The organism is Rhizobacter sp. SG703 (assembly GCF_012275445.1).
Lineage (GTDB): Bacteria > Pseudomonadota > Gammaproteobacteria > Burkholderiales > Burkholderiaceae_C > Rhizobacter.
The window spans coordinates 110,237-222,674 of sequence record NZ_JAAZQK010000006.1 but is presented as its reverse complement, the minus strand read 5'-3'; the positions used below and the strand labels follow the sequence as shown (position 1 = coordinate 222,674).

General features: G+C 70.5%; 104 protein-coding genes and 1 tRNA gene (1 of these 105 only partly in view). 58 read left to right on the top strand and 47 right to left on the bottom strand.

Going from position 1 to position 112,438, the window contains the following annotated elements; translation table 11 throughout:
- The 11 genes from FHT26_RS14285 to FHT26_RS14235 all read left to right on the top strand — a co-directional run.
- Positions 1 to 624: the 3' portion of a lytic transglycosylase domain-containing protein gene (locus FHT26_RS14285; protein ID WP_168560785.1), read on the top strand. The gene continues 276 nt to the left of window position 1, outside the view; only the last 624 of its 900 coding nucleotides appear in the window; its start codon lies beyond the left edge, outside the window; the stop codon is at positions 622 to 624.
- 222 nt (positions 625 to 846) lie between these two features.
- Positions 847 to 2,028, top strand: coding sequence for a substrate-binding domain-containing protein (locus tag FHT26_RS14280; protein ID WP_168561026.1), 1,182 nt, complete (start codon positions 847 to 849; stop codon positions 2,026 to 2,028).
- 114 nt (positions 2,029 to 2,142) lie between these two features.
- Positions 2,143 to 3,579 (top strand): extracellular catalytic domain type 2 short-chain-length polyhydroxyalkanoate depolymerase, encoded by a 1,437-nt coding sequence (locus FHT26_RS14275; RefSeq protein ID WP_168560784.1) that lies wholly within the window; start codon positions 2,143 to 2,145, stop codon positions 3,577 to 3,579.
- Positions 3,580 to 3,591: 12 nt separating this feature from the next.
- Entirely contained in the window at positions 3,592 to 4,335 is a 744-nt protein-coding gene (locus tag FHT26_RS14270; RefSeq protein ID WP_168560783.1) for an ABC transporter ATP-binding protein, read from the top strand.
- Positions 4,332 to 5,060 (top strand): ABC transporter ATP-binding protein, encoded by a 729-nt coding sequence (locus FHT26_RS14265; protein WP_168560782.1) that lies wholly within the window; start codon positions 4,332 to 4,334, stop codon positions 5,058 to 5,060. Before FHT26_RS14270 ends, FHT26_RS14265 begins: the two co-directional genes overlap by 4 nt.
- Positions 5,057 to 6,052 (top strand): branched-chain amino acid ABC transporter permease, encoded by a 996-nt coding sequence (locus FHT26_RS14260; RefSeq protein WP_168560781.1) that lies wholly within the window; start codon positions 5,057 to 5,059, stop codon positions 6,050 to 6,052. The genes FHT26_RS14265 and FHT26_RS14260 overlap by 4 nt, the downstream gene beginning before the upstream one ends.
- Positions 6,053 to 6,059: 7 nt before the next feature.
- Positions 6,060 to 7,118 (top strand): branched-chain amino acid ABC transporter permease, encoded by a 1,059-nt coding sequence (locus FHT26_RS14255; protein WP_168560780.1) that lies wholly within the window; start codon positions 6,060 to 6,062, stop codon positions 7,116 to 7,118.
- Complete coding sequence (locus tag FHT26_RS14250) at positions 7,115 to 9,310, top strand: 3-hydroxybutyrate oligomer hydrolase family protein (RefSeq protein WP_168560779.1); 2,196 nt, start codon at positions 7,115 to 7,117, stop codon at positions 9,308 to 9,310. The genes FHT26_RS14255 and FHT26_RS14250 overlap by 4 nt, the downstream gene beginning before the upstream one ends.
- Positions 9,311 to 9,328: 18 nt before the next feature.
- Positions 9,329 to 10,171 (top strand): alpha/beta fold hydrolase, encoded by an 843-nt coding sequence (locus FHT26_RS14245; protein ID WP_168560778.1) that lies wholly within the window; start codon positions 9,329 to 9,331, stop codon positions 10,169 to 10,171.
- A 178-nt stretch (positions 10,172 to 10,349) separates the two neighbouring features.
- Complete coding sequence (locus FHT26_RS14240) at positions 10,350 to 14,009, top strand: RICIN domain-containing protein (RefSeq protein ID WP_168560777.1); 3,660 nt, start codon at positions 10,350 to 10,352, stop codon at positions 14,007 to 14,009.
- A gap of 120 nt (positions 14,010 to 14,129) precedes the next feature.
- Complete coding sequence (locus tag FHT26_RS14235) at positions 14,130 to 14,300, top strand: DUF6881 domain-containing protein (protein ID WP_168560776.1); 171 nt, start codon at positions 14,130 to 14,132, stop codon at positions 14,298 to 14,300.
- A gap of 12 nt (positions 14,301 to 14,312) precedes the next feature.
- On the opposite strand, the gene FHT26_RS14230 is transcribed toward FHT26_RS14235, so the two are convergent.
- From FHT26_RS14230 to guaD, 7 genes are read right to left on the bottom strand one after another with little or no spacing between them, the layout of a single operon-like run.
- A complete protein-coding gene (locus tag FHT26_RS14230) occupies positions 14,313 to 15,350 on the bottom strand; it encodes an adenosine deaminase (protein ID WP_168560775.1) in 1,038 nt (345 codons plus the stop codon).
- Complete coding sequence (locus FHT26_RS14225; RefSeq protein ID WP_168560774.1) at positions 15,347 to 16,324, bottom strand: aromatic ring-hydroxylating oxygenase subunit alpha; 978 nt, start codon at positions 16,322 to 16,324, stop codon at positions 15,347 to 15,349. The genes FHT26_RS14230 and FHT26_RS14225 overlap by 4 nt, the downstream gene beginning before the upstream one ends.
- A gap of 3 nt (positions 16,325 to 16,327) precedes the next feature.
- A complete protein-coding gene (locus tag FHT26_RS14220; RefSeq protein ID WP_168560773.1) occupies positions 16,328 to 17,491 on the bottom strand; it encodes a BMP family ABC transporter substrate-binding protein in 1,164 nt (387 codons plus the stop codon).
- Between the two features lie 35 nt (positions 17,492 to 17,526).
- Complete coding sequence (locus FHT26_RS14215) at positions 17,527 to 18,447, bottom strand: ABC transporter permease (protein ID WP_168560772.1); 921 nt, start codon at positions 18,445 to 18,447, stop codon at positions 17,527 to 17,529.
- A complete protein-coding gene (locus FHT26_RS14210) occupies positions 18,447 to 19,577 on the bottom strand; it encodes an ABC transporter permease (protein ID WP_168560771.1) in 1,131 nt (376 codons plus the stop codon). Before FHT26_RS14210 ends, FHT26_RS14215 begins: the two co-directional genes overlap by 1 nt.
- The gene (locus FHT26_RS14205) at positions 19,564 to 21,222 is read right to left on the bottom strand and encodes an ABC transporter ATP-binding protein (RefSeq protein ID WP_168560770.1); all 1,659 of its coding nucleotides are present in this window, start codon (positions 21,220 to 21,222) and stop codon (positions 19,564 to 19,566) included. The genes FHT26_RS14210 and FHT26_RS14205 overlap by 14 nt, the downstream gene beginning before the upstream one ends.
- A complete protein-coding gene (gene guaD, locus FHT26_RS14200; RefSeq protein WP_168560769.1) occupies positions 21,206 to 22,504 on the bottom strand; it encodes a guanine deaminase in 1,299 nt (432 codons plus the stop codon). Before guaD ends, FHT26_RS14205 begins: the two co-directional genes overlap by 17 nt.
- Before the next feature lie 135 nt (positions 22,505 to 22,639).
- Between guaD and xdhA the strand changes: the two genes are divergently transcribed.
- The 5 genes from xdhA to FHT26_RS14175 all read left to right on the top strand — a co-directional run bounded on the left by xdhA (position 22,640) and on the right by FHT26_RS14175 (position 29,599).
- Entirely contained in the window at positions 22,640 to 24,190 is a 1,551-nt protein-coding gene (gene xdhA, locus FHT26_RS14195) for a xanthine dehydrogenase small subunit (RefSeq protein WP_168560768.1), read from the top strand.
- Complete coding sequence (xdhB, locus tag FHT26_RS14190) at positions 24,187 to 26,565, top strand: xanthine dehydrogenase molybdopterin binding subunit (RefSeq protein ID WP_168560767.1); 2,379 nt, start codon at positions 24,187 to 24,189, stop codon at positions 26,563 to 26,565. The genes xdhA and xdhB overlap by 4 nt, the downstream gene beginning before the upstream one ends.
- A 209-nt stretch (positions 26,566 to 26,774) precedes the next feature.
- Positions 26,775 to 28,040, top strand: a complete 1,266-nt coding sequence (locus tag FHT26_RS14185; RefSeq protein ID WP_168560766.1) for a GNAT family N-acetyltransferase — start codon at positions 26,775 to 26,777, stop codon at positions 28,038 to 28,040.
- Between the two features lie 79 nt (positions 28,041 to 28,119).
- Positions 28,120 to 28,908, top strand: coding sequence for a xanthine dehydrogenase accessory protein XdhC (xdhC, locus tag FHT26_RS14180; protein ID WP_168560765.1), 789 nt, complete (start codon positions 28,120 to 28,122; stop codon positions 28,906 to 28,908).
- Positions 28,909 to 29,038: 130 nt separating this feature from the next.
- Positions 29,039 to 29,599 (top strand): ferritin-like domain-containing protein, encoded by a 561-nt coding sequence (locus FHT26_RS14175; protein WP_168560764.1) that lies wholly within the window; start codon positions 29,039 to 29,041, stop codon positions 29,597 to 29,599.
- A gap of 42 nt (positions 29,600 to 29,641) precedes the next feature.
- Here the strand turns inward: FHT26_RS14175 and FHT26_RS14170 are convergent, their stop codons facing one another.
- Positions 29,642 to 30,943, bottom strand: coding sequence for a glycerate kinase type-2 family protein (locus tag FHT26_RS14170; RefSeq protein WP_168560763.1), 1,302 nt, complete (start codon positions 30,941 to 30,943; stop codon positions 29,642 to 29,644).
- A gap of 20 nt (positions 30,944 to 30,963) precedes the next feature.
- On the opposite strand from FHT26_RS14170, the gene FHT26_RS14165 reads away from it, so the two are divergent.
- Complete coding sequence (locus tag FHT26_RS14165; protein WP_168561025.1) at positions 30,964 to 31,878, top strand: glutaminase; 915 nt, start codon at positions 30,964 to 30,966, stop codon at positions 31,876 to 31,878.
- A 3-nt stretch (positions 31,879 to 31,881) separates the two neighbouring features.
- On the opposite strand, the gene ppc is transcribed toward FHT26_RS14165, so the two are convergent.
- Positions 31,882 to 34,755, bottom strand: a complete 2,874-nt coding sequence (ppc, locus tag FHT26_RS14160) for a phosphoenolpyruvate carboxylase (RefSeq protein ID WP_168560762.1) — start codon at positions 34,753 to 34,755, stop codon at positions 31,882 to 31,884.
- 117 nt (positions 34,756 to 34,872) lie between these two features.
- On the opposite strand from ppc, the gene hemC reads away from it, so the two are divergent.
- The 5 genes from hemC (at position 34,873) to FHT26_RS14135 (ending at position 39,102) form a co-directional block, all read left to right on the top strand.
- Positions 34,873 to 35,826 carry a hydroxymethylbilane synthase gene (gene hemC / locus FHT26_RS14155; RefSeq protein ID WP_168560761.1) on the top strand — a complete coding sequence of 318 codons (954 nt, stop codon included), beginning with the start codon at positions 34,873 to 34,875 and terminating at the stop codon, positions 35,824 to 35,826.
- Positions 35,816 to 36,592: a uroporphyrinogen-III synthase gene (locus tag FHT26_RS14150; protein ID WP_349238148.1), complete on the top strand. Its 777-nt coding sequence runs from the start codon at positions 35,816 to 35,818 to the stop codon at positions 36,590 to 36,592. Before hemC ends, FHT26_RS14150 begins: the two co-directional genes overlap by 11 nt.
- The gene (locus tag FHT26_RS14145) at positions 36,589 to 37,725 is read left to right on the top strand and encodes a uroporphyrinogen-III C-methyltransferase (protein WP_349238147.1); all 1,137 of its coding nucleotides are present in this window, start codon (positions 36,589 to 36,591) and stop codon (positions 37,723 to 37,725) included. The genes FHT26_RS14150 and FHT26_RS14145 overlap by 4 nt, the downstream gene beginning before the upstream one ends.
- A 19-nt stretch (positions 37,726 to 37,744) precedes the next feature.
- Complete coding sequence (locus FHT26_RS14140; protein WP_168560759.1) at positions 37,745 to 38,998, top strand: heme biosynthesis HemY N-terminal domain-containing protein; 1,254 nt, start codon at positions 37,745 to 37,747, stop codon at positions 38,996 to 38,998.
- Between the two features lie 27 nt (positions 38,999 to 39,025).
- A tRNA-Arg gene (locus FHT26_RS14135) sits at positions 39,026 to 39,102 on the top strand.
- Positions 39,103 to 39,249: 147 nt separating this feature from the next.
- On the opposite strand, the gene FHT26_RS14130 is transcribed toward FHT26_RS14135, so the two are convergent.
- Complete coding sequence (locus tag FHT26_RS14130) at positions 39,250 to 39,759, bottom strand: Lrp/AsnC family transcriptional regulator (RefSeq protein ID WP_168561023.1); 510 nt, start codon at positions 39,757 to 39,759, stop codon at positions 39,250 to 39,252.
- A 149-nt stretch (positions 39,760 to 39,908) separates the two neighbouring features.
- Here FHT26_RS14130 and FHT26_RS14125 point away from each other — a divergent pair, with 149 nt between their 5' ends.
- The 3 genes from FHT26_RS14125 to FHT26_RS14115 all read left to right on the top strand — a co-directional run bounded on the left by FHT26_RS14125 (position 39,909) and on the right by FHT26_RS14115 (position 42,303).
- Complete coding sequence (locus FHT26_RS14125; RefSeq protein WP_168560758.1) at positions 39,909 to 40,925, top strand: 1-aminocyclopropane-1-carboxylate deaminase; 1,017 nt, start codon at positions 39,909 to 39,911, stop codon at positions 40,923 to 40,925.
- Between the two features lie 508 nt (positions 40,926 to 41,433).
- Positions 41,434 to 41,883 carry an Hsp20/alpha crystallin family protein gene (locus FHT26_RS14120; RefSeq protein WP_210427396.1) on the top strand — a complete coding sequence of 150 codons (450 nt, stop codon included), beginning with the start codon at positions 41,434 to 41,436 and terminating at the stop codon, positions 41,881 to 41,883.
- Positions 41,884 to 41,922: 39 nt separating this feature from the next.
- Positions 41,923 to 42,303, top strand: a complete 381-nt coding sequence (locus FHT26_RS14115; protein WP_168560757.1) for an Hsp20/alpha crystallin family protein — start codon at positions 41,923 to 41,925, stop codon at positions 42,301 to 42,303.
- A 57-nt stretch (positions 42,304 to 42,360) separates the two neighbouring features.
- Here the strand turns inward: FHT26_RS14115 and FHT26_RS14110 are convergent, their stop codons facing one another.
- Positions 42,361 to 43,239 (bottom strand): LysR family transcriptional regulator, encoded by an 879-nt coding sequence (locus tag FHT26_RS14110; protein ID WP_168560756.1) that lies wholly within the window; start codon positions 43,237 to 43,239, stop codon positions 42,361 to 42,363.
- A 103-nt stretch (positions 43,240 to 43,342) separates the two neighbouring features.
- On the opposite strand from FHT26_RS14110, the gene FHT26_RS14105 reads away from it, so the two are divergent.
- From FHT26_RS14105 to FHT26_RS14075, 7 genes are all read left to right on the top strand, one after another.
- A complete protein-coding gene (locus FHT26_RS14105; RefSeq protein ID WP_168560755.1) occupies positions 43,343 to 44,275 on the top strand; it encodes an NADP-dependent oxidoreductase in 933 nt (310 codons plus the stop codon).
- 39 nt (positions 44,276 to 44,314) lie between these two features.
- On the top strand, positions 44,315 to 45,184 hold the full coding sequence (locus FHT26_RS14100) for an NmrA/HSCARG family protein (RefSeq protein WP_168560754.1): 870 nt from the start codon (positions 44,315 to 44,317) through the stop codon (positions 45,182 to 45,184).
- 123 nt (positions 45,185 to 45,307) lie between these two features.
- Positions 45,308 to 47,938 carry a Fe/S-dependent 2-methylisocitrate dehydratase AcnD gene (gene acnD / locus FHT26_RS14095; protein ID WP_168560753.1) on the top strand — a complete coding sequence of 877 codons (2,631 nt, stop codon included), beginning with the start codon at positions 45,308 to 45,310 and terminating at the stop codon, positions 47,936 to 47,938.
- Between the two features lie 28 nt (positions 47,939 to 47,966).
- Complete coding sequence (prpF, locus tag FHT26_RS14090; RefSeq protein ID WP_168560752.1) at positions 47,967 to 49,163, top strand: 2-methylaconitate cis-trans isomerase PrpF; 1,197 nt, start codon at positions 47,967 to 47,969, stop codon at positions 49,161 to 49,163.
- A 28-nt stretch (positions 49,164 to 49,191) separates the two neighbouring features.
- Complete coding sequence (locus tag FHT26_RS14085) at positions 49,192 to 50,088, top strand: isocitrate lyase/PEP mutase family protein (protein WP_168560751.1); 897 nt, start codon at positions 49,192 to 49,194, stop codon at positions 50,086 to 50,088.
- Between the two features lie 243 nt (positions 50,089 to 50,331).
- Positions 50,332 to 51,009 (top strand): response regulator transcription factor, encoded by a 678-nt coding sequence (locus FHT26_RS14080; RefSeq protein WP_168560750.1) that lies wholly within the window; start codon positions 50,332 to 50,334, stop codon positions 51,007 to 51,009.
- A gap of 61 nt (positions 51,010 to 51,070) precedes the next feature.
- On the top strand, positions 51,071 to 51,352 hold the full coding sequence (locus FHT26_RS14075; RefSeq protein ID WP_168560749.1) for a DUF3297 family protein: 282 nt from the start codon (positions 51,071 to 51,073) through the stop codon (positions 51,350 to 51,352).
- On the opposite strand, the gene FHT26_RS14070 is transcribed toward FHT26_RS14075, so the two are convergent.
- Together FHT26_RS14070 and FHT26_RS14065 are read right to left on the bottom strand one after the other, a co-directional pair.
- Positions 51,353 to 51,526 (bottom strand): hypothetical protein, encoded by a 174-nt coding sequence (locus tag FHT26_RS14070; RefSeq protein WP_168560748.1) that lies wholly within the window; start codon positions 51,524 to 51,526, stop codon positions 51,353 to 51,355.
- A 116-nt stretch (positions 51,527 to 51,642) separates the two neighbouring features.
- Positions 51,643 to 52,350: a glutathione S-transferase N-terminal domain-containing protein gene (locus FHT26_RS14065; protein ID WP_168560747.1), complete on the bottom strand. Its 708-nt coding sequence runs from the start codon at positions 52,348 to 52,350 to the stop codon at positions 51,643 to 51,645.
- Between the two features lie 147 nt (positions 52,351 to 52,497).
- Here FHT26_RS14065 and FHT26_RS14060 point away from each other — a divergent pair, with 147 nt between their 5' ends.
- Positions 52,498 to 53,886, top strand: coding sequence for a glycerophosphodiester phosphodiesterase family protein (locus FHT26_RS14060; protein ID WP_168560746.1), 1,389 nt, complete (start codon positions 52,498 to 52,500; stop codon positions 53,884 to 53,886).
- Here FHT26_RS14060 and FHT26_RS14055 read toward each other — a convergent pair whose 3' ends face one another.
- Positions 53,887 to 54,606, bottom strand: coding sequence for a nucleotidyl transferase AbiEii/AbiGii toxin family protein (locus FHT26_RS14055; RefSeq protein ID WP_168560745.1), 720 nt, complete (start codon positions 54,604 to 54,606; stop codon positions 53,887 to 53,889).
- Positions 54,599 to 55,114, bottom strand: a complete 516-nt coding sequence (locus FHT26_RS14050; RefSeq protein WP_246867887.1) for a helix-turn-helix domain-containing protein — start codon at positions 55,112 to 55,114, stop codon at positions 54,599 to 54,601. The genes FHT26_RS14055 and FHT26_RS14050 overlap by 8 nt, the downstream gene beginning before the upstream one ends.
- 90 nt (positions 55,115 to 55,204) lie before the next feature.
- Between FHT26_RS14050 and FHT26_RS14045 the strand changes: the two genes are divergently transcribed.
- From FHT26_RS14045 to FHT26_RS14030, 4 genes are all read left to right on the top strand, one after another.
- Positions 55,205 to 57,361, top strand: a complete 2,157-nt coding sequence (locus tag FHT26_RS14045) for a metallophosphoesterase family protein (protein WP_210427395.1) — start codon at positions 55,205 to 55,207, stop codon at positions 57,359 to 57,361.
- A gap of 53 nt (positions 57,362 to 57,414) precedes the next feature.
- Positions 57,415 to 57,717 (top strand): DUF1330 domain-containing protein, encoded by a 303-nt coding sequence (locus FHT26_RS14040; RefSeq protein WP_056807401.1) that lies wholly within the window; start codon positions 57,415 to 57,417, stop codon positions 57,715 to 57,717.
- Between the two features lie 101 nt (positions 57,718 to 57,818).
- On the top strand, positions 57,819 to 60,575 hold the full coding sequence (locus FHT26_RS30500; RefSeq protein ID WP_168560744.1) for an EAL domain-containing protein: 2,757 nt from the start codon (positions 57,819 to 57,821) through the stop codon (positions 60,573 to 60,575).
- 89 nt (positions 60,576 to 60,664) lie between these two features.
- Positions 60,665 to 61,000, top strand: coding sequence for a hypothetical protein (locus tag FHT26_RS14030; RefSeq protein ID WP_168560743.1), 336 nt, complete (start codon positions 60,665 to 60,667; stop codon positions 60,998 to 61,000).
- An 18-nt stretch (positions 61,001 to 61,018) separates the two neighbouring features.
- On the opposite strand, the gene FHT26_RS14025 is transcribed toward FHT26_RS14030, so the two are convergent.
- From FHT26_RS14025 to FHT26_RS14005, 5 genes are all read right to left on the bottom strand, one after another.
- Positions 61,019 to 61,546: a GNAT family N-acetyltransferase gene (locus tag FHT26_RS14025; RefSeq protein WP_168560742.1), complete on the bottom strand. Its 528-nt coding sequence runs from the start codon at positions 61,544 to 61,546 to the stop codon at positions 61,019 to 61,021.
- Position 61,547: 1 nt separating this feature from the next.
- Positions 61,548 to 62,138 carry a helix-turn-helix domain-containing protein gene (locus FHT26_RS14020; protein ID WP_210427394.1) on the bottom strand — a complete coding sequence of 197 codons (591 nt, stop codon included), beginning with the start codon at positions 62,136 to 62,138 and terminating at the stop codon, positions 61,548 to 61,550.
- Positions 62,139 to 62,390: 252 nt separating this feature from the next.
- Positions 62,391 to 63,968 (bottom strand): DHA2 family efflux MFS transporter permease subunit, encoded by a 1,578-nt coding sequence (locus tag FHT26_RS14015; protein ID WP_168560741.1) that lies wholly within the window; start codon positions 63,966 to 63,968, stop codon positions 62,391 to 62,393.
- The gene (gene vapC / locus FHT26_RS14010) at positions 63,965 to 64,372 is read right to left on the bottom strand and encodes a type II toxin-antitoxin system VapC family toxin (protein WP_168560740.1); all 408 of its coding nucleotides are present in this window, start codon (positions 64,370 to 64,372) and stop codon (positions 63,965 to 63,967) included. Before vapC ends, FHT26_RS14015 begins: the two co-directional genes overlap by 4 nt.
- Positions 64,369 to 64,563: a type II toxin-antitoxin system VapB family antitoxin gene (locus FHT26_RS14005; RefSeq protein ID WP_168560739.1), complete on the bottom strand. Its 195-nt coding sequence runs from the start codon at positions 64,561 to 64,563 to the stop codon at positions 64,369 to 64,371. Before FHT26_RS14005 ends, vapC begins: the two co-directional genes overlap by 4 nt.
- Positions 64,564 to 64,671: 108 nt before the next feature.
- Here FHT26_RS14005 and FHT26_RS14000 point away from each other — a divergent pair, with 108 nt between their 5' ends.
- From FHT26_RS14000 to FHT26_RS13990, 3 genes are read left to right on the top strand one after another with little or no spacing between them, the layout of a single operon-like run.
- Complete coding sequence (locus FHT26_RS14000; protein ID WP_168560738.1) at positions 64,672 to 65,502, top strand: hypothetical protein; 831 nt, start codon at positions 64,672 to 64,674, stop codon at positions 65,500 to 65,502.
- A 55-nt stretch (positions 65,503 to 65,557) separates the two neighbouring features.
- On the top strand, positions 65,558 to 66,061 hold the full coding sequence (locus FHT26_RS13995; RefSeq protein WP_168560737.1) for a DUF2306 domain-containing protein: 504 nt from the start codon (positions 65,558 to 65,560) through the stop codon (positions 66,059 to 66,061).
- 18 nt (positions 66,062 to 66,079) lie between these two features.
- Positions 66,080 to 67,084, top strand: coding sequence for a LacI family DNA-binding transcriptional regulator (locus FHT26_RS13990; protein ID WP_168560736.1), 1,005 nt, complete (start codon positions 66,080 to 66,082; stop codon positions 67,082 to 67,084).
- A gap of 228 nt (positions 67,085 to 67,312) precedes the next feature.
- On the opposite strand, the gene FHT26_RS13985 is transcribed toward FHT26_RS13990, so the two are convergent.
- The gene (locus FHT26_RS13985) at positions 67,313 to 67,633 is read right to left on the bottom strand and encodes a hypothetical protein (protein WP_168560735.1); all 321 of its coding nucleotides are present in this window, start codon (positions 67,631 to 67,633) and stop codon (positions 67,313 to 67,315) included.
- A 597-nt stretch (positions 67,634 to 68,230) separates the two neighbouring features.
- Here FHT26_RS13985 and FHT26_RS13980 point away from each other — a divergent pair.
- From FHT26_RS13980 to FHT26_RS13945, 8 genes are all read left to right on the top strand, one after another.
- On the top strand, positions 68,231 to 69,205 hold the full coding sequence (locus FHT26_RS13980) for a Bug family tripartite tricarboxylate transporter substrate binding protein (protein WP_168560734.1): 975 nt from the start codon (positions 68,231 to 68,233) through the stop codon (positions 69,203 to 69,205).
- 178 nt (positions 69,206 to 69,383) lie between these two features.
- On the top strand, positions 69,384 to 70,709 hold the full coding sequence (gene gudD / locus FHT26_RS13975; RefSeq protein ID WP_210427393.1) for a glucarate dehydratase: 1,326 nt from the start codon (positions 69,384 to 69,386) through the stop codon (positions 70,707 to 70,709).
- 81 nt (positions 70,710 to 70,790) lie between these two features.
- Positions 70,791 to 72,356: a methyl-accepting chemotaxis protein gene (locus tag FHT26_RS13970; protein WP_168560732.1), complete on the top strand. Its 1,566-nt coding sequence runs from the start codon at positions 70,791 to 70,793 to the stop codon at positions 72,354 to 72,356.
- Positions 72,357 to 72,436: 80 nt separating this feature from the next.
- Complete coding sequence (locus FHT26_RS13965) at positions 72,437 to 72,850, top strand: DUF3052 family protein (RefSeq protein WP_168560731.1); 414 nt, start codon at positions 72,437 to 72,439, stop codon at positions 72,848 to 72,850.
- 146 nt (positions 72,851 to 72,996) lie between these two features.
- Positions 72,997 to 73,479, top strand: coding sequence for a zinc finger domain-containing protein (locus FHT26_RS13960; protein ID WP_168560730.1), 483 nt, complete (start codon positions 72,997 to 72,999; stop codon positions 73,477 to 73,479).
- An 81-nt stretch (positions 73,480 to 73,560) separates the two neighbouring features.
- A complete protein-coding gene (locus tag FHT26_RS13955; RefSeq protein WP_168560729.1) occupies positions 73,561 to 73,950 on the top strand; it encodes a VOC family protein in 390 nt (129 codons plus the stop codon).
- Positions 73,947 to 74,453: a GNAT family N-acetyltransferase gene (locus FHT26_RS13950; RefSeq protein WP_168560728.1), complete on the top strand. Its 507-nt coding sequence runs from the start codon at positions 73,947 to 73,949 to the stop codon at positions 74,451 to 74,453. Before FHT26_RS13955 ends, FHT26_RS13950 begins: the two co-directional genes overlap by 4 nt.
- A complete protein-coding gene (locus FHT26_RS13945) occupies positions 74,453 to 75,052 on the top strand; it encodes a class IV adenylate cyclase (protein WP_168560727.1) in 600 nt (199 codons plus the stop codon). Before FHT26_RS13950 ends, FHT26_RS13945 begins: the two co-directional genes overlap by 1 nt.
- Here FHT26_RS13945 and FHT26_RS13940 read toward each other — a convergent pair.
- From FHT26_RS13940 to FHT26_RS13910, 7 genes are all read right to left on the bottom strand, one after another.
- A complete protein-coding gene (locus FHT26_RS13940; protein ID WP_168560726.1) occupies positions 74,959 to 76,728 on the bottom strand; it encodes a type IV secretory system conjugative DNA transfer family protein in 1,770 nt (589 codons plus the stop codon). The two genes, FHT26_RS13945 and FHT26_RS13940, sit on opposite strands and share 94 nt — an antisense overlap.
- A complete protein-coding gene (locus tag FHT26_RS13935; protein ID WP_168560725.1) occupies positions 76,725 to 77,795 on the bottom strand; it encodes an ATPase, T2SS/T4P/T4SS family in 1,071 nt (356 codons plus the stop codon). Before FHT26_RS13935 ends, FHT26_RS13940 begins: the two co-directional genes overlap by 4 nt.
- Positions 77,796 to 77,858: 63 nt before the next feature.
- A complete protein-coding gene (locus FHT26_RS13930) occupies positions 77,859 to 78,329 on the bottom strand; it encodes a hypothetical protein (RefSeq protein WP_168560724.1) in 471 nt (156 codons plus the stop codon).
- Positions 78,326 to 78,883 (bottom strand): hypothetical protein, encoded by a 558-nt coding sequence (locus tag FHT26_RS13925; RefSeq protein ID WP_168560723.1) that lies wholly within the window; start codon positions 78,881 to 78,883, stop codon positions 78,326 to 78,328. The genes FHT26_RS13930 and FHT26_RS13925 overlap by 4 nt, the downstream gene beginning before the upstream one ends.
- 7 nt (positions 78,884 to 78,890) lie before the next feature.
- Positions 78,891 to 80,327, bottom strand: a complete 1,437-nt coding sequence (locus tag FHT26_RS13920) for a TraB/TrbI/VirB10 family type IV secretion system protein (protein WP_168560722.1) — start codon at positions 80,325 to 80,327, stop codon at positions 78,891 to 78,893.
- The gene (locus tag FHT26_RS13915) at positions 80,327 to 81,346 is read right to left on the bottom strand and encodes a TrbG/VirB9 family P-type conjugative transfer protein (protein ID WP_168560721.1); all 1,020 of its coding nucleotides are present in this window, start codon (positions 81,344 to 81,346) and stop codon (positions 80,327 to 80,329) included. Before FHT26_RS13915 ends, FHT26_RS13920 begins: the two co-directional genes overlap by 1 nt.
- 44 nt (positions 81,347 to 81,390) lie before the next feature.
- Positions 81,391 to 82,239, bottom strand: a complete 849-nt coding sequence (locus FHT26_RS13910; RefSeq protein ID WP_168560720.1) for a VirB8/TrbF family protein — start codon at positions 82,237 to 82,239, stop codon at positions 81,391 to 81,393.
- Positions 82,240 to 82,542: 303 nt separating this feature from the next.
- On the opposite strand from FHT26_RS13910, the gene FHT26_RS13905 reads away from it, so the two are divergent.
- The gene (locus tag FHT26_RS13905) at positions 82,543 to 83,952 is read left to right on the top strand and encodes a sigma-54-dependent transcriptional regulator (RefSeq protein WP_168560719.1); all 1,410 of its coding nucleotides are present in this window, start codon (positions 82,543 to 82,545) and stop codon (positions 83,950 to 83,952) included.
- Positions 83,953 to 84,204: 252 nt separating this feature from the next.
- Here FHT26_RS13905 and FHT26_RS13900 read toward each other — a convergent pair whose 3' ends face one another.
- The 4 genes from FHT26_RS13900 to FHT26_RS13885 all read right to left on the bottom strand — a co-directional run bounded on the left by FHT26_RS13900 (position 84,205) and on the right by FHT26_RS13885 (position 85,975).
- A complete protein-coding gene (locus tag FHT26_RS13900; RefSeq protein ID WP_168560718.1) occupies positions 84,205 to 84,975 on the bottom strand; it encodes a sigma-70 family RNA polymerase sigma factor in 771 nt (256 codons plus the stop codon).
- Entirely contained in the window at positions 84,947 to 85,120 is a 174-nt protein-coding gene (locus FHT26_RS13895) for a hypothetical protein (RefSeq protein ID WP_168560717.1), read from the bottom strand. The genes FHT26_RS13900 and FHT26_RS13895 overlap by 29 nt, the downstream gene beginning before the upstream one ends.
- Entirely contained in the window at positions 85,117 to 85,572 is a 456-nt protein-coding gene (locus FHT26_RS13890) for a hypothetical protein (RefSeq protein ID WP_168560716.1), read from the bottom strand. The genes FHT26_RS13895 and FHT26_RS13890 overlap by 4 nt, the downstream gene beginning before the upstream one ends.
- Before the next feature lie 151 nt (positions 85,573 to 85,723).
- The gene (locus tag FHT26_RS13885; protein WP_168560715.1) at positions 85,724 to 85,975 is read right to left on the bottom strand and encodes a hypothetical protein; all 252 of its coding nucleotides are present in this window, start codon (positions 85,973 to 85,975) and stop codon (positions 85,724 to 85,726) included.
- 31 nt (positions 85,976 to 86,006) lie between these two features.
- Here FHT26_RS13885 and FHT26_RS13880 point away from each other — a divergent pair, with 31 nt between their 5' ends.
- The 8 genes from FHT26_RS13880 to FHT26_RS13845 all read left to right on the top strand — a co-directional run bounded on the left by FHT26_RS13880 (position 86,007) and on the right by FHT26_RS13845 (position 94,674).
- On the top strand, positions 86,007 to 87,173 hold the full coding sequence (locus FHT26_RS13880) for a DMT family transporter (protein ID WP_168560714.1): 1,167 nt from the start codon (positions 86,007 to 86,009) through the stop codon (positions 87,171 to 87,173).
- Between the two features lie 261 nt (positions 87,174 to 87,434).
- The gene (locus tag FHT26_RS13875) at positions 87,435 to 88,541 is read left to right on the top strand and encodes an ATP-grasp domain-containing protein (protein ID WP_168560713.1); all 1,107 of its coding nucleotides are present in this window, start codon (positions 87,435 to 87,437) and stop codon (positions 88,539 to 88,541) included.
- Between the two features lie 155 nt (positions 88,542 to 88,696).
- On the top strand, positions 88,697 to 89,638 hold the full coding sequence (locus FHT26_RS13870; RefSeq protein ID WP_168560712.1) for a MurR/RpiR family transcriptional regulator: 942 nt from the start codon (positions 88,697 to 88,699) through the stop codon (positions 89,636 to 89,638).
- A gap of 29 nt (positions 89,639 to 89,667) precedes the next feature.
- Positions 89,668 to 90,693 (top strand): amino acid ABC transporter substrate-binding protein, encoded by a 1,026-nt coding sequence (locus tag FHT26_RS13865; protein ID WP_168561018.1) that lies wholly within the window; start codon positions 89,668 to 89,670, stop codon positions 90,691 to 90,693.
- Positions 90,694 to 90,734: 41 nt separating this feature from the next.
- A complete protein-coding gene (locus tag FHT26_RS13860; protein ID WP_168560711.1) occupies positions 90,735 to 91,874 on the top strand; it encodes an amino acid ABC transporter permease in 1,140 nt (379 codons plus the stop codon).
- Positions 91,875 to 92,945 carry an amino acid ABC transporter permease gene (locus FHT26_RS13855; protein WP_168560710.1) on the top strand — a complete coding sequence of 357 codons (1,071 nt, stop codon included), beginning with the start codon at positions 91,875 to 91,877 and terminating at the stop codon, positions 92,943 to 92,945.
- Positions 92,946 to 92,950: 5 nt separating this feature from the next.
- A complete protein-coding gene (locus FHT26_RS13850; RefSeq protein ID WP_168560709.1) occupies positions 92,951 to 93,694 on the top strand; it encodes an amino acid ABC transporter ATP-binding protein in 744 nt (247 codons plus the stop codon).
- Positions 93,695 to 93,696: 2 nt separating this feature from the next.
- Positions 93,697 to 94,674, top strand: a complete 978-nt coding sequence (locus FHT26_RS13845; protein WP_168560708.1) for an isoaspartyl peptidase/L-asparaginase family protein — start codon at positions 93,697 to 93,699, stop codon at positions 94,672 to 94,674.
- Between the two features lie 100 nt (positions 94,675 to 94,774).
- Here the strand turns inward: FHT26_RS13845 and FHT26_RS13840 are convergent, their stop codons facing one another.
- From FHT26_RS13840 to FHT26_RS13770, 15 genes are all read right to left on the bottom strand, one after another.
- Positions 94,775 to 95,587 (bottom strand): CHAP domain-containing protein, encoded by an 813-nt coding sequence (locus tag FHT26_RS13840; RefSeq protein ID WP_168560707.1) that lies wholly within the window; start codon positions 95,585 to 95,587, stop codon positions 94,775 to 94,777.
- Between the two features lie 163 nt (positions 95,588 to 95,750).
- Positions 95,751 to 96,725: a type IV secretion system protein gene (locus tag FHT26_RS13835; RefSeq protein WP_168560706.1), complete on the bottom strand. Its 975-nt coding sequence runs from the start codon at positions 96,723 to 96,725 to the stop codon at positions 95,751 to 95,753.
- Positions 96,722 to 97,726, bottom strand: coding sequence for a type IV secretion system protein (locus FHT26_RS13830; protein ID WP_168560705.1), 1,005 nt, complete (start codon positions 97,724 to 97,726; stop codon positions 96,722 to 96,724). The genes FHT26_RS13835 and FHT26_RS13830 overlap by 4 nt, the downstream gene beginning before the upstream one ends.
- On the bottom strand, positions 97,723 to 98,718 hold the full coding sequence (locus FHT26_RS13825) for a type IV secretion system protein (RefSeq protein WP_168560704.1): 996 nt from the start codon (positions 98,716 to 98,718) through the stop codon (positions 97,723 to 97,725). The genes FHT26_RS13830 and FHT26_RS13825 overlap by 4 nt, the downstream gene beginning before the upstream one ends.
- Entirely contained in the window at positions 98,705 to 99,835 is a 1,131-nt protein-coding gene (locus tag FHT26_RS13820) for a hypothetical protein (RefSeq protein WP_168560703.1), read from the bottom strand. Before FHT26_RS13820 ends, FHT26_RS13825 begins: the two co-directional genes overlap by 14 nt.
- A complete protein-coding gene (locus FHT26_RS13815) occupies positions 99,835 to 102,369 on the bottom strand; it encodes a VirB4 family type IV secretion system protein (RefSeq protein WP_168560702.1) in 2,535 nt (844 codons plus the stop codon). Before FHT26_RS13815 ends, FHT26_RS13820 begins: the two co-directional genes overlap by 1 nt.
- Positions 102,370 to 102,390: 21 nt before the next feature.
- On the bottom strand, positions 102,391 to 102,732 hold the full coding sequence (locus FHT26_RS13810; RefSeq protein WP_168560701.1) for a TrbC/VirB2 family protein: 342 nt from the start codon (positions 102,730 to 102,732) through the stop codon (positions 102,391 to 102,393).
- A 20-nt stretch (positions 102,733 to 102,752) separates the two neighbouring features.
- Complete coding sequence (locus FHT26_RS13805) at positions 102,753 to 103,058, bottom strand: hypothetical protein (RefSeq protein WP_056807544.1); 306 nt, start codon at positions 103,056 to 103,058, stop codon at positions 102,753 to 102,755.
- Positions 103,059 to 103,273: 215 nt separating this feature from the next.
- The gene (locus FHT26_RS13800; protein WP_168560700.1) at positions 103,274 to 105,526 is read right to left on the bottom strand and encodes a serine/threonine-protein kinase; all 2,253 of its coding nucleotides are present in this window, start codon (positions 105,524 to 105,526) and stop codon (positions 103,274 to 103,276) included.
- Positions 105,526 to 108,042: a serine/threonine-protein kinase gene (locus tag FHT26_RS13795; protein ID WP_168560699.1), complete on the bottom strand. Its 2,517-nt coding sequence runs from the start codon at positions 108,040 to 108,042 to the stop codon at positions 105,526 to 105,528. The genes FHT26_RS13800 and FHT26_RS13795 overlap by 1 nt, the downstream gene beginning before the upstream one ends.
- Before the next feature lie 16 nt (positions 108,043 to 108,058).
- Positions 108,059 to 108,949: a helix-turn-helix transcriptional regulator gene (locus tag FHT26_RS13790; RefSeq protein WP_168560698.1), complete on the bottom strand. Its 891-nt coding sequence runs from the start codon at positions 108,947 to 108,949 to the stop codon at positions 108,059 to 108,061.
- 103 nt (positions 108,950 to 109,052) lie between these two features.
- The gene (locus FHT26_RS13785; protein WP_349238145.1) at positions 109,053 to 109,661 is read right to left on the bottom strand and encodes a sigma-70 family RNA polymerase sigma factor; all 609 of its coding nucleotides are present in this window, start codon (positions 109,659 to 109,661) and stop codon (positions 109,053 to 109,055) included.
- A gap of 157 nt (positions 109,662 to 109,818) precedes the next feature.
- Positions 109,819 to 110,451, bottom strand: coding sequence for a hypothetical protein (locus tag FHT26_RS13780; RefSeq protein WP_168560697.1), 633 nt, complete (start codon positions 110,449 to 110,451; stop codon positions 109,819 to 109,821).
- A 76-nt stretch (positions 110,452 to 110,527) separates the two neighbouring features.
- Positions 110,528 to 111,112, bottom strand: coding sequence for a CGNR zinc finger domain-containing protein (locus tag FHT26_RS13775; RefSeq protein ID WP_168560696.1), 585 nt, complete (start codon positions 111,110 to 111,112; stop codon positions 110,528 to 110,530).
- Complete coding sequence (locus FHT26_RS13770; RefSeq protein ID WP_168560695.1) at positions 111,112 to 111,756, bottom strand: glutathione S-transferase family protein; 645 nt, start codon at positions 111,754 to 111,756, stop codon at positions 111,112 to 111,114. Before FHT26_RS13770 ends, FHT26_RS13775 begins: the two co-directional genes overlap by 1 nt.
- A 115-nt stretch (positions 111,757 to 111,871) precedes the next feature.
- Between FHT26_RS13770 and greB the strand changes: the two genes are divergently transcribed.
- Positions 111,872 to 112,435, top strand: a complete 564-nt coding sequence (greB, locus tag FHT26_RS13765; protein ID WP_168560694.1) for a transcription elongation factor GreB — start codon at positions 111,872 to 111,874, stop codon at positions 112,433 to 112,435.
- The last annotated feature ends 3 nt before the right edge of the window (positions 112,436 to 112,438 follow it).

Below are 112,438 nucleotides of genomic sequence, written 5' to 3'. Positions count from 1 at the left end.
TTCTTCTTCCACGCCGCCGCCGAGCAGGGCCTGCCGCAGGCGGTGCGCATGCTGGAGCGCGTCGGCCAGCCCGGCCCCGACCTGCCCGATTGCATGCGCCCGCCCGCGCCGGTGGTGGCGGCCGCGGTGCAGGCCACGCCCGCCGTCGCGGCGCCTGCCGCCGAGCTGCGCAGCAACGGCCCGAAGTACATCGTCGACCTGGTGAAGACCATCGCGCCGGAGTACCGCGTCGACCCGCAGCTCGCACTCGCGTTCATCCAGGTCGAGTCGAATTTCGACGTGGTCGCGCAGTCGCCGAAGAACGCGCAGGGCCTGATGCAACTGATCCCGGAGACCGCGGCCCGCTTCAACGTGAAGCGGCCGTTCGACCCGGCGCAGAACATCCGCGGCGGGCTCGCGTACATCCGCTGGCTGCTCGCCTACTACCGCGGCGACGTGACGCTGGTGGCCGCCGCCTACAACGCCGGCGAAGGCGCGGTGAACCGCTACCGCGGCGTGCCGCCGTATGCCGAGACACTGGGCTACGTCAGCCGCATCCTGAAGTCGTCGCGCATGCTGACGCACCCGTTCGACACCACGGTCACCGACCCGTCGCCGCAACTCGCCCTGATGCGCCGCCTGTAGCCCGGAATCCAGGCACGTGGTTGGAATCCGGACACTTGGGTTGTCTGCCCGCTGAACAAGCCGCCCTTGGGGACAACCCGAGGCCCGCAACGCAAAGTCCTTGCCGATCAACGGCTTGAACGCCTCGCCCACGACTGGCACGTCGCTTGCGCTGTACGGGGGCACGCGCATCACCATTCCAATAAAACAGGAGACAGCATGACCGCGACCCGACAGCGCCCGATGGCGCTGCTGGCCTGCTTGGCCGTGGCCGGCCTTGGCTTCGCCGGCACCGGCGCGCCGGCGCAGGCCCAGGACATCCGCATCGCCCACGTCTACAGCAAGACCGGCGCGCTGGAGGCCTACGGCAAGCAGACGCAGACCGGCTTCATGATGGGGCTCGACTACGCGACCGGCGGCACGATGACGGTGGCCGGCCGCAAGCTCGTGGTGATCGAACGCGACGACCAAGGCAAGCCCGACATCGGCAAGAGCCAGCTCGCCGCGGCCTATGGCGACGACCATGCCGACATCGCGGTCGGCCCGTCGTCGTCGGGCGTCGCGCTCGCGCTGCTGCCGGTGGCCGAGGAATACAGGAAGGTGCTGCTGGTCGAGCCGGCGGTCGCCGATTCGATCACCGGCGACAAGTGGAACCGCTACATCTTCCGCACCGGCCGCAACAGCTCGCAGGATGCGATCGCCAATGCGGTGGCGCTCGACAAGCCCGGCGTCACGATCACGACGCTGGCGCAGGACTATGCATTCGGCCGCGACGGCGTGAAGGCCTTCAAGGAGTCGATCAAGAAGGCGAAGCTGATCGACGGCGAGTACCTGCCGACCAGCACCACCGATTTCACCGCCGGCGCGCAGCGGCTGATCGACAAGCTGAAGGATCAGCCCGGCCGCAAGATCATCTGGATCCTGTGGGCCGGTGCCGGCAACCCGTTCAAGATCGCCGACCTGGACCTGAAGCGCCACGGCATCGAGATCGCGACCGGCGGCAACATCCTGCCCGCGATGGCCGCGTACAGGAACTTCCCCGGCATGGAAGGCGCGACGTACTACTACTTCGGCATCCCGAAGAACCCGGTCAACGAATGGCTGGTCGCGAACCACTACAAGCAGTTCAAGGCGCCGCCGGACTTCTTCACCGCCGGCGGCATGAGCGCGGCGATCGCGGTCGTCGAGGCGCTGAAGAAGACGCAGGGCGCGACCGCCACCGACAAGCTCATCGCCGCGATGGAAGGCATGGCCTTCGAGACGCCGAAGGGCCGCATGGTGTTCCGCAAGGAGGACCACCAGGCGATGCAGAGCATGTACCACTTCCGCATCAAGGCCGACCCGGCATTCGCGTGGGGCGTGCCGGAGCTGGTGCGCGAGATCAGGCCCGACGAGATGAACGTGCCGATCCGCAACAAGCGTTGAGCCGATGCCTCGCTTCGTCCGTTCGGGCTGAGCTTGTCGAAGCCCTTCCCTGAGCCCGTCCTTCGACAGGCTCAGGGTGAACGGCAATGCAAGCAATACAAGGAGACAGGACAAATGAAAAGCATCTTTCGTTGGGTTCTTGCAAGCATCACCGCGGCAGCGTCACCCACTCAGGCCACTCCGCTCCCTCAGCTGCAGATCGACCCCGCCGAGGTCAGCGTGTCCGGCCTGTCGTCCGGTGGCTTCATGGCGGTGCAGATGCACGTCGCGTACTCGGCCACCTTCAAGCGCGGCGCCGGCATCGTGGCCGGCGGGCCGTACTACTGTGCCGAAGGATCGATCGTCAACGCGACCGGCCGCTGCATGACGCACGCCAGCACGATCCCGGTCAGCGGTCTCGCCAGTACCACCAACAGCTGGGCGACGAGCGGCCTGATCGACCCGGTCGCGAACCTCGCCACGTCGAAGGTCTACCTCTACTCCGGCACCTCGGACAACACCGTGAAGCCCGCGGTGATGAACGACCTGAAGACCTACTACCAGGGCTTCGTCCCGGCCGCGAACATCGTCTACAAGAACACGATCGCGTCGGGCCACGCGATGATCACCGACGACTACGGCAGCAGCTGCGGCAGCACCGCGTCGCCGTACATCAACGACTGCGATTTCGACCTCGCCGGCGAGATCCTGAAGCAGCTGCACGGCCAGCTGAACGCGCGCAACAACGGCACGCTGTCGGGCACCTTCACCGAGTTCGACCAGGGCGCGTTCGTCTCCGGCCACGGCATGGCCGCCACCGGCTGGGTCTATGTGCCGCAAAGCTGCAGCGCGGGCGCGGTGTGCAAGCTGCACGTGGTGTTCCACGGCTGCCAGCAGAACACCGCGCTGGTCGGCCAGCAATACGTGCGCAACACCGGCTACAACCGCTGGGCCGACACCAACGGCATCGTCGTGCTGTACCCGCAGACCAGCACGCAGGCCACCAACAGCTGCTGGGACTGGTGGGGCTACGACAACGCGAACTACGCGAAGAAATCCGGCCCGCAGATGGCCGCGGTGCGCGCGATGATGACGACGCTGGCCAGCGGCTCGGCGCCTTCGGGGCTGCCGGCGCCCACTGGCGTCGGCACCTCGGGCGCGACCGCCAGCAGCATGGTGATCAGCTGGGGCGGCGTGGCCGGTGCGAGCGGCTACAACGTGTACCGCGGCGGCAACCAGGTCAACGCGAGCCTGGTGGCCGGCACCAGCTACACCGACACCGGGCTCGCCGCCGGCACCACCTACGCGTGGACGGTGAAGGCGGTCGACGCCGGCGGTGCCGAAGGGCCGTCGTCCGCCCCGGCCACCGGCACCACCACCGGCGCGCCGCCGGCGGCCACCTGCACCACCGCGAGCAACTATGCCCACGTCGCGGCGAACCGGGCGCATGTGGTGGGCGGCTATGCGCTGGCCAACGGGTCGAACCAGAACATGGGGCTGTGGAACCTGTTCGTCACGACGACGCTGAAGATGACCGGCACGAACTTCTACGTGATCGGGACCTGCTCTTGACCGTCGTCCCCGATGCTTGAAACCGACGATCTCACCATCCGCTTCGGCGGCCACGTCGCGATCGACCGCGTCAGCTGCGCGTTCGAAGCCGGCACGCTGACGGCCATCGTCGGCCCGAACGGTGCCGGCAAGACGACCTGGTTCAACCTGATCTCCGGCCAGTTGCGCGCGACGTCCGGCCGCGTGCGGCTGCACGGCGTCGACATCACCGCCGAAGGCCCGGCGGCGCGCACGCACCGCGGCATCGGCCGGGCCTTCCAGCTGACGCAGCTGTTTCCTGGCTTGCCGGTGCGCGAGAACGTGCGGCTGGTCGTGCAGTCTCGCGCGCGCTTCGGGCTGAACCTGTGGTCGGTGTGGTGCGACCGCCGCGATGCGCTCGACCGCACGCAGGCCTTGCTCGAGCAGGTGCGCCTGGCCGGCCAGGCCGACCGGCTCGCCGGCAACTTGCCGCATGGCGACCAGCGCAAGCTGGAGGTCGCGATGCTGATGGCGCTCGAACCGCAGGTCTTCATGTTCGACGAGCCGACAGCCGGCATGAGCGCCGACGAGGTACCGGTGGTGCTGGACCTGATCCGCGCGCTGAAGGCCCGGCGCGACTGCGCGATCCTGCTGGTCGAGCACAAGATGGACGTGGTGCGCGAACTGGCCGACCGCATCGTCGTGCTGCACAACGGCCAGCTCGTCGCCGACGGCGAGCCCGGCATCGTCATCGCCTCGCCGATCGTGCAGCAGGCCTACCTGGGGCTCGCGGCATGACGCTCTTGCTGGAAGGCGTTCATACGCACATCGGCGCGTACCACATCCTGCAGGGTGTCGACCTCGACATACCGGCCGGCCAGGTGACGATGCTGCTCGGCCGCAACGGCGCCGGCAAGACGACGACGCTGCGCACGGTGATGGGCCTGTGGACGGCCTCGGCCGGCCGCATCGTGTTCGACGGCGACGACATCACCCGCGTCGGCACGCCGCGCATCGCGCAGCGCGGCATCGCCTACGTGCCGGAGAACATGGGCATCTTCGGCGACCTGACGGTGCGCGCGAACCTGCTGCTGGCCGCGCGTGGCGCGCGCTCGCTGGACGACATCGACACACAGCGCCTCGACCGGCTGTGCGGGCTGTTCCCGGCGCTGCGCACGTTCTGGCTGCACCCGGCCGGCGCGCTGTCGGGCGGGCAGAAGCAGATGCTCGCGATCGCCCGCGCGATGATCGAGCCGCGCCGCCTGCTGCTGGTCGACGAACCGAGCAAGGGCCTCGCGCCGGCCATCGTGCAGAACCTGGTCGCGGCGCTGCGCGAGATGAAGGCGACGAACACGGCGATCCTGCTGGTGGAGCAGAACTTCGCGATGGCGCGCGCGCTCGGCGACCGCGTGGCGGTGATGGACGGCGGCCGCATCGTGCACCGCGGCGCGATGGCCGAACTGGCCGACGACGACGCCTTGCAGCACCGCCTGCTCGGCCTGTCGCTGGGGGTGCACCAATGAGCGCCACGTTGCCCCGCGCGTCATTCGACCTGCTGCCGATCGCGCTGGTGCCGCTGCTCGCGCTCGCCGCGTGGCCGCTGGTCGGCTCGTCGTCGACCTGGCTGACGCTGACCGTCGCCGGCCTTGCGATGGGGATGATCGTCTTCATCGTCGCGTCCGGCCTGACGCTGGTGTTCGGGCTGATGGACGTGCTGAACTTCGGCCACGGTGTGTTCATCGCGTTCGGCGCCTTCATCGCGACCAGCGTGCTCGGCGGGCTGGCCGACTGGACCGGCGCCGACAGCCTGTGGCTCAACCTGGCCGCGCTGTTCCCGGCGATGCTCGCCGCGATGGCGCTGGCCGCCGCGCTCGGCTGGGCCTTCGAGCGCGTGCTGGTGCGACCGGTCTACGGCCAGCACCTGAAGCAGATCCTGATCACGATGGGCGGCATGATCATCGGCGAAGAACTGATCAAGGCGATCTGGGGCCCGGCGCTGGTCCCACTGTCGCTGCCGCAGGCGCTGCGCGGCGTGCTGGCGCTCGGCGATGCGTCGGTCGAGAAATTCCGGCTGCTCGCCACCGGGCTCGGCGCGGTCATGCTGGCCGCGATGCTTTACACGCTGAACCGCACGCGGCTCGGCCTGCTGGTGCGCGCCGGCGTGCAGGACCGCGAGATGGTCGAGAGCCTCGGCTACCCGGTGCGCACGCTGTTCGTCGGCGTGTTCGTCGCCGGCTCGGCGCTGGCCGGCCTCGGCGGCGCGCTGTGGGCGCTGTACCAGCAGGGCGTGGTGCCGCAGATCGGCGCGCAGCTGAACGTGCTGATCTTCATCGTGATCATCATCGGCGGGCTCGGCTCGACGCTCGGCTGCTTCGTCGGCGCGCTGCTGGTCGGGCTGCTCGCCAACTACACCGGCTTCCTGTGGCCGAAGGTCGCGCTGTTCTCGAACATCGGGCTGATGGTCGCGGTGCTGCTGTGGCGTCCGCGCGGGCTCTATGCTGTGACCACCCGGTGAGTTCCCGATGATCGCCCGCCTCGTCGATCGCCTGCTGTCGCATGACCTGCCGCGCAGCCGCGCGCTCGCATTGGTGCTGGTCGCGGTGCTGCTCGGCCTCGCGCTGACGCCGTTCGTGTTCCCCGGCACGCAGGCGATGAACGTCGCGGCCAAGGTGATGGTCTTCATCGTGCTGGTCGCGAGCTTCGACCTGCTGCTCGGCTACGCCGGCATCGTCAGCTTCGCGCACACGATGTTCTTCGGCATCGGCGCCTACGGCATCGCGATCGCCAGCACGCGGCTCGGTCCGGGCTGGCTCGCGCTGGCGGTGGGCGTCGCGGCGGCGCTCGCGGTCTCGCTGCTGCTGTCGCTGCTGATCGGGTTGTTCAGCCTGCGCGTGAAGGCGATCTTCTTCGCGATGATCACGCTGGCGGTGGCCTCGGCCTTCCTGACGCTCGCGTCGCAGTTGTCGGACTGGACCGGCGGCGAAGACGGGCTGAGCTTCCGGCTGCCCGAGGCCTTGAGCGACCGCCGGGTTGCGTACTACCTGTTGTTCGCCTGTGCCACCGCGCTGGTGCTCGCGATGCTGCGCATCGTCAACTCGCCGTTCGGCCGCGTGCTGCAGGCGATCCGCGAGAACGACTTCCGCGCCGAGGCCATCGGCTACCGCACGGTGGTGTACCGCACGCTGTCGAACGTGCTGTCGGCGCTGTTCGCGACGTTGGCCGGCTGCCTGCTCGCGCTCTGGCTGCGCTACAACGGGCCGGACACCTCGCTGAGCTTCGAGATCATGCTCGACGTGCTGCTGATCGTCGTGATCGGCGGCATGGGCACGGTGTACGGCGCCGTCGTCGGCAGCCTGCTGTTCGTGCTGGCGCAGAGCCAGCTGCAGAACCTGATGGCGCTGGCCGCGCCGCTGGTCGGCGGCGTGCCGCTGCTGTCGACCCTGATCTCGCCCGAGCGCTGGCTGCTGTGGCTCGGCGTCCTCTTCGTGCTGTCGGTCTACCACTTCCCGAACGGGATCGTGGGACGGCTGCGCGCGCGGCGGTCGAGGCAGCCCGTCCCACAACAGAAGGAGACACCATGACGTCCAGACTCCGTTCGCCCACCTCGTTCACGTTCACCGCACTCGGCCTGGCGACGCTCGCGCTGGCCGGCTGCGGCAGCGACGACGACACGCCGCTGCCGGTCAACGCGCTGCCGGCGAACGTCAGCCAGCTCACGGTGACCACCTACCCGGCCACCACCGCCGGCAGCGGCAGCACCGCGGCCACGCAGGACCTGCTGACCGGCGGCCTCGGCAAGACCGGGCTGGCCGCGGCCGCGCCTGCGTATGCCGACCCGTTGAACCCGACGGCCGCCGAACTGCGCCGCAACGCGCTGTTCAGCAACTACCGCGGGCTGGTCGACGTGACGGCCGCCGGCGGCTACGGCACGCTGTACGGCCCGAACGTCGATGCGGCCGGCAGCGTGACGACGAGCGAAGGCCTGGTGCCCGGCCGCGAGTACGTCGCGGTGCTCGACAACGCGGCCGGCACCAAGCGGGTCGCGATCGCGGTGCAGATCCCCGACAGCTTCAACCAGAGCGCGCCGTGTCTCGTGCTGGGCCCGTCGTCGGGCTCGCGCGGCGTGTACGGCGCCATCGCCACCTCGGCCGAGTGGGGTCTCAAGCACGGCTGCGCGGTCGCGCTGACCGACGCCGGCAAGGGCATGGGCCTGTACGACCTGACCGACGACACGGTGAACCGCATCGACGGCACGCGCGCGACGCGCGCTGCGGCCGGCGCGCTGAGCTTCTTCGCGGCTGCGGTGAGCGATGCCGCACGCGCGACCTACAACGCGCTGACCCCGAACCGGCTCGCGCTGAAGCAGGTGCACTCGCAGCTGAACCCGGAGAAGGACTGGGGCAACGACACGCTGGCCGCGGCCGCGTATGCGCTGTATGCGCTGAACGACCGCTATGGCAACGCGGCGGCGCCGGTGCCGTTCACGGCCGCCAACACCGTCGTGATCGCCGGTTCGGTGTCGAACGGCGGTGCCGCGGTGATCCGCGCGGCCGAGGCCGACAGCACCGGCCTGATCGACGGCGTGGTGGCCGGCGAGCCGGTGACCGAGATGCCGACGCGCAGCGGCTACGGCATCCAGTTCGGCGGGGCGGCGGTGGTGGCGTATGGCAAGACGCTGGGCGACTTCACGACCTTCGGCAACCTCTACCAGCCCTGTGCCGCGCTGGCGGCGGAGGCGGCGCTGACCGAGACCTCGTTCTTCAACTACATCGGGTTGACGGCGCAGACGGCGCGCGCCACCGCCCGCTGTACCGGGCTCGCGGCGAAGGGCCTGGTGACCGGCGCCGACACCGCGGCGCAGTCGCTGGACGCGCTGAACAAGCTGCGCGCCTACGGCTGGACGACCGACAACGACACGATGCACAACGCGCACTACGCGCTCGGCAACGGGCCGATCCTGTCGGCGATGTACCCGGTGATGTATGGCCGCTTCTCGGTGCTCGACAACGTCTGCGGCACCAGCTTCGCGCAGGTGGATGCGAGCGGCAACCCGATCGCGGCGCTGGCGGCGAGCAAGGCGCAGAGCTTCGCGATCGGCAACGGCACCGCCAACGGCTCGCCGGCCAGCGTGGTCTACAACGATTCCGTCGGCGGCGCGAAGCAGTGGGCGGCCGCGGTGTCGGTGTCGACCGGCGTGCAGGATTTCGGGCTCGACAACGCGCTGTGCCAGCGCGCGCTGGTGACCGGCGTCGACGAGACCGGCGCGGCGCTGACGGCCACCGCCAGTTCGACACGCCCGACCGCCGCGCAGGCCGCCGCGGTGCAGGCCGGCATGGCCGAGGTTCTGGTCAACGGCAACCTGCGCGCGAAGCCGGTGCTGGTGGTGGCCGGCCGCAGCGATGCGCTGGTGCCGGTCAACAACAACGCGCGGGCCTATGTGGCGTTCAACAAGACGGTGGAGGCGGCGAGCAAGCTGGGCTACATCGAGGTGACGAACGCGCAGCACTTCGACGGCTTCCTGTCGCTGAGCGGCTTCGACACCCGCTTCGTGCCGCTGCATGTGTACTTCAACCGGGCGATGGACGCGATGTATGCGCACCTGAAGACCGGCGCCGCGCTGCCGCCGAGCCAGGTGGTGCGTGCGACGCCGCGAGGCGGGCTGCCGGGCGCGGCGCCGGCGATCACCGCGGCCAACGTGCCGGCGCTCAGCGCCGCGCCGCTGGTGGCCGACCAGATCGGCTTCGCCGGCACGTCGATCGCGATCCCGAACTGACGCTCAAGCCGAAGAGCCGTGGTCTCGTTCACGTCGCACTACCTGGCCTGCGAAGGCCGCGAGCTGCACTACACCGAGTGGGGCGCGGGCCGGGCCGAGACGGTGATCGCGTGGCACGGCCTCGCGCGCACCTGCCGCGACATGGACGAGGTGGCGGCGCACCTGTCGCCGCATTTCCGGGTGATCTGCCCGGACACGCTGGGCCGCGGCTTGAGCGAATGGAGCCGCGATCCGGAACGCGAGTACTGCCTGGCGTTCTATGTGCAGCAGGCAGTCGCGCTGGTCGACCAGCTCGGGCTGCACGAGTTCCATTGGCTGGGCACATCGATGGGCGGCGCGATCGGCACGCGGGCCGCGGCGGGCCCGTTGCGCGGCCGCATCCGCAAGCTGGTGCTGAACGACAACGGGCCGGAGCTGGCCGAGGCGGCGCTCGCGCGCATCCGCGGCTATGCGGGCCGGCCGGCGGCGTTCGAGACGGTGAGCGAGCTGGAGCAGTATTTCCGCAAGATCTACCAACCCTATGGCTGGCTGAGCGACGGCCAGTGGCGGCGCCTGGCCGAGACCTCGACACGCCGCCTGCCCGACGGCCGCGTGACGCCGCACTACGACCCGGCGATGGTGATGCAGTTCACCCACCACGACGACGACTACGGGCTGTGGGACGCGTGGGACACGCTGAGCTTGCCCGTGCTGTGCTTGCGCGGCGAGAACTCGGACCTGCTGCTGCCGGAGGTCGCCGAGCAGATGCGCCAGCGCGGGCCGCGTGCGCAGGTGGTGACGGTGCCGGGCTGCGGGCATGCGCCGGCATTGAACGTGCCGGAGCAGTTGACGGTGGTGGAGCGGTTCCTGATGGCGCCGTAGCCCGGCTGCCGATCCGGGATCGGCAGCCGGGCTGCGAGGCCAAGGTCTTACGCCTGCTTTCACACGCTTTCCAATTGCGATGCCTGCCGGGACGGCGGCGCGAAAGAATGGAACCGGTTTCACTCGCGCGTCGGATCCGTTGATCCGCCGTTGCAAAAAGAATCGGAGACGGACATCCATGCGCCCCATTCATTCGACGCTGCACGCCACGCCCACCGCGGCCGCATTGGCCGTCTCCATGTTGCTGGCCGCCTGCGGCGGCGGCAATCCGTCGGCGGGGCCGGCACCCGATGCGGCGCTGAACCGTGAAACGGCCGAGGCCGTCGCCGATGCGGCAGTGACGCTCGCGCCCGGCCGCTACGTGCTCGTCAACGCACAGAGCGGCAAGTGCGTCGATGCCGTGCCGTCGACGCCCGATGGCGGTCGCATCCAGCAGGCCACCTGCGGCGATGCGCTGACGCAGGCCTTCGATGTGACGACCCAGGCCGGCGGCAACGTCAAGCTGGTGAACGCCGGCACGAGCCAGGTGTTCGACCTGTCCGGCAGCTCGGGCGCCGACGGCGCGGCCCTCCACCAATGGACCAACAACGACACCAACGCGCAGCGCTTCCGCCCGTGGCGCGCCCAGGGCAACCGCTTCCGCTTCGTCAGCGCGGCCAGCGGCAAGTGCGTGACGATCGCCGACCGCTCGACCGCCGACGGCGCGCAGCTGCAGCAGGCCGGTTGCAGCACGGCCGATGCGACCCAGCAGTTCCTGCTGTTCCCGCGCAGCGGCAGTGCGCGCGGTGCGCTCGCGATCGGCCAGTACACGCTGCGCGGACTGCAATCGAAGCTGTGCCTCGACATCGAAGGAAGTTCCGCCGCCGACGGCGCGAAGACGCTGCAGGCCGCCTGCAGCGCGTCGGCGAGCCAGCGCTTCGAAGTGCGCGCGGCCGACGACGGCAGCTATGCGTTCGTCAACGTCAACAGCGGCCGCGGGCTGGACGTCAGCGACATCTCGACCGCCAACGGCGCGCTGATCCAGCAGTGGAGCTACGGCGGCGGCGCCAACCAGCGCTTCAGCGTGATGCCGGTCGGCGACAGCCTTCGCATTGCGGCGAAGCACACCGGCAAGTGCCTGGACGTGAAGGACTTCAGCACCGTCGCCGGCGGACGCATCCAGCAGTGGGACTGCGGCAACAACGACAACCAGCGCTGGCAGTTGCTGGCGACCGATGCGCAGGCCCCGGCACCGGCCCCCGCGCCGGCTCCTTCTCCGGCCCCGGCCCCGGCCCCGGCCCCGAGCCCGGCGCCTGCGCCTTCTCCTGCACCGTCGCCCGCGCCCGCGCCGAGTCCCGCGCCGGCCCCGAGCCCCGCGCCGTCGCCCGCTCCGGCGCCTTCACCGGCACCCGCACCCGGACCCGCTCCGTCGCCTGTCCCCACGCTGACGCTGCCGCTCGAAGTGCTCGGCGCCGGCGCGCCCGATGCGCCCACGGTCGTGCCGGCGCAGCTCGCGCTCGACGCGTCGGCCCTCGGCACCGCGAGCCAGCTGGTGGTGCGCTGCCACCGCTGCGGCTTCTACAACTCGCCGGAGTTCGAGGCGCTGGCCAAGCCGCTGACGAAGATCGCCGGCAGCCTACGCGTCGTCGGCGGAGCGAACGGCGGCACCGCGCCGTGGATCGACATCAGCGACGGCGCGGTGCAGCTCGACGAAGTCGAGCGCGCGCATGGCGGCGTCAATGGCGGGCTGCTGACCATCCGCTTCCGCGTGCCGCTGGATGCGACCGCGCGGGCCCGCCTCGTCGCGCTGCCGGCCACCAACCGCATCGAGTTCCGCTTCAATGGTACCGACGGCAGTTCCAACGGCTTCCGCATCCTCGATGTGCAGGTCCAGGACGCCGCCGGCAGGAACCTGACGGCCGCGCAACCGCGCCAGTGGGCCGACATCCAGTCCGAGAAGGAAGCGGGCCGCACCTGGACCGCCGATGCCGACCAGGGCAAGGCCTTGTGGAATGCGCAGAACCTGCTGCTGAAGTCGCCGGTCGTCAACGCGAAGATCCGCGCGGCCTGCTCGTCGTGCCATGCGAGCGACGGCCGCGACCTGCAGTACTTCAACTTCTCGAACAACTCGATCGTGCAGCGCTCGCGCTTCCATGGCCTGAGCGAAACACAAGGCAAGCAGATCGCCGCGTACCTGCGTGCCGCGCTGTACGCCAAGGTGCCGCACGTCGCGCAGGCCACGCCGTGGAATCCGCCGTACCAGCCGGGCCCGGGCCTGGATGCGAAACCGACCATCGAATGGGCGGCCGGCGCGGGCCTCGATGCGGTGCTGCCGGATGCGAAGTCCTTCGTCAACGTCTTCACCGGCAAGGCCGCGACCAGCACCGCCGCGGTGACGCAGGCCGAGCTCGATGCCGCGATGGATCCCAGTCCCGGCAAGGTGCTGAACACCCGCGAGATGCCGATCCCGCTGCAGCTGCCGGACTGGAGCGCCTGGCTGCCGATCGAGAGCCCGCTCGACATCTGGGCGCCCGAGGCCGGCCAGGCGCAGGGCCTGTTCGAGACCCAGGGCGACGACGGCTCGAACCCGATCAAGGTCGTCAAGCGCGTCAGCGACTTCCTGAAGGCCAACCAGAACCCGAACGGCGTCTATGGCGACTGGAGCCACCTGACGCCCGAGCTGCGCGAGCGTGCGCAGGCGTGGCTCAACGATGTCGGCGGCAAGACGATCGACTTCGCCGGCGGTGGCCGCGGCTCGCGCGTTTCGGGCGACCCGTCGAAGCCGTATGGCGGCGAAGTGGGCGGCAGGAAGCTGCAGGCGCTGATGTCGGCACAGACCGCGAGCGCGGCCAACCTGCCGGCGGCGTTCACGAAGGAGGCCTTCATCGAGCGCGCGCTGTTCGGCGCGATCCGCTGGATGGGTGTCAAACAGTGGGAGCTCGCCCACACCTACGGCCTCGAAGGGCGGCAGGACTGGTTGCACGGCTCGCGCGGCGCCAACGGGCAGTGGGTCGGCATCGGCGAGAAGCGCGGCTGGCCATTCAGCTGGCCGAGCGTGTTCTACATGGCGCCGCACATGCTGTTCGCGCCGGCCAACGGGCGCGAGAACTACTTCTCTTGGGAGCCGCGGCTGGTGTCGTTCTACCGAACGAACCAGTGGTACCAGCTGCAGATGACGGTGAACCCGGGTTGGCCGGGGGCGTCCGAAGGGCCGATGGACTGGCCGTACCACATGGGCTTCACGACCGCGGTGGTCGACGACCTGATGACCGCGAAGGCGCCGGCGGCGGTGTCGGCCTCGCACCTGGCGCGCTACTTCCAGGTCCGCACGAAGCTTGCGCAACTGGCCAACACCGACCTGCCGTTCAACCAGCCGGACCCGGCCGCGCCGACCGACCTGTTCCGCAACAAGGGCCACCAGAGCCGCGCGTCGCTCGCGATCCACAAGCTGGGGGTCGGCGAGGTGGTCGACCGCGGGCCGGACGACTGGGAGAAATCGCGCTTCCGCCAGCTCGACGCGGTGACGCCGGGGCTGCACCTGATGTTCGTCAACAGCTCGATCTCGCTCTACAACGCGCTGTATGCGAACACCACCTACGAGCAGTGGCGCAGGTGTGATCCGAACGCGTTGTTCGGCAGCGAGCCGGAGATCAAGTCGGGCTTCCGCTTCTGCCTGGATCCGAAGCGAACGCCGCTGCCGCTGAACGCGAAGGGGCAGCCGCACCTGGTCGGCGGCTGGGTCGACTGGACCGGCGAGCAGTACATCACCTGGAGCGTGATGTCGGCGCGCAACCATGGGGCCGAGGCGCAGCGCTTGAAGACCTTCTCGGATTGGGCTGGGCGCATGTGGCGGGAGTGAAACGCAAGCCTCTGCATGTCCCTGTTGCTTTGATGCACGAACACGATTTCCGGCGATTCACGCACTTCATTGAGATCGGCATGGCAGGAATCAATGGATTGAAAGGGCGCGAAGGCGTGTATGTTGTTCTTGGTCGCGAGCGGGCACACCGTTCTGGGCGAAAGACCCGTGCCGCCTGCTGCCGATATCGCGGCCGACCCGGAGTTCGTGGTCGAGGGGCTGGATGGCCGGGAGTCCGAGACGGTGTGGCGGGCTGCCATCACGGGGTCACGCTGGAAACTGCAAGCTTGAAATCTGGAGGCTTCAGAAGGCGGCGAAAGCCTTGTCGAGCTTTTGCTCCCACGCTGCCTTCAGGGCCTCGTCCACGAAGCTCGCTTCGAAGCTGTTCTTCGCCAACTGATAGGCCTGCCGCGCCCCCAGCGCCGGCAGCGCGTCGAAGGTCGCGAGGAAGTTCGCGTTCATGTACCCGCCGAAGTACGCCGGATCGTCCGAGTTGACCGTTGCGCACAGGCCCGCATCGAGCAAGGCCCCCAGCTGATGGGCCGCCATGTCCGGATACACGCACAGCTTCACGTTCGACAGCGGGCACACCGTCAGCGGCACGCGCTCGGCGGCCAGCCGCTTCACCAGCGCCGGGTCTTCGACGCAGCGCACGCCGTGGTCGATGCGCTCGACCTTCAGCACGTCGAGCGCGCTCCAGATGTAGGCGGGCGGGCCTTCCTCGCCGGCATGCGCGACCAGGCGCAGCCCGAGCTCGCGGCACTTCGCGAACACCCGCGCGAACTTCTCGGGCGGGTGGCCGCGCTCGCTGCTGTCGAGGCCGACGCCGATGAAGCGGTCGCGGAACGGCAGCGCCTGTTCGAGGGTCTCGAATGCGGCCTCTTCGCTCAGGTGCCGCAGGAAGCACAGGATCAGCGCGCTGCTGACCCCCAGCTCCCGCTGCGCCGTCTCGCCGGCGCGCGTCAGCCCGTCGATCACCGTCTCGAAGCTCACGCCGCGCTCGGTGTGCGTCTGCGGGTCGAAGAACAGCTCGGCATGCACCACGTGGTCGGCGGCCGCGCGGCGGAAGTAGGCCATCGCCATGTCGAAGAAGTCCTCCTCCTTCAGCAGCACGCTGGCGCCGGCGTAGTAGATGTCGAGGAAGCTCTGCAGGTCGGTGAACGCATAGGCCTCGCGCAGCGCGTCGACGCTGGCATACGGGATCGACACGCCGTTGCGCTGCGCCAGCGCGAAGATCAGCTCCGGCTCCAGCGAGCCTTCGATGTGGATGTGCAGCTCGGCCTTCGGCATCGCGCACAGCAGCGCGGGCAGGCGGTCGCGGGGGATGGCGTCGAGGTTCATGCGATGGCTCCAAAACGGATGCCGCGTTCGAGCAGGAAGCGGCGGTAGGCAGCCGAACTGCGGTCGGCCGCGCAATGGACCTCGCCGCCCGCGAGCGGCAGCCGCTTCGGCTGCTGCGACTCGAGCACGGGCTGGTCCTGCGTGAAGATGGTGTGCTGGAACGCGCGCAACGCGTCGTCGCTGGAATCGTGGTCGGTCACCGCGAGGCGGAACCAGACGCGGCTGCGTTCCTCGTCGAGCGGGCAGACGAACAGGCCGATCACGTCGCGGTATCCGTCTTGCGCTTGCGGCAGCTTCGTCAGCACCGCGCTGAACGGCGCCGTCAGTTCGTAGTGGTAGTCGACCCAGCTGCCTTCGGTCGACAACCGGTTGCTCTGCGGCTGCCAGGCCTGGCAACCGGTGGCGATGAAGCCGGCCGGTGTCGGCTGCACCGTGTAGGCGGGCGTCTCCACGTGGGTGCGTTCGCCGAGCCAGCCGTCATGAACGAAGCCGAAGTGCGACAGGTCAAGGAAGTTTTCGACGATGCGCCCGGCGCTGGTCGCCACGTCATACGGCCCGCACAGCAGCGTGCGCAGCTGCGGGTCGGTCCCGGCGTCGAAGGCAGGCAGCGCCGAGTCGCCCGGCTGCAGCCGCACCCACACCAGCCCGTGCGCCTCCTGCGCTTCATGCGCGCACGCGGCATGGGAAGCGGGCGGGGAGAACGACGGCTGCGATGCGATCAGCACGCAGCCGCCATCGCCGCCGAAGCGCCAGCCGTGGTATGGGCATTCAAGCGCGGCCTGCCCGCCGTGCTGCACCACGTGCCCGAGCGACAGCCGCGTGCCGCGGTGCGGGCAGCGGTCGGCGAACGCGCGGGCGCGGCCGGTCTCGTCGCGCCACAGCACCAGGTCCTGCGCCAGCAGGCGCAAGGCCAGCGGCGTGCCGGCCAGCGCGTCGCTGCCGGCCACCGGGTGCCACAGCGTCGTCTCGATCAAGGCTTACTTGCCTCCCGGGACCTTGCCTTCGACGCCCTTCACGAAGAACTTGATGCCGCTCATGAACTTGTCGTCGGCGACCTCGTCCTTCTTCAGCACGTCCTTGCCGTCGTTGCCGGCGATCGGGCCCTTCCAGATCGTGAAGCTGCCGTCCTTCAGGCCGGCCTTCACCTTCTCGACCTTCTCCTTCAGCTCGGCCGGCACCTTGTCGGAGATCGACACCAGGTCGATCGCGCCTTCCTTGACGCCCCACCACGACGCGCTGTTGCCGGTCCACTTGCCGTCCAGCGCATCCTGCGTCGCCTTGATGTAGTACGGCGCCCAGTTGATGATGCTCGAGGCCAGGTGGGCCTTCGGGCCGTAGGCGGTCATGTCGCTGTCCCAGCCGAACGCGTACTTGCCGGCCTTCTCGGCGGTCTGCAGCACCGCGCTCGAATCGGTGTTCTGCATCAGCACGTCGGCGCCGCCGTTGATCAGCGATTGCGCGGCCTCGGTCTCCTTCGGCGGGTTGAACCATTCGTTGACCCAGACCACCTTGGTCTTGATCTTCGGGTTCACCGACTGCGCACCGAGCGTGAAGCTGTTGATGTTGCGGATGACTTCCGGAATCGGGATCGAGCCGACGACGCCCAGCGTGTTGGTCTTGGTCATGCCGCCGGCGATCACGCCGGCCATGTACGCGCCTTCATAGGTGCGGCTGTCGTAGGTGCGCATGTTCTCGGCCTGCTTGAAGCCGGTGGCATGCTCGAACTTGACGTCCTTCAGGTCCGCCGCGACCTTCAGCATCGGCTCCATGTAGCCGAAGGTGGTGCCGAAGATCAGCTTGTTGCCCTGGCCGGCCATGTCGCGGAACACGCGCTCGGCATCGGCCGCCTCGGGCACCTTCTCGACGAAGCTGGTCGCGATCCGGTCGCCGAACTGCTTCTCGAGCGCCTTGCGGGCGTTGTCGTGCGCGAAGGTCCAGCCGCCGTCGCCGACCGGGCCGACGTACGCGAACGCGATCTTCAGCGGCTCGGGCTTCGGTGCGGCAGCCGATGCGGCGGCCACCGGCGCCGGCGCCGGCGCGGGCGCCTCTTCCTTCTTGCCGCAGCCCACCAGCGCGGTGCCGGCCGCCAGCGTGCTCCACCCTGCGAGCTTCAGCAGGGCACGTTTCGAGATTGAGGTCATGTCTACTCCAGGTGAGGAACGCGGGAATTTATCAGCTAGCTGCCGGGGAAGAAGGGCTTGCCGAGCGACGCCGGCATGTTGACGCGGATCCAGCCGGCATTGCGCGAGATCAGCACCAGCACGACGATGGTCGACAGGTAGGGCAGCATCGTCAGCAACTGCGCCGACACCTGCACGCCTTCGCCCTGCAGGTAGAACTGCAGCATCGTGACGCCGCCGAACAGGTAGGCGCCGAGCAAGACGCGTGCCGGTCGCCAGGTCGCGAAGGTGGTCAGCGCCAGCGCGATCCAGCCCTTGCCGGCGATCATCCCTTCGACCCACAGCGGCGTGTAGACCACCGAGATGTACGCGCCCGACAGCCCGCACAGCGCACCGCCGGCCAGCACCGCGGCGAGGCGGATGCGGCGCACCGGGTAGCCGAGCGCATGCGCCGATTCGGGCGATTCGCCGACCGCGCGCAGCACCAGTCCGGCGCGCGAGCGGTACAGGAACCACGCGAGGCCGGCGGTCAGCGCGATGGCCGCATACACCATCGGGTGCTGGCGGAACAGCGCCGGGCCGAGCAGCGGGATGTCGGCCAGCCACGGCAGCTGGAAGTGCGGCCGCTCGCTCAGCTTCGCCTGCACGTAGTTGATGCCGACGAAGGCCGAGAAGCCGCTGCCGAACAGGCTGAGCGCCAGCCCGGTCGCGTACTGGTTGGTGTTGAGCCAGATCACCAGCACGCCGAAGGTCGCGGCCAGCAGCGCGCCGGCGCCGGCGCCGGCGGCGAACGCCAGCCAGTCGCTGCCGGTGTGCACCGCGGTCGCGAAGCCGGCGATCGCGGCGATCAGCATCATCCCTTCGGCACCGAGGTTGACGATGCCGGCGCGTTCGTTGATCAGCAGCCCGAGCGCGGCCAGCGCGAGCACGGTGCCGGAACTCAGCGTCGCGGCGATCAGCAGGGCGATGGCGTCCATCAGGCTTGTCCTTCGGCCGCGGCCGGCTGGTTGGTGCCGGCGGGCGGCGCTTCGGCCGGCACGTGCGCCGGCTTCCAGCGCAGGCGGTAGTGGATCAGCGTGTCGCAGGCGAGCAGCGTGAACAGCAGCAGCCCCTGGAACACGCCGGTCAGCGATTTGGGCAGCCCGAGGCGCGACTGCGCCAGCTCGCCGCCGATGTAGAACATGCTCATCAGGATCGCCGAGAACACGATGCCCACCGGGTGCAGCCGGCCGACGAACGCGACGATGATGGCCGCGAAGCCGTAGCCCGCCGGCACGTGCGGCGTCAGCTGGCCGAGCGGGCCGGCGGCTTCCAGCCCGCCGGCCAGTCCGGCCATGCCGCCCGACAGCAGCAGCGCCGTCCACAGCGCGCGCCGCGACGAGAAGCCGGCATAGCGCGCCGCCGCCGGCGCGAGCCCGCCGACCTGCAGCTGGAAGCCGGCATAGGTGCGGAACAGGAAGGCCCAGAACCCGGCCACCGCCAGCAGCGCGATCGGCAGGCCGATGTTGACGCGCAGGCCGTCGAACAGGCGCGGGATCTTCGTCGACGCGAGGAAGGTGATGGTCTGCGGGAAGTTGTAGCCGTCGGGGTCCTTCCACGGGCCGTAGACCAGGTAGCCGAGCACCTGGTCGGCCACGTAGACGAGCATCAGGCTGACCAGGATCTCGTTGGCGTTGAAGCGGTCGCGCAGCAGCGCGACGATCGCGGCCCAGGCCATGCCGCCGAGCACGCCGGCCAGCAGGATCGGCACGACGATCCAGCGACCGATGCCGGATCCCGCGGGCTCGGCCAGCATCGCGACGCCGCCGGCCGCGATCGCGCCGAGCACGAACTGCCCTTCGGCGCCGATGTTCCAGACGTTGGAGCGGAAGCACACCGCCAGGCCGAGCGCGATCAGCAGCAGCGGCACCGCCTTCACCGCCAGCTCCGACAGCGCCTGCGCGCTCTTCAGCGGCTCGACGAAGAACACCTGCAGCCCGCGCAGCGGGTCCTTGCCGAGCAGCAGGAACAGCACGACGCCGATCAGCACCGTGATCGCCAGCGCCAGCAGCGGCGAGGCGATCGACATGACCCGGCTCGGCGCCGGGCGCGGCTCAAGTTTCAGCATGCGTCGCCTCCGGGTGGAACGCGGCGCCGCGCGGGCTCCACAGCCCGCTCATCCATTCGCCGATCTGCGGGGCGGTGGCCTGCGCGGTCGCGATCGACGGCGACACCCGGCCCTGCGCGATCACGACCAGCCGGTCGCAGATCTCGAACAGCTCGTCGAGCTCTTCGCTGACCACCAGCACCGCGCCGCCGTCGTCGCGCAGCTTCAGCAGCTCGGCGCGGATCTGCGCGGCCGCGCCGACGTCGACGCCCCAGGTCGGCTGCGAGACGATCAGCAGCCGCGGCGCCGCATCGATCTCGCGGCCGACGATGAACTTCTGCAGGTTGCCGCCCGACAGGCTCTTGGCCGGCGCGTCGGGGCCGCCGGCCTTCACGTTGAAGCGCTGGATCAGCCGGTTCGCGAGCGCGGCGACCTCGGTGCTGCGGATCCAGCCCTGCGCGGTGACCGCGGCGGTGCGCGTCAGCAGCGTGTTCTGCGCGAGCGACAGCGACGGCACCGCGCCGCGGCCGAGCCGCTCCTCGGGCACGAAGTTCAGCCCCTGCGCGCGGCGCCGGCGCGGCGACTGGCGGCCCACCGGCCGGTCGAACAGCACGATGCTGTCGGGCGCGGCCCGCGGGTCTTCGCCGGACAGCGCGGCCATCAGCTCCTGCTGGCCGTTGCCGGAGACGCCGGCGATGCCGACGATCTCGCCGCAGCGCACGTCGAAGCTGATGCCCTGCAGGTCGACGCCGAACTGGTCGCGCCGGGGCAGCGCCAGCTCGCGCACCGACAGCGCGACGTCGCCGAGCCGCGCCTGCACGTGCTGCAGCTGCGGCGGCTCGGCACCGATCATCAGGCGCGACAGGCTGGCATTGGTCTGCTGCGTCGGGTCGACCTCGCCGGTGACGCGGCCGCCGCGCAGCACGGTGCAGTGGTGGCACAGCGCGCGGATCTCGTCGAGCTTGTGGCTGATGTAGAGGATGCTGCAGCCCTCGGCGGCGAGCTGGCGCAGCGTGATGAAGAGCGTCTCGACCGCCTGCGGCGTCAGCACCGAGGTCGGCTCGTCGAGGATCAGCAGCCGTGGGTTCGTCATCAGCGCGCGCACGATCTCGACGCGCTGGCGCTCGCCGACCGACAGCGTGTGCACCGGGCGCAGCGGGTCGACGTCGAGGCCGTAGACGCGGGCGACCTCGGCGATGCGCTGCGTCACCGCGGCGAGCGACAGCGACTTGTCGAGGCCGAGCCAGACGTTCTCGGCCGCGGTCAGCGTGTCGAACAGGCTGAAGTGCTGGAACACCATGCTGATGCCCAGCGCCCGCGCCTCCTGCGGGTTGCGGACCTCGACCGGCTGGCCGTTCCAGCGGATCACGCCGGCATCGGGACGGACCGCGCCGTAGATCATCTTCATCATCGTCGACTTGCCGGCGCCGTTCTCGCCGAGCACGGCATGGATCTCGCCGGGCTTGACGCGCAGGTTGACCCGGTCGTTCGCCTTGACGGCGGGGTATTGCTTGCTGATGTCGGTGAGTTCCAGACGGAGCCCCCCAGTCGCTTCGCTCCTGCCCCCGAGGGGCGCCACCCCTGGGCCCAGCAAAGCCGGATCCCGGGGCGTTGCTTGCTGGGCACTGCGCTCTGCTTGTGCTGCTTGGTCAGACTGTTTGCCCATAGCGCTCCACACCGTTGACCCACGTTGCCACCAGATTCCGCTCGTCCGCCAGCGTCATCCACGCAAACACCTTCTCATGCAAGCCTCGCGCCACCTCCATCCGGCGCTCGGCCACCGGCCCGGCGGCCCAGTCCCAGAGGCACAGGTCGGCGACCCGCCCCGCCTCCAGCGAGCCGATCTCGTCGGCCAGCCCGAGCGCGTGGGCCGCGCCCCGCGTCGCCGCATGCAAGGCCTTCCAGGCCGTCAGCCGCTCGCCGGCCATCGCCTGCACCCGGTAGGCGTCGCTCGCGGCGCGCAGCAGGCACAGGCTGGTGCCGCCGCCGACATCGGTCGCCAGGCTCACCGCGCAGCCGGCGGCTTCGGCCGCGCGCCAGCCGAACAGCCCGCTGCCGAGGAACAGGTTCGACGACGGGCTGTGCGCGATCTGCGCCCCGGCCGCGTGGATGGCCGCGCGGTCGGCGTCGTCCAGCCAGATGCCGTGAGCCAGCACGCTGCGTGCGTTCAGCAGCCCGGCGCGGGCGTAGACGTCGAGGTAGCTGCGCGCCTCGGGGAACAGCTCGGCGACCCACAGCACCTCGTCGCGGTTCTCGGCCACGTGCGTCTGCATGTAGACGCCGGGGTACGCGGCGCACAGCCGGCCGGCCATCGCGAGCTGGGCCGGCGTGCTGGTCGGCGCGAAGCGCACCGTCACCGCATAGGCCAGCCGGTCGCGGCCGTGCCAGCGCTCGATCAACTCGACGCAGTCGCGCTCGGCCTGCTCGACGTCGTCGCGCAGCCCGTCCGGCGCATGGCGGTCCATCAGCACCTTGCCGGCGATCAGCCGCATGCCGCGCGCCTGTGCACCGGCCAGCAGCCGGTCGGCGCTGACCCGGTGCACCGTCGGGAACACCACCGCGCTGGTGGTGCCGTGCGCCAGCAGCGCGTCGAGGAAGCGCGCCGCGCCGCGCTCGGCCTCGGACTCGTCGGCATAGCGGCGTTCGGCCGGGAAGGTGTAGGTGTCGAGCCAGTCGAGCAGCGCGGTGCCGTAGCTCGCGATCACGTCGAGCTGCGGGCTGTGCACATGGGTGTCGATGAAGCCCGGCATCAGCAGCCGGCCGCGGTGGTCGTGGCGCTGCCAGCCGGCGTCCGGCGTGTCGGGCTGCGCGCCGGCGATGCGGCCGTCTTCGACCAGCAGCCAGTGGTCCGGGCGGAAGCGCACCGCCGGCGACCCGGTGTCGCCCCAGTCGGGTGCGGCGGTGAAGTCGAGCAGGTCGGCACGCAGCGCGATGCGGCGGGGTGTCATTCGGTGGTCCTCGGGCTGCGGCTGGGCCCACGAATTGCAATGCCACGGGGGTCGGGCGCCATCGTATCCCGACCGCGGGCAAGGTTTACCCTGGCCCGGTCTGTCCTATGCTTGTGCTGCAACTCCCGGTGTGCCATGACCACTCAAGCCATCCGCTTCTTCCACCGCGGCCAGGTCGTCGAGGTCGGCGGCGTCCATCCGACCCGCTCGGTGCTCGACTGGCTGCGCGAGGACGCGCGCTGCACAGGCACCAAGGAGGGCTGCAACGAGGGCGACTGCGGGGCCTGCACGGTGGTGGTGGGCGAACTCGCGAATGAGCAAACCCCGCCGTCGCAGCGCGTCGGCGGCCTCGCGTTGCGCACCGTCAACGCCTGCCTCCAGTTCCTGCCGACGCTGGCCGGCAAGGCGCTGTTCACGGTCGAAGACCTGAAGGACCAGGCCGGCGGCGCGCTGCACCCGGTGCAGCAGGCGATGGTCGAGTGCCACGGCTCGCAATGCGGCTTCTGCACGCCGGGCTTCGTGATGTCGCTGTGGGCGGGCTACGAAGGCCACCGCGCCTGCGGCCAGGTGCCGACGCGCCAGCAGCTGGCCGACGCGTTGTCGGGCAACCTGTGCCGCTGCACCGGCTACCGGCCGATCCTCGACGCCGGCGAGCGCATGTTCCAGCTGCCGCCGGTCGCGCTCGACACCGCGCCGGCGGTCGCCGCGCTGCAGGCGCTGGCCAGCGGCAAGGACGGGCTCAACCACGCCGGCCTGCACTACGCCGGCTTCAACCGGCAGCGCGATGGCGGCCCGCGCGTCGACGACTGGTTCGCGCCGCGCGCGCTGGAGGCGCTGGCGACGCTGCGCGAGCAGCGCCCGAAGGCGACGCTGCTGGCCGGTGCGACCGACGTCGGGCTGTGGGTCAACAAGCAGTTCCGCGACCTCGGCGAGATCATCTACCTGGGCGACGTGGCCGAGCTGAAGCGCATCGACGAACGCGACGGCCACCTGCACATCGGCGCCGGCGCATCGCTCGAAGACGCCTGGTCGGCGCTGGCCCGGCGCATGCCGGCGCTGACCGAGGTGTGGTTGCGCTTCGCGTCGCCGCCGATCCGGCATGCCGGCACGATGGGCGGCAACGTGGCCAACGGCTCGCCGATCGGCGACTCGGCGCCGGTGCTGCTGGCGCTCGACGCCGAGCTGGTGCTGCGCCGCGGCGCGAAGGCGCGGCGCGTGCCGCTCGCCGCGTTCTACGTCGACTACATGAAGAACCAGCTGCAGCCTGGCGAGTTCGTGCAGGAGATCATCGTGCCGCTGGCGGCGGCGCAGCGGCAGATCCGCGCCTACAAGATCAGCAAGCGCTACGACTGCGACATCTCGGCGGTGTGCGCCGGGCTGTCGATCGGACTGGCGGCCGACGGCACGGTCGCGCAGGTGCGGCTGGCGTTCGGCGGCATGGCGGCGATCGTCAAGCGCGCCGTGCAGGCCGAGGCGGCGCTGCAGGGCCGGGCCTGGGACGAGCAGGCGCTGCAGGCCGCGCAGGCGGCGCTGGCGAACGACTTCACGCCGCTGACCGACATGCGCGCGAGCGCGGCGTACCGGCTGCAGGTCGCGCAGAACCTGCTGCGGCGTTTCTGGCTGGAGACGCGCGCGGCCGACCCGCTGCCGGCCGAGGCGACGCGGGCCTGGAGCATCACTGCATGAACAAGCCCCTCGATCCGTTCCTGCAGGCGGCCGGTCCCGAGGCCGAAGCGATCGCGCTGCGCGAGGGCGCGCGCGTCGGCATCAGCCGGCCGCACGAATCGGCGCACCTGCACGTCGCCGGCGAAGCGGCCTACATCGACGACCTGCCGGAGCTCGCCGGCACGCTGCATGCGGCGCTCGGGCTGTCGCCGGTGGCGCATGGGCGCCTGCTGGGCATCGACCTCGCGGCGTTGCGCGCGCAGCCCGGCGTCGTCGCGGTGCTGACCGCGGCCGACATCCCCGGCGCGAACGACTGCGGGCCGATCCTGCACGACGACCCGATCCTGGCCGACGGCGAACTGCGCTACGTCGGCCAGCCGGTGTTCGCGGTGATCGCGCTGACGCGCGACGCGGCGCGCCGCGCCGCGGCCCGCGCGAAGGCGGTGCTGCAGGTCGAGCCGCTGCCGCCGATCCTGACGCCGCAGGCGGCGCACGCGGCCGGCGCCTACGTGCTGCCGCCGATGCACCTGGTGCGCAGCACCCGCGACGGCGGCGCGCGGGCTGCGATCGATGCGGCGCCGCACCGCCTGCGCGGCACGCTGGAGGTCGGCGGCCAGGAGCAGTTCTACCTCGAAGGCCAGATCAGCTACGCGATCCCGAAGGAGGACCGCGGGCTGCTGCTGCACTGCTCGACGCAGCACCCGAGCGAGATGCAGCACCTGGTGGCGCAGGCGCTGCGGCTGAGCGCGCACCATGTGCAGGTCGAATGCCGGCGCATGGGCGGCGGCTTCGGCGGCAAGGAATCGCAGTCGGCGCTGTTCGCCTGCGTGGCCGCGGTGGCGGCGCAGAAGCTGCGCCGGCCGGTGAAGCTGCGCGTCGACCGCGACGACGATTTCCTGATCACCGGCCGGCGCCACTGCTTCTGGATCGAGTACGAGGCCGGCTACGACGACGACGGCCGCCTCCTCGGCAGCGAGGTCACGATGGTGTCGCGCGCCGGCCATTCGGCCGACCTGTCGGGCCCGGTGATGACGCGCGCGCTGTGCCACTTCGACAACGCCTACTGGCTGCCCGATGTCGCGGTGCACGGCTATTGCGGCAAGACCAACACGCAGAGCAACACCGCATTCCGCGGCTTCGGCGGGCCGCAGGGCGCGATCGCGATCGAGAACATCCTCGACAGCGTCGCGCGCGCGCTCGGCAAGGACGCGCTGGACGTGCGGCGCGCCAACTTCTACGGCACCGACACCCAGCGGACCACGCCCTACGGCCAGTCGGTCGACGACAACATCCTGCACGAGCTGTGCGCGCAGCTGGAAGCCGACAGCGACTACCGTGCGCGCCGCGATGCGGTGGCCGCCTTCAACCGCGTGAACCCGGTGCTGCAGCGCGGCATCGCGTTCACGCCGGTCAAGTTCGGCATCTCGTTCAACGTGAAGCACCTGAACCAGGCCGGCGCGCTGGTGCACGTGTACGCCGACGGCTCGATCCTGGTGAACCACGGCGGCACCGAGATGGGCCAGGGGCTGAACACCAAGGTGGCCCAGGTGGTGGCGCACGAGCTGGGTGTCGGCTTCGAGCGGGTGCGCGTCAGCGCGACCGACACGCACAAGGTCGTCAACACCTCGGCCACCGCCGCGTCGACCGGCAGCGACCTGAACGGCAAGGCGGCGCAGGACGCCGCGCGGCAGATCCGCGAGCGGCTGGCCGACGTGGCGGCGCAGCGGCTGGCCTGCCGCGCCGGCGAGCTGCGCTTCGCGAACGACGAGGTGACCGGCCCGGCCGGGCGCATCGGCTTCGCCGAACTGGTGATGCAGGCCTACCTGGCGCGCGTGCAGCTGTGGTCCGACGGCTTCTACGCGACGCCCGGCCTGCACTGGGATGCCGCGACGCTGACCGGCCGGCCGTTCTTCTACTTCGCGTACGGCGCCGCGGTCAGCGAGGTGGTGGTGGACACGCTGACCGGCGAATGGAAGCTGCTGCGCGCCGACCTGCTGCACGACGCCGGCCGCTCGCTGAACCCGGCGGTCGACATCGGCCAGGTCGAGGGCGCGTTCATCCAGGGCATGGGCTGGCTGACCAGCGAAGAGCTGGTGTGGCACCCGCAGACCGGCGCACTCGCGACGCATGCGCCGAGCACCTACAAGATCCCGACCGCGAACGACTGCCCGGCGGTCTTCAACGTGCGGCTCTTCGACGCGGAGAACGTCGAGGACAGCATCCACCGCAGCAAGGCGGTCGGCGAGCCGCCGCTGCTGCTGCCGTTCTCGGTGTTCTTCGCGATCCGCGATGCGGTGTCGGCGGTCGGCGGGCACCGGGTCGACCCGCCGCTGCGCGCGCCGGCGACGCCGGAAGCGATCCTCGACGCGATCGGTGCGGTGCGCGCAGCCGTCTGACAGCGACCGAATGCAAGCGGACGCAAGCGAACGCAACGTGGCCGGTGAAACAGCGCAAGAGGGCCCCGGTTCGTGCGGTATTCACGCACGAACCCCCGGGGCGAGGGAGACGGCTGCGGCGCTGCCGTCGATATCCTTCAGGTCGATTCGCAGGCGCCCGCACCGGGCGCCGTTGTCCGGTCGATCCTCCGCGAGCTCCAGCCGTCTTCATGAGCGCCCCTTCGTCAGCTTCCGCTTCAGCCTTCGCCCCCGTTGCCACGCTGCCCGCTTCGCCGGTGGTGTTCTCGCGGGCCGCCGCCACCGACCGCCAGCTGATGCAGGGCTGGGACGGCCTGCTCAGCGACAGCGGGCATGTCTACCGCATCTACCAGTCGCCGGAGTGGTGGAACCACCTGGTCGCGACGCGCCCGGCCGACGACCTGCTGCTGGGCGTGCTGCCGGCGGCCGATGGCGCCGAGGTCGGCGTGGTGCCGATGGACGTGCAGCGCTACCCGCTCGCGTTCTCGCTCGGCCGCTGGACCTTCGCGTCGCTGAAGCTGCGCGCCGCGCACCTGCTGGGCGGGGCGCCGCTGGTGGCCGGCCGGCCGCAGGCGCTGGCCGACGTGGTCGAACGGCTGTGGCGCGAGCGCCCCGACCTGGACGCGCTGTTCCTGAAGGGCATCCCCGCCGGCTGCAGCGCCTGGGCCGGCTGGGAGGCGCAACTGCGCCAGCGCGGCGGCTCGCTGCTGTACAGCGAGCATGGCAGGCGCCCGCTGTACACGATCGCGCTGCCCGACAGCTTCGACGCCTACCTGGCGCGCTTCGGCAGCAAGAAACGCTACAACCTGCGCCGCCAGGTGCGGGTGCTCGAAGAGCAGATGCCGGGGTTGGAGCTGGTGCGGGTCGATGCCGAGGAGCAGGTCGCCGAGTTCGTGCGGCAGGCGCAGCACATCGCGAAGCGCACCTGGCAGCACCAGGCGATCGGCCCGCTGGGCATCGAGCGCGACGACATCGCCGTGCGGCTGGCCGACCTGGCGCGCCGCGGGCTGCTGCGCAGCTACGTGCTGCGCAGCGGCGGCCGGGCGCTCGCCTTCGTGCTGGGCTACCAGGGCCGCGGGGTGTTCCATTACGCCGACATCGGCCACGACGCCGAGCTGTCGAAGTTCAGTCCCGGCACCGTGCTGCTGTACCGGCTGATCGAGGACCTGATCGCGCACCGGCGGCCGCAGACGCTGAACTTCGGCATCGGCGTGTCGGAGTACAAGCGCCAGTTCGCGACCGAGGTGCGCGAGGAGACCTCGCTGCTGATCCTGCGCGACACGTTGCGCAACCGGCTGCGCGTCGGGCTGCACCGCGGCTGGCGCGGGCTGCTCGCGCGGGTCAAGCCGCTGCTGCGCCGGCCCAAGCTGGTGCTGGCCGGCGTGCTGACGCACGAGGCGGTTTACGAGCTGGTGGGCACGGTGGTCAACACCTCGCTGCCGGTGCTGGCGGGCTGAAGTCGCAGCCCGTTCGCGCTGAGCAAACGCCCGTTCGCGCTGAGCCAGTCGAAGCCTTGCTCGCACAGGGCCGTTGCCGATGACCGCGCTGCGCGACACCGCGCGTGCTCTGCTCGACGCCGGCGTGCCGGCGATGGACGTGCAGGTGCTGGCGCACCGCGGCTCGGTGCCGCGCGAGTCCGGCACCCACATGCTGGTGACGCGCGACGCGGTGCTCGGCACCATCGGCGGCGGCCACCTGGAGTTGACGGCGATCGCGCAGGCGCGGCAGTGGCTGGATGCCGGCGACACGGCTTCGCATGACATCCCCTACGCGCTCGGCCCGTCGCTCGGGCAATGCTGCGGCGGGAGCCTGACGCTGCGCACGCAGCGCCTCGGCGACGCGGTCCTCGCGGCCTGGCCCGCGCGCGAGCCGCGCTTCTTCCTGCAGCTGTACGGCGCCGGTCACGTCGGCCGGGCGATCGTCGCGCTGCTGTCCGGCATCGACTGCCGCGTGCAATGGGTCGACGAACGCGAAAGCGAATTCCCGGCGCAGGCGCTGCCGGCGCACATCGAGCGGGTGTGCGTCGAGCCGGTGGAGGCCGAGGTCGCGCAGGCGCCGGCCGGCGCGCACTACCTGGTGCTGACCCACAGCCACGACCTCGACCTGCGCATCACCGAGGCCATCCTGCGCCGCGGCGATTTCGCGTTCCTCGGCCTGATCGGCAGCCGTACCAAGCGCGCGCGCTTCGTGCATCGCCTCGAGGAACGCGGCGTGCCGCCCGAGGCGCTGGCGCGGCTGACCTGCCCGATCGGCGTGCCCGGCATCGCCGGCAAGGAGCCGCAGGTGATCGCGGTGGCGGTGGTGGCGCAGCTGCTGCAGCGCTGACGCCGGCACGACCCCCACGCGGGCACGCGGCGCAGAGTCCTACAGCCGGGGCCGCTGCCTTCCGATGTCGGCCGGGGTCGATGCTTCCTACAGTGAAGGCATCCCCACCTGACCCCGAACGGAGATGGCCATGCTTCAGAAAGTCGACAACGACAAGAACGCGCGCGACGGCAAGTCGCTGCGCCTGGACGAAACGGCGCTGGAAGCCGCCCGCACGCGCGCCGAGGACGGCGCCGTGACGCCGAGCTACGGGCCGTGGCGCGACGACATCGTGAAGCTGCTGAACGACGCGTTGGCCACCGAGCTGGTCTGCGTGCTGCGCTACAAGCGCCACCACTTCACCGCGCACGGCCTGTCGTCGCCGGCGATCGCGGCCGAGTTCATGGTGCATGCGAACGAAGAGGCGGCGCATGGCGACCTGATCGCCGAGCGCATCGTGCAGCTCGGCGGCGAACCGGACTTCGCGCCGAACACGCTGCTCGACCGCAGCCATGCGCAGTACGACGATTCGTCGGACCTGAAGGCGATGATCCGCGCCAACCTGGTGGCCGAACGCGTCGCGGTCGAGGCCTACCGCCAGATGATCGCGCTGATCGGCGACAAGGACCCGACGACGCGCCGCATGCTGGAGGGCATCCTCAGCGACGAAGAGGAACACGCCGACGAGATGAAGGACCTGCTCGAGCAGTGAGGCGGGCCGAGCGCTGGGCCGCCCAAGCCGGCCCGCATCCTGTCATGTCACCAGCATCGCCCGGAAGTCGTTGACGTTGGTGAACGTCGGCCCCGGCACCACCAGGTCGCCGAGCGGCGCGAAGAAGTTGTAGGCGTCGTTGCGGTCCAGGCAATCCCGGGCGCTCAGGCCCTGCGCGATCGCGCGCGCCAGCGTGTCGGGCGTGACGATCGCGCCGGCGTTGTCCTCGACGCCGTCGATGCCATCGGTGTCGGCCGCCAGCACGAACACGCCCGGTTCTCGCTGCAACGCGATCGCGCAACCCAGCAGGAATTCGGTGGCCCGTCCGCCGCGGCCGCCCTTGGCCGCGACCGTCACGGTCGTCTCGCCGCCCGACAGGATCACGCACGGCGTCGCGAACGGCTGCCCGCGCCGCGCGACCTGCCGCGCGAGCGCCGCATGCACCTTGCCGACCTCGCGCGATTCGCCTTCGATCTCGTCGCCGAGGATGTGCGCCTCGAGGCCCGCGGACCGGGCGAGCGCGGCGGCGGCCTCCAGCGACTGCTGTGGCGTCGCGATCATCCGGACCTCGTGCCCGGCGAAGCGCGCATCGCCCGGCTTCGGCGTCTCGAACGCACCGCTTTCCAGCCCGGCGCGCACCGCCGCCGACACCTCGATGCGGTAGCGCGCGAGGACGGCCAGCGCATCGGCGCAGGTGGTTGCGTCGGGCACGGTCGGGCCGCTCGCGATCACCTCGGGCGAATCGCCCGGCACGTCGGAGATCAGCAGCGACAGCACCCGGGCCGGCGCGCACATCGCCGCGAGCCGGCCGCCCTTGATCGCCGACAGGTGCTTGCGCACGCAGTTCATCTCGTCGATCGCCGCGCCGCTCTTCAGCAGCGCCTTGTTGATCGCCTGCTTCTCGTCCAGCGTGACGCCGTCGGCCGGCAGCGCCAGCAGCGCCGAGCCGCCGCCGGACACCACGCACAGCACCAGGTCGTCGGCCGTCAGACCCTGGGTCAGCGCGGCGATGCGCCGTGCGGCCTGCTGGCCGGCCGCATCGGGCACCGGATGCGCCGCCTCGACGACCTCGATGCGGCCCGGTTTCGCGCGGTAGCCGGGCGGCACGTGGTCGTAGCGGGTGACCACCAGCCCCGACAGCGGCGCACCGGCCGGCCACAGCGCGTCGAGCGCGGCCGCCATCGCGCCGCCTGCCTTGCCGGCGCCGAGCACCAGCGTGCGCCCACGCGGCGGCGGCGGCAGGAAGGCCGCCATCGTCCGCGCCGGCAAGGCCCGCGCGACCGCGGCGTCGTACAGCGCGCGAAGAAATCCGCGGGGATCGGTGTGCGGCGAGGGTGCAGTCATGGCCCAATTATCGGATGGCCATCGACATGCAGGCGGTGCTCGACCGCATCCACGACGAAGCGCAGCCGCTGCTCGGGCAGGGCCGCGTCGCGAGTTACATCCCCGAACTGGCCAAGGTGCCGCTGCAGCGCTTCGGCATGGCGGTCAGCATGCTCGACGGCCGGCTCTACACCGTCGGCGATGCGCGCGAGGATTTCTCCATCCAGTCGGTCTCGAAACTGTTCTCGCTGACGCTCGCGTTCCAGCTGGTCGGCGACGCGCTGTGGGAGCGGGTGGGCCGCGAGCCGTCGGGCACCGCGTTCAACTCGCTGGTGCAGCTCGAGACCGAGCAGGGCAAGCCGCGCAACCCGTTCCTGAACGCCGGCGCGCTGGTCGTGACCGACGTGCTCAGCACGCGCTTCGTGCAGCCCGAAATGGCGCTGGTGGAGTTCTTGCGGCGGCTGTCGGGCAATGCCGGCCTGCAGTACGACGACGCGGTCGCGAGGTCGGAGCTGGCCACCGGGTCGCGCAACCGCGCGATGGGGCACTTCATGCACAGCTTCGGCAACCTGAAGAACCCGGTCGACGCGGTCATCGAGGCCTACTGCCGGCACTGCGCGATCCGCATGAACTGCGTCGACCTGGCGCGGGCGGTGGGCTTTCTCGCGAACGGCGGCGTGAGCCCGGTCGGTGGCGAGCAGGTACTGGACGCGAGCTCGGCGAAGCGGCTGTCGGCGCTGATGCTGACCTGCGGCACCTACGACGCGGCCGGCGATTTCGCCTACCGCGTCGGCATCCCGGCGAAGAGCGGCGTCGGCGGCGGCATCGTCGCGCACATCCCGCGCACGCTCGGCGTGTGCGTCTGGTCGCCGAGGCTGGAACACACCGGCAATTCGCTCGCCGGCAGCTTCGCGCTGGAGCGCTTCACGTCGCTGATCGGGCAGTCGCTGTTCTGACGCTCACCCGGTGTTGCGCAACCCCGCTGCCACCCCGTTGATCGAGATGTGGATCCCGCGCTGCACCCGCTCGTTCGCCGGATCGCCTTCGCGGCGCTGGCGGTAGCGCCGCATCAGCTCGACCTGCAGGTGGTTCAGCGGGTCGAGGTACGGGAAGCGGTGCTCGATCGAGCGCGCGAGCGACGGGTTCGACGCGAGCCGCTGCTTCTCGCCGGTGATCAGCGACACCGCGTCGCTGGTGCGCTGCCATTCGGCCTGGATCAGCCCGAAGATCTTCTTGCCCAGCTTGCGGTCCTCGACCAGGTCGACATAGCGCTCGGCGATGCCCAGGTCGCTCTTGGCCAGCACCATGTCCAGGTTCGACAGCAGCGTGCGGAAGAACGGCCACTGCTTGTGCATGCGCTGCAGCAGCACCAGCCGCTCCTTGCGCTCTTTCGGCGCCTTGCCGAGGAAGGCCTCGATCGCCGAGCCGAAGCCGCACCAGCCGGGCAGCGCGACGCGGCACTGGCCCCAGCTGAAGCTCCACGGGATCGCGCGCAGGTCCTCGATCGCCCGCGTGGCCTTGCGCGAAGCGGGGCGCGAGCCGATGTTCAGCTCGGCGATCTCGCGGATCGGCGTGGCCGAGAAGAAGTAGTCGGTGAAGCCCGGGGTCTCGTAGACCAGCTTGCGGTAGGCGGCCATGCTGGCCTCGCTGATCGCCGCGGCCGCGTCCAGGAAGCTCTTCGGTGCGCTCTTGGTCGGGTGCAGCAGCGTGGCCTCGAGCGTCGCGGCCACCAGCGTCTCGAGGTTGCGCCGGCCGATCTCCGGGTGCGCGTACTTCGACGAGATCACCTCGCCCTGCTCGGTCAGCCGGATCTGGCCGTTCACCGTGCCGGGCGGTTGCGCCAGGATCGCCTGGTAGCTCGGGCCGCCGCCACGCCCCACCGTGCCGCCGCGGCCGTGGAACAGGCGCAGCGTGATACCGTGCGCTTCGCCCAGCGATGCGAACAACGCCACCAGCGCGATCTCGGTGCGGTACAGCTCCCAGTTGCTGGTGAACGAGCCGCCGTCCTTGTTGCTGTCGCTGTAGCCGAGCATCACGTCCTGCTCCCGGCCCGACCGCTTGATCAGGTCGGCGATGCCGGGCAGCGCGTAGTAGTCGCGCATGATCGGCTCGGCGTTGCGCAGGTCGCCGATGGTCTCGAACAGCGGCGAGACGATCAGCTGGCAGACGGCGCCGTCGTCCAGCGTACCGGTCATCAGCCCGGTTTCCTTCTGCAGCAGCAACACCTCCAGCAGGTCGCTGACGTCTTCGGTGTGCGAAATGATGTAGTGGCGCAGCGCCTCGCGGCCGTAGCGGTCGAGCATCTTCAGCGCCGCCTCGAAGATCGCCAGCTCGCCGACGCTGTGCTCCGAATACGCCGCGCCATGCACGCGCAGCGGGCGCGCATCGTTCAGCAGCGTCACCAGCAGCGTGCGGCGCGCCGGCTCGTCCAGTGCGCTGTAGTCGGCCTCGATCTTCGCGGTCTTCAGCAGCTCGGCGACCACCGCCTCGTGCTTGTCCGAGCTCTGGCGCAGGTCGACGGTGGCGAGGTGGAAGCCGAACACCTGCACCGCGCGCATCAGCGGGCGCAGCCGCGGCGCGATCAATGCGTCGGCATGGTGCGAGCGCAGCGAGGCCTCGATCACCTGCAGGTCGGCGAGGAAATCGTCGCTGCGCCGGTACGGGTCCTGCGGCGCCACCGCATGGCGCAGCGCCTCGGTGCCGGTGAAGGCCTGCAGCGTCGCGGCCAGCCGCGCATACATGCCGATCAGCGCGCGGCGGTACGGCTCGTCCTCGCGGTGCGCGCTGTGGTCGGGCGAGCGCCCGGCCAGCGCCTGCATCGCGGGCGTCACCGGTGCGAGCGTGGCCGAGATCGACAGCTCGGCCCCCAGCTCGTGCACCTCGGTCAGGTAGAAACGCAGCACCGTCTCGCTCTGCCGGCGCAGCGCCATCTGCAGCGTCTCGGCGCTGACGTTCGGGTTGCCGTCGCGGTCGCCGCCGATCCAGTTGCCCATGCGGAAGAACGGCGCGACCGGATGGCCGGGCAGCGCTTCCTCGATCTCCTGGTAGAGCTTCGGGATCTGGCGCAGGAAGGTCGCCTGGTAGTAGCTGAGCGCATTCTCGATCTCGTCGGCCACCGTCAGCTTGGTGTAGCGCAGCATGCGCGTCTGCCACAGCTGCGTGACGCGGGCGCGCAGCAGCGCCTCATTGTCGGCCAGCTCGCGCGCGCTGCGCAGTTCGTCGCGCTGCCCCACCAGCTCGGCAATGGCGCGCTCGGCGTCGAGGATGCTCTTGCGCTGCACCTCGGTCGGGTGGGCCGTCAGCACCGGCGAGATGAAGGCGCGCTGCAGCACGCCGGCGATGTCGGCGGCCCGCACGTCGGCCTCGGCCAGCCGCTCGAAGCTCATCGCGAGCGAGCCTTCCTGCAGGTGGCCCTGGCGCTCGTGGTGCTCGCGCCGGCGCACGTGGTGGCGGTCTTCGGCGATGTTGGCCAGGTGCGAGAAGTAGCTGAAGGCGCGGATCACGCTGACCGTCTGGTCGCCGCTCAGGCTCTTCAGCAGCCGGTCGAAGGTCTTGCCGGCCTGCGCGTCGCGCTTCAGCCGGTACGCCACCGACAGTTGCCGGATGCGCTCGATCAGGTCGAACGCGCCCTGGCCTTCCTGCTCGCGGATCACGTCGCCGAGGATGCGGCCGAGCAGCCGGATGTCGTCGACCAGCGGGCGGTTCTTGTCGGCAGCCTCGGCCGCGCTCCTGGCGGTGACCTTGGGCGTCGCTTTCGACGCGGGCTTGCGCGCTCCGGTGGAGGAAGCGGGCTGGCGGACGGCGGGCTTGGGGGCAGGTGTGGCGCGTGGCATCTTTGTCCTCAGGGCCTCGTCGAGGCTGTAACTTGGTTACGAACCGCGATGGTATCAGCGCAGCCGCGGGGATCAGCCATACCGCGAGGCAAGAGGCGGGCCTGATAGCATTTGCCGATGTCTTCGCTGCAGTCATCGGCCTTGCCCGACCCCCTCGTCATCGCCACCCGCGAAAGTCGCCTCGCCCTCTGGCAGGCCGAACATGTGCGCGACCTGCTGCAACAACGCTTCGGGCTGCGCGTCGAACTGCTGGGCATGACGACCCGCGGCGACCAGATCCTCGACCGCACGCTGTCGAAGGTCGGTGGCAAGGGCCTGTTCGTCAAGGAACTCGAAGCGGCGCTCGAAGACGGCCGTGCACACCTCGCGGTGCATTCGCTGAAAGACGTGCCGATGGACCTGCCGGACGGCTTCGAGCTGGCCGCGGTGCTGGAGCGCGAGGACCCGCGCGATGCCTTCGTCTCCAACCGCTTCGCGACGCTGGCCGAGCTGCCGCAGGGCGCCTGCGTCGGCACGTCCAGCCTGCGGCGGGTGTCGCAACTGCTCGCGAGCCGGCCCGACCTGCGCATCGAGCCGTTGCGCGGCAACCTCGACACCCGGCTGCGCAAGCTCGACGATGGCCAGTACGACGCGATCGTGCTGGCCGCGGCCGGGCTGAAGCGGCTGGGCCTCGCGCAGCGCATCCGTTCGGTGTTCGCGGTCGACGAGATGATTCCGGCGGCCGGGCAGGGCGCGCTCGGCATCGAGATCCGCAGCGACCAGCCGGCGCTGCGCGACACGCTGGCGCAACTGAGCGACCGGCCGACGTGGTGGGGCGCGCACGCGGAGCGCGCGGTGTCGCGCTCGCTGGGCGGCAGCTGCAGCATGCCGCTGGCGGCGCACGCGGTGTGGGACGGCGCGCAGCTGCGCCTCAGCGCCGCGCTCGGCCATGTCGACGATCCGGCTCGCCCGCTGCTGCACACGGTGGCCGCCGCCACGGTGGCCGACGACCGCTCGGCGCGCGCGCTCGGCGAGCTTGCCGCGGCGCAACTGCGTGCCGCGGGTGCCGATGCCTACCTCGGTGCCGGTTGACGTCGACGCCGCGCCGCGCGTGCTGGTCACGCGGCCTGCGGCGCAGGCGCGCGAATGGGTCGACGGGCTGCGCGCGGCCGGGCTCGATGCGCAGGCGCTGCCGCTGATCGACATCCGGCCGGTCGACGATCCCGCCGAGCTGCACGCCGCCTGGCGTGAGCTGGACCGCTTCGGCCTCGTGATGTTCGTGAGCCCGAACGCGGCCGAGCAGTTCTTCGCGCATCGCCCGTCCGGCGGCGCCTGGCCGGATGGGTTGCAGGCGGCCTCGCCGGGCCCGGGCACGACGCGCGTGCTGCATGCGCTGGGCGTGCCGCAGGTGGTGGCGCCGGGGGGCGATGCGCCGCAGTTCGACTCCGAGGCGCTGTGGGCGCAACTGCGCGCGCAGGACTGGTCGGGCCGCCGCGTGCTGGTGGTGCGCGGCACCAGCGGCCGCGACTGGATCGCCGACCGGCTGCGCGAGCAGGGCGCCGCCGTATCTCTGGTGTGCGCCTACGGCCGCAGCGCGCCGCGGCTTGACGACGCCGGCCGCGCGCTGCTGCAGGCCGCGCTCGACCGGCCGGCGCGGCACCTGTGGTTCTTCAGCAGCTCCGAGGCGGTCGACCACCTGGAAGCCCTGGCGCCGTCGGCCGGCTGGGCCGCCGGCCGTGCGCTGGCCACGCACCCGCGGATCGCGGCGCGCGCGCGGACGCTCGGCCTCGGGCAGGTGCTCGAATCGCGGCCGTCTCTCGCGGAAGTGGTGGCCTGCATACAATCGATCGCATCGTGACCGACCCCGTCTCCTCCCCGAACGCCCTCAGCGAACCGCTGCCGACCGCGCCCGCAGGCCCGGCCGTGGCCATGCGCCGCCTGCCCGGGTGGCTCGCGCCGGCGGTGCTCGCGCTGCTGGTGCTGCTGATCGTCATCGCGCTGGTGCAGGCGTGGTCGGCGCAGCAGCGCGTGCGCACGCTGGAGCAGGAACTGGTGCGCCGCCAGCAGGACAGCGGCAGGCAGTCCGGCGAAGCGCAGATGATGGCGCGCCAGGCCCAGGAGGTCGCGCGCGACAGTGCGGCCAAGGTCGCGCTGCTCGAGGCCAAGCTGGCCGAGGTCGCGATCCAGCGCAGCCAGCTCGAGGACCTGATCCAGTCGCTGTCGCGCTCGCGCGACGAGAACGTGCTGGTCGACATCGACGCCGGCCTGCGCGTGGCGCAGCAGCAGGCGGCGATCACCGGCAGCGCCGAACCGCTGGTGGCCGCGCTGAAGCAGGCCGACGAGCGTCTCGCCCGCTACAGCCAGCCGCGGCTCGACGGCGTGCGCCGCGCGATTGCGCGCGACATCGACCGCGTCAAGGCGGTCGGCGTGGCCGACATCGGCGGGCTGTCGATCAAGGTCGACGAGGTGGTGCGGCTGGTCGACGAATTGCCGTTGCTGGCGCAGGCCGAACCGCGGCGCGAAGCGCCGAAGCCGGCTGCTGCGGCACCCCGCACCAGTGCGCGCAGCGCGTCGCCGGTCGCGCAGGGCGCGCCGACGCCGGTGGGCGGCGGGCTGGCCGAATTGTCCGATCGCCTGGGCGCGCTGTTCGACCGCGTCTGGGGCGAGACCCGTTCGCTGGTGCGCGTGAGCCGGGTCGACAACCCGGACGCGATGTGGCTCGCGCCGGAGCAGGCCTTCTTCCTGCGCGAGAACCTGAAGCTGCGGCTGCTGAACGCGCGGCTGGCGGTGCTGAGCCGCCAGTTCGATGCGGCACAGACCGATCTGCAGAGCGCGCAGCAGGCGCTGGAGCGCTACTTCGACCGCAGTTCGCGCCGCACGACGGTGGCGATCGAGCTGGTGAAGCAGGTGGCGGGCGGCGCGCGCCAGGTCGTGCTGCCGCGTCCCGACGACACGCTCGCGGCGCTGGCCACCGCGGCGGCCGGACGTTGACCTGAGCGACCGGCTGCCGATGCGTGCTGTCATCTGGTTCGTGCTGTTGTTCGCGCTGGCGGTGGTCAGCGCGTCGGTGCTGGGCACCAACGACGGCCTGGCGTCGTTCTACTGGGGCTCGTGGCGGCTCGACGTTTCGCTGAATCTGTTCCTGATCGCGCTGCTGGCGGCCTGCTTCGCGCTGGTCGCGGTGATCCAGGCGGTCAACGCGCTGATCGGGTTGCCGCGCCGGGCGCACGAATGGCGGGTCGCGCGCCGGGACCGCACCGCGCAGGCGGCGCTGCGCGATGCGCTGTCGCAGTACTTCGGCGGGCGCTACAGCCGGGCCCAGAAGTCGGCACAGCGCGCGCTGCTGATCCAGAGCGACACGCCCGACCTGGTGCAGGACAACGAGTTCACCGTGCTGGGCCACCTGCTGGCCGCCGGCAGCCTGCACAAGCTGCAGGACCGGACGCACCGCGACGAGCAGCTGCGGTTGGCGCTCGACCTGTCGAGCCGCAGCGGCCTCGCGAGGCCGGCCGAAGAAGGCGCGCGCCTGCTGGCCGCCGAATGGGCACTCGACGACCGCGATGCCGCACGCGCCCTCGAGCTGCTGGGCGAACTGCCGCCCGGGGTGGCCCGCCGCACCCATGCGCTGCGCCTGCGCCTGCAGGCCACGCGGCTGGCGCGCCAGCCGCACGAGGCGCTGAAGACCGCGCGGCTGCTGGCCAAGCACCAGGCCTTCTCGAAGGAGGCGGCGCAGGGGCTGCTGCGCTCGCTCGCGTTCGAATCGCTCGACGGTGCGCGCGATGCCGACCAGGTGCGGCGGGTGTGGTTGTCGCTGGAGGCGGTCGACCGGCGCGACCCGTTCGTCGCGGCGCGCACCGCGACGCGGTTGTCGAAGTTCGGCGCGCAGGCCGATGCGCGCAATGCGCTGCGGCCGTTCTGGGAGCGGCTCGGCGAACTGGGCATCGACGAGCGCTGTGCGCTGGCCGAGGCGCTGGTCGCGTCGATCGACGGCATCGGGGCCGACTGGCTGCCGCGGCTCGAGGCCTCGCTGCAGGCGTTCCCGCGCGAGCCGGCGCTCGCGCATGCGGTGGGTCGCGCGCTGGCGCAGCGCGAGCTGTGGGGCAAGGCGCGGCTGCTGTTGCAGCAGGCGGCCGATGCCGAAGAGCTGCCGCTGGCCGCGCGCCGCGATGCCTGGGTGCTGCTCGCGCACTTGGCGGAGCAGCAGGGCGATGTCGAGCGCACCGCCGATTGCTATCGACACGCTGCAACGTTGACCGAGAACTGAAAAACTCGTGCTACACTGCGAGGCTCAGCGGCTGTAGCTCAGTTGGATAGAGTACTTGGCTACGAACCAAGGGGTCGTGGGTTCGAATCCTGCCAGCCGCACCAAAAAACAAGAAATGATTCAACGCCCTGAAGGCTCACGCCTCCAGGGCGTTTTTTCTTGCCTGCCGATTTCGAACGGTGGCACCGCGGGCCAGGCAGAGGCACGGCATCGCACGTGTCAACGGGCTCCGCGTGGCACCGGCTTCCAGGTCAGATCGGAAACTGCGTGGTCGACAGCACCTGCTTGAGCACCATGAACGACCGGATCTGGCGAACACCCGGCAGGTGCAGCAGCTGGGTCGCATGGAGCTGGTTGAAGCTCTCGTTGTCGCGCGTTCGCACCAGCATGAAGTAGTCGAACTCGCCGGCGACGACATGGCATTCCATGCACCCGGAGACTTTGACCGCCGCCTTCTCGAACAAGGCGAACGACTCCGGTGTCGATCGATCGAGCACCACGCCGAGCAACACGAGCATGCCCGCGTCGAGGGCCTTGGGATTCAGCAGCGCGACGACGCTCGAGATCAGCCCCGATTGCCTGAGCCGCTCGACCCGGCGCAAGCAAGCCGGCGGGCTGAGGTTCACCTTCGCAGCCAGCGCGACATTGGTCGTCGAAGCGTCTCGTTGCAATGCGCGAAGGATGCTCTTGTCCGTGCGATCGAGCGGGTGGACGGCCGACTCGGCGGCCGCCGACTGGCGGCGAACTTTTGTTGCTTTCATTGCGCCTTTCAAGAAACCAATGAACTTCGAAAGCCATTCATTCGGATGAATGATGCTGCCGGTGGCCTCTGTTGGCAACCCTGTTAGTAGCCATGATGTCTAGCATTCATGTCGAACACCTCCAGCACTCGACTTGGGAAGCCCTCGCCATGAATCTGAAGAAATTCGCACGCCACGCCCTGACCTTCGGGCCGACGCCGATCCAGCACCTGAAGCGCCTGAGCGCGCATCTGGGCGGCAAGGTCGACCTGTATGCGAAGCGCGAGGACTGCAACAGTGGCCTCGCCTTCGGCGGCAACAAGACCCGCAAGCTCGAGTACCTGGTCCCCGAAGCCCTCGCCCAGGGCTGCGACACGCTGGTGTCGATCGGCGGCATTCAATCCAACCAGACCCGCCAGGTCGCGGCCGTCGCGGCGCACCTCGGCTTGAAGTGCGTGCTGGTGCAGGAGAACTGGGTCAACTACTCCGACGCGGTCTATGACCGCGTCGGCAACATCGAGATGTCGCGCATCCTGGGTGCCGACGTGCGCCTGGATGCGGCGGGCTTCGACATCGGCATCCGTCCGAGCTGGGAGCAGGCGATGGAAGACGTGCGCCGCGCCGGCGGCAAGCCGTTCCCGATCCCGGCCGGTTGCTCCGAGCATCCACTGGGCGGCCTGGGCTTCGTCGGCTTCGCCGAAGAGGTGCGTGCACAGGAGGCCGAACTCGGCTTCAGGTTCGACTACGTCGTCGTGTGTTCGGTGACCGGCAGCACCCAGGCCGGCATGGTGGTGGGTTTTGCGGCGGACGGACGTGCGCGACACGTGATCGGCATCGATGCCTCGGCGAAACCCGAGAAGACCCATGCGCAGATCCTGCGCATCGCGCGCCACACGGCGGAGCTCGTGGACCTGGGGCACGCCGTTGGCGAGGAGGACGTGGTGCTCGACGCGCGCTACGGCGGCCCCGAGTACGGACTGCCGAACGAAGGCACGCTGGAAGCGATCCGCCTGTGCGCGCGCCAGGAGGGCATGCTCACCGACCCGGTGTACGAAGGCAAGTCCATGCACGGCTTGATCGACAAGGTCCGCCGGGGCGAATTCCCTTCCGGCTCGAAGGTGCTGTACGCCCACCTCGGCGGCGTGCCGGCACTGAACGCCTACAGCTTCCTGTTCCGCAACGGGTGAACCGTGAACGCTGGCCTGGCCCGGGCTCGCAGTCCGCATTCCAGGGTCTCGTCAAGGGCGAGAGCCTGCAGGGCACGCTCTCCGGAGATGTCGGTGGTCGAATTCAGGGTTTTCCCTGACCATTTTTCGCCTTGAAAGCCGTCAACCGTGCTCCTAGTTGATGCGTCGTGGCCCACGCCATCCACCGATTCGGAAGAGGACTGAATCATGGCTCATACGCACGCACCTGATCGTCAACCGCATGCCCGGCGCCGCGACTCGGCTCGACGGCCGCCTCCGATGAGCGAGCGCCAGTTGACGGCCTACCTGCTGGCCCGAGACACCCTGCGGCGCGTCCGCGCGACCTCCGCCGTGGCGGCCGACCTCGGCCCGAGGCCTCCGCCCGCCGCCCGATCCTGAGCCGCCAGGCTCGTCCGGTCGCCTGGTCATCGGACCCGGCTGGCGGAGCTGTCGTCTCCGCGTCCCGGCTGCCTCGCAGCCGGATCAACCCAACCTGAAGGAGCTCACCATGCTTGACAACATGCACACGCCTCAGCGCCTGTCGGAGCAACTCGAGACCATGCACCGGCTGCTGTCGAGGTCGTTCGGCCTCGACGGGGCGCCGGGCAGCATCCGGTCGGTCGCCTACGGCGCGTTTCCCGAGATCAACGTCGGGCGCACGCCGGCCAGCATCGAGGTGTTCGCATTCGCACCGGGCATCGACGCCGCATCGATCGACGTGACCATCGAGCGCAACGTGCTGAAGATCTCGGGCTCGAGGGCCTCGGCGATTCCGCAGCGCGACGTCCAGGTCCAGCTGTATTCGAACGAGCGGCCCGAAGGGCGCTTTTCACGCGCCGTCACCTTGCCGGACGACGTCGACCCGTTGAAGGTCCAGGCGAAGTACCGGGACGGCATCCTGCGCGTCAGCATCGCGCTGAGTGCAGCGGCGCAGCCGCAACGCATCGCCGTGCAGTGACGCGATTTCAATCTGGTTCGAACATCGAGGAGTACCGACATGGCTGAACGCACTGAACTGACGACTGCCACGTCTGCCGGCGCGAACGAGCGTCCGGTGTCGCCGGCAGTGGACATCTTCGAAGACGCAGGCGGCATCACGCTGCTGGCGGACATGCCCGGCGTGTCGAAGGACCGGCTCGACGTCAAGCTCGACGGCGACACCCTGTCCGTCGAGGGCCGGGTCGAACTGGACATGCCGTCCGACATGCGCGCGCTGTGGGCGGAGGTCAGCGTCCCGCGCTTCCGCCGCACCTTCACGTTGAGCCGCGAGCTCGACACCGGCCGCATCGAGGCCAACCTGAAGGACGGCCTGCTGACCTTGCGCGTGCCGAAGCAGGCCCATGCGCAGCCGCGGCGCATCGAGGTGAGCTCCGCCTGACGCGCGTGGCACACGGCGGCAGGTGCGCAGCGGCCTGCCGCCGGCTACATGGCCGCGTCAGCCGGGCAGCACGAGCGAGCCGCCGGGATAGCGCGCGCAGATGAAATCGACGAAGGCCTTGACCTTCGGGCTGGCCAGGCGGCGCGACGCGTGGAGCACCCACAGCGCGACGTCGTCGCCGCCCACCGCGCCCCATTGCACGAGTTCGCCGCGCGTCAGCTGGTTCCAGACGATGGACTGCGGCAGCAATGCGACGCCGGCCCCGGCGATCGCCGCATCCCGCAGCGTCAGCAGCGACGACAGCCGCAGCACTGGTATCGGTTCCACCGTCAGGCTGCCGCCGTCGATGCGCCAGGTCTCGCCGTCCCGGGCCGACATCACCGCGGCAGGCACGCGCACCGGCTTCTCGCTCGCCGCAGGCATTGCGATCGACGGCGCAGCCACCACGACCAGCCGGTCCTTCGCGAAGCAGCGCCCGACGAGCGCCGTGTCGGGCCGGGGATTGACGCGGATCGCCACGTCGAACCGTTCGTCGACCAGGTTCACCATCCGGTCGTCGGACAGCACCTCCAGCGTGACGTCGGGGTAGACGACTCGGAAGTCGGCGCACAGGCGGCCCATCGCGAGCTGCGAGAACAGCAGCGGCGCCGCGATGCGCAGCTGCCCGCGGACCTGGCCGGTTCCCTCTTTCGTCGAGGTGACGGCATCGGCCACCTCGTTCATCGGGCCTTCGGTCCGGCTGAGCAGCAGCTGGCCCGCTTCGGTGAGCTCCAGCCCCTGTGCGCTGCGCTCGATCAGTCGCACACCCAACTGCTCCTCCAGGTCCGCGATGCGCCGCGACAGCGTGGCCTTCGAGCGGCGGCTGGCGCGGCTCGCCCGCCCGAAGCCGCCATGGGTCGCCACCAGGTTGAAGTCGGCCAGCGCATTGAGGTCCATGTGTTCCACATTTGAGACAGTAAGTCTCGATTTTGGTGTCTGTGTTTATTGAATGCAACGGCCTATCGTTCATCCATCGCAACCCCGATGGAAAGGAACCGAGATGAAAACCGTTCGCACACTGAGCCTGGAAACCTATGGCGGCATCGATGCCGCCCGCCTCTCGACCCTGGCGGCACCCGTTGCCGGGCCGGGACAGGTGCTGGTCGGCGTTCGCGCCGCCGGCGTCAACGGGCTCGACTGGAAGGTCCGCGAGGGCTACGTCCGCGACGCCTTCCCGATCACGTTGCCGGCCGTGCTCGGCATCGAGCTTGCCGGCGTCGTGGAGGCCGTCGGTCCCGGCGTCACGCGCTTCCAGCCCGGCGACCGCGTGATGGGACCGCTCGGCGGGCTGGGCGCGTATGCCGACCTGGTGGCCGTCAACGAGGCCAACCTGGCGCCGACTCCCGACGCACTCGACGACGTCCAGGCCGCCGCGCTGCCGGTGGCTGCCCTGGCCGCCTGGCAGAGCCTGTACCTGGCCGGCCCGGTCGGGCCGGGCCGGCGCGTGCTGGTGCACGGCGCCGCCGGCGGCCTGGGCGCGTTCGCGGTGCAGTTCGCGAAGCAGGCCGGTGCCTTCGTGGTGGCCACGGCCGCGGGCCGCGATGCCGATGCGGTCCGCGCCTTGGGTGCCGACCTGGTCATCGACTACCAGACGCAGCGCTTCGAGTCCATGGTGAACGACATCGACCTGGTGCTCGACTACGTCGGCGGCGAGGTCCTCGACCGCAGCTGGCAGGTGCTGTCCGGCACCGGCGTGATCGTCGCGACCACGTCGCCCGAGATTCTCGCCCGCACGCCGGCCGGCCGGCGAGGGCTGTGGTTCGTGATGAAACCCGACGCCGCGCTGCTGGAGCGGCTGGCGCAGCAGGTGTCGCGGGGCGAGCTGCAGGCCCGCGTCGGCGAGGTCGTGCCTTTCGCCGACCTGCCCGCCGCCATCGAGCGCAATCGCACCGGCGCGAGCCGCGGCAAGGCGGTCGTCGACTTCACGGCCTGAATTCCATTTCCACCTTCCCACCCCTTCAAGGAGTTTTCCATGAGCATCCTCGTCACCGGCGCCACGGGCGCCATCGGTTCCCTCGTCGTCCAGGGCCTCGCCCGCCAGGGCGCCGCCGTGCGGGCGCTGGTCCGCAGCCCGGGCAAGGCCGCGCTGCCGGCCGGCGTCACCGAGGTCGTCGCCGACATGACCGACGTGCCCTCGATGCGCCGCGCCTTGTCCGGCGTGCGCACGCTGTTCCTGCTCAATGCGGTCACGCCGGACGAAGTCACCCAGGCCGTGCTGGCGCTCAGCCTGGCCCGCGAGGCCGGCATCGAGCGCATCGTCTACCTGTCGGTGATCCACGCGGACCGGTTCACCGACGTGCCGCACTTCACCGGCAAGCACACGGTGGAGCGGATGATCGACGACCTGGACCTGCCGGCGACGGTGCTGCGGCCGGCCTACTTCATGCAGAACGACCGGCAGGTGCAGGCGGTCATCGAAGGCTACGGCGTCTATCCGATGCCCATCGGTTCTGCCGGCGTCGCGATGGTCGACACGCGTGACGTTGCCGATGTGGCCGTGGCGGAACTGCTGCGCCGCGATCGGGCGGAGCAGCCGCTGCCGCGCCTGACCCTGGAGGTGGTCGGCCCGGACGCGTTCACCGGCGAGTCCGCCGCCGCGGTGTGGAGCGAGGTGCTCGGGCGAGAGATCCGCTACGGCGGCGACGACCTGCATGCCTTCGAGGCGCAACTGGCCACCGCCGCGCCGGGCTGGATGGCTTTCGACATGCGGCTGATGATGAGCCGGATCCAGCGGCACGGCATGCAGCCGGCTGCCGGCACGGTGCGGCAGCTGGAGGCGCTGTTGGGCCGACCGCTGCGGCGCTATGCGGCGCTGGCGCGCGAACTCGTCGCGGCGGGCTGATCGCCGAACCGGGGGCGCAGCCCGGCCGGCGCACCGCGCGGCCTGCGCCACCCCGGTCTACACTGTCCGGCGGCTTGCGCAACGGGTCCTCCAGCGCGGGCCCGGCCGCCCCGCCACCTTCGCATGACGTCGCATTCTCCAGAGTCTTTCCGAAAGCGCCTGCCCGGCACCGCACTCGACTACATCGACGCCCGCGCCGCCGTCGACGCGCTGCGCCCCGGCGCCTGGGCGGGCCTGCCGTACACCGCGCGCGTGCATGCCGAGAACCTGGTGCGCCGCTGCGAGCCGGCGCTGCGCGACGAGGGCCTGCTGCAGATCATCGAGCGCCGCCGCGATCGCGACTTCCCGTGGTACCCGGTGCGCGTGGTCTGCCACGACATCCTCGGCCAGACCGCGCTGGTCGACCTGGCCGGCCTGCGCGATGCCATTGCCGCGCAGGGCGGCGACCCGGCCGCGGTGAACCCGGTGGTGCCGGTGCAGCTGATCGTGGACCATTCGCTGGCGGTGGAGTGCGGTGGCGACGACCCGCAGGCCTTCGCGAAGAACCGCGCCATCGAGGACCGCCGCAACGAAGACCGCTTCCATTTCATCGAATGGACGAAGCGCGCCTTCCGCAATGTCGACGTGATCCCGCCGGGCAACGGGATCATGCACCAGATCAACCTGGAGAAGATGTCGCCGGTGGTGTGGGTGCAGGACGGCCTGGCCTACCCCGACACCTGCGTCGGCACCGACAGCCACACGCCGCATGTCGACGCGTTGGGCGTGATCGCGGTCGGTGTCGGCGGGCTGGAGGCCGAGAACGTGATGCTCGGCCGCGCGTCGTGGATGCGCCTGCCGGACATCGTCGGCGTCGAGCTGAGCGGCCGTCGCCAGCCCGGCATCACCGCCACCGACATCGTGCTGGCGCTCACCGAATTCCTGCGCCGGCAGAAGGTGGTCGGCGCCTACCTCGAGTTCTTCGGCGACGGCACGCGCGGCCTGACGGTCGGCGACCGCGCGACGATCTCGAACATGTGCCCCGAGTACGGCGCCACCGCGGCGCTGTTCTGCATCGACGGCCAGACGCTCGACTACCTGCGGCTGACCGGCCGCGAGCGCGAGCAGGTGACGCTGGTCGAGACCTACGCGAAGACGGCCGGCTTCTGGGTCGACACGCTGGCCGATGTGCGTTACGAGCGCGTGCTGCGCTTCGACCTGTCGAGCGTGGTGCGCAGCCTCGCCGGGCCGTCGAACCCGCACCGCCGGGTGCCGACCCGCCTGCTGGCCGAGTGTGGCATCGCGGCGAACCTCGACCAGGCCCGCGCGCAAGAGGCGCAAGGCCTGATGCCCGAGGGCGCGGTGGTCATCGCCGCGATCACCAGCTGCACCAACACCAGCAACCCGCGCAACGTGATCGCCGCCGGGCTGCTGGCGCGCAACGCGAACCGGCTGGGCCTGGCGCGCAAGCCGTGGGTCAAGGCATCGCTCGCGCCGGGCTCGAAGACGGTGGCGCTGTACCTGCAGCAGGCCGGGTTGCTGCCCGAGCTGGAGGCGCTGGGCTTCGGCATCGTCGGCTTCGCATGCACCACCTGCAACGGCATGAGCGGTGCGCTCGATCCGGCGATCCAGCGCGAGATCGTCGAGCGCGACCTGTACACCACCGCGGTGCTGTCGGGCAACCGCAACTTCGACGGCCGCATCCACCCGCAGGCGAAGCAGGCCTTCCTCGCATCGCCGCCGCTGGTGGTGGCGTATGCGATCGCCGGCACGATCCGCTTCGACATCGAGCGCGATGTGCTGGCCGTCGTGAATGGCCGCGAGATCCGGCTGCAGGACCTGTGGCCCGACGATGCGGAGATCGATGCGCTGGTGCAGTCGTCGGTCCGCCCGGAGATGTTCCGGCAGGTCTACGAGCCGATGTTCGCGGTGCATGAGTCCGGCAGCGACCCCGTGGACCCGCAGTACGACTGGCGGCCGCACTCGACCTACATCCGCCGCCCGCCGTACTGGGACCGCGACGGCATGGGCGCGCTGGCGGCGAACCCGCGCAAGCTCGCCGGCATGCGGCCGCTGGCGCTGTTGCCGGACAACGTCACGACCGACCACCTGTCGCCGTCGAACGCGATCCTCGCCGACTCGGCGGCCGGCGAGTACCTGGCGCGCATGGGCGTGCCGGAGGAAGACTTCAACTCGTACGCGACGCACCGCGGCGACCACCTGACGGCGATGCGCGCCACCTTCGCGAACCCCTCGCTGAAGAACGAGATGGTGCGGGGCGACGATGGCACGGTGCGCGCGGGTTCGCTGGCCCGCATCGAACCCGAAGGCCGCGTGGTGCGCATGTGGGAGGCGATCGAGGCCTACCTCGCGCGCCGGCAGCCGCTGCTCATCATCGCCGGCGCCGATTACGGCCAGGGCAGCTCGCGCGACTGGGCCGCGAAGGGCGTGCGGCTGGCCGGCGTCGAGGCGGTGGTGGCCGAAGGCTTCGAGCGCATCCACCGCACCAACCTGATCGGCATGGGCGTGCTGCCGCTGGAGTTCGCACCGGGCACCAGCCGGCTGACGCTCGGGCTCGACGGCACCGAGGTGTACGACGTGCTGGGCGAACCTGCGCCGCGCGCCGGGTTGGATCTGCGCGTGCTGCGCAAGAATGGCGAGACGCTGCATGTTCCGGTCACCTGCCGGCTCGACACCGCTGAGGAGGTGTCCGTCTACGAGGCAGGTGGTGTGCTGCAGCGGTTCGCGCAGGATTTCCTCGCGAGGCAGCATTGATCCCCGGATCGGCATCCGGGCTACGCGCATGAGCATTCCGCAGATTCGGATTCCGGCCATCTACCTGCGTGGGGGCACCAGCAAGGGCGTGTTCTTTCGGCTGCAGGACCTGCCGGCGCGCTGCCAGGTGCCGGGCCCGGCCCGCGACCGGCTGCTGATGCGCGTGATCGGCAGCCCCGACCCCTACGGCAAGCAGATCGACGGCCTGGGCGGCGCGACCTCGTCGACCTCGAAGGTGGTGATCCTGTCGCCAAGCACACGGCCCGGCCATGACGTCGACTACCTGTTCGGCCAGGTGTCCGTCGACCAGGCCTTCATCGACTGGTCGGGCAACTGCGGCAACCTGTCGGCGGCCGTCGGCCCGTTCGCGATCGCGCAGGGCCTGCTGCCCGCCGCACGTGTGCCCGAACGCGGGCTGTGCACCGTGCGCATCTGGCAGGCCAACATCGGCAAGACCATCGTCGCGCAGGTGCCGGTCACCGGCGGGCAGGTGCAGGAGACCGGCGATTTCGAGCTCGACGGCGTCGCCTTCCCGGCGGCCGAGGTGCAGCTGGAGTTCATCGACCCGGCGGCCGACGGGCCGGACGAGGGCGGCGGCGGGGCGATGTTCCCGACCGGGCGACTCGTCGACGAGCTCGAGGTGCCCGGTGTCGGCCGCTTCGAGGCCACGCTGATCAACGCCGGCATCCCGACCATCTTCGTCAATGCGCGCGACCTCGGCTGCACCGGCACCGAGCTGCAGGACGCCGTCAATGGCGATGCTCAAGCGCTGGCCCGGTTCGAGGCCGTGCGGGCCTGGGGCGCCGTCCGCATGGGCCTGATCCGGCACGTCGCCGAGGCCGCGACCCGCCAGCACACGCCGAAGATCGCGTTCGTCGCGCCGCCGGCCGACTACGTGGCGTCGAGCGGCAAGGCGGTGCGCGCCGCCGACATCGACCTGCTGGTGCGCGCGCTGTCGATGGGCAAGCTGCACCACGCGATGATGGGCACGGCGGCGGTGGCGATCGGCACCGCGGCGGCGGTCCCCGGCACGCTGGTCCACCGGGCCGCGGGCGGCGGCACGCGCACGGCGGTGCGCTTCGGCCACCCGTCGGGCACGCTTCGCGTCGGTGCCGAGGCCCGCGAGGGCGATGACGGCCAGTGGCGCGTCACGAAGGCGTCGATGAGCCGCAGCGCGCGCGTGCTGATGGAAGGCTGGGTGCGCGTGCCCGGCGACAGTTTTTGAACGACACAGTCCTGAACGAGGGAAGCGCATGTCCACCCGTCGACAACTCAAGGCCCTGGCCGCCGCCCGCCGCGGCGTGATCGTTCCCGGCGCGTTCAACGCGCTGTCGGCCCGGGTCATTGCCGACGCGGGTTTCGAGGCGATCTACGTCACCGGCGCCGGCGTCACCAACATGTGGTTCGGCATGCCGGACCAGGGCTTCATGGGCCTGGCCGAGATCGCCGACCACACCGCGCGCATCCGCGATGCGGTCGAGCTGCCGCTGATCGTCGACGCCGACACCGGCTTCGGCAACGCATTGAACGTCCATCACACGGTGCGCACGCTGGAACGCGCCGGTGCCGATTGCATCCAGCTCGAAGACCAGGTGGCGCCGAAGCGCTGCGGCCATTTCGCCGGCAAGGACGTGATCGCGCTCGATGAAGCGGTGGACAAGATCAAGGCCGCCGTCGACGCGCGGCGCGACCCGGACCTGTTGATCATGGCGCGCACCGATGCGGCGGCCACGCAGGGCTTCGACGCCGCGGTCGAGCGCGCGCAGCACTTTGCGGAAGCGGGCGCCGACATCCTGTTCGTCGAGGCGGTGACGACGGCCGACGAAGTGCGTGCGCTGCCTCGGCGGCTGGCCACGCCGCAGCTGATCAACCTGGTGATCGGCGGCAAGACGCCGATCGCCGGTGCCGAGGAACTGAAGGATCTGGGTTACGGCTTCGTGCTGTATGCCAACGCCGCGCTGCAAGGCGCGGTGGCCGGCATGCAGCGCGTGCTGGGCGCGCTGCAGCAGGCTGGGCGCCTCGATGAAGATCCGATGCTCGTGGTGCCGTTCGCGGAACGGCAGCGGCTGGTCGACAAGGCGCGGTGGGACGCATTGGAGGCGCGGTACGCGCGGCAGGCGGATGCGAAGAAGCCGGGCGGTGGCGCATGACGGTGGCGTGACCATGTCCCCGGCGACCGACGGGCTCGGTCATGACTCCGTCAATTTTTGTCCGCTGCCCGGGCCTCCCGTTCCGGCATCTGACGCGATTGGTCGGCGGCCGATCGAATTTGCGTGAAGCTGGTAACGGTTCCAGCCTTTCCGCAACGGGCACGCAACCTGCGCTGTATGGCAGGCGCGGTGGCAGGCGTGCCGCCGCCGGATCACGCACCCCCCGGAAAACCGAACGGACCTATGAGGATTGCCGCACTGTGGACCCTTCGCGCGGAGAGCCTTCGCGCGACGACTGCCTTTGCTTCGCGCGCCATCGACGTCGAACAGTTCAGCGAGCCGGAGACCTTGCTGGAGGCCTGGAAGGAGACCGATTTCGATGCGATCCTCGTGCAGGGGGACACCGCGCTGAGCCGCGACTGGCTCGACGTGCTGCGCACGCGCGGCGCATCGCGCGCGCCGATCGTCGCGGTCGGTGCCGGCGACACCTATTCGATCGCGCAGGCCCTGATGCGCGGTGCCGATGACTACGCCACCGAGGCCGAGGGCGCGACCGGCCTGGTGCAGCGCGTGCTGGCGCGCGTGCGTGCCGGTGCGTCGCCGGTGCAGGGACTGGTGCTGCGGATCGGCCTGTATTCGCTCGACACGGCGCAGGCCACGCTGGCGTCACCGAACCACCGCGTGCGCCTGACCGCGCGCGAATGCAGCCTCGCGCAGGTGCTGTTCGAGCACCCCGGCCGGCTCGCGACGGTGGAGATGCTGTCGGCCGCGCTGTTCGGCAACGCCGAGCTCGCCAACAAGCGGTCCATCGAGCAGCACCTGTACAAGCTGCGGCAGAAATGCGTGCTCGTCTCGAAGCAGCAAGGCACGCCGCTGCACATCGAGTCGGTCTATGCCTCGGGGTACCGGCTGCGGGCGTGATCCGCATCGGTGCGTGCCGCAGAATGCGGGGTTTCTCCCTTTCCAGAACAGGAACCCGCCCATGACCGAGGCCCATTCCGCCGATCTTCCTGCCGACCTTCCCGCCGGACCCCCTGCGTTGCCCGACCGCCTGTCGGTCGATCCGCGCAGCCCGTTCCATGTCGCCGCGATCTTCGAGCGCGAGATCGGCATCCGCTTCAACGGCAAGGAGCGGGGCGACGTCGAGGAGTACTGCATCAGCGAAGGCTGGATCCGCGTGCCCGCCGGCCGCTCGGTCGACCGCAAGGGCCAGCCGCTGCTGATCAAGCTGAAGGGCCAGGTCGAGGCGTTCTACCGCGCCTGATCAGCTCGACGGATCCTTGGTGCGGGTGCGCGACACCGCCATCATGATGCCGATGCCCAGCACGATCAGGCAGGTGATGCCGACATACACCGGCGCGAGCCCGGCGGTCACCAGGCCCCAGGCAACGCCGCCGACGAGCAGCACGAGGCCGACAAGGTAGAGCGCGAACGACATGGTGTTGCTCCTTGCGGGCAACCGCTGCCCGGATCGAGCCACTCTAGCCACCGGCGGCCGCGCCGCCGATCGGAAGACCCCGCCGCTGCGCGTAGTCCCGGTCCTACCGGCGGCGATCAGGCCGGCCGTTTCGGAATGCCCAGGCCGCGCTGCACCGCCGGCCGCGCCTTGAACGCCGCCAGCACCCGCGCGACGTCCGGGAAGTCGGCCATGCCGACCAGTTCGCCCGCCTCGTAGAAGCCGAACAGGTTGTTGATCCACGGAAAGATCGCGATGTCCGCGATGGAGTACGCATCGCCAAGGATCCAGTCGCGGCCCTTCAGCCGGTCGTCGACGACCTTCAGCAGCCGTTTCGATTCGGCCACGTAGCGGTCGCGCGGGCGCTTGTCCTCGTACTCGCGGCCGGCGAACTTGTGGAAGAAGCCGAGCTGGCCGAACATCGGCCCGATGCCACCCATCTGGAACATCACCCACTGCAGCGCCTCGAAGCGGCCGGCGGTGTCGGCCGGCATCAGTTGTCCGGTCTTGCTGGCCAGGTAGACGAGGATCGCGCCCGATTCGAACAGCGCGAGCGGCCGGCCGTCCGGGCCGTTGGGGTCGAGGATCGCCGGGATCTTGTTGTTCGGGTTCAGCGACAGGAACTCGGGCGACAGCTGGTCGTTGGTGTCGAAGCGCACCAGGTGCGGCTCGTACGGCAGCCCGGTCTCCTCCAGCATGATCGACACCTTCACGCCGTTGGGCGTCGGCAGCGAATAGAGCTGCAGCCGCTCGGGGTGCTGCGCGGGCCATTTGGTGGTGATCGGGAAGGCGGACAGGTCGGACATGGCGCGGGGGGCGAAGTGGGGCAGCCGGCGATTCTGCCCCGGCCCGACTTTCCGTGTGCCGGTGGGTGAACTATCTTGGTCACAGCGCTGTCACCCGCCCCGCCGAACATCGGCGGCTCATCTGTCACGACAAAACCCAGACACGCCATGCCCCACACCGCAGTTCGACCCACCCGTGCCCGCCTCCTCGCGCTGACGCTGCTCGCCGGCGCTGCGCTGTCCGCCTGCGGCGGCAGCGACGACGACCCGGCGCCGGCACCGGCCGCCAAGCCGTTCGCGACGCTGGACGGCAAGGCGCCGCTGGTGATCGGCCACCGCGGCCTGTCGGGGTTGCACCCGGAAGAGACGCAGGCGGCGTACGAAGCCGCGGCCGACGTGGGTGCCGATTCGCTCGAGGAAGACCTGCACCTCAGCAAGGACTGCGTTCTGGTCGCGCGCCACAACCCGTGGCTGAGCGACAACACCAACGTGGCCGCGGTCGCCGCCGCCGTGCCCGAGGTCATGGCCCGCAAGCGCACGGTGCCGGGTCGCCTGGTCAACGTGACCTACACGGTGGCCAACGCCAGCGAGCCGAAGCAGTACCTGAGCGACCTGACCGACCCGGCCGATCCGAAGTCGGTGCTGAAGTCGCTGGTCGTCGACGGCGAGGACCACACCAACGACTGGTCGATCACCGACTTCACGGTGGCCGAGCTGAAGCAGTGGATCAAGGGAACGACCTACGACGCGCGCGCCGACCGCCCGACCGCCGAGAACGGCACCCAGCCGGTGCTGACGATGCAGGAGGTGCTGGCCATCGCGAAGGCGAAGAGCACGTCGACCGGCCGCGCGCTGACGGTGTACCCGGAGGTCAAGAACCCGTACTGGAACAACCAGCAGGCGATCGCCAACGGCTGCGACACCGCGAAGACCGGCCACCCGTTCGAGGACGCGGTGCTGAAGTTCGTCGTCGACAACAACCTCAACACGCAAGCCGCGCCGGTCTTCGTGCAGAGTTTCGACCCGGCCAGCCTGAAGTACCTGCGCAGCATCGGGCTGAAGTCGCGCGTGATCCAGCTGATCGACGGCAACGACACGCACCTGGACACCGGCGTCGTCACCTACTCGACGGCCGACGTCTACACCTTCGTCGACGGCCGCCCGTACAGCTGGACGATCAGCGGCGACGGCCGTTATTTCGATGCGATGCTGACGCCCGCCGGGCTGGCCGAGATCAAGACCTACGCCGACGGCATCGGCCCGTGGAAACCGCAGGTGATGGCCTGGAAGCAGGTGCCCTACGCCGGCGGCACGAAGATGGCCGACATCAACAGCGTGACGCCGACCGCGCTGATCGCCGATGCGCACAAGGCCGGGCTGTTCGTGCACAGCTACACCTTCCGCAACGAGAAGCAGTACCTGCCGGGCCTCTACAACGGCGACCCGGTCGCGGAGTACCTGCCGTACTTCCGTGCCGGCATCGACGGCGTGTTCACCGATTTCGCCGGCACCGGCGTCACGGCGCGCGCGGCGTACCTGAAGGAACTGGGGCGCTGATCAGCCCCCTTTGTCGCGCGGCGGTCGCGGCTGCAAGGCCTTCAACCGCTTGCGCAGCAGTGCCTCGGGAACGCATTGCATGCCGAGGGCCTTCATGCAGCGTTCCAGCCAGCGCTCGCGCGTGAGCGCGGCCTCCAGCGCTTTCGACAGCGCTGACTGCACGCTGTCGCCATAGGCCGTCGCCGCCTTCGCGGCGGCACGGTCCAGCAGCGCGCGCGGCGCAACCATCATCGCGAGGTCGATCACGTCGCGGCTGTTCGTGCTGTCGTCGGCCCAGCGGTCTGTGTTGGCGAGGAGCTTGCCGGTGGCCATGTCCAGCGGCGTGAGCGTCGAGATGCCGGCAATGCGGTCCGCCGGGCCAGGCAGCTCGAAGGCGATGCGGGCTTCGAGCACGATCTCGAACTTGATGGCGACGCCGTCGACGCGCAGTTGCGTGCGCAGCCCGTACTGGTCGGCGCGCAGGTCGCGCACCGGGTCGAGCCGGCTGCCCGGTGCCGCCAGCGCGGCAATGCCGTCGGGGCCGCCGGTCAGCTGGCGCAACGCGCGGTACCCGGCCATGCCCGAGACGAGGAAGTCGACATCGATCGATTCGCGGTACTCGCCATAGCGCAGCGCCATCGCGGTGCCGCCGCCGAAGTAGCAGCCGTTGTCGCGCAGCAGCGGCGCGTTCAGCGAGCGCAGCAGTTGCTCGATGCGGCGATGGTGCTCGCGCTCAAACAAGCAGCCGCCCTCCGCCCAGCGCCTGCGTCAGGCGTTCGATCAGCGCCCGCTCGTCCGGGCCGAGTGCGCTCTGGTCGACATGGCGCCAGTTGCGCTCGTACAGGGCGAGTGCCTCCTGCGGGCTGAGCCGCTCGACGTCGTGCAGCTGCCACGCAAGCGCGGCCAGTTGCGGGAAGTCGGACAGGCGGATCGTTTCGGGCAGGACGATGGGCGGCCTGTCGATGCTGCGCGGATCGATCAGGTCGAGCCGAAGCCCCAAGGCCGTCACCGCGTTCATCCAGGCACCGATCGACACCGAGGCCTCGCCTTGCTCGATGCGATGCAGCGTGACGCGCGACATCCCCGCGGCCTCGGCGGTGGTCGTGGCGTTGATGCCCAACTGCTTGCGCTGCGCGCGGATGCGCTGGCCCAGATCGGCCAGCGCGGCCGCACTGGCTTCGCGAAGGGGTGGGGATGTTGCCGGCATGGTGTTTCTCATTATGGTCAATATCCGATAAATGTCCAGCATGAGAAACACTTTTCAAGGACATCCAGCGTCACGCTCACGTCACCATCCGACATCACCATCGACGGCTTCGCAACCGACGAGCTGTTCTCCATGACGCGTTCCCTGCGCCACACCCTGATTCCTTCCGCGTTCGCGACCCTCGCCGTCCTCGCTGCCGTCACGGCCTGCGGCGGCGGCGACAGCGGCAGCCCCGCACCGGCACCGGCCCCGCCAGCGGCGTTCTCGCCGTCGGTCGCGCTGATGACCGACGTGCACTTCGAGGATGTGTACGGCGACTTCAAGAGCAGCAGCTTCAGCGGCATCCCGACCACCAGCGGCAAGAACGCGACGATCCGCACGATGTACGCGCAGCTCACGTCGACGCGCCTGTTCAACGAGAACTACTTCGCCTTCCGCGCCGCGCTCGACGATGCCTTCGCGAAGGGCATCAAGTACGTCGCGCTGCCGGGCGACTACACCGACGACGCGCAGCCGGTCAACGTCGACGGCATCGCCGCGATCCTGCAGGAGTACCGCGCGAAGGGCATGCGCTTCTTCATCGCACCGGGCAACCACGATCCGAACGAGCCGTTCGACGACGACGAGGCCGGCAAGAACGACTTCCTGACGAAGGACGGCAAGGAGCAGAAGGTGTTCGCCACCGGCAACGCCGCCTGCAAGGCCGCTGACCCGACCGTGGTCTGCACCGACCAGCTGAAGGAACTCGGCTACGAGAACATCATCGCCCGCCTCGGCGACTTCGGCTTCATGCCGACCTCGACCGACCTGCTGTGGGAGACGCCGTTCAGCCAGTACGCGAACGGCTACAACTACACCGACGCGAAGACGCAGTCGGCCCTCGCGAACCGCCAGTTCGAGATCTGCGCCGAAGGCGAGGGCGGCGCCTACAAGGTCGCCGGCACCACCTACACCAGGTGCGGCAACCTGGTCGATGCGAGCTACCTGGTCGAGCCGACCAAGGGCCTGTGGCTGCTGTCGATCGATGCCAACGTCTACATCCCGAATGCCAAGTTCGACCCGGCCAACCCGAAGAGCTTCAAGGGCTACGACGGCGCCGGCAATGCGGGCTGGAACAAGGTGCTGACGCACAAGAAGCACCTGCTCGAGTGGATCACCAAGGTGAGCGCGCGCGCGAAGGCCGAGGGCAAGCAGCTGATCGCGTTCTCGCACTACCCGACGATGGACTTCTACGCGAACCAGACCGACGCGATGAAGGCGGTGTTCAAGTCGGGCGCGTTCCAGACGGCGCGCGTGCCGGAATCGGCGACCACCCAGGCGCTGGTCGCCACCGGGCTGCAGCTGCACGTCGGCGGCCACATGCACTTCAACGGCAGCAACGAGTACACCGATGCCAACGGCCGCTACCTGGCCAACGTGCAGTCGCCGTCGCTCGCGGTGTACGGCGCGGCCTACAAGATCGTCACGTACAAGAGCGCCGACGTCGCCGACGTGCAGACCGTCGCGCTGAACGACGTGCCGCGTTTCAAGGAGCTGTTCCCGCAGTACCAGGTGGAGTTCGACTACCTGCAGGCCAGCACCGCGGCGACCGACATCGCCAAGCGCTGGAACCATGGCGTGCTCGACACGAAGAGCTACGGCGAATTCACCCGCTACTACTTCGGCGAGCTGTCGCGCCTGCGCTTCATGGACGAGTACTGGCCGTGCGAGATGAAGGAAGCCGCGACGGGCCTGACGCTGCAGCAGATGCTGGTGCTGTCGCAGCTGGACACTGCGGTCACGCTGGCCCAGCTGAAGGACGCGCCGGGCATCGTGCCGCTGAGCGCCGCCTGCGCCGCGGCCGGCACGCCGCCGGCCAGCCCGGTGGCCGCACCGGCCACGCAACTGGCCGCCGACTGGGCCGCCGCGACCGCCAGGGCCCGCACGCTGGCCACCGCCGCCGGGCTCGACTTCGATGCACTGGCCAAGGTGACGCCGTACGAGTTCTACGGCGACTTCCATCGCACGGTGTATGCCGGCGAGCTGGCGCTGCGCGACATGGGCGAGCTGCGGGTCAGGCAGTACAAGCTGCTGATGTCCGCGTTTCCCGCGGCGCCGGCGGCGATCGTCAAGGTGGCCGACAAGCCGTCGGACCAGAACGCGGTGCAGGTGCTGTTCCAGAACCAGTTCAAGCAGGTCTTCGCGATCTTCAAGGGCCTGGGCTCCGGCAAGCCGAGCGGTCATTTCACGATCGACTTCAAGAACAGGAAGCTGGTGAATGCGGACGCGACGGCCGTGACCTTCAACTGACGGCGTCGTTTGGTGGCAAGCTCCGGGTCTTTCCCGAGACTCTGGAGATTGCCATGCCCAAGGGCTACTGGATCGTGCGTGCCGACATCACCGATCCCGAGGTCTACAAGACCTACCAGGCGGCCAATGCCGCGCCGTTCAAGCGTTTCGGTGCGCGCTTCCTGGTGCGCGCCGGCGGCTTCGAGGTGGTGGAGGGCAGCAGCCGCGCCCGGCACGTCGTGCTGGAATTCCCGACCTACGAAGCGGCGCTCGCCTGCTGGAAGTCGGAGGACTACCAGGCCGCGATCCGGCTGCGCGAGAAGGTGTCGACGCTCGACATCGTGGTCATCGAAGGTTACGACGGCCCGCAGCCCTGAGCTTGCAGCGGCCGCCGAACCGCGACTTTGCACACGGCACGCGGCATCGGCCGCGGGTCCGGCCATCTCAAGCCGCCTGCCGGCGGGGCCGATAAAACCGTGTGCCCTCCTTCGCCCGCCTCCACAACGCCCCCTGGCAACGCCGCGTCGCTGCCGGGTGCCTGCTGCTGCTGCTGGGTGGCGCGCTGATGCTGGCCCGCCCGGCGCAGGCTGGCGAGATCGGCAACGCCGTCTTCGCGATCGAGGCTCGCCACGGCAATGAACCCGCGTCGGTCATCACCGAATTGCGCCCGATCGAGGCGCAGGCGCGGGCGAGCGGTGGTGACGACCTGCGCATCTTCCTGGCCGCCTGGGGCTATGCCCACGCCGCCATCGACAAGCCGGCCGTGGCCGAGGCCGCGATCGAGGAACTCACCGACATCGGCCGCCGCACCGAAGACGCCGCGGCCCTCGCGTCGGCCTACACGCTGAAGGCCTGTGTGCTGCAGTTCTCCGGCCAGGTGCGCGCCGCCTTCGGCTGGATCGAGAGCGCGGTGCCGCTGGCCGAGAAGGTCCGCAGCCCCGACCTCAGCTACTGGATCGACATGACCGCCGGCGACCTGGCCACCTCGAACGGCCAGATCGACGAAGGCATCCGCCTGCTCGAAGCCGCGGTGCAGGCCGCACGCACCGGCCGCAACCAGCGTCGCGAAGCCCAGGCCTTCCAGGCGTTGGCGCCGCTGCGCATCGTGAAGGGCGACCTCACCGCGGCGCTGCAGGAGTCGAGCCGCGTGCGCGAGCTCGCCAGCCGGGCCGGCGACGTCGGACTGATCACCTCCGGCTGGATCATGGAGGCGCTCGCCGCCGAAGCGGCCCATCTTCCCGACCGCGCCGAGCGTGCGCGCCAGCAAGCGGCGCTCACCGGCAGCGCGGTGCGTCCGGCGTCCAGCGTCAACTCGCAGATGGGCGGTGCCAGCTGGCTGAGCACCGAGATGGACACGCTGCTGACGATGTCGACGCTGTACCTCGGTCACCGCGATTTCGCGGCGGCCCGCGAATTCGCCCTGCGGGCGCAGCGCCTGGCCGACGTCCGCCAGGACACCGGCACCGCCGCGCGCGCCCTCGTCAACCAGGGCCTGGCCGAACTCGGTGCCGGCCACCTGCTGACCGGCCGGCAACTCGCCGACCAGGGCCTGGCGCTGCTCGGCAAGGCCGGACGCAATGCCGAATACCTGATCCAGCTGAACCGCTATGCCGCGGCGCTGGAACGGGCCGGGCAGGCCGCGCAGGCGCTCGACCGGCTGCGCGAAGCGCTGCTGCTCGAGACCGACCTCGACCGCCGCGACCGTCACAGCACCGTCGTCGCGCTGCAGCGCGAGTCGAGCTTCCAGCAGCGCCAGCGCCAGCTGGAGCAGCTGCAACACGACAACGAACTGCAGGCGGTCGAGATCTCGCGGCGCAAGAACGAGCGCGCGCTCGGCTTCTTGCTGGTGGTGGCGATGGCGATCGGCGTCGTCGCGGCCTGGCGGCTCTACCTGCGCTCGCTCGACGCGAACCGCCGGCTCGCCCTCAACAACGAGGCGCTGGAATTCGCGAGCACGCACGACAAGGTCACCGGCCTGCTGAACCGGCGCGCGATGGAGGCCGACATCGCGTCGATGGCCGGCCAGCCGTACTGCGCGGTGACGCTGTCGGTCAAGCAGTTCGGCCTGATCGTCGGCAGCGTCGGCCACCAGCTCGGCGACACGCTGCTGTGCCAGATCGCGACCCGGCTGGACGATGCGGCGACGCGCCACGCCGGCCGCCTGTACCGCATCGACGGCGTGACCTTCGCGGCGATCTACCGCTTCGGCGCCGACGTGCCGCGGCTGCACCGCTCGCTGGAAGCGCTGACCGAGGCGATGGACATGCCGTTCGAGATCGGCCACCAGGACCTGATGGTGTCGATCGGTGTCGGTGCGTCCGAATACCCGAAGGACGCGAGCAACCACGACGAGGTGGCGCGGCTGGCCGAGCTGGCCAAGCTGCAGGCTCAGGCCGAGCCGGGCAACAGCCACGTGGTCTACAACGCATGCATCGGCGAAGGCCAGCGCGACAAGCTGCGCATGGAGTCGCGCATGAAGAAGGCGCTGGAGTCGGGCGACTTCGAGGTGTTCTACCAGGGGCAGCGCGCGCGCGGCGGCGGCATCAAGGGCTTCGAGGCGCTGCTGCGCTGGCACGACGACGGCAAGATGGTGTCGCCGGCGCAATTCATTCCGCTGGCCGAGGAGACCGGGCTGATCGTGCGCATCGGCGCCTGGGTGCTGCGCCAGTCGTGCCTGCAGGCGCGGGCCTGGGCCGATGCGGGGCTGGGCTCGCCGGTGGTGGCGGTCAACATCTCGCCGCGCCAGTTCAACCACCCGGAGTTCATGACCACGGTGCGCGAGACGCTGGCCGAGACCGGGGTCGACCCGGCGCAGATCGAGCTCGAGATCACCGAGGGCAGCGTGATGGACGATGCCGAGGCCAGCGTCGCGCGGCTGCATGCCTTGCGTGCGCTCGGGCTGCAGCTGGCGATCGACGACTTCGGCACCGGCTACGCCAGCCTGTCGTACCTGCGCCGCTTCCCGCTGAACCGGCTGAAGATCGACCGCTCGTTCATCAGCCAGCTCGGCGCGAGCGAGCAGGACGACACCATCGTGCGCACGGTGATCGAGCTGGCGCACAGCCTCGGCCTGTCGGTCACTGCCGAAGGCGTCGAGACGCCGGCCCAGCAGGGCCTGCTCGACGGCTGGGGCTGCGACATCGTGCAGGGCTTCCTGCATTCGCGACCCGCGCCGGCCGCCACCGCGACCACGCTGCTGGTCGGCGACCGGCAGCCGACACTCGTCGCGGCCTGAAGGCCTTCATCGTGTTGGTCGGCGCACCCTGAAACCGGGGGGATGCAACGCTTCTCCGCGGCCGCGCCGGCACGCACAATCGGCGGACGATGAATCGATTCTTTCTGGCGACGGCGGCACTGTTTTTCATCGGCGGCGCGAGCGCGCAGCCGGTGTCCGCCGAGCTGCGCCCCGAGCAGATTGCCCAGTACCGCCAGAAGCTCGAGGCCGGCTGCGTGGTCGACGCGAAGGCCGGCGGGCTGACGCCGTCGAATGCGCAGGCGATGTGCGGCTGCTGGAGCAAGAGCCTGGGCCAGAGCGTCAGCGACGCGGAGTGGCAGGCCGCCGCGTCGCATGCGCTGAAGCGCGACGACGCAGCGGAGACGCAGGTGCTGGCGCCGCATGTGCGGCAGGCGGCGCGGCTGTGTGCGGCGGTGGGACGCTGAACCGCCGGATCGTTTCGATCAGCCGCTGAGCTGGCGATAGAAGAAGGTCGTCGCGCACAGCCCGCCATCGGGCAGCAGCGCGTAGTCGGGCACCGTGCCGACGCGTTGCCAGCCTTCGCGCTCGTACAAGCGCTCGGCATCCGGGTTCGCGGTGTCGAGCACCAGCAGCGTCTTGCCATTCTCGCGCGCCAGCGTTTCGGCCGCGCGCATCAGCGCGGCGCCGGTGCCCTGGCGGCGCGAGCGGCGGTGCACCAGCATCTTGCAGAGGTCGGCGCGGTGCGGCTGGTTGTCCGGCTGGTCGAGCACCAGCTGCACGGTGCCGACGATGCCCAGCGCGTCTTGCGCGACCAGCAGTGCGCGCTCGCCGCGGGCGACGCCGTCGGCCACGCGGCGCCAGAAGGCCCGAGCGCGCGCCGGATCGAACGGTTGCATGAAGCCGACCGAGGCGCCGCCGTCGACGCAGTCGATCAGCACCGCGCTCAGCGCATCGATGTCGGCCGGCGTCAGCGTGGCGAGGCGGCGCACGGTCAGGTCAGGGGAGGGCATGTCATCTCCAGGGGGCGGTGTCGGTGGTGATCACGACGGCGTAGCGGGCCGGCTTGCGTGTCGGGTTGTGGTAGCTCATCGGGCGGTCGAGCACCATCGCCAGGCAGTCGCCGGCGTTCAGCCGGTGCCGCTCGTCGCCGAGCGCGATGGCGATGCTGCCTTCGAGCACCCAGACCTGCTGGTGCACGCGCGGCGTGCGGGCGGCGGTCTCGTAGCTGACGCGCGCGCCGGCCGGGAAGGCGACCTCGACGATCTGGATCGGCGACGCGAAGCCCGGTGGCGAGACGTTGCGCCGCACATAGCCCGAGGCCGGGTCGCGCCACAGCAGTTGATCGGCCAGCCGCGACACCGGCGCGGGTGCAGCGCCCGGCGCCTCGAACAACGACGCAAGCGGCACGCCGAGCCCGGTGGCCAGTTTCTCCAGCACGACGGCAGTCGGGCTGCTCTCGCCGCGCTCGATCAGCGAGATCATCGAGCGGCTGACGTTGCACTGCGTCGCCAGTTCGTCGAGCGACAGCCCACGCGCGGCGCGCAGCTCGCGCAGGTTCCGTGCGATGCGGTCGGACAGCGAAGGGGCGTGCTCATCAATCATTGGAATAATCATCCAATATGTTGGATGAAAGTGTCAAGCTGCGTTGAGCGATCAGGTGCCTTGATGGCGACCTGGCGCTGGCCTCGATCGGTTCGGCGCTGTGGGCCCAGCGGCGCGGCGAGGACAACCTCTACCTCAGCGCCGGCTTCATGTGCGGGTCGTGCGCATTGGTGCATGCCGACCTCGCGTGGGGCACGGCCGGGATGCTCGCGGGTGCGGCAGCGATGCTGCTGCTGCGCTCGCGCCGCGTGTTCACGCGGGTCTCTCTCGCCCGATCATCCAGGCCGCGCTCAGGCCGCTGAGCAGCGCGAGCGCCGCGCACACCGCCATCACCAGGCGGAAGCCGGCGACGAAGGCGCTGCCGATCGCATGCTGCAGCGCCGGCTTGAGCGCCGCGTCCAGCCCGTCGGGCAGCGCGATGCCGGCGAGCCGGTCCTGCTGCTGCCGGATCGCGTCGGCCACACCGGGCGGCAGCGACAAGGCCTGCAGCGATTCGGCGAGCTGGTGGTTGAAGCCCTGCGCCATCAGGACGCCGAAGCCGGCGATGGCCAGCAGGCCGGCCGCGCGCGACACCGCATTGTTGACGCCCGAGGCGACGCCGGCCGCTTCCGCCCCGACCGCGTTCATCACCGTGGTCGTCAGCGGCGCGACCGTGATGGCCATGCCGAGGCCGAGCACGACGGTGGCCGGGAAGAAGCCCGCCCAGTAGCCGCTGCCGACCCCCGGCAGCATGAACAGCGCGAAGCCGACCGCGGCCACCAGCGGACCGACGATCAACGGCAGCCGCGGCCCGGTGCGGTCGACCAGGTGCCCCGCGGCGCGCGACAGCGCGAACATGATCGCGATGAACGGCAGCATCGCGGCGCCCGCCGCCGCCGCACCGTAGCCCTGCACCTGGATCAAGTTGAGCGGCAGGAAATAAAGCCCGCCGCCGAGCGCGGCGTACAGCAGCAGCGTCAGCAGGTTGGCACCGGCGAAATCGCCGATGCGGAACAGGCGCAGCGGCACCATCGGCGCGGCGCTGCGGGCCTCGACGCGGATGAAGGCCGCCAGGCCGGCGACGCCGATTGCGAGCGCCGCCAGCACGTCGGCCGAACGCCAGCCGTGCAGCGGTGCCTGCACCAGCGCGAACACGACACCGGCCAGCCCGAGCGTCGCGAGCGAGGCGCCGGGCAGGTCGATCGCCGAGGTGTCGGCGGTGTTGCGGCTTTCGGGCACGCGGGTGGCGCAGATCAGCAGCAGCGCGGCGCCGAGCGGCAGGTTCACCAGGAAAGCCCAGGTCCAGCGGTAGTGCTCGACCAGCCAGCCGCCGAGCACCGGGCCGATCGCGGCCGCGACGCCGCTCAGCGCCGACCAGGTGCCGATCGCGCGGCCGCGGTCGGCCTGCGTGAAGTTGGCGCCGATCAGCGACAGGCTGCCCGGCACCAGCAAGGCTGCGCCGATGCCCTGCACCGCGCGCGCCGCGATCAGCAGGTCGGCCGACGGCGACAGCGCGCAGGCGGCCGACGCGCCGGTGAACAGCGCGACGCCGGCCATGAAGATGCGCCGCCGCCCGAGCCGGTCGCCGAGCGCGCCGCCGGCCAGCAGCAGCGACGCGAGGAACAGCGCATAGGCCTCGACGATCCACTGCAGCTGCGCGGCGCTGGCGCCGAGTTCGCGCTGGATGGCCGGCAGCGCGACGTTGACGATGCTGCCGTCGATGAAGGCCATGCCCGAGCCGAGGATCGCCGCCGCGAGCGTCCAGCGCTGCCCGCGGGCCTGAGCGCCGGCGCAGGGGGTGCCATGCAGGATGGCGACCTTGTCGCAGGGGGTTTGGCCGGCGGGGTTCATGAGGTGGGCCCCCTTTGCACGACCTTGAGACCCAGGTGTGTCTCGAATGCATCGAAGTCGCGATCGGCGTGCAGCAGGTGCAGGCCGTCCTCGATGCAGCGGGTGGCAATCAGCGTATCGACGGTCTTTCGAACCGTCAGCCCGAGAGACCGCAGCTTGCGAAAGTTCTGTGCGGCCTGGACCGCGATGTCACGGCCGCAGATCTCGATCACGGTGAAGGCCGACAGGACTTTCTTGGCTGCCTTGTAGTCGGTATCGGCGCGAAAGCCTTGCAGGACTTCGGTCAGGATCAGATCGCCGACAACAAGTCTTTCGGCATCCAGCAGCGCGTCGAGCGCGTGCGCGGCCGGCGTGGGCGCGCCACGAAAGTAGTCGATCCAGACGCTGGAGTCGACGAGGATCACTTGTCGGTCCTCATCGCATCGAGGTCACCTTCCCAGTGGAGCTTTCCCCTGAACTGCCGTGCCTGCGCCTGACGATTCAGCTGCAAGAGTGTTTGCAGCGCAAGCTCGACGACCTCGCGCTTCGTTTTCGCACCGCTGACTCGCAGCGCGTCCCGCATGAGCTTGTCGTCGATCACGATGTTCGTCCGCATGATGTGTACCTCGAAATCGATGCGTACACATTCTATGCCTCTGCGCGCGGAGGCCCACGTGGCAGCCGTCCGGTCAGGGCTTCGCCGTGGGCAACGACAATCCCCCGCATGACGCCGATCCGCTGCCTGCTTGCCCTCACGTCCCTGATCGTCGCGACCTGCAGCGTCGCGCAGCAGGCCCGCCCCGCTCCCGCCGCGAACCTGGTGCTGGTGCTGCGGGCGCCGGACCACGCCTTTCCGCTGACGGCGGTGCGCGCCGGCATGTTCGCACCGTTCGAATTGACCGCCGACTCGCTGCAGGCCGGCCAGCGCGTCCAGTTGCACCAGGGCGGCACGCGCTTCGGCGAGGCGCGCGTCGAGCGCCTGCAGATCGAGGTGCGGCAGGGCTGCTCAGAGGGCAGCCATGCGGTGCTCGCGCCGCCGCTCCCGGGTTCGAGCGATGCCACGGCGCTGGTGACGACCCGGCCGCTGAAGGACCTCGGCGCCGAGCCGGTCGCCGTTGCGTCGCGTGCCGACCAGGGCGCCGCACGCGAGCTTGCGCGCAGCATCCTGGCGCGTCACCAGGCACCGGCTTCGGCGCTGGCCGACACTCTCGCGGCCTTGAAGGTGTCGGTGATCCGCGTCGAGCGTGGCGGCAAGCCGGTGCTCGTCGCGTCGGCGCACGTCGAGAACCAGGACAACGTGCAGGCGCTGTTCTTCATCGCCGAACACAACGCTCAGGGCGCCTACGCCGCCACGCACGAGGAGTTCTTCCGCGGCGGCGCCGGCGAATCGGCGCTGATGGAGATGGACTTCATCGCCCACGCCGACCTCGACGACGACGGCGTCGCCGAAATCGTCTACGCCTACGCCGGCTACGAATGGTCGGGCTACGGCGTGCTGAAGCGGCGCGACGGCGGCTGGACCTCGGTGCACGCGCAAGCGGTCGACGGCTGTTGATCTCGGTGCGGGCCGTGTGTACTGTTCGGGCTCCAACAAACCCCAGGAGGATCCCATGTTCGGCTTGACATCCCTCGGCGTCATCCACACGGTCATCTCGCTCGTCGCGGTCGCGGCCGGCCTCGTGGCGTTCTTCCGCGACAAGCGCATCGTCGCCGCCCACACCACCGGGCGCGTCTACCTCTGGGCCACGGTGCTGACCTGCCTGACCGGCTTCGGCATCTTCCAGCACGGCGGCTTCGGCAAGCCGCACATGCTGGGCATCCTCACGCTGGTGGTGCTGGCGGTCGCCGCGCTGGCCGGCCGGCGCAAGCTGTTCGGCGGCGCGTCGCCCTATGTCGAGACCGTCGGCTACTCGCTGACCTTTTTCTTCCACATGATCCCCGGCGTCACCGAGACGACCACGCGGCTGCCGCTCGGCAAGCCGCTGCTGCCGAATGCGGACGCGCCCGAGCTGCAGGCCGCGGCCGGCGTGCTGTTCGTGCTGTTCCTGGTCGGCGCGGTCTGGCAGTGCCTGCAACTGCGCTCGCGCGGTCGCTCGGCACTCGCCGCGGCCTGACCGGCCCCCCGTCGTTCGATGGCAGGCAGCTCCCACCTCAACATCACCGTCAACGACGTGGCGCGCGTCGCGGGTGTTTCCGCGATGACGGTGTCGCGCGTGCTGAACCGGCCCGACAGCGTGCCGGCCACCACCGTCGAGAAGGTGCGGGCCGCGGTGGCGCAGACCGGCTACGTGCCGAACCGCGCGGCCGGCGCGCTGCGCTCCAGCCGCAGCCGGCTTGTCGCCGCCGTGGTGCCGACGCTGTCGGGGCCGATGTTCCTCGAGACGCTGGAGGCGCTGACCGTCGGCCTGGCCGAGCGCGGCTACCAGCTGATGGTGGGGCAGAGCGGCTACAGCGAAGCGCGCGAGGACGAGCTGCTGGCCGACATCATCAGCCGCCGCCCCGACGGCATCGTGCTGACCGGCGTGCTGCACACCGCGCAGGGCCGCCGGCGCCTGCTGGCGTCGGGCATCCCGGTCGTCGAGACCTGGGACCTCGCACCCGATCCGATCGACGTGCTGGTCGGTTTCTCGCACGAGGCGGTGGGGCGCGCGGTGGCCGCGTTCTTCGCGCAGCGCGGGCGGCAGCGGCTCGCGGTGATCGGCGGCGACGACCCGCGCGCGCGGCGTCGTGCCGAGGCGTTTGCCGCCGAGGCGCAGGCGCACGGGCTGGCCGCGCCGGCGCTGCAGTACGTGCCGGCGCCGACGCGGCTGGGCCATGGCCGCACCGCGCTGCGCGAGCTGCTGCGGGCGCTGCCGCAGGTCGATGCGGTGTTCTGCAGCTCCGACCTGGTCGCGCTCGGCGTGCTGACCGAGGCGCAGGCGCGCGGCATCGGCGTGCCGTCGCAACTCGCCGTGGTCGGCTTCGGCGACCTGAACTTCGCGGCCGATCTCGAGCCGGCGCTCAGCAGCGTGCGCGTCGACCCGCGGCAGATCGGCGACCTCGCGGCGCAGTGCATCGTCACGCGTGCCAACGGCGAGGCGCTGGCGTCCCGCGTGATCGACGTCGGCTTCTCGATCGTCGAGCGGGCCAGCAGTTGATGGCGTGACGGACCTTCGAACGGTCAAATGTCTGCAAGGCCGATGGAATCTTCGAGGCTGGCTGGTCACTCAGTTGCCATCGTCGATTTCAATGAAGGATCTGGCCATGGGTGGACCAGTGAGCAGTCTGAAGCGTTCCATCTCGTGCAGGGCGGACGGGCGCGTATCGGTCACCAACGAGCCCTGCAAGGAGGACCGTTCGGCCGGTGCGGGGCCGCGGATCCGGCATCACCAGCAGCGCGAGCGGGCCAAAGGCGCGGTCGTGCAGTTCACGACCACGAGGCTCGCGCACTGCGAGGTCGCTGTGGGTTTTGAGCCGCTTGACCGGGAACAGCTCGCCCAGGTGCAGACCGTGGTCATGTTCATGCTGCTGCTGAAGTGGATGGACCCGTCGTCCGTTGCAGCTTCCGGCAGCAGGCCTGCTCCGCGCAGCACGGTTGCATCCGCGGGCGCTCGGGCTTCGATGGCGACACGGGCTCCGCGTCGGCGCAGCGACTCCGGATCGCCCGCCTCGTCGCGCTCGCGATCGGAACCCTTGATCGACGTCAACCCGCTGGCGCTTCCGTCGCGTCCGGACCTTGCCGCTCGGTTTCGTGCTGCGAATCCCGTCACGCCGAGGCCGGCGGTCGCGCCACCGGCGAGTGCGCCGGTTCAGACGGGAACACCCCTGTACCCCATTCCGACGGGACTGCCCATCTCGATGGGGCAGGTCATCCCGATGGGAATTCTTGTCGCTCCGGGCGTGCTTCCGGGCCAGATCCCCACCGGAGGCGTGCCGACCCCTGGCCCGATGTCGATTCCTCCGCACGGATGGCCGCCTGGCCATCCCAAGGGTGTCGACGCAAGCGCGCCCGCCGGTGTACCGCCGGGCTGGCCGCCGGGCTGGCCACCCACCCACGGAACCGCAGCCGCCCAGGCATCGCCCGCCATCCCCCCCACGGGATGGCCTCCGGGTCAGGGCCCGATCGGTTCTTGATCCACGATCACAGTCGACACCCCGCCTCATCCGCGGGGTGTTTGCATTGGATGGACCGCCTGACGGGTAAACCCTAGGACGTGCCACCGATCCCCAGTGTATTGTTAACGTTAACAATTGCTGCGGGGGCGCTTGAAGTGTCGCCGTCCCAATTCTTTTGGAGAGACCTCATGCGCAAGCTGCTGTTCACACTGTCGATCGCATTGAGCCTCGGCGTCGCGTCGCTTCCGACGGCACACGCCGACACCTGGCCCGACAAGCCCGTCACGCTGCTGGTGCCGTTCCCGCCCGGCGGATCGACCGACACCGTCGCGCGGGCCATCGCGCCCAAGCTCAACGAGGCGCTGCAGCAGACCTTCATCGTCGACAACAAGGCCGGCGCCACCGGCACCATCGGCGCGGCGCTGGTCAAGCGCGCGGCGCCTGACGGCAGCACCTTCCTGGTCACCTCGCTCGGCCCGCTGGTGATCGCGCCGCACCTGATCAAGAACGTGCAGTACGACGCGCTGAAGGATTTCGACCTGATCACGATCGCGGTGCAGGCGCCCAACGTGCTGGTGGTGCCGGCCGCGTCGCCGCACAGGAGCGTGGCCGACGTCATCGCGTTCGAGAAGGCCAACCCCGGCAAGATGACTTTTGCGTCGTCGGGCAACGGATCCAGCGACCACCTGACGGCCGAGCTGTTCTGGCAGCTCACCGGCACCAGCGGTTCGCACATTCCGTACAAGGGCGGCGCGCCGGCCATCTCCGACCTGCTGGGCGGCCAGGTCGAGGCCTCGTTCCAGAACGTCAACGCGGTGCTGCAGCACATCAAGGCCGGCAAGCTGCGCGCGCTGGCCGTCACCGGCGACAAGCGCTCGGCGGTGCTGCCCGAGGTGCCGACCTTCGACGAGGCCGGCGTCAGGAACCTGGCGGTCTACTCGTGGCAGGGCATCGCCGCGCCGAAGGGCCTGCCGGCCGACGTGCGTGCGAAGGCGCATGCGGCGATCGTCGCGGCGCTGAACGACCCGCAGGTCCGGCAGCAGTTCGTGTCGGTCGGCATGGAGATCGTCGGCAACACGCCGGCGCAGTTCACCGCATTCCAGCAGAAGGAGTTCGCGCGCTGGAAGACCGTCATCGACACCGGCAAGATCACGGCAGATTGAGTATTCGACTGCTTCGACAGGCTCAGCCGGGCCCTTCGACAGGCTCAGGTCCTTCGACAAGCTCAGGATGAGCGGGCCCTTCGACAGGCTCAGGTCCTTCGACAGGCTCAGGATGAGCGGGCCCTTCGACAGGCTCAGGGCGAACGGAGCCTGGTTCACTGCACTTCACCATTCACCCATGAAAACTCCTGTCATCACCGCGCTGCGCGCGATCCCCGTCGCCGGCCGCGACGACATGCTGCTGAACCTGAGCGGCGCGCACGGCCCGTTCTTCACCCGCAACCTGCTGATCCTGACCGACAGCGCCGGCCGCACCGGCGTCGGCGAGGTGCCGGGCGGCGAGAAGATCCGCCAGACGCTCGAGGACGCCGCGCCGCTCGTCGTCGGCCAGCCGATCGGCAACCACCAGCAGGTGCTGCAACGCGTGCAGCAGGGCTTCGCCGACCGCGACAGCGGCGGCCGCGGGCTGCAGACCTTCGACCTGCGCACCACCATCCATGCGGTCACCGCGATCGAGTCGGCCTTCCTCGACCTGCTCGGCCAGCACCTGGGCGTGCCGGTGGCGGCGCTGCTCGGCGAAGGCCAGCAGCGCGACGCGGTGGAGATGCTCGGCTACCTGTTCTTCGTCGGCGACCGGACGCGCACCGACCTGCCGTATGCGCAAGAACCCGACGCCGACAACGACTGGTTCCGGCTGCGCCACGAGAAGGCGATGGACGCCGACGCGATCGTGCGCCTGGCCGAGGCCGCGCAGGCGCGCTACGGCTTCAACGACTTCAAGCTGAAGGGCGGCGTGCTGCGCGGCGACGAAGAGATCGAGGTGATCCGCGCGCTGCACGAGCGCTTTCCGACCGCCCGCATCACGCTCGACCCGAACGGCGGCTGGCTGCTGAAGGACGCGATCCGGCTGATGCGCGACATGCGCGGCGTCGTCGCGTACGCCGAAGACCCGTGCGGCGCCGAAGGCGGCTTCTCGGGCCGCGAGGTGATGGCCGAGTTCCGCCGCGCCACCGGCCTGCCGACCGCCACCAACATGATCGCCACCGACTGGCGCCAGCTCAGCCACGCGCTGGCGCTGCAGTCGGTCGACATCCCGCTGGCCGATCCGCACTTCTGGACGATGGCCGGCTCGGTGCGCGTCGCGCAGACCTGCCGCGACTGGGGCCTGACCTGGGGCTCGCATTCGAACAACCACTTCGACGTGTCGCTCGCGATGTTCACGCAAGTCGGTGCCGCCGCGCCCGGCAAGGTGACCGCGATCGACACCCACTGGATCTGGCAGGACGGCCAGCGCCTGACGAAGCAGCCGCTGCGCATCGAAGGCGGCCATGTGCAGGTGCCGAAGCAGCCCGGCCTGGGTGTCGAGCTCGACATGGACGAGGTCGACAAGGCGCACCGCCTGTACCTGCAGCACGGCCTCGGCTCGCGCGACGACGCGGTCGCGATGCAGTACCTGCTGCCTGGCTGGACCTTCGACCCGAAGCGGCCCGCGCTCGACCGCTGACCCCGACCCGTCGACGTCGATTCCGCTCAAGTGAGGCCAGCGGTTGCCGATAAGCCTGCGTCTTCTTCTATCCGACGCACCATGCTCCTCGACAACCTCTCCATCGGCAAGCGCCTCACCGTCGTCCTCGGCCTGATCCTCGGGCTGTCGGTCGCGAGCAGCCTGTTTGCGGTGCACACGCTGCACCGCACCAGCGCCGAGATCGACGTGATGATCTCCGACAACGTGAAGACCGAGCGCGCGCTGTCGGACTGGCTGCGCTTCACCACCTCGGGGGTGCAGCGCGCCGCGGCGATCGCGAAGAGCAGCGACCCGAGCCTGATCGAGTACTTCGCGGCGGCCACCGCCGACTCCATCAAGCAGACCACCGAGCTGCAGAAGCAGATCGAGCCGCAGATGAACACGGCCGACGAGCGGCGCCAGTACGACCAGGTCGGCGAACTGCGCAAGGGCTACCTCGCCGCGCGCGAAGAGGTCAGCCGGCTGAAGAAGGCCGGCGATGCCGACGGTGCGAGCCGCTCCTTCAACGAGCAGTTCGAGCCGAAGGCGCGCGAGTACATCGCCGCGGTGCAGGCGCTGTGCAATGCGCAGCGCGAGCAGCTCGACGCCAACGGCCGCGCCGCCGAAGCGCGCCGCGCCGGCGCGACCACGCTGCTGGTCGTCAGCGCGGCGCTGTCGCTGCTGGTCGGCGCGACACTGGCCGTGTCGCTGGCGCGCAGCATCACGATACCGCTGCACCGTGCGGTGGCGATGGCCGATGCGATCGCCCTCATGGACCTGAGCGCGGCGGCGCAGAGCCGCTATGCGCCCGACGAGACCGGCCGGCTGCTGCGCTCGATCGACGCGATGCGTGCTGCGCTGACGCGCACGCTGAACGAGGTGCGCGGCGTGGCCGACGGCATCTCGACCGCCAGCACGCAGATCGCCACCGGCAACCAGGACCTGAGCGCGCGCACCGAGCAGACCGCCAGCAACCTGCAGCAGTCGGCGGCGTCGATGGAGCAGCTCACTGCCACCGTGCGGCAGAGCGCCGATTCGGCCTCGCAGGCGTCGCAGCTCGCGTCGTCGGCGGCCCAGGTGGCCGAACGCGGCGGCGCGGTGGTGTCGCAGGTCGTGTCGACGATGGACGAGATCAACGCCAGCTCGAAGAAGATCGCCGACATCATCGGCACGATCGACGGCATCGCGTTCCAGACCAACATCCTGGCGCTGAACGCGGCGGTGGAAGCGGCGCGTGCCGGCGAACAGGGCCGCGGCTTCGCGGTGGTGGCCGGCGAGGTGCGCAGCCTCGCGCAGCGCAGCGCCGAGGCGGCCCGCGAGATCAAGGGCCTGATCGGCCAGAGCGTCGACAAGGTCGAGGCCGGCAGCCGGCTGGTGCAGGACGCCGGCAGCACGATGGGCGAGATCGTCGTCAGCGTGAAGCGGGTGACCGACATGATCAGCGAGATCAGCGCCGCGTCGACCGAGCAGAGCCAGGGCATCGGCCAGGTCAACGTCGCGGTGAACCAGCTCGACCAGATGACGCAGCAGAACGCCGCGCTGGTCGAGGAATCGGCCGCCGCGGCCGAGAGCCTGAAGGACCAGGCGCTGCGGCTGAGTGGCATCATCGGGACCTTCCGGCTGAGCGGGCAGGGCATGACCGCGTGATCGGGTTCCGGCTTGGCGCTGCTGCCGAAGTTTGGTAGCGTGCTGCCCATGCCCGATGACCTGAAGGAGCGAGGCTGCACGTGACGGCTGGCTACTCCGGCACACCGCTCGCCAGGAAGCTCGGCCTGAAAGAAGGCTGCACGGTCGCGCTCCTCGGCGAACCGCCCGGCCATCGGGCGCTGCTGCTGCCGCTGCCGTCGGGCATCGTGTTCACGAACCAGGCGACGGGCGCGACCGACATCGCGCATGTCTTCGTCGCTGCACGCGTCGACCTGGCGTCGCAGCTGCAGGCGCTGCGCAAGACGCTCAGGCCCGACGCGGCGCTGTGGATCTCGTGGCCCAAGAAGGCGTCGAAGGTGCCGACCGACATCACCGAAGGCACGATCCGCGAACTCGCGCTGCCGCTGGGCTACGTCGACATCAAGGTCTGCGCGGTCGACCAGGTGTGGTCGGGGTTGAAGCTGGTCGTGCGCAAGGAACTGCGCCGACCCTGATGCGCCGCGCGGCAGAATCGCGCCGATCGACATCGAGCAACCGGGACAAGGCGCCCCCCATCCACAGGCATTTCGACACGCCCCTTACCGGTGCGAACCCGCGGTGGCGTCGCGCGGCCCCGCAAGCCGCTAGCATCGCGTTCGTCATGGAATTCAGTCCCGAACTGTTCGCGGCGGTGGTCGCCGCAGTCGCCTTTGCCGCCGGCCTGTGGTACTTGCGCGCCCGCCGCCGCCAGACCCGCACCCGCGGCGGCGGCGGCCGCGCAGCCCGCGGCCCGGCCAACCTGCGCTTCACCTGCGCCAACTGCACCAAGCAATTCACGCATTCGCGCCGCACGTTGCTCGCCTACGAACAAGGCGCGCGGCAGTTCTTCTGCAGCGCCTGCCACACGCGCTGGCGCGGCTCGCAATCGGTGATCCAGAACCGCACGCACGGGCCCGGCGAGATGCTGGCCCGCCGCGACGCCCACCAGGCGAAGCAGGCGCAGCTGGCCGAAGCCGCCAAGCGCGTGCAGCCGCCTGCGCCGGCGTCGGCGGGCGCCGATGCGAAGCGCGGCTGCCTGGGGCTGGCCGCGCTGCTGGTGGCCGCGCCGGTGGTGCTCGGCTGGGCCGCGCTGCACTACTTTTGACGCGCCGCTTGCGAAATCCGCATGACCTGGGCGGAACGGCTGTGACATAGTGGCCCGGTCGAGGCCAGCCCGTCGTTCCCCATGTCTCCTGAGCCCCTGATCGCCGTGCGCGATCTCGAATCGAGCCGCCACTGGTACCAGACCGTGCTGGGGCTGCGCAGCAGTGCCGCCGGTGTCCACGATGAAAAGCTGCTGAGCGGCGAGCGCGTCGTGATGCGGATGCGGCCCTGGGACACCCGCCACCACCCGCACCTCGGGCGGCCCGATGTCCGAGCGCGCGGCAACGGCATGCTGCTGTGGTTCCGCACCGACGATTTCGACGCCGCCGTGCTGCGCGTGCGCCAGCAGGCCGCCCAGGTGCTCGAAGGGCCCGAGCTGAACCCGAACGTCGGCCAGCGCGAGATCTGGCTGCGCGATCCCGACGGCTACGTCGTCGTGCTGGCCGGCCCCGAAGGCGAGGTGGCGGCATGATGCCGGCCACGCCTGCCACGCTCGCGCCGATGCGCCCGCAGCGCTACGCCGACTGGGTCGAGGCCAGCGTGCGCGGCTATGCCGAGCTGAACGTCGCGTCAGGCCGCTGGCCGTCGGACGGTGCCGTCGAGCGCTCGCGGGCCGAGTTCGAACGGCTGCTGCCGCTGGGCCTCGCAACGCCCGACCAGCACATCTGCGAGATCTGGTCCGCCGACGGCACGCAGGCAGTCGGCGCGCTGTGGATCGCGCTGCAGCGCCACCCCGCCGGTGTCGGCGCGTATGTGTTCGACATCGAGGTGCTGCCCGAGCACCGCCGCCAGGGCCATGCGCGGCGGGCCTTCATCGCGATGGAGCCGTTCGCCGTGGCGTTCGGCGCCACCAGCATCGGCCTGCATGTGCATGCCCACAACACCGGCGCCCGCGCCCTGTACGAGTCGCTCGGCTACGGCGTCACCGGCGTCAACATGCACAAGGCGCTGCGCCCGACGGTGCGGACCGGCTGATGGCACGCAACATCGAGATCAAGGCGCGGATCGACGGCATCGAACGCATAGAGCCGCTCGTCGCCACGCTGGCACAACATGGCCCCGAGCCGATCGCGCAGGACGACACCTTCTTCCAGTGCGCGAACGGCCGGCTGAAGCTGCGTGCGTTCAGCGACGCCGCCGGCGAACTGATCTTCTACCGCCGCAGCGACCAGGCCGGGCCGAAGGAATCGTTCTACGTCCGCTCGACGACCACCGAGCCGGCGGTGCTGCGCGAACTGCTGACCCTGGCCCACGGGCAGGCGGGCCGGGTGCGCAAGCAGCGCACGCTGTACCTGGTGGGACGCACACGCGTGCACCTCGACCGGGTGGAGGGGCTGGGCGAATTCCTGGAGCTGGAGGTCGTGCTGCGCGACGGCGAGCCGGCCGAAGCGGGCGTGGCCGAGGCGCATGCGCTGATGGCGCAGCTGCAGGTGTCGGTGGGGCAACTGGTCGAGCAGGCGTACGTCGACTTGCTGGCCGCTCAGACGTCGGTCGCGCTTTCCTCGGACGCAAGCTTCGCCACCGGCTTGCGGTACAGCACCCGCGCCGTGTCCGCCTTCACGAAGCAGGTGTAAACCACCTCCGCCAGCCGCTCCGGCGCATACAGCACGCCGACGCGCGGCGACAGGCTCAGCATCTCGTTCGGCGAGATCACCGGCACCTCCAGGTCCGACAGCATCCGCTTCGGCGTGTAGGCCTCGCCGCCGAAACGGTTGTATTCGACGCTGGCCGATTTGGTCACGCGCACGATCTTCGTGCCCGACAACAGGCTCGCCCATTCGGCGGTCTCCGGGTCGCTCGCGCGGTACAGCAGCTTCACCTGGCAGTTCACCAGCACGCCCGATTCGATCGCCTGCACGTTCAGCGAGCGGTCCTCCGGGCTGCGCAGGTCGTGGATCGACTGGTGCAGCAGCACCATGTTCACCTTGAAGCCGGCAATCGTCGCGAGCGCATCGCTCACCTCCTGCGAGATCATGAACTTCAGCTCGTCGATCGCGAGCGTCAGCTGGCGCGTGCGCTCGGGCGCGAGGCGCCGTGCCTCCTGAATCACCTCGGTCACGAAAGCCTGCGTCGCGCGCCGGATCGTCGGGTCGTCGAGCGAGCCGCGCACGTAGATCGTCGCACCGGCCTTCAGTGCCTCGCCGATCTTGTTGCCGCCGCCCTTCTTCGGATTCAGCGACGGCAGCATGCCGAACTCCACCAGGTTGTCGTACAGCCGGCTTGCGCTTTCCTTCAACGGCTTGCCGTCTTCTCCGCGCTGCTCCAGCGCGGCGCGCAGCCCGGCGATGCTGGTGCCCGAGCGCGGCATGATGGTGTCGAGGATGGCACGCTCGCGCGACTTGTAGAAGTCCGAACCGTCGCCGGTGTTGTTGAGCCCGAAGCAGGCGCAGATGCGCGAGCGGCGGTCGCGCGGTGCACCGCCCTCGAACGGCGCCCAGCGCGTGTCCTCGTTGCCGAGGTCGATGTAGATGAAGCGTTGGCCGGCGCGCTCGCAGGCCTCGGCCATGATGTACGGGATGAAGGCATCGGCCTTCGGGTCGATGTAGACCACCGAATGGCCCTGCTCGATCGCCTGCTCCAGCATCACGCCCAGCACCACGCCCTTGCCGAAGCGCGTCGGGCCGACGATCTGCATGTGCGTCGCGCGGAAGGTTTCGGCCGCGAGGAACATCGGCTTGCCGCCGGCATCGAGCCCGATGAACACCTGGCCGTCGCGGCGGTGACGGCGAGGGTCGAAATCGCGCGCCTTCAGCCGGCCGACCTCGTTGCGGATGTCGCTCTGCTTGTGGTCCTCCTGCCGCACCACCAGGCGCTGGACCAGGCGCGACATCTTCGGCGTCAGGTAGCGCGCCGACGCGATGCGCCCGGTCCAGCCGAGCAGCAGGCCGGCCGGCAGCAGCCAGCCCCAGCGCCAGGCCTGGCGCGACACGTAGTCGACGAACCACACATGGCCCTGGCCGGGCGCGTTGCCGAGCGCCGCCACGGTGGCGAAGTACATGCCGGGCCAGAAGATCAGCACCAGCGCGACCAGCGCATACACCGCCGCGCGGCGCAGCGCGATCTTCAGCACCTCCCAGATGCCGTACTCCGCCTCCTTGGCCGGCGGCACGCGCCACGGCAGCACGTTGATCAGCGCGAGCGTCGTCAGCGCGACCGCGGTGCATACCCACCACCACGGCGTGGACCAGCGCATCGCGGCGATCACCGCCTGCGAGACCGTGCCGTTCAACGCGTCCTGCAATTCGTTCATGCGTCATCGTCCCGGGTGTAGAGCATGCGGCGCATCGACGGCGTCTTGACCTGGTCGTGCCGGCCTTCGAGGTGGTTCCAGCGCCACAGCAGGTGGAACTCGCCGTCGTCCAGCTCGGCGATCTCGACGATGCGCCGGCCGTGGTGCGGCGTCTTCTGCGCATGCACGATCACGTCGAGGTTGTTGCGCACCTGGCGCTGCACGTGCTCGTACGGAATGGCCGAGAAGCCGGCCGCGGCCAGGTTGGTCAGCCGGTCGATGGTGTCGAGCGCGCTGTTGGCGTGGATGGTCGACAGGATGCCGGAGTGGCCGGTGTTGGCCGCCGTCAGCAACGCCTCGGCGGCGGCGCCGTCGCGCACCTCGCCGACGATCAGCCGCTGCGGCTCCATGCGCAGCGCGTTCTTCACCAGCCGGCTCATCGTCAGCGGCTCCACGTCCTTCGCGAAGCGGTGCGGCGCCTCCAGCGCCACCCAGTGCCGGCTGTCGATCTGCAGCTCGGCGGTGTCCTCGATGCTGACGATGCGGTCCTCCGGCGGGATGAAGTTCGACACCGCGTTCAGCAGCGTCGTCTTGCCGCTGCCGGTGCCGCCGGAGACCAGCACGTTGAAGCGGTTCAGCATCGCCAGGCGCAGGTAGCGGAACATCTCGCGGTTGAACGAGCCGCTGGCCAGCAGCGCCTCGGCGGTGAAGCGGGTCTTCGGGAACAGCCGCACCGTCATGTTGCTGCCGCTGACGCCGGTCGGCGCGAGCACCGCGTTGATGCGCGAGCCGTCGTCCAGCCGCGCGTCGAGCAGCGGGCGCTCGATCGGGTGCACCTCCTGGCCGAGCGCGTTGGCGATCTGCTCGATCGCGGTGACGAAGTGGAATTCGTTGCTCCAGCGTGCGTCGACCGGCGCGAACTCGCCGTACCGCATGATGTAGACGCTGTCGAAGCGGTTCACGAAGATGCCGGTCACGCCCTCGAGCCGGAAGTACGGCTCGATCGGGCTCAGGTAGTGCCGCACCAGCTCCCACTGGAGCTTGACGGCGCTCTGCGCCTGCGGGCTTTGCGGGTCGTTGGCCGTCACTGTGGAGTACCTCCGTGCTGCGCACTGCGGTGTTCGCCCTTGGGGCGGCCCGGCGGGCTCATCTCAACGCAGGCGTTGCAGCTCTCGCTGCAGCGCATCGACGTTGTCGGCATGGCGGGCCGCGGCCTGGCGGGCCTGCGTCTGGGCCTCGGCATCGCCGGCGGGCGCGGCCTTCACGATCTCGCGGGCGCGCTCCAGCAGCTGCTGTTCGGTGCGCAACTCGGCGTCGATGATCGCGCGGCGGTCGGTGTCGCGCTCGCGTTGCAGCGCCACCGGAATGCGGCGGTCGGACGGGGCGAGCTGCGCGCGCGCGGGCGCGGCGGCGGGCAGCGGCTTGACCGGCGCGTCGAGCGCGGAGGCGCGCGTCGCGAGCGGCGTGCAGTCGCGCTGGCGGGCCTCGGCGTCGCCGACCAGGTTGGTGACGATGCTGCGGCCCGGCTCCTGCAGCGACGGGCAGCGGTACAGCGCGGCGTGTGCCGGCAGGCACGACAGCATGCACGCCAGCACGCACGACAGGCGCAGCACGGCGCTCATGAGGGTGCCCGCCAGGTGGCCACGCCCTGCAGCGCGAGCACCACGACCGCCAGCGGGATGAAGGTGTGCTGCAGCGGCCAGCGGCGGGTGCGCCGCGCGCGGTCGCGCCGGCAGGCCGGGGCGACGGCCAGCGCCAGCAGCGCGGCGTGCGCGAACGCGGTGGTCGGCACGGTGACGCCGCGGCCGGCCAGCGCGAGCGCCAGGCACCACACCACCAGCAGCGCATTCAGCGCGAGCGCATAGGCCAGCGCGCCGCGCTGCGGACCGACCTCGAACAACCCGGGGTCGAGGACCTGCGTGACGCGGTACAGCGCGAGCACCGACGGCAGCGCCATCAACCACGCGAGCCAGGCTGGCGCCAGCACGCTGGTGACGATCAGCGGCGCGCAGGCGGTGATGTACGGCAGCAGCGACCAGCGCAGGCGGGCGTGCGCGAAGTCGCCGTCGGCCAGGCGCAGCAGCAGCTCGCGCAGGCGGGCCGCGGGGCCGGCGGGCCCTTCGACAGGCTCAGGGTGAGCGGAGGGAGGCGGGGTATCGGCCGACACGGAATCCATCCTCATCTCACCGCATCGACTGCGGTGCCACCGCCGGCGCGAACTCGTCGATCGGCGCCCAGGCCCGCAGGAACAGTTCGTCGTCGAGGAACACGTTCATCGGCGTGCCCGGCTTCACGACGATGGTCGGCACCAGGTTCAGGTAGCGCGACGCGACGCGCCGGCCCACGTCGGCCAGCCCGGCCGCGATCTCGGCGCCGGCGTCGCGCCCGGCCAGCACGCTGACCGCGAGGTTGGTGTCGTTGCTGGTCGAGCGCACCGCCCGGGTCGCGGCCAGCCCGCCGATCACGCCATACGCCGCGACGCCGCCGAGCGTCGCGAGGAAATGCCGGTTCACGTCGCCCTCCAGCGCGGCGACGCCGGCACCGTCGAGCATCGCGCTGCGCGACAGGTCGATGCGCGCGCCGTTCGGCAGCACCAGCCACTGCGCGATCAGCGCCATGCGCTCGTTGATCGCCTCGTTGACCGGCTTCGGCCGGGCCGAGCTGCCGAGCACGCGCGTGCCCTTCGGGATCAGGATCACGTCCTGGTTCAGGTCGTAGATGTCGCGGGCGATCAGCGCGCGCCAGCGGCCCTCCCAGTCGGAGTTGACCTCGATGTCGAGCACCGCCGCCATCACCGTGCCGACCGGCACCAGGTACTCGCCTTCGCGCTGCGCATCGCCGCGCTCGCGCCGTGCGGTGGCCGTCTGGCCGACGATCGCGCCCGACGCCTGCGCGCCGCCGAGGTCGCGCACGTAGCGGCTCGCCTCGTCGCCGGCGCCGCTGCCGCCCCGCACGCGGTCGATGGCCTGGCGCAGCCGCGTCAGCGTCGATGGCGCCTGGCCGGTCTGTGCGTCCGCCGCCACCGCGGCCGCCGCGACGCTGCCGGCCGCCGCGGTGCCGGCAGCCGGCACGCCGCCGGCGGCCCCGGTGGTGGCACCGGTGCGCCGCGGCGCCTCCTTCGGATCGCGCGGCGAGCGCGGGTTCGACACCAGCATCTCGTGCGAGCTGACCGCGGCGAGCGAGCGCTTCAGGTCTTCCATGCGCGCGGTCTCGCGCAGGTCCTGCTCGGGCGAACGCGGCGCGGCAGCCGACGGCGGCGGCGCCTCGCGCTGCGCTTCGGCGCGCGCTCGCTCCAGCGCGAGCTTCTTCTGCCGCTCGGTCTCCAGCCGCGCCGCCTCGACGCGCTGCTTGGCTTCGAAGTCGACGAACGGGTCCTGCGGCGGCGGCTTGCCGGTATCGGCCACCGCGGCGACCGGCTTCGGCGGGCTGCGCAGCGAATCGACCAGCAGCCCGCCGACGATCAGGCCGCCGAGCACCGCGCCGACGATCACCACGCGCTTGCCGTGCTGCGACACCTGCTCGTCGGCGCCCGGCGGCTGGGTCGGCGGCACGCTGTCGTCGAAGGCCTGCGCAGCGGCGCCGGCCGGCGGGGTGCGGGGTGGGGTGGGTGCTTGGCTCATCACGACTCCCGTTCGCCCTTGCGGGTGATGCTGAGGGTCTGCTTGCCCGAGTACAGCGTGAACTTCGGGAACAGGCCGCTGATCTGGTAGGTGCGCGTCGGCTCGTCGTAGCCGTAGTCGAGCAGCACCGCCTTGCCGTCCAGCTCGGCCATGATCGACGCGAGCCCCTGCGCGCCTTCCTTCATGCGCACATAGGTGAAGCGGCCGTCGTCGTACACCGATTCGATCTCGCCGGCGGTCCAGCGCGAGAACAGCCCGCTCTCCCAGCCGTAGTTGCTGTTCAGCTTCTTGCGGTAGGCCTTCATCGAATCGCGCGCCTGGCGCTCCAGCCCGGCGTTGCGCTCGCGCAGCGCGCTGACCTCCTGCCGCGCATCCTGCGAATACGAGCCGTCGCTGCGCTGCTCGCCGGCGCGCGCCCAGGCGCCGCGCGAGATCAGCCCCGGGTCGGCCTGGATGTAGACGCAGTGCGAGATCTCCAGGTTCTCCGGCACGCGCGTCACCAGGAACTCGTACGCGTTGCCGCTCTGGCCGATGGCCGAGATCGTCGTCGAGCGGCCTTCGCTGGAGCGGCTGGTCGGCTTGATGAAGATGCGGCTGTTGATCCAGTCGAGCGCCCACAGCTCCTTGTCGCCCATGATCACGTCGATGCCGGCCTCGGGCAGCGCGACGTGGATCTGCTTGAAGGGCTGCGCCTGCAGCCGGATGATGTCGCCGCGCTGCCAGTTGATCGTGCGGCAGCTCAGCGCCGGCTCGCCGGGGCGCGCCTGGTTGGCGGCCCGTGCCTGGATGCGCGGGGTAGCGGCCGCCACGCGGCGTGCAGGGGCCGGTGCCGCGGCCGACGCGGCGGGTGCGGCCGGGTTGGCGGACGACACCGCATTGCGCGGTGCATCCCCCGGGCCGTCGAACGGCGTGGATTGCGCGCAGGCCGGGCCGGCGACGAGCGCCAGGGCGACCAGGCCGGCCAGCGTGAGGGGGGCGCGGTTCAGCGTGAAGGTGTTCATCGTGGCGCGTGGCTCCATGGGAATCTGGTTGCAGGCGGGTCTCAACGTGTTCGACCGGTCGCTCAGCCGGTCTGCGCGAGCTTGTCGTCGCGGGGCACCGGCGTCGGGTCTTCCTTCAGGTCGAGCGACAGGATCTCCAGCCCGAGCGGGTTGGCGATCAGCGCGCCCTTGTTCGCGGCGATCTCGTCCTTGCCCTTGATGCGCCAGCCCATCTGCACGATGGCATTGCGCCGGTCGACGACGGTGCCGTCGGGCTTGCGTTCGGTGAAGGTGGTGAAGACCAGCGTCTCGTACAGCGTGGTGCGGCCCTGGTCGGGGATCACCGACGGGATCTGCGTGCGGTGCTGCACCACCCGCACGCGCACGTCGCGTTCGAGGCAGCGCTGCTTGCAGTCGGTCAGTTCGGCGGCGACGCGGGCCGCGTGGTAGTCGTCGGCGCCGAGGAACTGCGCCACGAGCTTGGGCGACAGGAAGAAGCCGACGAAGCGGTAGTCGCCGGTGATGGTCGCGGCATTCTTGCGGTAGCGCTTCTCGACGAATTCGCTGAGCTTCGATTCGAGCGTGGTCTGGAAGAACTCGACCGGCCGCGCCTGGTCGGCGAACTCCACCGTGTACGCGCCTGACGGGTCCAGCTTGACCCAGGCCACCCGCACGTTCGACGCGAAGCGCTGGTCGGCGGTGTACCAGCCGATGGCCGAGAACAGCGTGATGCCCCCCAGCAGCAGGAACGCGACGAACCAGCGCGCGCGGTCGGCCGACGCGGCGGCCAGCAGGTCGAAGCGCGACTGCGCGCGCAGCTTCGTGATCACCGCATCGGGAATCAGTCCCTGCTCGGTGTCGTGGGCGGGCCGCGGCCCGCCGGCACGCACGCTGTCCGTCGGTGATCGGGGCTTCTTCGGCAGAGGCGTCATGGTGGTGGTCTCGCGGGCGGTCGTGCCGTGAACAGCGCAACCCCGATGCCAGCTTCGGCAGCGCGCCGTCGCGCAGCGCGAAATCTCAATCGCGCCAAGCAGTTAGGCCTTCTCTCGGCGCCGTCGCGGGCCGCATCGATCGCGCCGCGACTGTGCGCGATGCCGCAAGGCATGCGGCGGTGCTGGCGGCAATCCGCACGCACGGCGAGCTGCCGGATCCGAGGGCGTTGGCGCGATTTGCATGGACCCTACGAGTTCTCGTAGCTTGCGCGCCGGCCGCAGATCACTACGCTAGACCCCATCATGAAAGTCGCATTGCTTCACTTGTTCGGCAGCACCCGCGCACAACTCGCGGCCCATTTGCGTGACGGTGGCCTCGACGTGCACGCGGTGTCCAACGCGGAGGACCTGCTGACGCTGATCGCGTCGGGCGCGGCCGGCGTGGTGGTCACCGACTTGCGCCTGCCCGGCGTGCATGAAGGCATGGAGCTGCTGTCGCAGTGCCATGCGATGGACCCGCAGCTCACCGTGATCGCGTTGAGCGACCAGGAAGACACCGCGACCGCGGTCGAGGCGGTGCACCGCGGCGCGCGCGACGTGCTGGCGCCCGACCGGCTGCCGCGCCTGGCCACCGCCTGCCGGCAGGCGATCCGCTCGCGCGAGTTGACGCTGCAGACGCGCGCGGCCGAGTTGCTGAACGACGGCGAGCTGGCGCCGGTGCAGGGAAGGCGAGGCATCGTGCCGATCCAGGAGGTGCTGCGCGGCAACCACCCGGCGGTCGGCAAGCTGCGCCAGGTGCTGCTGCGGCTTGCGCGCGTCGACACCGACGTGCTGGTGAAGGCCGAGACCGGCTGCGGCAAGGAGGTGGTCGCGCGCTGCCTGCACGACTACGGGCCGCGCGCCGACAAGCGCTTCGTCGCGATCAACTGCGGCGCGATCCCCGAGAACATCTTCGAGAGCGAGCTGTTCGGCCACGAGGCCGGCGCGTTCACCGGCGCGACCAAGCGGCGCATCGGCAAGCTGGAGTACGCGGCCGGCGGCACGGTGTTCCTCGACGAGATCGAGAGCATGCCGATGGCGATGCAGGTGAAGCTGCTGCGCGCGCTGCAGCAGCGCACGATCGAGCGCGTCGGCGGCAACGAGCCGGTGCGGCTGAGCTGCCGCGTGGTCGCAGCGACCAAGGACGACCTGCTGGAGCTGTCGCGCGCCGGGCGCTTCCGCATCGACCTGTACTACCGCATCAACGTGATCGAGCTGTCGCTGCCGCCGCTGCGCGAGCGGCGCGACGACATCCCGCTGCTGGCGCATGCGTTCGCGCTGGAGGCGGCCGAGCACCACGGGTTGACCGATGCCGAGCTCGACATCGAATTCGTCTGCCGGCTGATGGTGCGCGACTGGCCCGGCAACGTGCGCGAGCTGCGCAATGCGGTGGAGCGCCACGTGCTGGGCATGCCGGAGCTGGCGGGCGGGGACGACGCGCCGCAGCAGTCGCTGCCGCAGCTGGTGGCGTCGTTCGAGCGCACGGTGATCGAGCAGTGCCTGCGCATGTGCGGGGGCTCGGTGACGCGGGCCTGCGAGGTGCTGCATGTGCCGCGCAAGACGCTGTACGACAAGCTGACGCGCTTCAGCGTGGATCCGCAGGCCTACCGCGGCGACGGGCCGGCGGTGTCGGGCTTCGCGCCGATGACGCAGTCCGATTTCGCTGCGGTATAGACGGCGCACGGCGGCCAGGGCTTCGACAGGCTCAGCCCGAACGGGGAAGGGCTCAGCCCGAACGGGGAGGGGCTCGGCCCGAACGGGGAGAGGCTCAGCCTGGACGGGGAGAGGCTCAGCCTGGACGGGGAGGGGCTCAGCCTGGACTGGAAAAAACCGTTCGTCCTGAGCAACGGGAAAAACCCGTTCGCCCTGAGCAGGGACCGAGCTTGTCGAGGGCCCGTGTCGAAGGGTTGGCTCCGCAGCGTGCCATCACATCAACGCAACATCCCGTGTGACCCCCGCGCTCTCCAGCGCCTCGCGCAGCGTCTGCAGCGCCGTCACCTGCAACTGCCGGATCCGCTCGCGCGTCACGCCGCGCTCGCTGCTCAACTGCTGCAGCGTGCATTCATCGCCACCGTCCAGCCCGAAGCGCGCGACGATGATGTCGCGCTGCCGTTGCGGCAGCTGCGCCACCTGCGCCCGCAGCAACTCCGCCAGCCGCGGCGCATCGCGCTGCTCGGCCACCTCGTCGGCCACGTCGCGCTCGCTGAAGCCGGCGTCCGACAGCTGCTGCTCGACGTCCTCGTCGTCCATCGGCACCGGCGTCACCGGTGCCGCGTCGTGCGCCATCTGCAGCCGCAGCGGCGGCCGCACGATCGGCACCTGCATCGCGAGGGCCGTCTGCAGGTGATGCCGGATCCAGAAGCCGGCATAGGTCGAGAAGCGCAGCCCGCGCGCGGACTCGAACTTCTGCAGCGCGACCAGCATGCCGACATTGCCTTCCTCGATCAGGTCGAGCAGCTCCAGCCCGCGGTTCGAGAAGCCGCGCGCCATCGAGATCACGAAGCCGAGGTGGTGGCAGATCAGCGCGTCGCGGGCGTCGCCGTCGCCGCGGTCGATACCGGCCAGCAGCTCCGATTCGTGCTGCGGCAGCAGCCGCGCGAAGCGGCGCACCTCGCGCATGTACAGCGTCATCAGCGTCGGCAGCGCCGCATCGCGGCGTGCCGACGCGTCAGCGCGTGGCGGCGGGCTTGCGCTCATCGGTGCTGGTGAGCGCGTCGGCGCCCAGGTCGCGCTCGACGATGCGCGGGTTCGGCGTGGCGTGACCTGCCTGGCGCGGGGTCGCGGCGCAGGCCGTCAGCAGCGCCAGCAGGGCGGACAGCAGGCAGCGGGCAGCCAGCATCATGGCGTCTCCTTCGCGTCGTAGGGCAGGCGTTCCACCGCGACCAGCCGGTTCACGTGGTCGACGACCAGCCGGTTGTCTTCGCCGATCAGCAGCAGCAAGGCCTGCTCGATGCTCATCACCCCGGCATGCGCGGCGATCGCCGGGATGCGACGCTGCAACACCGCGGCGCTGTCGACCGGGTCGACGGTGCGGTAGGTGATGCGGTACTGCACCGGCTCCAGCAGCGACTTGATCGCATCGCCGACGGTGCCGCTGCGCGGGTCGAACTCGACCAGCGTGCCGACCTTCAGCCGGTAGGCGGCTCCGGGCGGCGCGCCGGCGGCGAGCACCGGTTGCGGCAGCATCGCGAGCAGCAGCAGCGCACACACGAGACCGACCACGCACCAGCGCAGCAGCGCGGTGAGTTGCGGCGAACGCGCGAGCGGGTGGAAGCGCAGCGGAATCTTCATCATCGGCACTCCTGTCAGTGGCGGCTGTGTTGCGCAATGGCCGTGCCACCGCGGCAAGCGCGGCTGCACCGGGCAGCGCGGCGGCGCGCTGTGCGGCACGCCGCGCTCGGTGCCGTCGGGCGTGCGCCGCGCCACACACCGTGGATGAGCCGCTTCATGGCTGGCCGGCGCTCTCGACGCTGCGTTGAAGCTGCGCGAGCGCATGGCGCGTCACCGCGTCGGCGAGGGCGTCGGTCTCCAGCGCGCGCGCCAGCATCGCGCCCACGACCACCGACAGGTCGGGGCGCATCTGCAGCTGCTTCTGCACCTGCATGCGCAGCTTCAGCGTGGCCTGGAAGAGCTCTTCGGGGACCGGGACCCAGCGCATCGTGTCGCGCCGTGCAGTGGAGGAGGTGGGAGGTGTCATGGTCGGTGTGCCTCGCGGTGATGAACCGGGAATGCAGTGCAAGCCCCGGGCCGGCCTTGACAAGCGCGCGCGCCGCCCTAGACCCAGCGGGCGATTCCGCACGCGTGAAAGGCGGAAGGTCGCCGCACCTCACGCGGGAATCTGCGGGTCCGGAAACTCCGGCTCGCGTGACATGGAGGAGGTGGCAGTCTTGAGTGGACTGCTGGGCCGCAAGGTCCTGATCGCGGGGATGTTCTTCGTCCTGTACTGCGCGGGTGTCCAAGCCGTGCAGACGTCCAGCCGCGCGATCGGCGTGCTGTCGCTCGCGAGCGACTCGACGGTGCTGGCCGTGCGCTTCCAGGGCGTGTTCCTGGCGGTGCTCGTGGTGGCATTCGCGAGGGCTCGGCGGCAGCGGTCGCTGGATGTGTTCCGCCCGCACTACCTGGTCAACCGGGTGGGGCAGGCGATCACGCAGACCGGTCAGACGGTCTGCATCCTGTTCGCGTCGGTCGAGATGGCGGGGCAGCTGCAGTCGGCGGTGTCGATGGCTGTGGTGCCGGTCTGGACGTTGCTGGTCGGCGGGACCCTCTCCCGTTTCGGCAAGCACGACCGGATCAATGCGTCGGCGTGGGTCGCTCCGGCGATCTACGCCATCGCGGCCAGCCTGCTGGCTTCGGAAGCTCCGAAGGCCGAAGGCTCGATCTGGCACGGCATCGCGTACATGCTGGGCAGCGGGTTGTTCACGACCGTGCTGCACTACCTGACCGATGACGTGTCGAAGAAGGACGCGGCGGCCGGCGACGGGCGCAAGGAAAGCAAGCTCACCCAGGCGCTGTGGCAGAACGGTCCCGCCGCGGTGCTGGCGGTGCCGCTGTGGTTCACGGCGGCACCGGTGGTGTCGCTGGAGCGGGCCGCCGTTCCGTCGTCGCTGCTGGGGGTGCTGCTGGTCCTCGGTGTCGCGGGGTTCTCGCTGTTGCAGCAACTCGCGATGCAGCTCGCCTACGTCACCAGTGAAGGCACCGGCATCACCGTCGCGCGGCTCAACACGCTGCGCGGCTTCCAGGTGATGTTCGGCGCCGCGCTCGACATCTGGCTGTTCCACGACGTTCCCGGGCCCGTGCAGATCAAGGCATTGCTGCTGGTCCCGGTCGCGATGTGGGCCGGCTGGTTGCTGACGACCACCAAGAAGAATCCCGATGAAGGCGCCGGTGTGCAGTAGCACGTCGGCCTGAATCGGATGCGATGCGGTCGCGCCGGGTGGTCGTCCACCTGGCGCGCCGCATCGCGACCCCGGAAGCGTCGGTTCGGTCCTGCAGCTCTCGCTGCTCGATCGTCCGGCGCTTCTTCCTTTTCCACACTTGGTCTTGACACGCTCGTGGCCTGCCCTACACCCGGCAGGCGAACCCCGATTGGGGTGCGCACGGTTGAAGTGGCATCCGCCCTCTGGGTGGTTGCCGCTTCACGGACGAGAAGAGGGAACATGAAGGGTGCACGAGCACTGCTCAACGGGTATCTGGGACAGGGGTTCCAGAGCGACAACCCGGAGCGCATGAAGGGTGGCGGAACGCAGTACCTCGCCATCTCCACCAACGGCGACCGGATCCAGCTGGACCCGAGCGTCAGGTCCCTGTTCCGCCCGGCCATCGCCCACCTGCGGCGCTGCGGCCTGAACCCGACGACCAACGTCGTCTGGAATCAGGGCGCGGTTCCGATGCTGCGCCGCGAAACGTACGTGCCCTGCATGTTCGAGCGCGCGTACGCTCCGCCGAACGTCCGGGAGCTCGACTGGGCCCGGGACTGGCAGAAGGTGATCGAGGCCGCGTCGATGAAGTCGAAGTTCCCCGGTGTCATGAAGGACTGGGGGTTCTCGGGTCTGATCCCGAGGTCCCTGGTGTTCCGGCCCGGAGACACCGTCGACATCCCGCAGGACATGGACTCGGTGTGGTTCAAGCGCACCGTCGAGACCACCGGCGGAATCAACGTCGAGGGTCCCGTCGGGCGTGCCGATCTGGACGCCACCGTCCGTCGCTTCCAGCGGCGCGACGAGGCGTTCCAGGTGCAGGAGCACGTCCCCGGCGACGACTACTCGAACCAGTACTTCGCCGAGTTCGACGGTACGTTGCGCTTCCTGGCGACGACCGAGCAGGTGGTGATCAACGGTCACCACGCGGGCAACGAGACGTCTTCGGACAACTGGGGCCCGCTGACTCACGCGATCGCGCAGAAGCTGGTGGCCCTCGGGCTGCGCGGCTTCTTCGGGATCGACTTCCGCGTCAACGGTCTGACGGGGCGTGTCACGGAGTTCAACCTCCGCGTCAACGGCTCGTCGGTGCCGGAGTACCTGCGCGTGCAGTTCGGATTCGACAAGGTCTTCCTGATCCGGGAGACCCAGGTGAACCCGAGGCTGTCGCTCACGCAGGCGCTCGACCGGCTGAAGAACACCGGTCACGAGCTGGACTCCACGGGCGGCGCTGTCGCCTACCTGTGGGGCTGGTTCAAGACCGGTCGCACTCTCGGGATCGCCATCTACGGTGACGACGCCCGGGCACGGTACGACGAGGTGAGCAGGATCCTGCTCGCCGCGTAGTTCCGCGGTTCGACACGCTTCATCACGTCCGCACCACGACCGGGGGACAGTGCTTCTGCACTGTCTCCCGGTTTCCTTTTGGGTCGCGCATTCAGGGAAACTCCTGAGTGAATGAAATGATTTACAAATGACAAAGTGAATGTCATCATTCATTCATGCCGTCGTCATCGTCCTCACAAGCTTCCGCGCAGCAGCGCATCGCCGCCGCGGCGCAACAGGCCTCGCCGTCGCTGGCGCGGGTCGGCCACTGGATGGCGGCGCACCCGATCCAGACGCTGTCGTGCAGCGCCGACGAGATCGCGTCGCTGACCGGCACCTCGGTCGCGGCGATCAACCGCTTCTCGGTCGCGGCCGGCTTCGAAGGCTTCACGCACCTGAAGAGCCAGCTCGGCCGCGAGCTCGAATCGGTGGTCGACCCGGTGCGCAAGCTCGACGGCGCGCGCAACGGCGCCACCGGTCGCTCGCCGAAGACCGGCAAGGCCGGCAGGGCGAAGACCGGCGACGCCCCGATCGACGGTGACGCCCTCGCGCAGGCCGCCAGCGTCCCGCAGATCCAGCGCGCCGCCGGCCGCCTGCTGAAGGCGCGCAACGTCTGGCTGCTCGGCCTCGGCACCAGCAGCTTCGTCGCCGGCTACGGTGCCCACGTGCTGATGCCCTACCTGCCGCAGGTGTGGGCCATCGCCGGCAGCGGCGGCACCGAAGTCGCGGCACGCCGCCTGGCCCGCTGCGGCGACACCGACCTGCTGATCGCGCTCTCGCTGCCGCGCTATTCGATCGCCACCGTGCGACTGGCCGAGTTCGCGCGCAAGCGCGGTGCCCACGTCATCGCGATCACCGACAGCCCCACCGCGCCGCTCGCGACGATGGCCGACACGCTGCTGCTCGCGCCGGCGCAGCACGCGGTGCTGCCGAGCTCCGCGCTCGGCGCGCTGGCGGTGATGGAAGCCCTGGTCGCCGCGGTGATGCGGCTCAACCCCGACGGCCTGCGCATCGCGCGCGAGCTGTCCGAATCGGTGCTGTCGCACCTCACCACCGACGCCCAATTCCCCCGCCAATCTCCCGGCCAATCCTCTCGCAGCAACAAGGACGAGATATGAAGCAGTACGCCGCCCCATTCGTGTCGCCGATGGTGTCCCTGGTCCTCCGCCGTGCCACGCTCTGCGCCGGCCTCGCGCTGCCGATGGCCGCGCAGGCCGGCAAGGTGCTCGACGGCATCAAGCAGAAAGGCGTCGTCGCCTGCGGCGTGCACACCGGCCGCGCCGGTTTCGCGCTGGCCGACGGCAGCGGCCAATGGAGCGGGCTCGACATCGACTACTGCCGGGCGCTGGCGGCCGCGGTGCTCGGCGACGCCGCGAAGGTGAAGTACGTGCCGACCAGCGGGCAGACGCGCATCACCGCGCTGCAGAGCGGCGAGATCGACGTGCTGTCGCGCAACACCACCTGGACCTTCACCCGCGACGCGTCGCTCGGCCTCGCCTGGGTCGGCATCAACTTCTACGACGGCCAGGCTTTCATCGCGAAGAAGAAGCCCGGCCTCGCGAGCGTGAAGCAGCTGGGCGGCGCCACCATCTGCGTCGACGCCGGCACCACCACCGAGAAGAACCTGGCCGACTATTTCCGCGCGCACAAGATCCCGTACAAGGCGGTCGTGTTCGACCAGGCCGAAGCGGCGCAGCAGGCCTTCGCGAGCGGCCGCTGCCAGGCCTTCACCGGCGACAGCGGCGCGCTCGCGGTGCTGAAGGCCACGCACCTGAAGAACCCGGACGACTACGTGATCCTGCCCGAGCTGGTCTCGAAGGAGCCGGTCGGCCCGGCGGTACGGCGCGGCGACGACGAATGGTTCGCGATCGCGAAATGGACGCTGAACGCGATGATCGAAGCCGAGGAGCTCGCGATCACGTCGGCCAACATCGACGGGCTGAAGGCGTCGAGCAGCGACCCGGCGATCCGCCGCTTCGCCGGCAGCGGCGACGACCTCGGCCGCTTCCTCGGGCTCGACAAGGACTGGAGCTACCGCATCGTCAAGCAGGTCGGCAACTTCGGCGAGAGCTTCGAGCGCAACCTCGGCGCGCGCTCGCCGGTCAAGCTGCCGCGCGGGCGCAACAGCCTGTGGACGCAAGGCGGCCTGCTGATGTCGCCGCCGCTGCGCTGAGGGTCGCGATGTCCGCCACCTTCCCACCCCTGGGACCCCTGATGGCCGCGCCCGAAGCGAGCGCCGTGCCGGCGGATGACGCGCCGCGCGCGCCGCTGCGTTGGCAGGCCCTGGCGCTGCAGGTCGTCGCGCTGCTGGCCGTGCTGGCGCTCGGCGGCTGGCTGGCGCACAACGCGGCGCAGAACCTGGCTGCGCGGCACGTCGCGTCGGGCTTCGGCTTCCTCGACGACAGCGCCGGCTTCGCGATCTCCGAAGGCCTGGTGCCCTACGACGCCGGCGACACCTATGCCCGCGCGTTCGCGGCCGGCATCGCCAACACGCTGCGCGCCGCGCTGCCGGCGGTACTGCTGGTCAGCGTGCTCGGCTTCGCGGTCGGCATCGCGCAGCTCAGCCGGCACGCGCTGCTGCGCTGGAGCGCGATCGCCTACGTCGACCTGGTGCGCAACGTGCCGCTGCTGGTGCAGGTGCTGCTGTGGTACTTCGCGCTGACGATGCTGCTGCCGGCGCCCGAGGCGCCGATGCAGTGGAGCGGCCTGGTCTTCCTCAGCAAGGGCGGGCTCGCGGTGGCGGTGCCGCAGCTCGATGCGCTGCTGGCGGCCGGCCTGCTCGCGCTGAGCCTGCTGCTGCCGTGGACGACCTGGCGGCTGCTCGGCCGGCGCGCCGCGGCCTGGCCGCTGGCGCCGGTGCTGGTCGCCGCGCTGTGGCTGCTGCAGCCCGGCAGCTGGGACCGGCCGGTGCTCGGCAGCTTCGGCGTGACCGGCGGCGCGACGCTCAGCCCCGAGTGGCTGGCGCTGGTCGGTGCGCTGACGGTGTACGCCGGCGCCTATGGCGCCGAGGTCGTGCGCGCCGGGCTGCAGGCGGTGCCGCGCGGCCAGTGGGAGGCGGCGCAGGCGCTCGGGCTGACCCGCGCGCAGACGCTGCGCCGCGTCATCGTGCCGCAGGCGCTGCGGGTCATCGTGCCGCCATTCGCGAGCCTGGTGATGAACACCGTCAAGAACTCGTCGCTCGCGGTCGCGATCGGCTACCCCGACCTGGTCTCGGTCGCGACCACCTCGCTGAACCAGAACGGCCAGGCGATCGAATGCATCGCGATCATCGCGTCGGTCTACCTGCTGCTGAACCTGTTGATCGCGCTGGCGATGGGCGCGGTCAATGCTGTCGTGCAACTCAAGGAGCGCTAGATGGACGCGACCCTCGATCTCGATCGCCCGGCGCAGGCCTCGGTACTGCAGCGGCTGCGCAGCGCGCTGTTCTCCGACCTGCCGTCGGCACTGGTGTCGACCGCGCTGCTGCTCGTGCTGGGCTGGGGCGCTTGGCAGCTGCTGCGCTGGGCGGTGCTCGATGCCGTCGTGCAGCCCGACCCCGAAGCCTGCCGTGCCGTCGCCGGTGCGTGCTGGGGCGTGGTCAGCGAGAAGGCGCGGCTGGTGCTGCTGGGCCGCTTCCCGCCCGGCGAGCAGTGGCGGCCGGTGCTCGGCAGCGCGCTGCTGCTGGCCGGCGTGTGCGGTGCGGCGCACCCGCGGCTGTTCGGCCGTGTCGGTGTCGCGCTGCTGGCCGCCACGTTGCTGCTGTTCGGCGTGCTGATGGCCGGCGGCGTGGCCGGGCTCGCACCGGTCGGCAGCGACCTGTGGGGCGGGCTGCCGCTGACGCTGCTGCTGGCCGTCACCGGCTGCCTGCTGGGGGTGCCGCTGGGCATCGGGCTGGCGCTCGGCCGGCGTTCGCCGCTGCCGCTGCTGCGCTGGCTGTGCGGCGCGTACATCGAGGCCGTGCGCGGCGTGCCGCTGATCACGCTGCTGTTCTTCGGCGCCTTCGTGCTGCCGCTGCTGCTGCCGCCGGCCTGGCGGCTCGACCCGATGCTGCGCATCGCCGCCTGCCTGACGCTGTTCGGCGCCGCCTACCTGGCCGAGATCTTCCGCGGCGGGCTGCAGGCGGTGCCGCGCGGCCAGCTGGAGGCGGCGCATGCGCTCGGGCTGTCGCGCTGGCAGCGGCTGCGCCACATCGTGCTGCCGCAGGCGCTGCGGGTGACGATCGCACCGACCATGAGCCACTTCATCGGCGCGGTGAAAGACACGTCGCTGGTCGCGATCGTCAACGTCTACGACCTGACCGGCACGCTGCGGCTGGCGATGGGCGATCCGCAGTGGCAACCCTTCTTCGTCGAGATGTACGCGATGGTCGGTGCGGTGTACCTGCTGATCGGCCTGTCGATCGCGCAGTACGGCCGCTGGCTCGACCGCCGCCATGCCGTGAGGTGAACCTGATGACTGCATCCACTCCGCTGCTCGAGATCTCGGGCCTCCACAAATGGTTCGGCGCGTTCCATGCGCTGGCCGGTTGCGACCTGCAGATGGCCGAGGGCGAGAAGCTCGTGGTCTGCGGCCCGTCCGGCTCGGGCAAGTCGACGCTGATCCGCTGCATCAACGCGATCGAGCGGCCCGAGCGCGGCCGCATCGTGTTCGACGGCACGCTGCTCGACGATTCGCGCGACGCGGCGCGCGCACGGCTGGGCATCGGCATGGTGTTCCAGCAGTTCAACCTGTTCCCGCACCTGAGCGTGATCGACAACGTGATGCTCGCGCCGCAGCTGGTGCAGCGCGAGGCGGCGTCGACCTCGCGGGCGCAGGCGCAGGCCCTGCTCGCGCGGGTGCGCATCGCCGAGCAGGCGGACAAGTTCCCCGGCCAGCTGTCGGGCGGGCAGCAGCAGCGCGTCGCGATCGCGCGGGCGCTGGCGCTGAAGCCGCGGCTGATGCTGTTCGACGAGCCGACCTCGGCGCTGGACCCCGAGATGGTCGGCGAGGTGCTCGAGACGATGCAGGCGCTGGCGCGCGACGGCATGACGATGATCGTCGTCACGCACGAGATGGGCTTTGCGCGGCGGGTGGCCGACCGCGTCGCCTTCATGGAAGCCGGGCGCATCGTCGAGCTGCAGCCGACCGCGCGTTTCTTCGACCAGCCGCAGAACGAGCGCACGCGCGCCTTCCTCGGCCAGCTGATGGCGCACTGAGCATGGAGCGGAGCTACGTTCTCGCGCTGCATGGCGGTGCCGGCACCATCGCCCGCGCTCCCGCGCGCGACATGCGGCAGGCCGAGCTGCCATACCACGCCGGGCTGCGCGCCGCGCTGTCGGCCGGGCAGGCGGTGCTGGCGCGCGGCGGCAGCGCGCTCGATGCGGTGGTGGCCGCGGTGTGCGCGCTCGAAGACAACCCGTTGTTCAATGCCGGCCATGGCGCGGTGTTCGATGCGGATGCCCGCCATGCGCTGGACGCCGGCGTGATGGACGGCCACACGCTGGCGGCCGGCGCGGTGGCCGGCGTGCAGCGCACCCGCAACCCGGTGCAGGCGGCGCGCGAGCTGCTGCGCGACGGCGGCAGCGTGCTGCTGGGGGCCGACGGAGCCGATCGCTTTGCCGAAGCGCGCGGCCTGGCGATGGTCGATCCCGGCTATTTCTCGACCCCGCAGCGGCTCGCGCAATGGCGGCGCCTGCGCATGCAGGCGGCCGGTGCGACGGCGCTCGACCATGACGCGGCGGCGCTGGCCGACGACCCGGTGCCGCTGTCGCCCGACGCGCCGCGGTTCGGCACGGTCGGCGCGGTTGCGCTCGACCGGCAGGGGCACCTGGCGGCGGCCACGTCGACCGGCGGCATGACGAACAAGGCGCCGGGCCGCATCGGCGATTCGCCGCTCGTCGGCGCCGGCGTCTATGCGAACGATGCGAGCTGTGCGGTGTCGTGCACCGGCAGCGGCGAGCACTTCATCCGCGCCTGCCTGGCGCACGACATCCATGCGCGGATGCGCTACCTCGGGCAGGCGGTCGGCGCGGCGGCGCAGGGCGCGATGCTGCAGTCGCTGGAGCCGCTGGGCGGTCGCGGCGGCCTGGTCGCGCTCGGCGCCGACGGCAGCCTCGCGATGCCGTTCAACTCGCAGGGCATGTACCGCGCCTGGGTCCGCGAAGGCGTGCCGCAGGCGACCGCCATCTTCGAATGACCGGGAGGCGGACGGAGCGCCGGGCCGAGCGCCGGGCCGCCCCAAGCCGGCCCGGATCCCCTCGGGGGATCGACCGGTGTACCCACCGGGCGAGGGGCGGTCATTTCTCCTTCGGGAACTTGCAGCACAAGGGCCAGATCTGCGTCGGGTCGTCCGACCGGCAGGTGCACATGTCCGCCGGGTCGCCGATCAGGCTGCCGCCGTTGGTGTCCATCGGCCGGTCGTCCCACGGAAAGTTGTCGGGGTCCCACGCATCGCTCGGCGTGTCGGTCCACGGCATGTTGGCCGCCAGGTTGTCCTCGGCATGCAGGAAGCCGCAGCCGCAGCTGGTCTTCACGTTGGCGATGGTCGAGCGCTCGCTGCGCATGTTCTGCTGCGCGATCTGGATCGAGCCCGGGTTGTAGACCTTGGTGACGATCGACACATGGCCGTGCTCCGGGCTCGCGCCGCACATGCCGCGGCCGAACACGAAGATGTCGCCCGGCACCGGCGTGCCCTGGCCGGGCTTGAAGCGCGACACGCCCTGCGGCAGGTTGAAGGTGCACAGGTCGGCCGCCGACGGCACCACCAGCCGCTTGTGGAAGCGGAAGATGTAGTAGCGCTGCGGGAACTCGGTGCACTGGTAGCCGAAGCCGCTGTTGGTCATCGTGCGGTTGTTGAACGGGTTGCTGGTGTAGGTGTCGTGCCCGTTGGTGCTGAAGATCGGGTTGCCGTAGCAGTGCTCCTTGTTGAAGATCGGGAAGCCGGTCGAATCGGTGAAGTCGGTGAAGCCGCCGCGCTGGCCGTCGATGTAGGCCGACGGCGGCGCGCCGCACGCGAACGCGGACGCGAACTGCGGCAGCGCCGCCAGGGACAGCAGCGCAACGATGCGCGCCAATCGTTGAAAAAACCGGTGGGCAAGCGAAAGCGCCATGGGATCTCCTGTGAGAGGTCGTCGATGCCCGGACCGTTCGCCAGCCGCGTGCCAGCGCGGCGCGTCGCCAAGTGCTTGATTTGCCTCGGCCGGCGCCGCGCCGGCGTGCGGCTTCACGCACTGGCCCGGCCGGCCTGGGTGGCCGCCCGCACGGCGCCGGCGCTCAGCGCCCGCCCGCCGACCGCGCGGCGGTGCGCGCCACGTCCTGCAGCAGCCCGCCGGTGCCCGACATCCCCGCCACCACCGAGGTCGCGAAGCGCCCGGTGCAGGCCATCGCCAGCATCCCGAGCACCAGGAACAGGAACAGCGCGACCAGGTCGTAGGGGCCGTGCACGTCGATCGTCGCGCCCATCGAGCCGGTCGCGCTGGCGCTCATCGCGCGAAAGCCGAGCAGCACCATCGACAGCGTCACCTTCGCGATCAGGTCGTACATCATCACGTTGAAGAACAGCTTCAGCCAGCCGTCGAACAGGAACGACAGCTTGCGGAACAGCAGGAACGGGATCGTGAACCAGCCGAGGCCGAACGCGATCTCGAAGCACCACTGCATCCACAGCTCCACCACCGTCGCGACCGCGCCGAGGAACAGGATCGCCAGGCTCGCGACCATCGTCGTGAAGATCGCGTAGGCCCGGTTCGTGATGCAGTCCATCAGGCCGTCGCACACCGGGTGCAGGCTCAGCTGCAGCACCGTCGTGAAGATCTCCTCGGCGAGCGTGCGGTCGGTGCCGATGCCGGCGATGCTGCCGCCCAGGTGGTCGCCGACGAAGCGCGTCGCCGCGGCGATCGCCGGCATCAGACCGCGGTAGCCGGTCAGCAGCAGGTAGACGAAGCCGACCGTGAAGCTCAGTTCCAGCAGGTCGACGATGTCGAAGCCGCGCAGCGCGAAGCCGATGAACTTCCAGACGAACAGGAACAGCGACAGCGACGCGAACAGCACGTGCACCACCATGCCGATGCGCTCGGACGTCAGCGCCGCCGACACATGCGCCGTCATCGCGTCGTCGGCCTCGCGCAGCGTGACGAAGATGTCGTGCAGCCATGGCATGTCGGCCGGCGGCGCGGCCTGCGCCGGCAGCGCGGCGCACAGCAGCAGCGCGCCCGCCCCGAGCCATGGCAGCCACGGCCGCCGTTTCACCGCGTCACCCAGCGCGTCACGGTGCGCGCCATCTGCCCGAAGTTGATGCCGCCGGCCGCGGCCCCGGCCACCACCGCGTTCGCGAAGCGGCCGGTGGCCAGCAGCGTGAAGATGCCGACGCCGGCGAACAGCATCAGCCCGAGCACCTGCGTCACGTCGTCGATCGGCGCCAGCGTCGGCGGCGTGAAGCCGCCGCCGCTCAGCGCGGCCGCGGTCGAGCCCCAGTAGGTCATCAACGCGACCACCACCAGCGCGAGGTTGACGCGCGCGAGGATCAGGTAGATGACCGCGCCGAAGAAGAAGCGCAGCCAGCCTTCGAACAGGAACGACAGCCGCTTGTACAGCGTGAACGGCAGCAGCACCGGCCCGGTCGCGAGCGCGATGCCGTACAGCCAGAAGCCCCACACGTCGACCAGCAGCACCGCGACGCACAGCCCGGCCAGCAGCAGCGAGATCGCGAGCGCCGCGACGATCTGCACCGCGCCGCCGCGCACGCAGTCGAGGATGTTCAGCGGGTTCCACCCGAGGTGGCAGTTCGGCGAGATCTGCGTGCCGTAGGTGACCAGCATGTCGACCAGCGAGGCCGGCGTGCTGAGCGCCGCCGCGGTGCCGCCGCCCAGCCCCATGATGCCGGCCAGCAGCGCCGCGCCGACGAACAGCGCCGCGTTGAAGATCGCCGGCACCACCGTCGTGAACATGCTCAGCATCAACCCGGTGAACATGATCTGCACCGCGGTCTCGACCATCTCGCCGAGCTTGAAGCCGCGCAGTGCCCACGAGGTGCACTTCAGCACGAACAGCGCCAGCGCCAGCACGAAGAACAGCCGCGTCGCGACGTAGTGCATCGCGCCGCCCGAGACGACGGCGCTGACGCGGTCGACGATCGCATCCTCGAACTGGCCGATGCGCTTGAACGCATCGTTCAGCGCCGCATGCGCGAGCGGCGTCGCCAGCAGCAGCGCGAGCGCGGCCAGCCGCCGGGCGATGCCGGCGGCCTTCACAGCGCCACCGCCATCACCGCGCCGGCCGCGGTGGCGGCGGCGCTGGCCGCCCGCTGCACCACGTCGCCGACGCCGCCGCCCGCCGCGTTCTGCACGATGGCCGACGCGAAGCGGCCGGTGCTGTACAGCGTCGCGATGCCCACCGCGAGGAACACCAGCATGCCGACGATCGAGAAGAAGCCGTCGACGTCGACCGTCTGCGAATCGGGGATGCCGCCGCCGTGCGCAATGCCGAACATGATCTCCAGCCCGAGCAGCACCAGCGCCAGGTTGACCTTGGCGACCATCACGTAGACCACCATGCCGAAGAAGAACTTGAGCCAGCCGTCGAACAGGAACGACAGCCGCTCGAACAGCAGGAAGGGGACGGTGAGCCAGCCGATCGCATAGGCGATCTGGAAGCCCCACATCGTCCACAGCTCGACCAGCGTCGCGACGATGCCGAGCGCGATCACGATGATGTACGCGAAGATCGCCGCGATCCACGACATGATCCCGGGCCCCAGGCAGTCGAACAGGTCGCACGACGAATGGAAGTCGACCTGCACCACCATGCCGAAGATGTTCTCGGCCAGGCTCACCTTCGGGTCGCGGCCGGAGATGCCGGCGCCCAGCACGTCGGACACATAGCGGCCGGCGCCGAAGATGGCCGGGAAGATCGCCTTGTACGCGCTCAGGATCAGGTAGACGAAGAACAGCGTCATCATCAGCGCCATCATGTCGAGCAGGTCGAAGCCGCGCAGCGCGTAGCCGCTGAACTTCCAGACGAACAGCCCGAGCGCGAGCGCCGAGAACAGCACGTTGACGACCATCTCGATCTCGTGCGTGCCGAGCGCGTCGCCGATCTTCTGCGTGATCTGCTCGGTGACGGTGTCGAACACCAGGAACACCTCGTGCAGCGCCGGCAGCGACGCGGCGTGCGCCGGCAGCGCCCAGCCGGCGAGCAGCAGCGCGCCGACGATGCCGAGCGCCGCGCGCTCAGAGCGCCGCATGGCCGGGCGCCCGTTCCACCGCGTCGGCCAGGCGGCGCATCTCGGCGCCGGTCTGCAGCAGCTGGGCCTGCAGCTGCCAGCCGTAGCGCAGCGCCGCATCCTTGACCGCCTCTTCGCGCGCCAGCGCATCGAGCAGCGCGAGCGCCAGCGTGTCGCGGCCGAGCTGCGCGGCCTGGCGCTGCGGTTCGTCGCCGACCACCTGGCCGGCGGCGATGCGGCGCTTCAGGTCGTCGGCCAGCGCCGACGCCGCAGCGCGCGACGCGAGCGCGCTGCGCGGCATCGCCAGCGGCGCGGCACCGCCGCTGAAATCGGGCCCGCCGAGCTGCATCAGCGCCTGCGTCTGCTGCGCCTGCACGCCGGCCAGCGTGCCGCGCAGGCCGGCCAGCTGGGCCGATTCGGCCGCGGGATCGGCCAGCGGCGCGGCGGTGGCGGCCTGCATCAGCCCGTCGAGCGCGCCCAGGCGCTGTGCACTGGCCTGGCCGGCGCGCCGCAGCTCGAGCAGCGTGCGGCTTTCTTCGTCGGCGCGGCGGCTCAGCGTCGCGATGCTGGCCTGCATCGTGTCGTTCAACGCGGCCGCGCGCGGCTGGCCGGCGTTCGCGAGCTCGACGCGGCGCGCCAGCAGCCGCAACGCATCCGGCTGGAACAGCGGCAGCACCGCGAACGACGGCGCGCCTGCCGGCACGCCGCGCGCCGCCTCGGCCCAGCGGCCGAGCTGCACCGCGGCGCGCGGATCGATCGCCTCGTTCGGACCGCGCGGCGGGTCGACCTGCGCGAGCCCGGCCGACACCATCAGGCTCGCCAGGTCGCTGACCGGCAGCTCGCGCACGCCTGCCAGCAGCTGGCCGAAGGCCTCGCGCTGCTGCGCGGCCGTCATGCCCGGGCCGCCGGTCGCGGCCGCCGCCGCCGGGCGGCGCACCGCCCTGGCGCTGCCGTTCTGCGCGGCATAGGCCTCCAGCAGCTCCAGCACCTCCTGCCAGCCCTGCGGGTCCTGCTCGAAGGCCTGCGGCGGCAGCCCCTCGATCTCGCGCACCAGCGCGTCGATCTCCGGGTCGCCGGATGCGCGCGCCCAGGTGCAGCAGCCGAGCATCGCGGCGACGAACAGCAGCCGGGGCAGCATCACAGGATCCCCTCTTCCTTGAAGCGGGCCAATGTGAGCTGCATGCCGCGCTGGTAGCCGTGCTCCTCGATCAGCGCGGTGCGGATCGCCGCCTCGCGCGGGTGCGAGGTGTTCATCACGTACTGCTCAGGCTCCACCACCAGGTTGACGATCTTCGCGACGCCCAGCTCCTGCTGCACCAGGAAGGCCTGGCGCTTCGGCACCAGCGAGCGGATCGCCTCGCATTCGCCCGCCTGCAGGAACGGGAAGGTCTCGCGGTACAGCGCGTCGTCCATCTTCGGGTCGGACATGAAGACGAAGGTGCTGGCCGCGCTGCGCACCGCGGCCCAGCTGTCGCTGCGCAGCAGCTCCTCGGGCGACTGCGTCCACAGCTGCACGCCGGCGCCCCACTTGCCCCAGGTGCGCACCTTGGCCACCAGGTATTCGGCGAACGACTTCAGCCGCAGCGCATGGTGGCATTCGTCGACGTGCAGCTCCTTCGGAACGCCGCGCTTCGCCGGGTCCTCGAAGGTGCGGGTGATGCGGTAGAACAGCTCCAGCAGCAGCGGGCGCATCGCGTTCTCGTCGTCGCGTACCGCCTGCAGGTTGTAGACGCCGACGCGCTTGTCCAGCCCGCCGGCCGAGTCGACGGTGGCGCCGAACAGCGGCGCGTAGCGGCCGGCCATCTGCGGGTCGGTGCCGCGCGTCCAGCGGGTGAACTTCTGCGCCAGCTGCATCGGCATGTGGGCCACCAGCGAATCGAGCGTGCGCATCGAGGTCGGCAGCAGCAGTGTCTTGCGGATCGCGCCGTCCAGGTACTCCTGCTCGTTGTGCGCGAGCTGCTGCAGCAGCGGGTCGTCGTTGGCCCGCATCATCTCGACCAGCAGCTCGGTCATGTGCACGACGAAGCCGAGGTCGTTCGCACCCTGGTAGTTGACGAACGGGTTCAGCCCATGGCGGCCGTCGGCGGTGACGCGGAAGATGCCGCCGTCCGCGCCGAAGGCCTGCGCCAGCGTCTCGGTGCCGGGGTCGATGTCGATCGCGCGGATCACGCCGCCGTACTTCAGGAAGTGCGTCGCCAGCGTGTTCTTCAGGAAGGTCTTGCCGCTGCGGATCGGGCCGATCCCGACCAGCATCGCGCGCCCGCCGATGAAGTTGCTGAAGAAGAACGGCCGGCCGTCGCGGCTCTCGAGCACGTACTGCGCCTCTTCGCCGCCGAGGTCCTCGACGCAGGGCTGGCCGAGCGCGCTCTGGTACAGCAGCGCCGCTGCGGCGCTCTGCGTGCCGTTGAGCACCATGTCGCGCATGCTCTTGTGCTGGCCGCCGGGCTGCATCGTCTGGTAGGCGTAGGGCAGGTCGACGCCCTCCCACACCAGCGACAGGCCGACGTTGGAGCAGGCGCGGTCCAGCGACAGCACGGTCTCGCGCAGCTGCACCGGGTCGGGGTTGAACGCGGCGACGAAGCTGTGGCCCTGGCCCCAGGTCTCGTCCAGCGCCTCGGCCTCGCCGAGCTCGGCGATCTTGTCGGCGATCACCGGCTTCATCGTCGCCTGCTTCTCGTACAGCGAGCGCTCGCGGCCCTGCAGCACGTCCCACGGGCTGATTGCGCTGCGCTCCAGCTCGGTCTGCTTGTTGCGGAACAGCATCGAGCGCTTGAACTCGCTGAACGGCGTGAAGCGGTGCATCAGCAGGTAGTTGCCGCGCAGCCGTGCCGGCGAGTCGTCGCCATGGCCCCACAGCCCCTCGCGCACCGGGCTGCCGAGGCGGCTGACGGCGCCGATCTTCACGTACTGGTGCTCGGCGTCGTCGATCTTCAGCACGTCCATGTTGTGCACGCGCAGGTGGCGCACGTCGCCGCTGGCCAGGAAGTGGTCCCAGTTGCTCTCGGGCGGCGTCTCGTGGCGCGCGGTGTCGAGGCGGCGCGGCTGCAGCGTGGCCAGGAAGCGCATGTGCGCCCACAGCTCGTCGATGCCGAGCTGCTCGACGCCCATGATGCCGGACCACTTGGCCACCAGCACCGCGAGCGCGTCCTTCAGCATCCACGACTGGCGCTCCAGCTGCTCGGCGAGGTACAGCAGCGCGCCGTCCTTGCCGAGCGTCTGCTTCACCATGCGCCGGCTCGCGCCGCTGACCGGCGACATCGCCAGGTGCTTGACGAGGCCGGCGACGTCGAGCTTGTTCGAGTTCTCGCCGGCCTGCACCTCGAAGTAATGCACCAGCCGGGAGTTGCACAGGTCGCGGCCGTTCAGGAAGGCCTCGCGCTGCTTCGACATGAGGTCGCTGATCGGGTGCTCGCGGCGCAGCAGCGAGACCCGCGCGCCCTCGAAGTGCGCGAAGTACTGCGTGACCGCGATCGCCTTCGGAAGCGCCCCGTAGATCACGCGGGCGATGTGCGTCATGCCCTGGTGGTCGATGGCGGCCATGCCGTCGGGGTCGCGCCCCGACAGCTCGATGGCCCCGATCAGCGAGCCGGTCTTGGTGAGCACGAAGCCGTTGTACACACCGTAGGCGGTGTGCAGGTCCAGCACCGAGCCGATCTTGTCCCTGGCACCCATGGCCGCTCGCGTCCGTCGCGCTTACAGCGTGATGTTGCCGGCACCGCCGAACTGGGCGATCCACAGCGCGGCGTTCATGATCGCGATGCCGGCGACCACCACCCGCAGCACCGGGCCGAAGATGCCGTCCTTCGGCGCGAACACCCAGGTGCAGAAGGCCGCGACGATCGAGACCACCACCACCGCCTTGCCGAACGGGCCGGTCATGAAGTTCGCGAAGGCCTGCAGGAAGGTGCGCAGGCTGTCGAAGTTGGCGGCGGTGGCCTGTGCATGGGCGGAGGCGCTGAGCAGGGTCAGGACGAGACCGGACAGCGGGGCAGCAAGGCGACCGGCGATGGGCCGCACGAAGGATTTGACACGCATGGAAGGCACTCCTGTGGTTTTCACTTGTGGAAGGGGACGATGACGACGCGGCGCGGCGTGCGTGGGCAGGCCGACCAGCGGACCGGGCGGCCCACCGAGCGCTGCCAGGCCAGCAGCGCGCGCGGGTCGTCGTTGTAGATCGCGAACAGCACGCCGAACAGCAGGCCGCCCATCGCGAACGCGAAGACGAACGGGATCTGCGTGAGCATCGCGACCGTCAGCACCGCCGCGCCGATGAACTGCTTGCTGGGGATGCCCCAGATCGTGTTCTCCCGCGCGAAGATCTTCACTTCCTGCAGGCTGCGGTCCTTCTTCGTTTCTGCCATCGCGTCGTGCTCCGTGGGTCAGGCCACGTGAGACATCGCGAGAGGCATGCCATGGCAGACGGCGATCGGGGCGGCGGACCGCGATGCGCGGCAAGCCCTTGATTTGCCTCGTGAATCGCGGAGGGCGGGCGGTGGGAGAGATCGGAGAGGCAGGGCCGGGGCGTGCAGTACTTCGCATTGCCTCGCCCGGCGCGTGCGGACGCCCGCACGCCGGGCTACGGGCAGCGTGCCAGCGCCGCGCGCACCTCGGCCGGGTCGAGCTGGCCTGGCGCGAGGCCGACACGCGCCTGCAGGTCGGCCAGGATCGCCAGCGAGCGGCGGTAGTGCGTGCAGCTCTCGCGCGGCGCGCTGCGCGCGAGCGCACGGCCCAGCTGGAAGTGGCTGCGGCCCTGGATGCGCAGCGCCGCGACATCGGCCCGCGCGCCTTCCGACAACGACTCGAACACCGCGATCGACTCGCGCGCCGCGCGCGCACTGCCCGGCAGGTCGCCGCTGTCGTACAGCGCGACGCTCAGGTTGTTGCTGGCCAGCGCGAGCGCCTGGCGGGCGTCCATGTTGCCGGGGTCCTGGCGTGACAGCTCGGCCAGCAGCGCCGCGCCGCGCCGGTACGCGGCGATCGCCTGCGCCGGCCGCTTGACGCGCAGCAGCGTGACGCCCAGGTTCAGGTGCTCGCTCGCGACGTAGCGCAGGTAGCTGCTGTTGTGCGGGTCGCGGTCGAGCAGCTGCTGCTTCAGCCGCATCGAGGCCTCGAACGACTGCAGCGCCTGCAGGCCGCTGTCCAGCGTGTCGTCGCGCTGCGCCAGGTACTGGCCGCGCAGGTCGTGCCAGACCGACAGGCTCATCAACGCGTCGCGGTCGTCCGGCTGGCGCCGGACGATCTCGCTGAGCGCGCGGAACTCGACGTCGGCGGCCTGCAGGTAGGCCGGGAAATCGCCGGCGTAGAACTTCAGCTGGCTCAGCTGGCCGTGCATCGCCGCCAGCAGCAACGCGAAATCCCCGTTCGCCGGCTGCGCGTCGACCAGCGCCTGCGCGAGCGCGATGCCGGCGCGCAGCGCGGCGTCGGCCGCCGCCAGCTCGCCGAGCGAATCCGACAGCGCGCCCAACCGCTTGTGCACCACCACCAGCTCGCGCTGCGCGGTGTCGCGGGCGCTGCCCGGCACGGCCGCGGCCAGCACCGCCGTCAGCAGCTCGCGCGCCCGCAGGTAGCTGCGGCGCGCGCCTTCCGGGTCGCCCAGGTTGGCGCCGAACGGCTGGCCCTGGATGTCGCCGACCTTGCGGTAGCCGGCGGCGATCTCGGTGCGCAGGCCGGCGTCTTCCGACGGATCGGTCGACGGGTCGTCGCTCAGCTCGTTCAGGTAGCGCAGCGCATGCTCGACCACCAGCTTGCGGGCCGGCGTCGCGCCGGGCAGGTTCTGGATCGCGTCGTGCACGTCGAAGATCAGCACGCGGCCGAGCGCGCGAACGTTCGCGAAATGCTGCTCGGCGCGGGCCCGCTGGTGCTGCGCGCGCTGCGTCTCGTGCACCATCAGCGCGAGCCCGGCCGCCAGCGCCAGGTTGGCCAGCAGCGCCGCGCCGACCGCACTGCGGTGGCGCAGCACGAAGCGGCGCACGCGGCCGCGCAGTCCGCCGCTGCGCGCCTGCACCGGCAGGCCTTCGAGGCAGCGGAACAGCTCTTCCGACAGCGCCTGCGCCGACGCATAGCGCTGCGCCGGTTCCTTGTGCAGCGCCCGGCGCACCACCGCCTCCAGGTCGCGGTCGGCGCGCGCGCCGGTGGGCGGCGGCTCGCGCTCGCAGACCTCGTGCGCCAGCGCATGCGCCGCCTGCTCGCGGTACGGGCTGCGGCCGGCCAGCAGCCGGTACAGCAGCAGCCCGAGCGCATAGACGTCGCTGGCCGGCGTCAGCGGCAGCCCGCGCACCTGCTCCGGGCTGGCGCACGACAGCGTCATCGCGGCCGCGGCCGGCTCGCCGATGTGGCGCGCGATGCCGAAGTCGACCAGGTGCAGCTCGCCGGCGGCACCGACCAGCAGGTTCTCCGGCTTCAGGTCGGCGTGCACGATGCCTTGCTGGTGCAGGTAGTGCACGACCGCGCAGACCTCGCGCACCAGCCGCAGCCGCGCCGGCAGGGCCAGGCCCGCGTGCTCGCAGTGGCGCGTGATCGGCTCGCCGTCGACCAGCGCCATCGCGAAGTAGGGCTGGCCGGTGTCCGCGACACCGGCGTCGAGCAGCTTCGCGAGCTGCGGGTGGTCGAGGCCGGCGACGATGCGCTGCTCGCGGCGAAAGCGCTCCAGCGCGTCGGGCGATGCCCCGTCGCCGGCGGACGTCGCCAGCTTGATCGCGACCTGCTGCTCGTACTGGCCGTCGGCCCGCGCGGCGCGCCAGACCTCGCCCATGCCGCCGCGGCCGAGCGGCGCGACCAGCCGGTACGGACCGAAACGCTGGCCGGTGACGGCGGACGGCGCGCGCTCCATCAGGTGCAGCGCTGCAGCGCGGCGCGCGCCGCGTCGGGGCCGATGTCGGTCGGGTCGAGCAGGCGCGCGACGTCGTCGAACAGCGGCAGGCTCTGCCGGTAGCGCCTGCAGGCCTCGTCGTGATCGCCTTGCGCGCGCAGCGCCTGGGCGAGCTGGTAGTACGCGAGGCCGTGCAGGTAGTGCGTGACGATGTCGCGGCGGATGCCGTCGGGCAGCGCCTCGAAGGTGGCGACCGCCGCGGCGGCCGTGCTGCGGCTGCCCGGCACGTCGCCGGCGGCGAGCTGCGCCTCGCTGAGCCGCACCGCGGCGCCGGCGCGGTCGGCATTGAACTGCGGGCTGTTCGGCTCCTGCTGCGCCAGCCGCTCCAGCATCGCGATCGCCCGGCGGTGCAGCTCCAGCGCCTTGGCCGGCTGCTTCAATCGCACCAGCGAGCGGCCCATGCCGTGGTACTGGATCGCCAGCGTGCGCATCAGCTTGGTGTCGTTCGGGTTGGCGTCGGCCAGGCGCTGCAGCAGCGCCGCGCCCTTGCCGTAGGCCTGCAGCGCGCGCTGCGCGGTGTCGGGCTTCAGGTCGTGGCCGAGCAGCGTCATGCCGCGCAGCCCGTAGGTGGTGGCCAGCGTGTTGGCGGCGATCGCATCGCCGGGCTGGCGCGCAAGCAGCGCCTCGAGCTGCTGCGTGGCCGCTTCGGTCGACGCCAGGAAGGCCTCGTGCTGGCCGGCGTTCTGCTGCCCGTGCGCGAGTTCGCTGTACAACGTGGCGCGCAGCCGCAGCAGCGGCGCGTTGTCGGGCTCGGCGGCGATCAGGTCGTCGGTGATCGCGATGCCCTGGCGCAGCGATTCCATGCCGGCGTCGTTGCGGCCCATCGAGGTCAGCAGCGCGCCGCGGCTGCCGTGCAGCAGCGCCAGTTCGCGTTGCGCGGCGCGGAAGTTCGGATCGCGCCGCCGCGCCGGCTGCCCGAGCGGCTCGGCCAGCGCCAGCCCGCGCTCGTAGCTCGCGAGCGCGGCCACCGGATCGCCCAGGCTGGCCTCCGAATTGCGCCCCTGCAGGTCGGCGATCTGCCGGTAGCCGCCGGCCAGCTCCAGTTGCAGCGCGGCATCGCCCTGCAATTCGGCGCTGAGCTGCTGCAGGTAGTTCAGCGCGGTCTGCACGACCAGCTGGCGGGCCTGCGTCGAGCCCGGCAGGTCGCGGATCGCATTGTTGACGTCGAGGATCAGCGTGTTGGTCAGCTTGCGCACGCTCGCGAAATGGCGCTCGGCGCGTTCGCGCTGCACGTTGGCCTCCCACGCTTCATAGGCGGCGATGCCGATGCCGGCCGACAACGCGAGGTTGGCGACCAGCGCGGTGCCGACCATCGCACGGTGCCGCAACACGAAGCGGCCGGCGCGGTAGCTCCAGGCGCCGCGGCGCGCATGCACCGGCAGCCCTTCGAGGTGGCGGAACACGTCATCGGCCAGCGCCTCGGCCGACGCATAGCGGTGCGCCGGTTCCTTGCGCAGCGCCATCAGCACCATCGCGTCGAGGTCGCCGCGCAACTGGCGGCGCAGGCGGCCGCCGTGCGGCACCGCGCGGCTCGGGCGCGGCGGCTCGGTCTCGCAGATCGCGCGCGTCAGCGCGTAGCTGTCGGTGGCCGCACCGTACGGGCTGGCGCGCGCCAGCAGCCGGTACAGCACGACGCCGAGCGCATAGATGTCGCTGGCCGGCGTCAGCGGCTCGCCGCGCACCTGCTCGGGGCTGGCGTAGTCGGGCGTCAGCACGCGCTGCAGCGTCAGGGTCGGCTCACTGCCTTCGGTCCCGTCGAGCGGGCCGACGCGCTTCGCGATGCCGAAGTCGACCAGCTTCACGACGCCTTGCGGCGTGACCAGGATGTTGGCCGGCTTCAGGTCGCGGTGGATCACGCCCTGCCGGTGCGCATAGTCGACCACCAGGCAGACGCTGCGAAAGAGCTGCAGCCGCTGCGCCACCGGGAGCGCCTGCTGCTCGCAGTGGAAATCGAGCGCGATGCCGTCGACCAGCTCCATCACGAAGTAGGGCTCGCCGTCGGGGGTCAGGCCGGCGTCGAGCAGCTTCGCGAGGTTCGGGTGGTCGAGCGACGCGAGGATGCGGCGTTCGGCATTGAAGCGCGCCAGCAGCATCTGCTGGTCGCCGTCCGCGCGCATCAGCTTGATCGCGACGCGCTGCTCGAACTGGCCGTCGTCGCGTTCGCCGCGGTACACCTCGCCCATGCCGCCGCGCGCGATCAGCGAGACCAGCCGGTAGGGCCCGAGCCGGCGGCCGATCCAGTGGCGCGATGCATGCTCGTCGATCGCCTGCAGCAGCTGCGCGGCCGGCTGCTGGTCGAGCGGCGTGTCGTCGGGCGCGGCGGCGGCGAGCAGCGATTCGAGCTCGGCCTGCAGGTCCGGCTCGCCGGCGCAACTGCGCTGCACGAACTCGGTGCGCTGTGTTGCATCGAGCGCCAGCGCATCGGCCACCAGAGCCTTCAGCCGTTGCCAGCGCTGCGCATCCGTCGCAAGGCTCATCGGAGTCCCTTCCAGCTCAGCGCCGCGCGAGGCGTTGTGCCGCCTGGGTCAGCTGCACGCGGTTGCGGGCCGCGAAGCGGCGGCGCAGCTGGCGCATGTGGTAGTCGACGGCATGCGAGGACAGCTGCAGCTCTCGCGCGATCTGCTTGTCGCTCGCACCGTGCGCGAGCTGCAGCAAGATGTCGCGTTGCACCGGGTTCAGCACTTCTTCCGGGGGCGTGGCGGGACCGGACTGCGGCCAGCGGGTGTGCTGCAGGTAGAACTCGTGCAGGCACAGGCTCAGGTTCAGCAACTGGCCGAGCGCAGCGTCGCCGATCCAGGCCGTCCCCGGCGTGCGCGACAGCAGGCTGAGCAGCCAGCGCTCGTCGGCGCGGCGGCCCGGCAGCGCGAGCAGGGCGCCGCTGTGCATGCCGGTGGCGCGCAGGTCGGCGACGAAGCGGCCGAAGTGGGTGCCTGCCGCATCCGCCGCTGCACCGGCGTCGTCCCACTGGTCCAGCGACCAGATGCACGGCAGCGACGACTGCAGCGCCTCGCGCCAGCGCGGATCGACCTCGTGGTGCCTCTGCCCGAAATAGCGCTGCAGCCAGTCGATGTCGATCAGCGTGGTGCAGAACGCGGCCGGGCGCCAGCCGGCTTCGTCGCGCACCAAGCTGCCGCAGGCCAGCCAGTCGAAGCCGAGCGTCTGCATCAGCGCACGCACCGTGCGGTGGCGCTCGCACGGGCTCTCGGCGGCCAGCAGCGCGGTCAGCAGCGACGGCCGGCGCGGGCTGCCGAGCGGATGCGACTCGATGCGCGGCGGCTCGGTGTGCAGCAGCAGCGGCGGCGGCCGCAGCACCGGCAGGCCGTGCTCGACGCCCGGCAGGTGGCCGAAGCCGCTGTCGATGTCGGCGTGGATCGTGGCGTTCATCGCAACTCTCCCGAAGTTCTCGTTCCCCGTAGGGCGCAAGCTCGGGCGGCAGCGGCTCATGCAATGTGTGACGAAGCGTATCCGTGCCGCGCACCCGGCGCGCTCAGCGGCCGGCCAGTTCGCGCAGCAGCCAGGCGCGGGCGCTGGACCATTCGCGCTTCACGGTGGCCGGCGAAATCTCGAGCGTCGCCGCGGTCTCGTCGACGCTCAGGCCGCCGAAGAAGCGCAGCTCGACGACGCGGCTCTGCTGCGCATCGAGCTGCTGCAACCGGGTCAGCGCCTGGTCGAGCGCCAGCATGTCGAGCACCGACGTGTCGCGCGGCGCGAGCTGCGCGATGGCGGCTTCCGACAGCTCGTCGAGCGGCACGTGGGCCTGGCCGCCGCCGCGCTTGTCGGCCCCTCGCGCGCGGGCGTGATCGACCAGGATGTGACGCATCACTTTCGACGCGAGCGCAAAGAACTGCGAACGCGACGCCCACTGCACCGGGCGGTCGTCTGTCAGACGGAGGTAGGCCTCGTGCACCAGGCCGGTGTTCTGCAGCGTGTGGTGCGCGCGCTCATGGCGCAGGTGGCGGCCGGCAAGGCGGCGCAGCTCGTCGTACACCAGCGGCAGCACCCGGTGCAGCGCGTGCGCGTCGCCGTCGGTCCAGCGCCGCAGCAACTGCGTCACCTCGCCGCCCAACATCGCATCGTTCGAGGGTCGATCGACCACGCATCCTCCGACATCCGTTGCCGAAACCGAAGAGCGCCGAGCTTACGGCACGGCGTTCGATGCGGGCGCATCAGTTTGTGAACACCCCACGCGCGACTTCGCGTGGCGGGACAGCGTTGCGCTGCGGCCTGCGGAGCGCGGGCGGCCGCCCGGCACTTCAGGGGGTGGCTTGCGCGCCGACCAGCCGGCCGGTGCGCGCCTGGAACGCGCAGCGGTAGGTGAACGGGATCGAGTTCATGCCGGGCGCGCGTTCGACGGCGCCCTGGCCGTCGAGCCAGGTGTCGTCGTTCGGCGCAGGCTGCAGCCGGCGCGTCTCGGCATCGAACGCGATGCGGCCGACGCGCGGGTACTTGTCTTTCAGCGTCGCGGCGATCGCGGTTTCGCAGGCATCGGGCGAGACCTTGCTGAGGTCGGGCTCCCACGCTTTTTCGGCCAGCGGGCGGGAGCTGCCGGTCTCTCGGAACACGACGCCCGAGGTCTCGTTCGATTCGGCGTTGTACGCACAGCGGTAGGTGAAGCCATGCACGCCGGTCGCGGCGGTCTTGTAGCGGCCGGCGCCCTTCACGGTGGTCTCGTCGCCGCTGGCCGGCAGCAGCGAGCGCTGCGCGGCGATGAACTCGATGTCGCGCGCTTCCTTGCCACGCATCTCGCGGATGGTGTCGGCCACCGCGGTCTCGCAGCGTTCGGCGGGCTTCGCCTCGGCCGCCGCCGGCGCGGGCGCCGGGGCGGCCAGCGCCGCACGGGCCGTGGACAGCAGGATCAGAAAGGGCAGGGACCGGATCAGGCGCATGGGAAGACGGCGTAGGGAGGAGGAAGCAGCGGCAAGGGTACACGCTGCGCCGCGCGAGGGGAACCGCTGTTGCACCTCAGGCGTCCCCCGCGCCGGCCGATCGGCGGGCGTGGTGGCGCTGCACCTTGGCGCGGTTGCCGCAGTCGCCCATCGAGCACCAGCGGCGTGGTGCGCCGCGGCTGTCGTCGAGGAACAGCCAGCCGCACAGCGGCCCGGCGCACAGCCGCATGCGCGCGGCCCGCGGCGAGCAGAACAGCGACAGGCCTTCGCGCGCCAGCAGCGTGCGCAGCGAGAGCGCGCTGTCGTCGGCGCTGCCGCGCCAGCGCAGGCCGGCCTGCGTGTGGCCGACGCGCGGGCCGTCGCCGGCGGCGAGCTCGTTCAGCAGCGCGAGCGCCGCGGCCGGCGGCTTGCCGCCTTGTGCGATCGCGAGGCCGGTGCGGAACACCGCCTCGCGCGCGGCGACCACCGGCGCGAGATCGTCGGCCGAGGCCTTCAGGGCCGCTGCGCCGCGGGCATCGACCAGGTCCTGCTCGACGCACCACTGGGCGAAGCGCGCCCAGCTGCCCAGGCGCTCGGACGGTGCGTCGGCCAGGTGATCGCCGGCGGTGTTCGCGAACTCCAGCGCCAGCGCGCCGCCGACGCCGGCCGAGATGCCGGCCATCAGGACGCCGCTGGCCAGTAGCGCCGTTCGGTGTCGGCGAAGCGCGGGTGGGCGTCGGTGCGCGCCAGCAGCGCGGCGAACGCGGGACGGGATGCGGCCAGGTGCGGACGGGTGCCGAAGCACTTCGACAGCGCGGCGGCCATCAGGTCGAGCGCGCCCGGGGCGTCGCCGGCGAGGAAGCCGGTGGGCGGCGCCAAGAAGCTGTCGGCGAACACCTCCCACAGCCCGTGCAGGTGGCGGCGCGTCTGCGCACGGATGCGCCGGGCCTCGTCGTCGCTGCAGGCCTCGCAGAAGCGCTCGGGGAAATCGATCACCGTGATGGCCGGGTAGACATTGGCCGCCAGATAGACGAGGCCGCGCAGGTGGCTGGCGCGGCGGGCGGCGTCGGCGGGCAGCAGCTGTGCCTCGGGGTGCGTCAGGCCGAGGTGGACCAGGATCGCGGCCGTTTCGGTCAGCAGCTCGCCGCTGGAGCCCTGCAGCGTCGGGATCTGCACCAGCGGGTTGACCGCCTTCAGCCGGTCGCGGCCGGGCGATTCGGTCCACGGGGCGGCTTCGATGGTCTCGAACGGCACGCCGCACAGGCGCAGCGCCGCATCGACGGCAGCGCAGCCGACCGATCCGGGGGTGGCGAAGAGTGTGTACATGGCGGATTCCTGGTGCAAGGATCCGGCTCATTCTGCCTAACCGGTTAGGCGAGTCAATCACCCTGGTCGCAGCGCAGCGGCACTGGCGGGCCGCAGTTGGGTTCAAATCGCGCCCATGAGCAAGGCCTTCACCAAAGAGAGCGATTCCGACGGCGACGACGATGACGACATCGGGCTGCCGGCGCTGCCGCAGGGCACGCGCAACTACGTGACGCCGGCCGGCTACCAGGCCCTGCGCCACGAGCTGCTGACGCTGCTGGACGACGAGCGGCCGAAGGTGGTCGAGGTGGTGTCGTGGGCCGCGAAGAACGGCGACCGCTCCGAGAACGGCGACTACCTGTACGGCAAGAAGCGGCTGCGCGAGATCGACCGGCGCATCCGCTTCCTGACCAAGCGGCTCGACATCGCCGAGGTGGCCGATCCGTCGCTGCACCACGGCAACGACCAGGTGTTCTTCGGCGCCACCGTGACCTATGCGAACGAGCGCGGCGAGGAGCGCACCGTCACGATCAAGGGCGTCGACGAATCGGACAGCAGCAAGGGCGAGATCAGCTGGATCGCGCCGATCGCGCGGGCGCTGCTGAAGGCGCGCGTGGGGGACGAGGTGCAGTTGATGACGCCGGGCGGGCTGGAGCGGATCGAGGTTGTCGACGTCTCCTACCCGAAGCCGCATTCGTAGCCG

Coding starts and splice junctions, on each gene's coding strand:
- FHT26_RS14280 (WP_168561026.1), top strand. CDS start 847: ATGGCGCTGCTGGCCTGCTTGGCCGTGGCCGGCCTTGGCTTCGCCGGC.
- FHT26_RS14275 (WP_168560784.1), top strand. CDS start 2,143: ATGAAAAGCATCTTTCGTTGGGTTCTTGCAAGCATCACCGCGGCAGCG.
- FHT26_RS14270 (WP_168560783.1), top strand. CDS start 3,592: ATGCTTGAAACCGACGATCTCACCATCCGCTTCGGCGGCCACGTCGCG.
- FHT26_RS14265 (WP_168560782.1), top strand. CDS start 4,332: ATGACGCTCTTGCTGGAAGGCGTTCATACGCACATCGGCGCGTACCAC.
- FHT26_RS14260 (WP_168560781.1), top strand. CDS start 5,057: ATGAGCGCCACGTTGCCCCGCGCGTCATTCGACCTGCTGCCGATCGCG.
- FHT26_RS14255 (WP_168560780.1), top strand. CDS start 6,060: ATGATCGCCCGCCTCGTCGATCGCCTGCTGTCGCATGACCTGCCGCGC.
- FHT26_RS14250 (WP_168560779.1), top strand. CDS start 7,115: ATGACGTCCAGACTCCGTTCGCCCACCTCGTTCACGTTCACCGCACTC.
- FHT26_RS14240 (WP_168560777.1), top strand. CDS start 10,350: ATGCGCCCCATTCATTCGACGCTGCACGCCACGCCCACCGCGGCCGCA.
- FHT26_RS14235 (WP_168560776.1), top strand. CDS start 14,130: ATGTTGTTCTTGGTCGCGAGCGGGCACACCGTTCTGGGCGAAAGACCC.
- FHT26_RS14230 (WP_168560775.1), bottom strand. CDS start 15,350: ATGAACCTCGACGCCATCCCCCGCGACCGCCTGCCCGCGCTGCTGTGC.
- FHT26_RS14220 (WP_168560773.1), bottom strand. CDS start 17,491: ATGACCTCAATCTCGAAACGTGCCCTGCTGAAGCTCGCAGGGTGGAGC.
- FHT26_RS14215 (WP_168560772.1), bottom strand. CDS start 18,447: ATGGACGCCATCGCCCTGCTGATCGCCGCGACGCTGAGTTCCGGCACC.
- FHT26_RS14210 (WP_168560771.1), bottom strand. CDS start 19,577: ATGCTGAAACTTGAGCCGCGCCCGGCGCCGAGCCGGGTCATGTCGATC.
- FHT26_RS14205 (WP_168560770.1), bottom strand. CDS start 21,222: ATGGGCAAACAGTCTGACCAAGCAGCACAAGCAGAGCGCAGTGCCCAG.
- guaD (WP_168560769.1), bottom strand. CDS start 22,504: ATGACACCCCGCCGCATCGCGCTGCGTGCCGACCTGCTCGACTTCACC.
- xdhA (WP_168560768.1), top strand. CDS start 22,640: ATGACCACTCAAGCCATCCGCTTCTTCCACCGCGGCCAGGTCGTCGAG.
- xdhB (WP_168560767.1), top strand. CDS start 24,187: ATGAACAAGCCCCTCGATCCGTTCCTGCAGGCGGCCGGTCCCGAGGCC.
- FHT26_RS14185 (WP_168560766.1), top strand. CDS start 26,775: ATGAGCGCCCCTTCGTCAGCTTCCGCTTCAGCCTTCGCCCCCGTTGCC.
- xdhC (WP_168560765.1), top strand. CDS start 28,120: ATGACCGCGCTGCGCGACACCGCGCGTGCTCTGCTCGACGCCGGCGTG.
- FHT26_RS14175 (WP_168560764.1), top strand. CDS start 29,039: ATGCTTCAGAAAGTCGACAACGACAAGAACGCGCGCGACGGCAAGTCG.
- FHT26_RS14170 (WP_168560763.1), bottom strand. CDS start 30,943: ATGACTGCACCCTCGCCGCACACCGATCCCCGCGGATTTCTTCGCGCG.
- ppc (WP_168560762.1), bottom strand. CDS start 34,755: ATGCCACGCGCCACACCTGCCCCCAAGCCCGCCGTCCGCCAGCCCGCT.
- hemC (WP_168560761.1), top strand. CDS start 34,873: ATGTCTTCGCTGCAGTCATCGGCCTTGCCCGACCCCCTCGTCATCGCC.
- FHT26_RS14140 (WP_168560759.1), top strand. CDS start 37,745: ATGCGTGCTGTCATCTGGTTCGTGCTGTTGTTCGCGCTGGCGGTGGTC.
- FHT26_RS14130 (WP_168561023.1), bottom strand. CDS start 39,759: ATGAAAGCAACAAAAGTTCGCCGCCAGTCGGCGGCCGCCGAGTCGGCC.
- FHT26_RS14125 (WP_168560758.1), top strand. CDS start 39,909: ATGAATCTGAAGAAATTCGCACGCCACGCCCTGACCTTCGGGCCGACG.
- FHT26_RS14120 (WP_210427396.1), top strand. CDS start 41,434: ATGCTTGACAACATGCACACGCCTCAGCGCCTGTCGGAGCAACTCGAG.
- FHT26_RS14115 (WP_168560757.1), top strand. CDS start 41,923: ATGGCTGAACGCACTGAACTGACGACTGCCACGTCTGCCGGCGCGAAC.
- FHT26_RS14110 (WP_168560756.1), bottom strand. CDS start 43,239: ATGGACCTCAATGCGCTGGCCGACTTCAACCTGGTGGCGACCCATGGC.
- FHT26_RS14105 (WP_168560755.1), top strand. CDS start 43,343: ATGAAAACCGTTCGCACACTGAGCCTGGAAACCTATGGCGGCATCGAT.
- FHT26_RS14100 (WP_168560754.1), top strand. CDS start 44,315: ATGAGCATCCTCGTCACCGGCGCCACGGGCGCCATCGGTTCCCTCGTC.
- acnD (WP_168560753.1), top strand. CDS start 45,308: ATGACGTCGCATTCTCCAGAGTCTTTCCGAAAGCGCCTGCCCGGCACC.
- prpF (WP_168560752.1), top strand. CDS start 47,967: ATGAGCATTCCGCAGATTCGGATTCCGGCCATCTACCTGCGTGGGGGC.
- FHT26_RS14085 (WP_168560751.1), top strand. CDS start 49,192: ATGTCCACCCGTCGACAACTCAAGGCCCTGGCCGCCGCCCGCCGCGGC.
- FHT26_RS14080 (WP_168560750.1), top strand. CDS start 50,332: ATGAGGATTGCCGCACTGTGGACCCTTCGCGCGGAGAGCCTTCGCGCG.
- FHT26_RS14075 (WP_168560749.1), top strand. CDS start 51,071: ATGACCGAGGCCCATTCCGCCGATCTTCCTGCCGACCTTCCCGCCGGA.
- FHT26_RS14070 (WP_168560748.1), bottom strand. CDS start 51,526: ATGTCGTTCGCGCTCTACCTTGTCGGCCTCGTGCTGCTCGTCGGCGGC.
- FHT26_RS14065 (WP_168560747.1), bottom strand. CDS start 52,350: ATGTCCGACCTGTCCGCCTTCCCGATCACCACCAAATGGCCCGCGCAG.
- FHT26_RS14060 (WP_168560746.1), top strand. CDS start 52,498: ATGCCCCACACCGCAGTTCGACCCACCCGTGCCCGCCTCCTCGCGCTG.
- FHT26_RS14050 (WP_246867887.1), bottom strand. CDS start 55,114: ATGCTGGACATTTATCGGATATTGACCATAATGAGAAACACCATGCCG.
- FHT26_RS14045 (WP_210427395.1), top strand. CDS start 55,205: ATGACGCGTTCCCTGCGCCACACCCTGATTCCTTCCGCGTTCGCGACC.
- FHT26_RS14040 (WP_056807401.1), top strand. CDS start 57,415: ATGCCCAAGGGCTACTGGATCGTGCGTGCCGACATCACCGATCCCGAG.
- FHT26_RS14030 (WP_168560743.1), top strand. CDS start 60,665: ATGAATCGATTCTTTCTGGCGACGGCGGCACTGTTTTTCATCGGCGGC.
- FHT26_RS14025 (WP_168560742.1), bottom strand. CDS start 61,546: ATGCCCTCCCCTGACCTGACCGTGCGCCGCCTCGCCACGCTGACGCCG.
- FHT26_RS14020 (WP_210427394.1), bottom strand. CDS start 62,138: ATGATTGATGAGCACGCCCCTTCGCTGTCCGACCGCATCGCACGGAAC.
- FHT26_RS14015 (WP_168560741.1), bottom strand. CDS start 63,968: ATGAACCCCGCCGGCCAAACCCCCTGCGACAAGGTCGCCATCCTGCAT.
- FHT26_RS14005 (WP_168560739.1), bottom strand. CDS start 64,563: ATGCGGACGAACATCGTGATCGACGACAAGCTCATGCGGGACGCGCTG.
- FHT26_RS14000 (WP_168560738.1), top strand. CDS start 64,672: ATGACGCCGATCCGCTGCCTGCTTGCCCTCACGTCCCTGATCGTCGCG.
- FHT26_RS13995 (WP_168560737.1), top strand. CDS start 65,558: ATGTTCGGCTTGACATCCCTCGGCGTCATCCACACGGTCATCTCGCTC.
- FHT26_RS13990 (WP_168560736.1), top strand. CDS start 66,080: ATGGCAGGCAGCTCCCACCTCAACATCACCGTCAACGACGTGGCGCGC.
- FHT26_RS13980 (WP_168560734.1), top strand. CDS start 68,231: ATGCGCAAGCTGCTGTTCACACTGTCGATCGCATTGAGCCTCGGCGTC.
- gudD (WP_210427393.1), top strand. CDS start 69,384: ATGAAAACTCCTGTCATCACCGCGCTGCGCGCGATCCCCGTCGCCGGC.
- FHT26_RS13970 (WP_168560732.1), top strand. CDS start 70,791: ATGCTCCTCGACAACCTCTCCATCGGCAAGCGCCTCACCGTCGTCCTC.
- FHT26_RS13960 (WP_168560730.1), top strand. CDS start 72,997: ATGGAATTCAGTCCCGAACTGTTCGCGGCGGTGGTCGCCGCAGTCGCC.
- FHT26_RS13955 (WP_168560729.1), top strand. CDS start 73,561: ATGTCTCCTGAGCCCCTGATCGCCGTGCGCGATCTCGAATCGAGCCGC.
- FHT26_RS13950 (WP_168560728.1), top strand. CDS start 73,947: ATGATGCCGGCCACGCCTGCCACGCTCGCGCCGATGCGCCCGCAGCGC.
- FHT26_RS13945 (WP_168560727.1), top strand. CDS start 74,453: ATGGCACGCAACATCGAGATCAAGGCGCGGATCGACGGCATCGAACGC.
- FHT26_RS13940 (WP_168560726.1), bottom strand. CDS start 76,728: ATGAACGAATTGCAGGACGCGTTGAACGGCACGGTCTCGCAGGCGGTG.
- FHT26_RS13930 (WP_168560724.1), bottom strand. CDS start 78,329: ATGAGCGCCGTGCTGCGCCTGTCGTGCGTGCTGGCGTGCATGCTGTCG.
- FHT26_RS13925 (WP_168560723.1), bottom strand. CDS start 78,883: ATGGATTCCGTGTCGGCCGATACCCCGCCTCCCTCCGCTCACCCTGAG.
- FHT26_RS13920 (WP_168560722.1), bottom strand. CDS start 80,327: ATGAGCCAAGCACCCACCCCACCCCGCACCCCGCCGGCCGGCGCCGCT.
- FHT26_RS13915 (WP_168560721.1), bottom strand. CDS start 81,346: ATGGAGCCACGCGCCACGATGAACACCTTCACGCTGAACCGCGCCCCC.
- FHT26_RS13910 (WP_168560720.1), bottom strand. CDS start 82,239: ATGACGCCTCTGCCGAAGAAGCCCCGATCACCGACGGACAGCGTGCGT.
- FHT26_RS13905 (WP_168560719.1), top strand. CDS start 82,543: ATGAAAGTCGCATTGCTTCACTTGTTCGGCAGCACCCGCGCACAACTC.
- FHT26_RS13900 (WP_168560718.1), bottom strand. CDS start 84,975: ATGAGCGCAAGCCCGCCGCCACGCGCTGACGCGTCGGCACGCCGCGAT.
- FHT26_RS13895 (WP_168560717.1), bottom strand. CDS start 85,120: ATGATGCTGGCTGCCCGCTGCCTGCTGTCCGCCCTGCTGGCGCTGCTG.
- FHT26_RS13890 (WP_168560716.1), bottom strand. CDS start 85,572: ATGATGAAGATTCCGCTGCGCTTCCACCCGCTCGCGCGTTCGCCGCAA.
- FHT26_RS13885 (WP_168560715.1), bottom strand. CDS start 85,975: ATGACACCTCCCACCTCCTCCACTGCACGGCGCGACACGATGCGCTGG.
- FHT26_RS13880 (WP_168560714.1), top strand. CDS start 86,007: ATGCAGTGCAAGCCCCGGGCCGGCCTTGACAAGCGCGCGCGCCGCCCT.
- FHT26_RS13875 (WP_168560713.1), top strand. CDS start 87,435: ATGAAGGGTGCACGAGCACTGCTCAACGGGTATCTGGGACAGGGGTTC.
- FHT26_RS13870 (WP_168560712.1), top strand. CDS start 88,697: ATGCCGTCGTCATCGTCCTCACAAGCTTCCGCGCAGCAGCGCATCGCC.
- FHT26_RS13865 (WP_168561018.1), top strand. CDS start 89,668: ATGGTGTCCCTGGTCCTCCGCCGTGCCACGCTCTGCGCCGGCCTCGCG.
- FHT26_RS13860 (WP_168560711.1), top strand. CDS start 90,735: ATGGCCGCGCCCGAAGCGAGCGCCGTGCCGGCGGATGACGCGCCGCGC.
- FHT26_RS13855 (WP_168560710.1), top strand. CDS start 91,875: ATGGACGCGACCCTCGATCTCGATCGCCCGGCGCAGGCCTCGGTACTG.
- FHT26_RS13850 (WP_168560709.1), top strand. CDS start 92,951: ATGACTGCATCCACTCCGCTGCTCGAGATCTCGGGCCTCCACAAATGG.
- FHT26_RS13845 (WP_168560708.1), top strand. CDS start 93,697: ATGGAGCGGAGCTACGTTCTCGCGCTGCATGGCGGTGCCGGCACCATC.
- FHT26_RS13840 (WP_168560707.1), bottom strand. CDS start 95,587: ATGGCGCTTTCGCTTGCCCACCGGTTTTTTCAACGATTGGCGCGCATC.
- FHT26_RS13825 (WP_168560704.1), bottom strand. CDS start 98,718: ATGCGGCGCTCTGAGCGCGCGGCGCTCGGCATCGTCGGCGCGCTGCTG.
- FHT26_RS13820 (WP_168560703.1), bottom strand. CDS start 99,835: ATGCTGCCCCGGCTGCTGTTCGTCGCCGCGATGCTCGGCTGCTGCACC.
- FHT26_RS13815 (WP_168560702.1), bottom strand. CDS start 102,369: ATGGGTGCCAGGGACAAGATCGGCTCGGTGCTGGACCTGCACACCGCC.
- FHT26_RS13810 (WP_168560701.1), bottom strand. CDS start 102,732: ATGCGTGTCAAATCCTTCGTGCGGCCCATCGCCGGTCGCCTTGCTGCC.
- FHT26_RS13805 (WP_056807544.1), bottom strand. CDS start 103,058: ATGGCAGAAACGAAGAAGGACCGCAGCCTGCAGGAAGTGAAGATCTTC.
- FHT26_RS13800 (WP_168560700.1), bottom strand. CDS start 105,526: ATGGAGCGCGCGCCGTCCGCCGTCACCGGCCAGCGTTTCGGTCCGTAC.
- FHT26_RS13795 (WP_168560699.1), bottom strand. CDS start 108,042: ATGAGCCTTGCGACGGATGCGCAGCGCTGGCAACGGCTGAAGGCTCTG.
- FHT26_RS13790 (WP_168560698.1), bottom strand. CDS start 108,949: ATGAACGCCACGATCCACGCCGACATCGACAGCGGCTTCGGCCACCTG.
- FHT26_RS13780 (WP_168560697.1), bottom strand. CDS start 110,451: ATGCGCCTGATCCGGTCCCTGCCCTTTCTGATCCTGCTGTCCACGGCC.
- FHT26_RS13775 (WP_168560696.1), bottom strand. CDS start 111,112: ATGGCCGGCATCTCGGCCGGCGTCGGCGGCGCGCTGGCGCTGGAGTTC.
- FHT26_RS13770 (WP_168560695.1), bottom strand. CDS start 111,756: ATGTACACACTCTTCGCCACCCCCGGATCGGTCGGCTGCGCTGCCGTC.
- greB (WP_168560694.1), top strand. CDS start 111,872: ATGAGCAAGGCCTTCACCAAAGAGAGCGATTCCGACGGCGACGACGAT.